This window comes from Aliterella sp. E5.1 (assembly GCF_057473825.1).
This window is the reverse complement of sequence record NZ_JBYCCV010000002.1, coordinates 1-113,908: the sequence shown is the minus strand read 5'-3', so window position 1 is coordinate 113,908 and position 113,908 is coordinate 1. Positions and strand designations below refer to the sequence as shown.

At 42.5% G+C, this 113,908-nt stretch carries 118 protein-coding genes, 2 tRNA genes and 2 pseudogenes (1 of these 122 cut by a window edge); 56 read left to right on the top strand and 66 right to left on the bottom strand.

The window, feature by feature from the left end; translation table 11 throughout:
- The 5 genes in view from AC2VE5_RS01495 to AC2VE5_RS01475 are tightly spaced (at most 47 nt apart) and all read right to left on the bottom strand, a layout consistent with a single transcriptional unit that may run on beyond the window.
- Positions 1-734 carry the 5' portion of an alpha-amylase gene (locus AC2VE5_RS01495; RefSeq protein ID WP_486886015.1) on the bottom strand. The gene continues 733 nt to the left of window position 1, outside the view, so only the first 734 of its 1,467 coding nucleotides appear in the window; its start codon is at positions 732-734; its stop codon lies beyond the left edge, outside the window.
- A gap of 47 nt (positions 735-781) precedes the next feature.
- Complete coding sequence (locus AC2VE5_RS01490; RefSeq protein WP_486886014.1) at positions 782-1,348, bottom strand: DUF4340 domain-containing protein; 567 nt, start codon at positions 1,346-1,348, stop codon at positions 782-784.
- 22 nt (positions 1,349-1,370) lie between these two features.
- Positions 1,371-2,897 carry a GldG family protein gene (locus AC2VE5_RS01485; protein ID WP_486886013.1) on the bottom strand — a complete coding sequence of 509 codons (1,527 nt, stop codon included), beginning with the start codon at positions 2,895-2,897 and terminating at the stop codon, positions 1,371-1,373.
- 4 nt (positions 2,898-2,901) lie between these two features.
- Positions 2,902-3,714: an ABC transporter permease gene (locus AC2VE5_RS01480; protein ID WP_486886012.1), complete on the bottom strand. Its 813-nt coding sequence runs from the start codon at positions 3,712-3,714 to the stop codon at positions 2,902-2,904.
- A complete protein-coding gene (locus AC2VE5_RS01475; RefSeq protein ID WP_486886011.1) occupies positions 3,715-4,701 on the bottom strand; it encodes an ABC transporter ATP-binding protein in 987 nt (328 codons plus the stop codon).
- A 151-nt stretch (positions 4,702-4,852) separates the two neighbouring features.
- Here AC2VE5_RS01475 and AC2VE5_RS01470 point away from each other — a divergent pair, with 151 nt between their 5' ends.
- A complete protein-coding gene (locus AC2VE5_RS01470; protein WP_486886010.1) occupies positions 4,853-5,362 on the top strand; it encodes a hypothetical protein in 510 nt (169 codons plus the stop codon).
- Between the two features lie 74 nt (positions 5,363-5,436).
- On the opposite strand, the gene AC2VE5_RS01465 is transcribed toward AC2VE5_RS01470, so the two are convergent.
- From AC2VE5_RS01465 to AC2VE5_RS01450, 4 genes are all read right to left on the bottom strand, one after another.
- Positions 5,437-6,003, bottom strand: coding sequence for a phycobiliprotein lyase (locus AC2VE5_RS01465; RefSeq protein WP_486886009.1), 567 nt, complete (start codon positions 6,001-6,003; stop codon positions 5,437-5,439).
- Between the two features lie 100 nt (positions 6,004-6,103).
- The gene (locus AC2VE5_RS01460; RefSeq protein ID WP_486886064.1) at positions 6,104-6,769 is read right to left on the bottom strand and encodes a HEAT repeat domain-containing protein; all 666 of its coding nucleotides are present in this window, start codon (positions 6,767-6,769) and stop codon (positions 6,104-6,106) included.
- A gap of 85 nt (positions 6,770-6,854) precedes the next feature.
- On the bottom strand, positions 6,855-7,457 hold the full coding sequence (locus AC2VE5_RS01455) for a methyltransferase domain-containing protein (RefSeq protein WP_486886008.1): 603 nt from the start codon (positions 7,455-7,457) through the stop codon (positions 6,855-6,857).
- Positions 7,457-8,905 (bottom strand): MFS transporter, encoded by a 1,449-nt coding sequence (locus tag AC2VE5_RS01450; protein WP_486886007.1) that lies wholly within the window; start codon positions 8,903-8,905, stop codon positions 7,457-7,459. Before AC2VE5_RS01450 ends, AC2VE5_RS01455 begins: the two co-directional genes overlap by 1 nt.
- A 65-nt stretch (positions 8,906-8,970) precedes the next feature.
- Here AC2VE5_RS01450 and AC2VE5_RS01445 point away from each other — a divergent pair, with 65 nt between their 5' ends.
- Entirely contained in the window at positions 8,971-9,504 is a 534-nt protein-coding gene (locus AC2VE5_RS01445) for a phosphoribosyltransferase (RefSeq protein WP_486886006.1), read from the top strand.
- On the opposite strand, the gene AC2VE5_RS01440 is transcribed toward AC2VE5_RS01445, so the two are convergent.
- Complete coding sequence (locus tag AC2VE5_RS01440; RefSeq protein ID WP_486886005.1) at positions 9,497-10,420, bottom strand: AEC family transporter; 924 nt, start codon at positions 10,418-10,420, stop codon at positions 9,497-9,499. The genes AC2VE5_RS01445 and AC2VE5_RS01440 overlap by 8 nt on opposite strands.
- 125 nt (positions 10,421-10,545) lie before the next feature.
- Between AC2VE5_RS01440 and AC2VE5_RS01435 the strand changes: the two genes are divergently transcribed.
- Complete coding sequence (locus AC2VE5_RS01435; protein WP_486886004.1) at positions 10,546-11,340, top strand: M15 family metallopeptidase; 795 nt, start codon at positions 10,546-10,548, stop codon at positions 11,338-11,340.
- Here the strand turns inward: AC2VE5_RS01435 and AC2VE5_RS01430 are convergent.
- From AC2VE5_RS01430 to AC2VE5_RS01400, 7 genes and pseudogenes are all read right to left on the bottom strand, one after another.
- Positions 11,330-11,899, bottom strand: coding sequence for a Uma2 family endonuclease (locus AC2VE5_RS01430; protein WP_486886003.1), 570 nt, complete (start codon positions 11,897-11,899; stop codon positions 11,330-11,332). The genes AC2VE5_RS01435 and AC2VE5_RS01430 overlap by 11 nt on opposite strands.
- Positions 11,900-11,933: 34 nt before the next feature.
- On the bottom strand, positions 11,934-12,437 hold the full coding sequence (locus tag AC2VE5_RS01425) for a GNAT family N-acetyltransferase (protein ID WP_486886002.1): 504 nt from the start codon (positions 12,435-12,437) through the stop codon (positions 11,934-11,936).
- Positions 12,438-12,473: 36 nt separating this feature from the next.
- Positions 12,474-12,656: pseudogene (locus AC2VE5_RS01420) on the bottom strand (RtcB family protein); the annotation flags it as partial.
- A gap of 11 nt (positions 12,657-12,667) precedes the next feature.
- The gene (locus tag AC2VE5_RS01415) at positions 12,668-13,147 is read right to left on the bottom strand and encodes a hypothetical protein (RefSeq protein WP_486886001.1); all 480 of its coding nucleotides are present in this window, start codon (positions 13,145-13,147) and stop codon (positions 12,668-12,670) included.
- 29 nt (positions 13,148-13,176) lie between these two features.
- Positions 13,177-13,326: an RtcB family protein gene (locus tag AC2VE5_RS01410; protein ID WP_486886000.1), complete on the bottom strand. Its 150-nt coding sequence runs from the start codon at positions 13,324-13,326 to the stop codon at positions 13,177-13,179.
- Positions 13,327-13,421: 95 nt separating this feature from the next.
- Positions 13,422-14,249 (bottom strand): type I methionyl aminopeptidase, encoded by an 828-nt coding sequence (map, locus tag AC2VE5_RS01405; protein WP_486885999.1) that lies wholly within the window; start codon positions 14,247-14,249, stop codon positions 13,422-13,424.
- A gap of 162 nt (positions 14,250-14,411) precedes the next feature.
- Positions 14,412-17,168, bottom strand: coding sequence for a M16 family metallopeptidase (locus AC2VE5_RS01400; RefSeq protein ID WP_486885998.1), 2,757 nt, complete (start codon positions 17,166-17,168; stop codon positions 14,412-14,414).
- A 345-nt stretch (positions 17,169-17,513) separates the two neighbouring features.
- On the opposite strand from AC2VE5_RS01400, the gene AC2VE5_RS01395 reads away from it, so the two are divergent.
- Positions 17,514-18,626, top strand: coding sequence for an FAD-dependent oxidoreductase (locus AC2VE5_RS01395; RefSeq protein ID WP_486885997.1), 1,113 nt, complete (start codon positions 17,514-17,516; stop codon positions 18,624-18,626).
- A gap of 370 nt (positions 18,627-18,996) precedes the next feature.
- On the opposite strand, the gene AC2VE5_RS01390 is transcribed toward AC2VE5_RS01395, so the two are convergent.
- From AC2VE5_RS01390 to AC2VE5_RS01350, 9 genes are all read right to left on the bottom strand, one after another.
- Positions 18,997-19,137 (bottom strand): hypothetical protein, encoded by a 141-nt coding sequence (locus tag AC2VE5_RS01390; protein ID WP_486885996.1) that lies wholly within the window; start codon positions 19,135-19,137, stop codon positions 18,997-18,999.
- 9 nt (positions 19,138-19,146) lie between these two features.
- Positions 19,147-19,479, bottom strand: a complete 333-nt coding sequence (locus tag AC2VE5_RS01385) for a DUF5615 family PIN-like protein (protein ID WP_486885995.1) — start codon at positions 19,477-19,479, stop codon at positions 19,147-19,149.
- Positions 19,476-19,706: a DUF433 domain-containing protein gene (locus tag AC2VE5_RS01380; protein ID WP_486886063.1), complete on the bottom strand. Its 231-nt coding sequence runs from the start codon at positions 19,704-19,706 to the stop codon at positions 19,476-19,478. The genes AC2VE5_RS01385 and AC2VE5_RS01380 overlap by 4 nt, the downstream gene beginning before the upstream one ends.
- Positions 19,707-19,770: 64 nt before the next feature.
- Positions 19,771-20,559 carry an energy-coupling factor ABC transporter ATP-binding protein gene (locus tag AC2VE5_RS01375; protein ID WP_486885994.1) on the bottom strand — a complete coding sequence of 263 codons (789 nt, stop codon included), beginning with the start codon at positions 20,557-20,559 and terminating at the stop codon, positions 19,771-19,773.
- Positions 20,560-20,577: 18 nt separating this feature from the next.
- Positions 20,578-21,354: a cobalt ECF transporter T component CbiQ gene (gene cbiQ / locus AC2VE5_RS01370; RefSeq protein ID WP_486885993.1), complete on the bottom strand. Its 777-nt coding sequence runs from the start codon at positions 21,352-21,354 to the stop codon at positions 20,578-20,580.
- Positions 21,355-21,741 carry a PDGLE domain-containing protein gene (locus tag AC2VE5_RS01365; RefSeq protein ID WP_486885992.1) on the bottom strand — a complete coding sequence of 129 codons (387 nt, stop codon included), beginning with the start codon at positions 21,739-21,741 and terminating at the stop codon, positions 21,355-21,357. It abuts the gene before it with no gap.
- A 1-nt stretch (position 21,742) separates the two neighbouring features.
- Entirely contained in the window at positions 21,743-22,495 is a 753-nt protein-coding gene (locus AC2VE5_RS01360) for an energy-coupling factor ABC transporter permease (RefSeq protein ID WP_486885991.1), read from the bottom strand.
- An 82-nt stretch (positions 22,496-22,577) separates the two neighbouring features.
- The gene (locus AC2VE5_RS01355; protein ID WP_486885990.1) at positions 22,578-23,012 is read right to left on the bottom strand and encodes a VOC family protein; all 435 of its coding nucleotides are present in this window, start codon (positions 23,010-23,012) and stop codon (positions 22,578-22,580) included.
- On the bottom strand, positions 23,012-23,518 hold the full coding sequence (locus tag AC2VE5_RS01350) for a TIGR02652 family protein (RefSeq protein ID WP_486885989.1): 507 nt from the start codon (positions 23,516-23,518) through the stop codon (positions 23,012-23,014). The genes AC2VE5_RS01355 and AC2VE5_RS01350 overlap by 1 nt, the downstream gene beginning before the upstream one ends.
- A gap of 190 nt (positions 23,519-23,708) precedes the next feature.
- Between AC2VE5_RS01350 and AC2VE5_RS01345 the strand changes: the two genes are divergently transcribed.
- Both AC2VE5_RS01345 and AC2VE5_RS01340 read left to right on the top strand, forming a co-directional pair.
- Positions 23,709-24,233 carry a gamma carbonic anhydrase family protein gene (locus tag AC2VE5_RS01345; RefSeq protein ID WP_486885988.1) on the top strand — a complete coding sequence of 175 codons (525 nt, stop codon included), beginning with the start codon at positions 23,709-23,711 and terminating at the stop codon, positions 24,231-24,233.
- Positions 24,234-24,348: 115 nt separating this feature from the next.
- Positions 24,349-24,468 carry a photosystem II protein Y gene (locus AC2VE5_RS01340; RefSeq protein ID WP_486885987.1) on the top strand — a complete coding sequence of 40 codons (120 nt, stop codon included), beginning with the start codon at positions 24,349-24,351 and terminating at the stop codon, positions 24,466-24,468.
- Positions 24,469-24,544: 76 nt separating this feature from the next.
- On the opposite strand, the gene AC2VE5_RS01335 is transcribed toward AC2VE5_RS01340, so the two are convergent.
- From AC2VE5_RS01335 to nadA, 5 genes are all read right to left on the bottom strand, one after another.
- Complete coding sequence (locus AC2VE5_RS01335; RefSeq protein ID WP_486885986.1) at positions 24,545-25,069, bottom strand: tetratricopeptide repeat protein; 525 nt, start codon at positions 25,067-25,069, stop codon at positions 24,545-24,547.
- Between the two features lie 24 nt (positions 25,070-25,093).
- Positions 25,094-25,924: a transporter substrate-binding domain-containing protein gene (locus AC2VE5_RS01330; protein WP_486885985.1), complete on the bottom strand. Its 831-nt coding sequence runs from the start codon at positions 25,922-25,924 to the stop codon at positions 25,094-25,096.
- On the bottom strand, positions 25,924-26,277 hold the full coding sequence (gene rplT, locus AC2VE5_RS01325) for a 50S ribosomal protein L20 (RefSeq protein ID WP_486885984.1): 354 nt from the start codon (positions 26,275-26,277) through the stop codon (positions 25,924-25,926). The genes AC2VE5_RS01330 and rplT overlap by 1 nt, the downstream gene beginning before the upstream one ends.
- A 21-nt stretch (positions 26,278-26,298) precedes the next feature.
- Positions 26,299-26,496, bottom strand: coding sequence for a 50S ribosomal protein L35 (gene rpmI, locus AC2VE5_RS01320; protein ID WP_106369128.1), 198 nt, complete (start codon positions 26,494-26,496; stop codon positions 26,299-26,301).
- Positions 26,497-26,557: 61 nt separating this feature from the next.
- A complete protein-coding gene (gene nadA, locus AC2VE5_RS01315; protein ID WP_486885983.1) occupies positions 26,558-27,526 on the bottom strand; it encodes a quinolinate synthase NadA in 969 nt (322 codons plus the stop codon).
- Positions 27,527-27,653: 127 nt separating this feature from the next.
- On the opposite strand from nadA, the gene AC2VE5_RS01310 reads away from it, so the two are divergent.
- Both AC2VE5_RS01310 and AC2VE5_RS01305 read left to right on the top strand, forming a co-directional pair.
- Complete coding sequence (locus AC2VE5_RS01310) at positions 27,654-28,619, top strand: TIGR04168 family protein (protein ID WP_486885982.1); 966 nt, start codon at positions 27,654-27,656, stop codon at positions 28,617-28,619.
- 44 nt (positions 28,620-28,663) lie between these two features.
- Positions 28,664-28,748: transfer RNA gene (locus tag AC2VE5_RS01305), tRNA-Ser, on the top strand.
- Between the two features lie 86 nt (positions 28,749-28,834).
- On the opposite strand, the gene AC2VE5_RS01300 is transcribed toward AC2VE5_RS01305, so the two are convergent.
- From AC2VE5_RS01300 to AC2VE5_RS01275, 6 genes are all read right to left on the bottom strand, one after another.
- Positions 28,835-29,614 carry an MOSC domain-containing protein gene (locus AC2VE5_RS01300; RefSeq protein ID WP_486885981.1) on the bottom strand — a complete coding sequence of 260 codons (780 nt, stop codon included), beginning with the start codon at positions 29,612-29,614 and terminating at the stop codon, positions 28,835-28,837.
- Between the two features lie 4 nt (positions 29,615-29,618).
- Positions 29,619-30,578: an FTR1 family iron permease gene (locus tag AC2VE5_RS01295; RefSeq protein ID WP_486885980.1), complete on the bottom strand. Its 960-nt coding sequence runs from the start codon at positions 30,576-30,578 to the stop codon at positions 29,619-29,621.
- A gap of 84 nt (positions 30,579-30,662) precedes the next feature.
- Entirely contained in the window at positions 30,663-31,109 is a 447-nt protein-coding gene (locus AC2VE5_RS01290) for a ferritin-like domain-containing protein (protein ID WP_486885979.1), read from the bottom strand.
- A gap of 8 nt (positions 31,110-31,117) precedes the next feature.
- The gene (locus AC2VE5_RS01285) at positions 31,118-32,125 is read right to left on the bottom strand and encodes a helix-hairpin-helix domain-containing protein (protein WP_486885978.1); all 1,008 of its coding nucleotides are present in this window, start codon (positions 32,123-32,125) and stop codon (positions 31,118-31,120) included.
- A 36-nt stretch (positions 32,126-32,161) separates the two neighbouring features.
- Entirely contained in the window at positions 32,162-33,166 is a 1,005-nt protein-coding gene (locus AC2VE5_RS01280; protein WP_486885977.1) for a multicopper oxidase domain-containing protein, read from the bottom strand.
- Positions 33,167-33,270: 104 nt separating this feature from the next.
- The gene (locus tag AC2VE5_RS01275) at positions 33,271-33,723 is read right to left on the bottom strand and encodes a hypothetical protein (RefSeq protein WP_486885976.1); all 453 of its coding nucleotides are present in this window, start codon (positions 33,721-33,723) and stop codon (positions 33,271-33,273) included.
- 273 nt (positions 33,724-33,996) lie between these two features.
- Here AC2VE5_RS01275 and AC2VE5_RS01270 point away from each other — a divergent pair, with 273 nt between their 5' ends.
- From AC2VE5_RS01270 to cpcG4, 16 genes are all read left to right on the top strand, one after another.
- Entirely contained in the window at positions 33,997-34,674 is a 678-nt protein-coding gene (locus AC2VE5_RS01270; protein ID WP_486885975.1) for a TIGR04283 family arsenosugar biosynthesis glycosyltransferase, read from the top strand.
- 78 nt (positions 34,675-34,752) lie between these two features.
- Entirely contained in the window at positions 34,753-35,130 is a 378-nt protein-coding gene (locus AC2VE5_RS01265) for a DUF4359 domain-containing protein (RefSeq protein WP_486885974.1), read from the top strand.
- 248 nt (positions 35,131-35,378) lie between these two features.
- On the top strand, positions 35,379-36,071 hold the full coding sequence (locus AC2VE5_RS01260) for a manganese catalase family protein (protein WP_486885973.1): 693 nt from the start codon (positions 35,379-35,381) through the stop codon (positions 36,069-36,071).
- Positions 36,072-36,304: 233 nt separating this feature from the next.
- A complete protein-coding gene (locus AC2VE5_RS01255; RefSeq protein ID WP_486885972.1) occupies positions 36,305-37,075 on the top strand; it encodes a sirohydrochlorin chelatase in 771 nt (256 codons plus the stop codon).
- Complete coding sequence (cobA, locus tag AC2VE5_RS01250; protein ID WP_486885971.1) at positions 37,075-37,851, top strand: uroporphyrinogen-III C-methyltransferase; 777 nt, start codon at positions 37,075-37,077, stop codon at positions 37,849-37,851. The genes AC2VE5_RS01255 and cobA overlap by 1 nt, the downstream gene beginning before the upstream one ends.
- Positions 37,852-38,042: 191 nt before the next feature.
- Positions 38,043-38,987 (top strand): RluA family pseudouridine synthase, encoded by a 945-nt coding sequence (locus AC2VE5_RS01245; RefSeq protein ID WP_486885970.1) that lies wholly within the window; start codon positions 38,043-38,045, stop codon positions 38,985-38,987.
- 517 nt (positions 38,988-39,504) lie between these two features.
- On the top strand, positions 39,505-40,029 hold the full coding sequence (cpcB, locus tag AC2VE5_RS01240; protein WP_486885969.1) for a C-phycocyanin subunit beta: 525 nt from the start codon (positions 39,505-39,507) through the stop codon (positions 40,027-40,029).
- 72 nt (positions 40,030-40,101) lie between these two features.
- The gene (gene cpcA / locus AC2VE5_RS01235; protein ID WP_486885968.1) at positions 40,102-40,590 is read left to right on the top strand and encodes a C-phycocyanin subunit alpha; all 489 of its coding nucleotides are present in this window, start codon (positions 40,102-40,104) and stop codon (positions 40,588-40,590) included.
- A gap of 138 nt (positions 40,591-40,728) precedes the next feature.
- Complete coding sequence (locus AC2VE5_RS01230) at positions 40,729-41,610, top strand: phycobilisome rod-core linker polypeptide (protein WP_486885967.1); 882 nt, start codon at positions 40,729-40,731, stop codon at positions 41,608-41,610.
- 104 nt (positions 41,611-41,714) lie between these two features.
- Positions 41,715-42,050: a rod-capping linker protein CpcD gene (gene cpcD / locus AC2VE5_RS01225; protein WP_486885966.1), complete on the top strand. Its 336-nt coding sequence runs from the start codon at positions 41,715-41,717 to the stop codon at positions 42,048-42,050.
- 14 nt (positions 42,051-42,064) lie between these two features.
- Positions 42,065-42,313, top strand: a complete 249-nt coding sequence (gene cpcD, locus AC2VE5_RS01220) for a rod-capping linker protein CpcD (RefSeq protein WP_486885965.1) — start codon at positions 42,065-42,067, stop codon at positions 42,311-42,313.
- 7 nt (positions 42,314-42,320) lie between these two features.
- Positions 42,321-43,124: a C-phycocyanin alpha-cysteine-84 phycocyanobilin lyase subunit CpcE gene (gene cpcE, locus AC2VE5_RS01215; protein ID WP_486885964.1), complete on the top strand. Its 804-nt coding sequence runs from the start codon at positions 42,321-42,323 to the stop codon at positions 43,122-43,124.
- A gap of 11 nt (positions 43,125-43,135) precedes the next feature.
- Positions 43,136-43,756: a C-phycocyanin alpha-cysteine-84 phycocyanobilin lyase subunit CpcF gene (gene cpcF / locus AC2VE5_RS01210; RefSeq protein WP_486885963.1), complete on the top strand. Its 621-nt coding sequence runs from the start codon at positions 43,136-43,138 to the stop codon at positions 43,754-43,756.
- Between the two features lie 17 nt (positions 43,757-43,773).
- Positions 43,774-44,616: a phycobilisome rod-core linker protein CpcG1 gene (gene cpcG1 / locus AC2VE5_RS01205; protein WP_486885962.1), complete on the top strand. Its 843-nt coding sequence runs from the start codon at positions 43,774-43,776 to the stop codon at positions 44,614-44,616.
- A gap of 39 nt (positions 44,617-44,655) precedes the next feature.
- Positions 44,656-45,396: a phycobilisome rod-core linker protein CpcG2 gene (gene cpcG2, locus AC2VE5_RS01200; protein WP_486885961.1), complete on the top strand. Its 741-nt coding sequence runs from the start codon at positions 44,656-44,658 to the stop codon at positions 45,394-45,396.
- Positions 45,397-45,441: 45 nt separating this feature from the next.
- Entirely contained in the window at positions 45,442-46,203 is a 762-nt protein-coding gene (gene cpcG4, locus AC2VE5_RS01195; protein ID WP_486885960.1) for a phycobilisome rod-core linker protein CpcG4, read from the top strand.
- Between the two features lie 250 nt (positions 46,204-46,453).
- Here cpcG4 and AC2VE5_RS01190 read toward each other — a convergent pair whose 3' ends face one another.
- The gene (locus AC2VE5_RS01190; RefSeq protein WP_486885959.1) at positions 46,454-47,278 is read right to left on the bottom strand and encodes an acyl-CoA desaturase; all 825 of its coding nucleotides are present in this window, start codon (positions 47,276-47,278) and stop codon (positions 46,454-46,456) included.
- An 84-nt stretch (positions 47,279-47,362) separates the two neighbouring features.
- On the opposite strand from AC2VE5_RS01190, the gene AC2VE5_RS01185 reads away from it, so the two are divergent.
- The 5 genes from AC2VE5_RS01185 (at position 47,363) to AC2VE5_RS01165 (ending at position 56,140) form a co-directional block, all read left to right on the top strand.
- Complete coding sequence (locus tag AC2VE5_RS01185; RefSeq protein WP_486886062.1) at positions 47,363-48,592, top strand: methionine gamma-lyase family protein; 1,230 nt, start codon at positions 47,363-47,365, stop codon at positions 48,590-48,592.
- Between the two features lie 517 nt (positions 48,593-49,109).
- A complete protein-coding gene (locus AC2VE5_RS01180; RefSeq protein WP_486885958.1) occupies positions 49,110-49,376 on the top strand; it encodes a hypothetical protein in 267 nt (88 codons plus the stop codon).
- 197 nt (positions 49,377-49,573) lie between these two features.
- Positions 49,574-51,610 carry a two-partner secretion domain-containing protein gene (locus AC2VE5_RS01175; protein ID WP_486885957.1) on the top strand — a complete coding sequence of 679 codons (2,037 nt, stop codon included), beginning with the start codon at positions 49,574-49,576 and terminating at the stop codon, positions 51,608-51,610.
- On the top strand, positions 51,600-53,477 hold the full coding sequence (locus tag AC2VE5_RS01170) for a ShlB/FhaC/HecB family hemolysin secretion/activation protein (protein ID WP_486885956.1): 1,878 nt from the start codon (positions 51,600-51,602) through the stop codon (positions 53,475-53,477). The genes AC2VE5_RS01175 and AC2VE5_RS01170 overlap by 11 nt, the downstream gene beginning before the upstream one ends.
- Positions 53,429-56,140: a CHAT domain-containing protein gene (locus AC2VE5_RS01165; protein WP_486885955.1), complete on the top strand. Its 2,712-nt coding sequence runs from the start codon at positions 53,429-53,431 to the stop codon at positions 56,138-56,140. Before AC2VE5_RS01170 ends, AC2VE5_RS01165 begins: the two co-directional genes overlap by 49 nt.
- Positions 56,141-56,167: 27 nt before the next feature.
- Here AC2VE5_RS01165 and AC2VE5_RS01160 read toward each other — a convergent pair whose 3' ends face one another.
- From AC2VE5_RS01160 to AC2VE5_RS01135, 6 genes are all read right to left on the bottom strand, one after another.
- Positions 56,168-57,085, bottom strand: coding sequence for a DUF928 domain-containing protein (locus AC2VE5_RS01160; protein WP_486885954.1), 918 nt, complete (start codon positions 57,083-57,085; stop codon positions 56,168-56,170).
- 48 nt (positions 57,086-57,133) lie between these two features.
- Positions 57,134-59,341, bottom strand: a complete 2,208-nt coding sequence (locus tag AC2VE5_RS01155) for a CHASE2 domain-containing protein (protein ID WP_486885953.1) — start codon at positions 59,339-59,341, stop codon at positions 57,134-57,136.
- Positions 59,342-59,372: 31 nt separating this feature from the next.
- Entirely contained in the window at positions 59,373-60,578 is a 1,206-nt protein-coding gene (locus tag AC2VE5_RS01150) for a Coenzyme F420 hydrogenase/dehydrogenase, beta subunit C-terminal domain (protein WP_486885952.1), read from the bottom strand.
- An 83-nt stretch (positions 60,579-60,661) separates the two neighbouring features.
- A complete protein-coding gene (locus tag AC2VE5_RS01145) occupies positions 60,662-60,877 on the bottom strand; it encodes a hypothetical protein (protein ID WP_486885951.1) in 216 nt (71 codons plus the stop codon).
- 39 nt (positions 60,878-60,916) lie between these two features.
- Positions 60,917-61,498 carry a Uma2 family endonuclease gene (locus tag AC2VE5_RS01140; RefSeq protein ID WP_486885950.1) on the bottom strand — a complete coding sequence of 194 codons (582 nt, stop codon included), beginning with the start codon at positions 61,496-61,498 and terminating at the stop codon, positions 60,917-60,919.
- A 13-nt stretch (positions 61,499-61,511) separates the two neighbouring features.
- Positions 61,512-63,428 (bottom strand): ABC-F family ATP-binding cassette domain-containing protein, encoded by a 1,917-nt coding sequence (locus AC2VE5_RS01135; protein WP_486885949.1) that lies wholly within the window; start codon positions 63,426-63,428, stop codon positions 61,512-61,514.
- A 149-nt stretch (positions 63,429-63,577) separates the two neighbouring features.
- Between AC2VE5_RS01135 and AC2VE5_RS01130 the strand changes: the two genes are divergently transcribed.
- From AC2VE5_RS01130 to fghA, 7 genes are all read left to right on the top strand, one after another.
- Positions 63,578-64,687, top strand: a complete 1,110-nt coding sequence (locus tag AC2VE5_RS01130) for an S-(hydroxymethyl)glutathione dehydrogenase/class III alcohol dehydrogenase (protein ID WP_486885948.1) — start codon at positions 63,578-63,580, stop codon at positions 64,685-64,687.
- 30 nt (positions 64,688-64,717) lie between these two features.
- On the top strand, positions 64,718-64,894 hold the full coding sequence (locus AC2VE5_RS01125) for a DUF6888 family protein (protein WP_486886061.1): 177 nt from the start codon (positions 64,718-64,720) through the stop codon (positions 64,892-64,894).
- Complete coding sequence (locus AC2VE5_RS01120; protein ID WP_486885947.1) at positions 64,891-65,109, top strand: DUF6887 family protein; 219 nt, start codon at positions 64,891-64,893, stop codon at positions 65,107-65,109. The genes AC2VE5_RS01125 and AC2VE5_RS01120 overlap by 4 nt, the downstream gene beginning before the upstream one ends.
- A gap of 158 nt (positions 65,110-65,267) precedes the next feature.
- A complete protein-coding gene (locus AC2VE5_RS01115; RefSeq protein WP_486885946.1) occupies positions 65,268-65,522 on the top strand; it encodes a hypothetical protein in 255 nt (84 codons plus the stop codon).
- A 21-nt stretch (positions 65,523-65,543) separates the two neighbouring features.
- The gene (locus AC2VE5_RS01110) at positions 65,544-65,966 is read left to right on the top strand and encodes a DUF4351 domain-containing protein (RefSeq protein ID WP_486885945.1); all 423 of its coding nucleotides are present in this window, start codon (positions 65,544-65,546) and stop codon (positions 65,964-65,966) included.
- Between the two features lie 46 nt (positions 65,967-66,012).
- The gene (locus tag AC2VE5_RS01105) at positions 66,013-66,678 is read left to right on the top strand and encodes a Uma2 family endonuclease (RefSeq protein WP_486885944.1); all 666 of its coding nucleotides are present in this window, start codon (positions 66,013-66,015) and stop codon (positions 66,676-66,678) included.
- A 29-nt stretch (positions 66,679-66,707) separates the two neighbouring features.
- On the top strand, positions 66,708-67,553 hold the full coding sequence (gene fghA, locus AC2VE5_RS01100; protein ID WP_486885943.1) for an S-formylglutathione hydrolase: 846 nt from the start codon (positions 66,708-66,710) through the stop codon (positions 67,551-67,553).
- Between the two features lie 94 nt (positions 67,554-67,647).
- On the opposite strand, the gene AC2VE5_RS01095 is transcribed toward fghA, so the two are convergent.
- The 3 genes from AC2VE5_RS01095 to AC2VE5_RS01085 all read right to left on the bottom strand — a co-directional run bounded on the left by AC2VE5_RS01095 (position 67,648) and on the right by AC2VE5_RS01085 (position 70,015).
- Positions 67,648-69,048, bottom strand: coding sequence for an amidohydrolase family protein (locus AC2VE5_RS01095; RefSeq protein ID WP_486885942.1), 1,401 nt, complete (start codon positions 69,046-69,048; stop codon positions 67,648-67,650).
- Between the two features lie 112 nt (positions 69,049-69,160).
- Positions 69,161-69,478, bottom strand: coding sequence for an Mpo1-like protein (locus AC2VE5_RS01090; RefSeq protein WP_486885941.1), 318 nt, complete (start codon positions 69,476-69,478; stop codon positions 69,161-69,163).
- Between the two features lie 33 nt (positions 69,479-69,511).
- On the bottom strand, positions 69,512-70,015 hold the full coding sequence (locus AC2VE5_RS01085; RefSeq protein WP_486885940.1) for a sterol desaturase family protein: 504 nt from the start codon (positions 70,013-70,015) through the stop codon (positions 69,512-69,514).
- 72 nt (positions 70,016-70,087) lie between these two features.
- Here AC2VE5_RS01085 and AC2VE5_RS01080 point away from each other — a divergent pair, with 72 nt between their 5' ends.
- Positions 70,088-71,761: a GH3 auxin-responsive promoter family protein gene (locus AC2VE5_RS01080; protein ID WP_486885939.1), complete on the top strand. Its 1,674-nt coding sequence runs from the start codon at positions 70,088-70,090 to the stop codon at positions 71,759-71,761.
- Here AC2VE5_RS01080 and AC2VE5_RS01075 read toward each other — a convergent pair.
- A complete protein-coding gene (locus AC2VE5_RS01075) occupies positions 71,758-72,939 on the bottom strand; it encodes an MFS transporter (RefSeq protein ID WP_486885938.1) in 1,182 nt (393 codons plus the stop codon). The two genes, AC2VE5_RS01080 and AC2VE5_RS01075, sit on opposite strands and share 4 nt — an antisense overlap.
- 108 nt (positions 72,940-73,047) lie before the next feature.
- On the opposite strand from AC2VE5_RS01075, the gene AC2VE5_RS01070 reads away from it, so the two are divergent.
- The 4 genes from AC2VE5_RS01070 to AC2VE5_RS01055 all read left to right on the top strand — a co-directional run bounded on the left by AC2VE5_RS01070 (position 73,048) and on the right by AC2VE5_RS01055 (position 77,718).
- Positions 73,048-74,112 carry an aromatic ring-hydroxylating dioxygenase subunit alpha gene (locus AC2VE5_RS01070; RefSeq protein WP_486885937.1) on the top strand — a complete coding sequence of 355 codons (1,065 nt, stop codon included), beginning with the start codon at positions 73,048-73,050 and terminating at the stop codon, positions 74,110-74,112.
- A 186-nt stretch (positions 74,113-74,298) separates the two neighbouring features.
- The gene (locus AC2VE5_RS01065; protein ID WP_486885936.1) at positions 74,299-75,579 is read left to right on the top strand and encodes an aminotransferase class I/II-fold pyridoxal phosphate-dependent enzyme; all 1,281 of its coding nucleotides are present in this window, start codon (positions 74,299-74,301) and stop codon (positions 75,577-75,579) included.
- Positions 75,580-75,634: 55 nt separating this feature from the next.
- The gene (locus tag AC2VE5_RS01060; protein ID WP_486885935.1) at positions 75,635-76,768 is read left to right on the top strand and encodes a GNAT family N-acetyltransferase; all 1,134 of its coding nucleotides are present in this window, start codon (positions 75,635-75,637) and stop codon (positions 76,766-76,768) included.
- Positions 76,765-77,718 (top strand): NAD-dependent epimerase/dehydratase family protein, encoded by a 954-nt coding sequence (locus tag AC2VE5_RS01055; protein ID WP_486885934.1) that lies wholly within the window; start codon positions 76,765-76,767, stop codon positions 77,716-77,718. The genes AC2VE5_RS01060 and AC2VE5_RS01055 overlap by 4 nt, the downstream gene beginning before the upstream one ends.
- On the opposite strand, the gene AC2VE5_RS01050 is transcribed toward AC2VE5_RS01055, so the two are convergent.
- On the bottom strand, positions 77,715-78,479 hold the full coding sequence (locus tag AC2VE5_RS01050) for an ABC transporter ATP-binding protein (RefSeq protein ID WP_486885933.1): 765 nt from the start codon (positions 78,477-78,479) through the stop codon (positions 77,715-77,717). The genes AC2VE5_RS01055 and AC2VE5_RS01050 overlap by 4 nt on opposite strands.
- A gap of 187 nt (positions 78,480-78,666) precedes the next feature.
- Positions 78,667-79,902: an FtsX-like permease family protein gene (locus tag AC2VE5_RS01045; protein ID WP_486885932.1), complete on the bottom strand. Its 1,236-nt coding sequence runs from the start codon at positions 79,900-79,902 to the stop codon at positions 78,667-78,669.
- 167 nt (positions 79,903-80,069) lie between these two features.
- On the opposite strand from AC2VE5_RS01045, the gene acs reads away from it, so the two are divergent.
- Positions 80,070-82,037: an acetate--CoA ligase gene (gene acs, locus AC2VE5_RS01040; RefSeq protein ID WP_486885931.1), complete on the top strand. Its 1,968-nt coding sequence runs from the start codon at positions 80,070-80,072 to the stop codon at positions 82,035-82,037.
- Between the two features lie 56 nt (positions 82,038-82,093).
- Positions 82,094-82,780 (top strand): tetratricopeptide repeat protein, encoded by a 687-nt coding sequence (locus AC2VE5_RS01035; protein WP_486885930.1) that lies wholly within the window; start codon positions 82,094-82,096, stop codon positions 82,778-82,780.
- A 29-nt stretch (positions 82,781-82,809) separates the two neighbouring features.
- On the opposite strand, the gene AC2VE5_RS01030 is transcribed toward AC2VE5_RS01035, so the two are convergent.
- The gene (locus AC2VE5_RS01030) at positions 82,810-84,450 is read right to left on the bottom strand and encodes a putative bifunctional diguanylate cyclase/phosphodiesterase (RefSeq protein ID WP_486885929.1); all 1,641 of its coding nucleotides are present in this window, start codon (positions 84,448-84,450) and stop codon (positions 82,810-82,812) included.
- Positions 84,451-85,268: 818 nt separating this feature from the next.
- On the opposite strand from AC2VE5_RS01030, the gene AC2VE5_RS01025 reads away from it, so the two are divergent.
- Both AC2VE5_RS01025 and AC2VE5_RS01020 read left to right on the top strand, forming a co-directional pair.
- Positions 85,269-86,402 carry a HetZ-related protein 2 gene (locus AC2VE5_RS01025; RefSeq protein WP_486885927.1) on the top strand — a complete coding sequence of 378 codons (1,134 nt, stop codon included), beginning with the start codon at positions 85,269-85,271 and terminating at the stop codon, positions 86,400-86,402.
- A 184-nt stretch (positions 86,403-86,586) separates the two neighbouring features.
- On the top strand, positions 86,587-88,380 hold the full coding sequence (locus AC2VE5_RS01020; RefSeq protein WP_486885926.1) for a M61 family metallopeptidase: 1,794 nt from the start codon (positions 86,587-86,589) through the stop codon (positions 88,378-88,380).
- 166 nt (positions 88,381-88,546) lie between these two features.
- Here the strand turns inward: AC2VE5_RS01020 and AC2VE5_RS01015 are convergent, their stop codons facing one another.
- The 7 genes from AC2VE5_RS01015 to AC2VE5_RS00985 all read right to left on the bottom strand — a co-directional run bounded on the left by AC2VE5_RS01015 (position 88,547) and on the right by AC2VE5_RS00985 (position 96,225).
- Complete coding sequence (locus AC2VE5_RS01015; RefSeq protein ID WP_486885925.1) at positions 88,547-89,284, bottom strand: 2-phosphosulfolactate phosphatase family protein; 738 nt, start codon at positions 89,282-89,284, stop codon at positions 88,547-88,549.
- 105 nt (positions 89,285-89,389) lie between these two features.
- A complete protein-coding gene (gene ccsB, locus AC2VE5_RS01010; protein ID WP_486885924.1) occupies positions 89,390-90,391 on the bottom strand; it encodes a c-type cytochrome biogenesis protein CcsB in 1,002 nt (333 codons plus the stop codon).
- A 124-nt stretch (positions 90,392-90,515) separates the two neighbouring features.
- Positions 90,516-92,156: a DUF3352 domain-containing protein gene (locus AC2VE5_RS01005; RefSeq protein ID WP_486885923.1), complete on the bottom strand. Its 1,641-nt coding sequence runs from the start codon at positions 92,154-92,156 to the stop codon at positions 90,516-90,518.
- 135 nt (positions 92,157-92,291) lie between these two features.
- A complete protein-coding gene (pstB, locus tag AC2VE5_RS01000; RefSeq protein ID WP_486885922.1) occupies positions 92,292-93,119 on the bottom strand; it encodes a phosphate ABC transporter ATP-binding protein PstB in 828 nt (275 codons plus the stop codon).
- 89 nt (positions 93,120-93,208) lie between these two features.
- Positions 93,209-94,135 carry a phosphate ABC transporter permease PstA gene (gene pstA / locus AC2VE5_RS00995; RefSeq protein WP_486885921.1) on the bottom strand — a complete coding sequence of 309 codons (927 nt, stop codon included), beginning with the start codon at positions 94,133-94,135 and terminating at the stop codon, positions 93,209-93,211.
- Positions 94,132-95,061 (bottom strand): phosphate ABC transporter permease subunit PstC, encoded by a 930-nt coding sequence (pstC, locus tag AC2VE5_RS00990; RefSeq protein ID WP_486885920.1) that lies wholly within the window; start codon positions 95,059-95,061, stop codon positions 94,132-94,134. The genes pstA and pstC overlap by 4 nt, the downstream gene beginning before the upstream one ends.
- Positions 95,062-95,151: 90 nt before the next feature.
- Complete coding sequence (locus AC2VE5_RS00985) at positions 95,152-96,225, bottom strand: PstS family phosphate ABC transporter substrate-binding protein (RefSeq protein ID WP_486885919.1); 1,074 nt, start codon at positions 96,223-96,225, stop codon at positions 95,152-95,154.
- 481 nt (positions 96,226-96,706) lie between these two features.
- Between AC2VE5_RS00985 and bioB the strand changes: the two are divergent.
- The 3 genes and pseudogenes from bioB to lspA form a co-directional block, all read left to right on the top strand.
- Positions 96,707-97,699, top strand: a pseudogene (gene bioB, locus AC2VE5_RS00980) (biotin synthase BioB); the annotation flags it as partial.
- A gap of 55 nt (positions 97,700-97,754) precedes the next feature.
- A complete protein-coding gene (locus AC2VE5_RS00975) occupies positions 97,755-98,315 on the top strand; it encodes a biotin transporter BioY (RefSeq protein ID WP_486886060.1) in 561 nt (186 codons plus the stop codon).
- A gap of 91 nt (positions 98,316-98,406) precedes the next feature.
- Positions 98,407-98,883, top strand: coding sequence for a signal peptidase II (gene lspA / locus AC2VE5_RS00970; RefSeq protein WP_486886059.1), 477 nt, complete (start codon positions 98,407-98,409; stop codon positions 98,881-98,883).
- Between the two features lie 103 nt (positions 98,884-98,986).
- Here the strand turns inward: lspA and AC2VE5_RS00965 are convergent, their stop codons facing one another.
- Entirely contained in the window at positions 98,987-99,526 is a 540-nt protein-coding gene (locus tag AC2VE5_RS00965) for a hypothetical protein (RefSeq protein ID WP_486885918.1), read from the bottom strand.
- A gap of 229 nt (positions 99,527-99,755) precedes the next feature.
- Between AC2VE5_RS00965 and AC2VE5_RS00960 the strand changes: the two genes are divergently transcribed.
- On the top strand, positions 99,756-102,020 hold the full coding sequence (locus AC2VE5_RS00960; protein WP_486885917.1) for a transglycosylase domain-containing protein: 2,265 nt from the start codon (positions 99,756-99,758) through the stop codon (positions 102,018-102,020).
- A 135-nt stretch (positions 102,021-102,155) separates the two neighbouring features.
- On the opposite strand, the gene AC2VE5_RS00955 is transcribed toward AC2VE5_RS00960, so the two are convergent.
- Together AC2VE5_RS00955 and AC2VE5_RS00950 are read right to left on the bottom strand one after the other, a co-directional pair.
- Positions 102,156-103,109, bottom strand: coding sequence for a DUF4335 domain-containing protein (locus AC2VE5_RS00955; protein ID WP_486885916.1), 954 nt, complete (start codon positions 103,107-103,109; stop codon positions 102,156-102,158).
- Positions 103,106-103,717 carry a DUF3038 domain-containing protein gene (locus tag AC2VE5_RS00950; protein ID WP_486885915.1) on the bottom strand — a complete coding sequence of 204 codons (612 nt, stop codon included), beginning with the start codon at positions 103,715-103,717 and terminating at the stop codon, positions 103,106-103,108. Before AC2VE5_RS00950 ends, AC2VE5_RS00955 begins: the two co-directional genes overlap by 4 nt.
- Before the next feature lie 357 nt (positions 103,718-104,074).
- On the opposite strand from AC2VE5_RS00950, the gene AC2VE5_RS00945 reads away from it, so the two are divergent.
- The 4 genes from AC2VE5_RS00945 (at position 104,075) to AC2VE5_RS00930 (ending at position 106,572) form a co-directional block, all read left to right on the top strand.
- Complete coding sequence (locus tag AC2VE5_RS00945; protein WP_486885914.1) at positions 104,075-104,593, top strand: adenine phosphoribosyltransferase; 519 nt, start codon at positions 104,075-104,077, stop codon at positions 104,591-104,593.
- A 22-nt stretch (positions 104,594-104,615) separates the two neighbouring features.
- On the top strand, positions 104,616-105,662 hold the full coding sequence (locus tag AC2VE5_RS00940) for an ABC transporter permease (protein ID WP_486885913.1): 1,047 nt from the start codon (positions 104,616-104,618) through the stop codon (positions 105,660-105,662).
- A gap of 39 nt (positions 105,663-105,701) precedes the next feature.
- Positions 105,702-105,998, top strand: coding sequence for a hypothetical protein (locus AC2VE5_RS00935; protein ID WP_486885912.1), 297 nt, complete (start codon positions 105,702-105,704; stop codon positions 105,996-105,998).
- Positions 105,999-106,194: 196 nt separating this feature from the next.
- Positions 106,195-106,572, top strand: coding sequence for a low temperature-induced protein (locus AC2VE5_RS00930; RefSeq protein ID WP_486885911.1), 378 nt, complete (start codon positions 106,195-106,197; stop codon positions 106,570-106,572).
- An 86-nt stretch (positions 106,573-106,658) separates the two neighbouring features.
- Here AC2VE5_RS00930 and AC2VE5_RS00925 read toward each other — a convergent pair.
- Positions 106,659-106,729 (bottom strand) — tRNA-Gly (locus AC2VE5_RS00925).
- A 144-nt stretch (positions 106,730-106,873) separates the two neighbouring features.
- On the opposite strand from AC2VE5_RS00925, the gene AC2VE5_RS00920 reads away from it, so the two are divergent.
- Both AC2VE5_RS00920 and AC2VE5_RS00915 read left to right on the top strand, forming a co-directional pair.
- Positions 106,874-107,491 (top strand): GNAT family N-acetyltransferase, encoded by a 618-nt coding sequence (locus tag AC2VE5_RS00920; RefSeq protein WP_486885910.1) that lies wholly within the window; start codon positions 106,874-106,876, stop codon positions 107,489-107,491.
- 424 nt (positions 107,492-107,915) lie between these two features.
- On the top strand, positions 107,916-108,482 hold the full coding sequence (locus tag AC2VE5_RS00915; protein ID WP_486885909.1) for a hypothetical protein: 567 nt from the start codon (positions 107,916-107,918) through the stop codon (positions 108,480-108,482).
- Between the two features lie 11 nt (positions 108,483-108,493).
- Here AC2VE5_RS00915 and AC2VE5_RS00910 read toward each other — a convergent pair whose 3' ends face one another.
- From AC2VE5_RS00910 to gor, 3 genes are read right to left on the bottom strand one after another with little or no spacing between them, the layout of a single operon-like run.
- A complete protein-coding gene (locus tag AC2VE5_RS00910; protein ID WP_486885908.1) occupies positions 108,494-109,627 on the bottom strand; it encodes a histidinol-phosphate transaminase in 1,134 nt (377 codons plus the stop codon).
- A 12-nt stretch (positions 109,628-109,639) separates the two neighbouring features.
- On the bottom strand, positions 109,640-110,272 hold the full coding sequence (locus AC2VE5_RS00905) for a YqiA/YcfP family alpha/beta fold hydrolase (protein WP_486885907.1): 633 nt from the start codon (positions 110,270-110,272) through the stop codon (positions 109,640-109,642).
- A 3-nt stretch (positions 110,273-110,275) separates the two neighbouring features.
- Entirely contained in the window at positions 110,276-111,652 is a 1,377-nt protein-coding gene (gene gor, locus AC2VE5_RS00900) for a glutathione-disulfide reductase (protein ID WP_486885906.1), read from the bottom strand.
- A gap of 121 nt (positions 111,653-111,773) precedes the next feature.
- Here gor and AC2VE5_RS00895 point away from each other — a divergent pair, with 121 nt between their 5' ends.
- A complete protein-coding gene (locus AC2VE5_RS00895) occupies positions 111,774-113,018 on the top strand; it encodes a class I SAM-dependent methyltransferase (protein WP_486885905.1) in 1,245 nt (414 codons plus the stop codon).
- Between the two features lie 15 nt (positions 113,019-113,033).
- Here AC2VE5_RS00895 and AC2VE5_RS00890 read toward each other — a convergent pair whose 3' ends face one another.
- On the bottom strand, positions 113,034-113,768 hold the full coding sequence (locus tag AC2VE5_RS00890) for an FAD-dependent oxidoreductase (protein WP_486885904.1): 735 nt from the start codon (positions 113,766-113,768) through the stop codon (positions 113,034-113,036).
- Positions 113,769-113,908: the final 140 nt, after the last annotated feature.

Sequence of the window (113,908 nt, the reverse complement as noted above, 5' to 3'; positions counted from 1 at the left end):
TCGCGGAAAAAATCTGAGCGGATATGTTTTACAGCATCAATCCGAAAACCATCTACTTTGGTTGTGTCAACAAACCATCGTCCCCAATACTTCAACTCCTCGCGTACATATTCGTTAGTTGAATCTAAATCGTTTGCTAATAAGTAATCGTAATTTCCGTATTGGTGATGAACATCTGTTTCAAAGCCTTTCTCTTTGAGGCGATAAAGCTTGTCGGAATTATTTGTAGTGGCATTGTAGGCAAGAGCATCAAAGCACCACCAAGACCACTTCATACTAGAGTAAGTATCGCCGCGACCGGGGAAGATAAACTTTGTATAGGCAGTAATTTTGTGCCAATCGCCAATTGTGCGGTTGCGATCGCTCCATGCTACTTCTTGCGCCCATACTTCTTCAACTTCATCACCACCATCTTTGTGGTTGAGAACTACATCTGCGTAAACTTTGAGGTTGTGATTGCGTAACGCCTCAATAGCAGCTATTAGCTGCTTTTTAGTACCGTACTTTGTGGCGATAGAATTTTTTTGGTCAAATTCTCCTAAATCAAATAAGTCATAAACACCATAACCTACATCGTATTTACCACCAGTTCCTTTGTAAGCTGGAGGCAACCAAATAGCTGTAATTCCTTTTTGAGCTAATTCTTGAGCTTTGCTTTCAAGTTCCTGCCATAGGTTACTATCTGGTGGGTTGTACCAGTGAAAGAATTGCATCATTACCCCATTCATTGGCATCACTCCTTTTTTTTAACCATCAATCTCAAATTCTGGCGACGATCAGACTACTTACTTAGATTAGGAGCTGAGCTTTTCCATTCTGATAGCTGCCGATTTACAGCATTAGCAAAATCTGGAGATACTAACAGCACATCAATATTGCCTTTGGATTTTGCTGGAGGATCGACTAAAGCATACAAAAAGCTGCCGTTGAAGTCAGGTTTGCCCAAAATTAGTTGATGAGTTTCGCCATTTTTTAAGGTAATTGCGATCGCACTAAGTGGTTGACTTAATCCGTATTCAGCTAGTTGAGTCGTAGGCACAGAAAAGGTGCGATTGCTCTTTCCTGTTTCCAGCAAACTTAACAAGAAAGCAACCGATGCGCCACTAGCTGGCGTGTCGTTAGGCTCTTTCATTTGCCATTTAGAATCAATTTGCTCAAACTTTAGCGTCTGACCTTGATTTTTGATACTAAAAGACTTTACTTGGTCTTCAGTAAAAGCAAAAAGTTCCTCAGCGTTAGATTTGGATTCTTGCCTTTGGGTTGCGCCTTGAATTTCGTAGAAGTAAACAAAACCTCCCAATCCTAGTGCTAACAACAGCAAAATCAAAGTTGTTTTCGGTAACTTCATAGTGAGGGATGAGTAAAATGTACTATCTACGTAGCCACCACAAGATAACTGCACTAACAAAGCCAATTAGCGGGATAAAGCCTAAAGCAGTCCAGCTTAAAATACTAGCTTGGACCGCTTGCAAATTAATCCGGCGGTTTTTTGCTTCTTTGGGACGCACAGAAAGCTGTGGCGCAGCTTCTTGCTTGCTTAGCCAGCTAATAGAGTTGATAAATATATCGCCATTTAACTGCTGTGAAAATTGATTATCGGTAATAAAGTCAGAATTGCCAATCACAACCAAACGAGACTCAGAAGGCTTGCTGTTACTAGCAGTTTTAGCTTGACGGCTAAGAGCAACACCTAAAGTCAAAGGCCCTTGGCGATCGCTTTTTGGGTCAAATTGCAAGTTTTCGTCTTTCAAGTCGCTCTCTGCCCAGCTTTGCGGGCTTGTTAGTAATAACGGAGTTGCCTGTACTCCCTCAACTATCGTTGTTTCAATTGGTCTAGCACCGCGATACAAAGATGACCCGTTGCCAAAATCTTTAGTAATCGGATGTTGCCCGTAGTTATCAACTAATATGACCGCAGGACCTAGCCCTACGGCTGCACCACTAGGATTTACAGCTAAACGGTTGTCTAAACTTACACCCCAAGTTTTGAGCAAACTATCAATCCCCAAATTAATTGTTGGATCGATGGCTAGAAATAAACTACCACCTCGATTTAAGTAATCGCTCAAAGCAGTGGTTTCCGATGGCAATAAGCCCCGTCTAGCGCCTGCTAATACAACGACCGTGGCATCTTGGGGAATATTTGTCTGTGCCAGATTCAGCGCTTGGGTAGTGTAGTTTCTTTCTGTTAATACACTCAAAGCTTGAGATAGAGTAGTTTGTTCGCCTGTTAGTGGTTGTTCGCCATGACCTTGAACAAAATAAACTTTGGCGCTAAAGTTACTGGTTATTTGTTGCAAAGCGTTTGTTAATCGAGTTTCTGATAAACGCTGTTCGCTATTTGCTCCTTGCAATAACTTTCTTTGTTCCCCAGCTTCCAAATAAATTTCACCGGGACTTTGGACATTAAACTTGTTGGCAAGTCCTAGTTGAATTTGGGGATCTACATATTCGTAGCTAAAGTTTTTCCCTTGCTGGCGATAGTTTTCTAATAAAGCTCGATCTTCAGGTCTTGGATCGCGCTCAAATACCCACACTTTAACGGGTTGCTGCAAACTTTTGACCAATTGGCGCGATTGAGGAGCAAGAGTATATAAACCAGTTTCGGTTAAGTCTACTCGCGTTGGATAGCGGACTGCAAGAAAATTAATTAGTCCTAAAATCGCGAATACAGATAGCGTTGCCAGCAAAGCATTAGTTCCCGATTGAGTAGATCTCTTACTTAGCCAGCTACTGCGCGGGGAGTAAAATAGTAGCCACAAGCTGCTGCTAACAATTGCCGCAATAAGTAATCCTGACGGAACTACACCCCAACTATTGGATACAAGCCCAGCCGTTATTCCCATTAACGCGAGGAAAGGAGCTACCCAAGCTAGATATTGACGATATTTTTTCATAGGTTTAGGATCTTTGAAAACGCAAAGCATCAATTGATTGAGCAGTCAGAAATATACCCAAAACAATGTAGCTTGCAAATAAAACTAAGCTGCTAGTATCAAAAATACCTTGCACTAAGTTGGTGTAATGTTTGAGCAAGGAAAGATGACCTAAAGCCGCTCCCAGCCAGCCACCGATACTTTGGGAAATAGCTTCTATAACCCACAAAAACATAATTAAACCAAAAGTCATAATTGCTGCCAGGATTGTACTGTCTGTCAGGGAGGAAATAAACATTCCCAATGACAACACCGCCGCCGCTAAGAGAATTAATGCCAAATGCCCCAAAAAGGGTATAGCAGGAGGAACTGGGGGATTGGCAGCGCTAAAGGCGATCGCTTCGTAAGCAAATAATGGCAGTATCAGCACCGTAAAAAACGTTACTACTCCGAGCAACTTGCCCACCGCCACCGCCCAATTGGTTACTGGTGACGTTGCTAGTAGTTCTAAAGTACCGCGCTTGCGTTCTTCGGCATACAACCCCATTGAAAGGATAGGCAGAATAAATAAAGCTAAAGAACTCATTACGCTCAAAAACGATCGCAAAAATTCGTAAGCGACATCTATAGGCGGCAAAGGTTGTCCAGTTTGCTGGGTTTGCAATTCGGCGGCGGCGACTTGCTGGAGGATGCCTTGTTCTCCAAGTAAAATTGCCACAAAAAAGTATCCTGATAGCAGCCAAAAAATGCCAGCAATTGCGTAAGCTAAGGGCGATGTAAAGTAACTCTGCAATTCTCGGCGGTAAATAGCAATAATATTGCCCAAAATAATACCCATTTAAGTCTCGTCTCCTACGGTAGTTAGCCGATCGGCGGGTGCTGCTAATTTATCTTCGGTAGTAACTAGAAATACATCTTCTAAAGTTGCACGAGTGCGCCGCATTTCATACACGCCAATCCCCATATTTACCAATACTTGGACAATATCACTCCCTGGTTCAGTTCCCGGTTCTGAGGATATTTTTAACACCGCGCGAGCGCTCTCCTTCGCTCCAAGAGAAGCAATTTCTACTTGGCGCACGCCTAGTAAAAACTGTAATTGCTTCACAGCTTCAGCCGCTTCGCCATCAATTTCGACTTCGTACTCTACGCCCCCTGCTAGATTTGCTTCTAAACCTTCAGGGGTATTGGTAACAACTACTTTGCCGCCATTAATGATTGTCACGCGGTTGCAAGTCATGCTGACTTCGGGGAGGATGTGTGTAGACAAAATAATTGTATGACTGCCTGCTAGACTTTTAATTAAGTTTCGCACGTCAATAATTTGCCGAGGATCTAGCCCGACGGTGGGTTCATCTAAAATAATTACGGGTGGATCGTGGACGATTGCTTGAGCAATTCCTACCCGTTGCCGAAATCCTTTAGATAGCTTGCGAATTAATACTTTGCTCTTTTGCTGAAGATTGCAGCGCTCTATAGCCCGTTTTACTGCTGACGTGCGATCGCCTGCGCTCACTCCCTTGACTCTAGAAACAAAGTACAAAAACCCCTCTACGGTCATTTCTGGGTACAAGGGCGGTGTTTCTGGTAAATAGCCAATACGCTGTCTAACCAATAACGAATTTTCATGCACGTCATAGCCAGCAATTCGAGCGGTTCCAGTAGTAGCTGACAAGTAACCCGCTAAGATCCTCATAGTTGTAGTTTTTCCGGCTCCATTAGGACCTAAAAAGCCCATAATTTCCCCTGGTTCTACATTAAAACTAATGTCTTGAATTCCTGGGGTGGAACCATAGTTTTTACTCAAGTGTTCAACTTCAATCACGATTTTTGGTCAACCTCCGCAAGGAATACTTAATAATGCTCCTGAGTATATAGTTAACGCGATTTAGAAATTATGGTATTTGTTGTACCTAATATAGGCAATTTAACGATAGGCTATAGGCGAAAGATATTCGCTTAATGCCGCCAGTGCAATGTTGACACATTTGGAAACGCCTATCGACTTGGCTGTGAAGTTATTGACTCACTACAGTTTTGACTTGGGTGGCTGTAGTGCAAGCGTACTTATGGAGCAGTGGCTAAAAAATTATTCCGATCGCTGGATTTATTTAGCTGTAATTGAAGCGTTGTATCAAGGGCGTTATAAAGCACACTCAGTAGAGCAAATTTTAACAATTTGGCAGCGCAAAGGACAGGCTTATTTTCGCTTCAATCACGAATTTGAGCGTTTAGTTTGCGGAGATTTTTCTAATGTGTGGCGAAAACTCGATCGTCCAACTATTGATAGCGATCGCGCAACTGCAAAAGAAGATTCTCTGGCGCGAAAATTAGCTATTACTAAAATCAAGCTGTCAACACGAAATACTCATCAACCCAAAGATACAAAGCTTAGCAATCAACCAATTGAGCAATTTAGTCCGTACTCCACAGATACTAATGAGTTCTACGGCAAATTGAAAGCGATCGCCCAAAGAACCCCTTAAAATATTAGCCTTGTACCTGGGTACAAGGCTAATATTTTAATTGACTAACTATATTTGCCTAAGAGCAACAAATTTTATTCGCTGGCTACTTTTGCTTGGTTAGTTGCTTCAGTTGTTGGCTTGAGTCCACCCATGCGGATTTCGGAGGTAAAAGAAGCCATGCTAAAGCCGCCGTAGCGCTTCAATACGCTAACTCGCATTCTTAAATTAGGACTTGCAAACCATAACCTTTCTTCTGAAGACATGGTTTCGTATTCGGTAGTTAGCGTGAGTGCGTCATCGCTACCCATAATATAGCTACCTGCGACGGGTGCTTTTTCGGCATAACCCATTTCTCGCAGTAACTTACCACGACTAGGCTCGTCTGTATCTGGTACTGTTACGAGTACTGTAGAACCTGTATGTTTTTCTTCGTCCCATTCCATCGTCCCATTCCAATTGACTCTAGCGCCGCAACTTGCTCTAGCTGGATCGACCTCGTATTGCTGACAAAGTTTAATGACTTCTGGATCGTCGTTAGCAAGCATCTCAATTGTGATATCTGATTTGCCGTCTTCAGCTTGCTTGAAAGCTAGGTGGTGGCTGGTACGGTGGGAAAACCATTTACCCGCGCTCAGTTCAAAAAATTCTTGAATATCCATAAGTCAAAATTGCAAATATCGACATCACTTTTATTGCTCACCTTTTAAGGTAACTTAACGGCGATCGCATAGTGGCACAAAATCCTCAATTGCCTCTATATTAAGCCGCAAGCCGACCTAGTGAAATCGTTGCTGCTTGGGCAACATGGGGATGGCTGTCTTTTTCTAAATATTTCAACGCTGAAATACTTTTATCGCTAGGCAAATTTCCCAATGCTTCAGCTAAACGCTGACGAGTCAACCAATCTGTAGAAGGTACGAACCGCAGGATATGATCGATTGCATTTATATCTCTAATTTCACCCAAAGCGGCGATCGCTGCTTGTTGCAAAACTACTTCTTCGCTATCTAAAGCTCGTACTAGCAAGTCATGGGCGCGGACATCTTTAAGATTGCCTAAAGATACCGCCGCACTAAATCTTACCAACCATTCTGTATCTTCATAAAAAGCTCTAACCAACGGCTCAAAAGCTCGAATATCGCCTAAATAACCTAAAGCCCCCGCCGCATCTGCCCGAATACCATAATCAGGATCAGTTTCCAGCAATTTTACTAAAATTGGGTAACATTCGTCAGTTTGTTTAACACCTAAAGCAAATACCGCCATTGAACGAATTTGCAATATTTCATCATTCAATACTTTTTTAATTAGCGGTACAGCATCCGCCGAGGGGAAACGACGCAGAGAAGCAAGCGCAATCATGCGATCGCGTGAATCTTGACTTTCTAGTTGGGCGGAAATATCTTGTAGGCTAAGTTCAGCCATGTAGTTAAAATTACCTTTATTTAATTGCAGTTGATCTAGAATTACCATTTTTACTTAGCCAGCACATAGACCAAGGGAAAGGTATTTAGCTGCTAACTATAAATCTACCTAAATACTCTTGTCCTTGACGTTGGGGTACAGAATTATTTGCCAGAGTTAGGCTGTTAATTTTGAAGTCTGGCTCAAAATACTGACGAATTTCTGCCGTTGTTACCCCAAAAGGCGGACCACCGGACTGATTATGCGCCCAAAATAAGGCGATAAGCTCTCCATGGGGTTTTAACAGAGATTTTACTAACTGAACGTAAGATTGGCGATCGCCTGGTTCAATGGCACAAAAGCAAGTGTGTTCTAGTACATAGTCAAAGTAATGAGGAAATTCGGCGGGTAGACCGAAAATATTACGTTGGAGAAATTGGGCAGAGATGCCGCTATTTTGAGCTAATTGTGTAGCAGAGGCGATCGCGCTAGGAGCAAAATCAAACCCGATTACTTCAAATCCCTTTTGGGCAAACAGCAAAGCATCGTAGCCGCTTCCAGCACCTAAAACTGCTATTTTCCCTATCTTTGGCGCGGCTGGGGAATCTAGCAAGCTGACAAAAGGCGGTGCCGCTTGTCCCAAATCCCAGCCCGTTGTACCTTCTATATAGCGATTTTCCCAAAACTCCGAATTAGCTACTGTCACCATCAAACTTTACTATCTTGCTTCTCTTTGAGTTGTAGCAAAATTCCCGCGTGTACCTCGCGAGTAAGGGGATAAAAATAAGTCAAAACTAAACCGCTAATTAAAAAAACCATCGGTAAAGGTCCGACTGCAAACCGGATAGCTTGCAAGGCTGTATCAGGCTGAATGGGTAGACTTTGCCCCACAACTGCCTCTTTAAACCCCGACTGTTCTAAAGTCTGACTAACTAAAAATAACCCCAAAGCTAGACCTAGTTTTTGCAGAAAAACCATAAAAGCATAAAAAATCCCTTCCCGGCGTTGTCCAGTTCGCAGTTCATCTAATTCAATTACATCGGGAATCATCGACCAAGGAATCAAATAAGCCGTAGAAACTCCCACACCAGCCATAATTGCTAAAACATACAACAAAGCTGTTTGATTGGGTTGAATCAGAAATAAGCCGATTTGAGCAATAATCCACAAACTCATCCCCATAAAATAAACAGCTTTTTTCCCAAACCGCTTGCTTAAATTCGTCCACACAAACAGCATTGCTAAAGCCGTACCTTGAACTCCAATAAGTACCGTCGGTACACTTGATTCGGGTAAACCCATCCAATTAACGACAAAGTAGGGAATAATACTGGCGGTTAGCTGCACCGCTAACCAGGAACAAAGATAAATACCAATTACAAACAAAAAAGGACGGTTGCTAAAAACAATTTTTAGCTGTTCGCCCAGGGGGATAGATGGTGGCTGGGGTAATTCAGTCCGTTTTGCCTCAAAAGCTAAAACCCGATCGCGCGTCCCAAAAACACACCAATATAAAGACAGTACCGAAATAACCGTACATATCGCCGCTAGAACTACATATTGTAGAGCGCGATCACTAACACTTGCAAAGATGATTTGCGCCAAAATTAAAGATAAAACACTCCCTCCAATCGAAAACCCAAAACGAAAGCTATTGAGGCTAGTACGTTCGTCATAGTCTTGGGTAAGTTCGGGAGTCATTGCCGTGTAAGGCAAATTGACTACCGTGTAGAATACTTGCGACAATAGCGCGATCGCTACATAGTACCAAAATAAGCCCGAAACTTGAGTAGTGCGATCGCTGGCAAAGGGCGGTACAATCCACTGCAAGAAAAAGAAAATTCCAAAGGGAATTGCCCCGTAAAGTAACCAAGGAAGGCGACGACCCCAACGGCGAGAGTTTGTTTTATCAGTCAGTACGCCCACAATTGGGTCGTTGACAGCATCCCAAACTTTGCCAATAAGTAAAATGCTGCCCGCAAGTCCCACAGGAATCCCCGCAACGTTTGTAAAGAAAATTAGCAGAAAAAATACGGTAATGTTGGCGGTAATCGCAGGACCCAAATCCCCCGCACCATAAGCTAGTTTTGTGGAGAGGTTGAGTTTTTTGGTTTCAGGAATTACTGAAAAATCTGCATCTGGAGAAGGATTGCTCATAGCACGGCTAGAAAGATTAAAATATTAGCTTTGCAACTAAGTATTAGCTCACAACTGCCACTTTTATGCCAGACCTTTATGTTTCTTGGTCAGAATACCACCAAAAAATCGAGCAACTGGCAGTAAAGATTTATCAATCGAACTGGCAGTTTAACCAAATTATTTGTCTTGCCAAGGGAGGCTTGAGAGTAGGCGATATTCTTTCTCGAATTTACAAGCTACCACTGGGAATTTTGGCGACTTCCTCTTATACCGGAGAAGGTAAGCAAACAAGAGGAAGTTTGACGGTTGCCCAACACTTGACTATGACTAGCAGCAATTTGGGTTCTCACATCTTGTTAGTAGATGATTTAGTTGATTCAGGCGTAACAATTAAGCAAACAATTCCTTGGCTAAAGCAGAATTACAGTTCGCAAGTTCAAGAAATTCGCACAGGCGTACTGTGGTACAAAGCTTGTTCTCAAGTTGTCCCAGATTATTACGTCGATTATTTAGCAGATGATCCTTGGATTCATCAACCTTTTGAAAAATACGAACAAATCGATCTAGAGGAATTGGCATTAAAAGCAGGCAATCCCACCTCAAAAAATATTAACTAAATAGCCACAACCAAATTGGCAGAGTAATTAATAATCCCCCAGAACCTACAGCCAAAGCCGTAACGCTTAAATCGCGGTCGAGATTGTAAACTTCGGCAATTACTATTGTTGCAAAAGCGGGAGGCATAGCCATCTGTAAAACGATCGCTAACTTCGCCGCACCCGTTAACCCAAACAAAGATAAAATACTCCCCAAAAGTAACGGCACTACCAGCATTTTGATACTTAAACTAATAGATGCTTTGGGTAAGCTATGCCAAGAATCTAGCTGACGCAAACGCATACCAATCAATACCAAAGACAAAGCTACAATTGCCCAACCTAAAGTCTGTAAAATTGTTTCCGCGAGAGTCGATAAGGGGACTTGCCGAAATAGCAAACCCACACCAAAACTCCATAAACTAGGATTAATTGCGATCGCTTTTAATAACTGCCATTGACTTTGTACCCCACCACCATAAGCCGCCGCTAAGACAACTCCTAACCCATAAGCCCCTAGCGTTGTCCCTAGCAAATCGTAAAACAACGCATAGCCAAAGTATTGAGTACCAACAAAAGCCAAAGTTACCGGATAGCCCAAATACCCAGTATTTCCTACCATTGCCGCTAATATAAAACTACCTTGAGTCTGCCTACTCCAAGAATTTGAAGCAATTTTGCGATTACTTTGCCAATTTATCCAAATCCACGCTAAACCCGCACCTAAAAAAATCGCTATCCAAGCAACTATTGGTGCAACCCAAATAGTCCCCGACAAATCAGCTTGACGTAAAAAAGCCACAATGCTGAGGGGAACCCCTACCCAAAACAGAAATTGACCTAAATAGAGGGGAATAGTTGCCGGAAGCTTGCCACCCAAAACAAACCCTGATAGAACCAGCACGATTAGCGGGAAATAGAGTTGTAAAAGCTTCATCAACAACCGAAACGTAAAGATACTTTAAGCATAATCATCAAGACTTTATAGTAAAGTCTCGGCACTTAATTACTCGTTGGTCTAAAATTGGCTAGTGGCGAGTCAACAATTGCAGGAGTTGGTTTGTGGATAAGGCTAGGTTTTCTAAAAAACCGAAAAAGGTTCCCGCTCGCTCTTTAGATGATATTCCAGAGGCATTAAGGGACAATCGTAAAGTTAACCCTCGTCGTCGCTCTAAATCGCTGGCGATAATTGGTGGTGTAGTTGGGTTAGGGCTAATTGGCGCTTTCGCCTTACTATGGTCTTGGAATGCCTCTCAACCTAGTAAAGTTAGTCAACCCTCTGTTACAACTTCTCCTTTACCCGCCACAAGCGCTCGCCCCAGTAACGAAAATGTACTATTAGGACACTTTGCTTATCCTGAAGCATCCCAAAAAGATTTGCAACCAATTTCAAGCGATCGCCGTCTAAAGCTCCGCAAAGCTGCCGCTCAACAATTTAGAGCCATGAGCGCCTCTGCACGCGCCTCTGGGGTGACGCTAGTGCCAATTTCTGGTTTTCGCACTGTTAAAGACCAACAGCACTTATTTTTTGATGTCAAAGCCGAGCGAGGACAAACTGCTACCAAACGCGCCGAAGTCAGCGCTCCGCCTGGATATAGCGAACATCATACGGGCTACGCGGTAGATATCGGTGATGGCAGCGCACCTGCCACGAACTTGAGTACAAAGTTTGATAAAACTAGAGCTTATAAGTGGTTGTCAGCCAATGCAGCACGTTATAGCTTTGAATTGTCTTTTGCCAAGAATAACCGTCAAGGAGTAAGTTATGAGCCGTGGCATTGGCGTTATGTAGGCGATCGCGATAGCTTAGAAACCTTCTATAAAGCGCAAAATTTTAAATCTCGTCTTAATCCCTAGATCCCAACTTCAACCAGCCAAATAAATCTGCTACCGTCAGCCGCAAGTCTGGAACTAAATCGGGAACGGGCAATATATCATTTTGCGTTAATATTTTTGTCTGCTGATTTGCCGGATAAACTAGCACAGCTTTTTCATCTGGATCGATGAGCCAACCTAGTTTGCTGCCATAATTTAGGCAGTGCAGAATATTACCTGTTACTTTTGTTTGCCGTTGATCTGGCGAGAGAATTTCAATTGTCCAATCAGGCGCAATTGTAAATACATTAGCAATATCACCATTTTCATCAACGGGTATCCTTTCCCAAGCAAAGACAGTTACATCTGGTACGATTGAACGTCCACCAAAGGTACCGCGCAGTTCTGGAAAAGCTAGAGCAATTTGTCTTAGTTCGACTACGTTGTTGATAGCCGTAACTAGCTTACCCTGTAACTTGCTGTGTTTCCCTTGGGACATTGGTTTTTGGATGATTTGACCGTCGATATACTCGCTATAGGGTTTAGTTTCTGGTAGTTTTAGAAACTCCTCTAGAGTAATTTTTGTAAGTGCTTGTACCATAGTGAGATCGCTTCATTCCATGCTTACTAATATGTCAAATTAAAACTTTTTTCATAACCCAATTTTGAATAATATGTACGCCAACTTTTTCAAATCCTAGCTTTTGGTACAAATGCAGAGCATTATCATTAGTTGGATCGCAGCTTAAGGAAATTTGTTGATAACCATCGGCTTTTGCTTGTTCGAGTAGATGGATAAGTAAAGATTTTCCTAAGCCTTTATTTCTGTATTGGGGAAATAAGGCGATCGCAATTTCTGGAGTATTCTCATCTACATATCCATAGCCGCGATTATCTGCTGTAAAAAGACGATACCAAGCTGCACCAACAGGCATTTGGGCATTAATAGCGATGAAGGCGCGATCGCTTGTACATCCCCAATTTTGAACGTATTTTGCTAAATCGGGAGTTTGCAAAACATCCCTAGAAGGTAGAGTTTTTCCTTCCCGTACACAACGCAAGCTGCGAATCTCGTACAACATATCCCACAAAAACGGGACATCATCTTGATTAATTGCTCGAATCCGGTCAAAATCCATTTATAAAAAAGCGGACAAAATGCCCGCATTAAATATTTAACCCTTCACGCAGACAACTTGTTTTAGAGTTGCGACAATTTCCACTAAATCGGCTTGATTGCTCATCACTGTATCTATAGGCTTATAAGCGCCAGGAATTTCATCTAAAACACCTTCATCTTTGCGACATTCTACGCCCTTGGTTTGCTCAATTAGATCGTTTAGCAAGAGTGAGTTTTTCTTCGTATTAGTCAAAACTCCTCACTATGTCTTTGCTCATGACAATTTGCACACAGAAGATCGCATTTATTTACTTCTTCAATAATAGAATCCCAAGATTTTACAGTGAGTAAATGCATGGTAAACAGCTTAGTAGCTGGATCTCTATGGTGAAAGTGGAATATACAAGCATTTTTACCGTTGTACTCAATTCCACAGCTAAGGCATTTTCCTCCATTTAGGAGGACAAGTTTAACTTTACGCTTGCGATGATACTGTTTTTTGTATTCCATCCTATGCGCTCTATTTCTATGGTTCCACTCACGCTTAAACTGAGTTGGATCTTCATATTTCCTTATAGTATTGTGACCACTAATATATTTTTTAGGTCTACCATATTTATCTCGATCCTTGATTTTTGTTCTACAACCACAAGCACACTCAATCCAATTGGCTTGTTCATAAACTTTTTGATAATATTTTTGTTTAGTTTCTTTACTGCTAGTGGTCATTGTATATTTTTATATCAACAAATATTGATTTAAACTATACCACATCCTGCATCTACCCTTTTTAGAAAGAACTTGCAATACTTTGTCATAATCGCATCAGTAGCTGCTACTACCGAGCCGACTAATGCGCCTTTGCCTAGGTGAACGTCTGGCATTAATGCTACGTGCTTAAACCCCACAATAAAAGACCTCCCCCAAATCTGGAAAAGGTTTTGTAAAACGAGTTTCCCCGTATCCCCTGCATTGGGCTTGGTGAGGGCAAATTTAGAAAGCCCTATACCTTGGAGCGACAAGTTAAAATCTCGTAACCGTCATCAGTAACCAAAACTGTATGCTCGAACTGCGCCGATAAAGAATTATCAACGGTAACTGCCGTCCAGCGATCGGATAGTATGCGTGTTAACTTTGAACCAGAGTTTAAAATTGGCTCAATCGCTAAAGTCATGCCTGTTTTGAGCTTGACATTCGGCATTTGACGAGTGCGATAGTTAAATACAGATGGTTCTTCGTGTAAATTGCGCCCGACACCATGCCCGGTAAAGTCTTCAACTATTTTAAATTTGTTTGCTTCGACATGATCTTGAATTGCGCCAGCAATATCCATTAGGTAGTTTCCTGCTTTTACTTGTTCGATACCTTTATAAAGCGCTTCTTCTGCTACTTTAATTAACCTAGCTGCTTCGGGAGTTACTTCACCGACGGCAATAGTAATGCAAGAGTCGCCATGAAAGCCTTGATAAAAAGCTCCCGTGTCTACCTTTAAAACATCTCCAGCGCGAATAACTTTTTTAGGGTTAGGGATGCCGTGTACAACTTCATTATTAATACTGGCACAAATAGAACCGGGAAAACCATGATAGCCTTTAAAGCTAGGAGTTGCGCCCATTTCTCGGATACGTTTTTCGGCGATCGCGTCCAAGTCTGCGGTGGTCATTCCTGGTTCCACCATTTGGGATATTTCTTTTAATACAGTGGCGACAATCTTTGCAGACTGGCGCATAATTTCAATTTCCCGCTCGGATTTTATTTCAATTCCTCGACTTTGTTTTTTGGGACGGGGAGCTTGAACGGTCTGAGAAAGCAGGTTGCTAAAAATATTCATGGATTAAATCATAGAAAAGCGCATAAATCTATCGTACTGAGTAATCGAACTTTGATAAAGCGAAAGGTTTTGGGTGTGGCTTTTTTCCACACCCAAAACCTTCATGAAAGCGATCGCTTTAGCTTAGTAAAGCATTTTGCCTATACCACCCCAAAAAAGCTGTTATTTGGTAGTAGTCCCCCCCGCCGTAATGATCGCTAATCTATCGGGCTGGAGTAGTTCTTTAGCAGCTTTATTTACATCTTCTAGGCTCACAGCTTCAATTTTGGTAGAAAAAGAGCTTAATTCGCCCTTTCCTAAACCATAAACTTCATTGAGCCGAATGGTGTTAGCTAGTTCGTCAGGATTTGCCAAACCTACATTGTAGCCGCGAGTTAGAGAGCGTTTAGCGGCAGCTACTTCCTCTTTTGTGACCCCTTGATCGTGAATTTGAGCTAGAAGGGCGCGAACGCTAGAGATAGCTTTGTTAGCGTCTTCTGGGTCGGTTTGCATGGATACGACAAAGGGACCTGCTTGTCTTCCGGCACTAAAGTAGCTATAAATGCCGTAAGTCAAACCTTGGCGATCGCGCAACTCTGTACCCAAGCGACTAGATAAAGTATCGCCGCCAACAATCTGATTTAGTACCAAAGCAGCATAGAAACGAGGATCTTTGCGACTAATACCGCGATCGCCTAGATAAGTAACCGCTTGAGTTTTTCCTGGTAAAGATGGATTCAGTTGGACTACTTTTTCTGGGTTAGGGACATCAGGATAATTAATAACTGGGGCTTTACCTTCAGCTTTCCAGTCCTTTAGTGCTGTTTCCAACAAACTCCGCACTTGTTTTGGCTCGAAGTCGCCTACTAAAGTCAATACCATTTGGTCGGGACGATATTGTTTTTGATAGAAACTAACAACATCTTCACGGCTAAGGCTTTTTAGACTTTCTTCAGTGGGGAAGGTATGGAAAGGATGATTGGCGGGATAAATTGTTTGCTGAAACACCCGCCGCGCCGCGCGTGCAGGATCGTCTAATTCCAAATCAAGGCTAGTTAAAGCGCGTCCGCGACTAAGTTCAATTTGCTCGGTGGGAAACGTAGAATTTTGTACCACATCTGCCAAGGTTTCTAGTACAACAGGCAAATCTGTCTTTAAGCTATAGCCGTCAATGTCTACACCTTCACGCAAAGCTCTAAAACTCAAACTTGCACCGCGATCTTCTAAAGCTTTAGCAAGAGCAAGATCGTCTTTCGTTTTAGTTCCACTTAGCAAATTTTCCGCCGTCAAAGCCGCAAGCCCTGCTTTGGGTTGCGTGTCAAATTCTGCGCCAGCTTTGATAAATCCGCTTAAAGTTACCGTCGGCGTACTAGAATCTGGTAGCAATAATACTTTTACCCCATTAGTTAAAGTAAATTGTTCTGGGAGGGCTTTGGGAGTTGGGGTTGCTGGATCTACTTTTGGTAAATACTTCGCTACTTCTGCGGGGTCTACAGGCGCTCCAGGGCTAAAGTTTTCAGTCATTTGCGTAGGATTTCCCTCCGCGCTTGCTTCTCCGCTTTGTTTAGTTGGTTCAAACAAACCTACAGTCCGTTTATCGGGTGCGAAATAGGTTGCGGCTACTCGCTGCACATCTTTGGCGCTAACTTTATCAATGGCGGCTAAATAGCGATCTGTAAAACGATAGTCTCCGGCGGTAGTTTGGTCGTAGCCGATTTGCATTGCTTGGGAAGCAATATCGCGGTTATTGAGCAATACAGAAGCTTGCAATTGAGTTTTGGCGCGGTTTAATTCGTCGGTAGTTACGCCTTTTTCGGTTAGATTTGCGATCGCATTTAACAACACGTTATCAATTTTTGCTAATTCTTGTCCGGGGGCGGCAGTTATTTCCAAGTTGTACCACCCGTCACCAGCTAAAGTAGCGGCATAGCCATTCATATTACTAGCAAGTCCCGACTCAATCAAAGCTTGATAAAGCCTTGAATTGCGTCCTTCAGTCAAAATACCATTTAGCACATCCAAAGCGGGTGCATCGGGATGATTGATATCTACTAAGGGATATACAGTTTGCAACAGCGAAGCTGCACCTGGCTCTTTTAAGACAATTGGCTGTTTTGTTTGGGTTTGCGGCTTAGTTGCGGTTCTTTGGGGTTTGACAACCTTTTCTTGAGCGTTCGGTACTTTGCCAAAAGTCTCTTTAACCTTTGCTAGAGTAGTATCTGGTTCAAAATCCCCCACAATTATTAAAGTGGCATTTTTGGGGCTGTAGTAGTTGCGGTAATAGCTTTTGACTTGTTCAACTGTAAACTTTTCTACATCTGCCTTAGTGCCGCCAATAGTCAATCCATAGGGGCTATTTGGCAAGGCGGCGCGCATGACGGCTCTACCCAAACGATAGTTGGGGCTATTTTCGTATCCTTGCAACTCAGAAATTACTACCCGCTTTTCGCTTGTCAGTTGCTCAGCGTTGATTAGCGCATTCTGCATTCTGTCAGCTTCTAGCTCTAGCAAACTATCCATTAAGCCGCGCTCGACTGTACCAAAGTAAGCGGTTTGATCGTAGCTTGTAAAAGCATTAGAATCGCTACCCAAAGCACTAAACAAGCGTCCAAACTGAATTGGGCGGCTACTCGTACCTTTAAACAACATATGTTCTAATTGGTGAGCAATGCCGTTTACACCAGGGGCTTCATCGCGCGAACCAATTTGATACCAAACTTGGACGCTAACAACGGGGGCAGTTTTAACTTGTTTCGTGAGGACAGTAAGCCCGTTTTCTAGTATAGTTTTGCGGACATTTTCAGTTACAGAAAGCGGCATTTGATTTTTGGTAGTTAATGGTGCAGATATAGCAAAAGAGTTGTTAAACAACAGCGTTGCAGTCAAGCAAGCGCTAAAAAGGACAAATAACAAACGATGTCGCCTTAATGGAAATAACATACACTAATGCTTTTTAAATTCCGGTACTTTAGCAGTTGGCTTAAGCCGATCTTAGCTATAAGCAGGGAGTTTCAACCCAGGGCGGCGGCAAATCATTTTAAATAACTGACTACACAGTTCAAAGGATATACGGAAAAAATCGCTATGATACCCTCATTTAGGATAGATATACAGAAAGATTCTGTGTAATCTCCAAATACGGATCTTATGCAGAAAAATTCTATGTAACACTCTAAAAAAATGACTACGATGCTTGTATGTCGTTATTGAGTAAAAGATTATACGGAAAGTTTCAATATAATAAATAGTTATGTGCCAAATTTCTTCTCATTGTGAGCCATGCCAGTGAAGTCAAAAGAACCTTTCGTGATAGTGGGTGCGGGGCCAACGGGACTGGCTGCGGCAGTACTGTTGGCAAAGCGCGGCATCAAGTCCCGCATTGTGGAAAAGCGTCTTGAACCATCAGCGCATTCCAAGGCATTCGGCGTCAATCCACGAACACTCGAACTACTCGGGGGCACTGGAGTGACTGAGCGTTTATTAGAACACGGTCGTCGTATGCAAGCTTTAAACCTCTGGCGCAAAGGCGATCGTCTGTTTCACCTAGATTTATCGAAGGTAAGGCACCGCTTCCCATTCATGCTCATTCACTCACAGGCTAAGACAGAGGCATTACTTGCCGAAGCGTTAACTGACTCGGGCGGCGAGGTAGAACGAGGTGTCGAGTTTCTGTCACTCGATGATGAACAAACACGCTGTCTCAGCCGCCTTCGATACGCCGATGGCAGGGAAGAAGAGATATCAACCTCAGTCGTTCTCGGTGCCGATGGTTCCAATAGCACCGTCCGCGAAATGCTCGACATACCATTTGACGGCTCCGACTATGACAGCGATTGGTACCTGTACGATGTGGAGCTTGAAACATCGCTGAATGCGGATGAAGCCCACATCTTTTTGCTGGACGATGGTGCAATGTTTATGGTTCGTATAGAGGACAACATTTGGCGTGTCCTCGGCAATGTTTCAGAACTGCTCGGTCGGCTACCACGAGGCTCGAGTCCTGGCACCGTGGGATGGGAGTCTGATTTCGGTATCGCGCATCGCATTGCGCGAAGGTTCCAGCAAGGTTGCGCTTATCTGGGTGGCGATGCTGCGCATATCCATTCCGGTCTTGGCGCGCGCGGTATGAATTTGGGTATCGAAGACGCATACGTATTCGCAGAACTTGCCACAGTAGATCAACTGAGTCGCTATCATGCCCTGCGCCACAGTACAGATTATCGTGTGATGCGACAGGTTCAACGCATGACCGAAGTGCCAAAAGGTAAATCCGCATTCTCTCAAGTCGTGCGTCGAGTTGCTCCACTCATAGCACCTTTCCTCCCTCTCGGTACCAGCCAGATGCGTAAGTGGATTCTGGGCTTGGAGCATGAGATAATTGCAGCAAATGGCACATAACAACACAGTGGAGCGGACAGCATAAGGTCTTCTTGCTTCGTTTCAGTCATGTTTGCTGCCGCTCACTTTAGCCGTTTTACCTAACCTGATCGCACCTGTTAAATTTGGCAGTTTTCAGCCGAGATTAAGCAAGCAAAAATGGTTGGCTTCGTTGTTGAGTCCAGAGAAGTTATTGGCGATAGCGCAAGCGCGCTCGCAGAGCATCGCATCCCGCCGAGATTAAGCAAGCAAAAATGGTTGGCTTCGTTGTTGAGTCCAGAGAAGTTATTGGCGATAGCGCAAGCGCGTTCGCAGAGCATCGCATCCCAAAGTAATATTGTGATATTTCGCCGTTGAGTTAGCAATCGCATACAAAGTTGAGTTCAAGAAGTTATTGGAGATCGCATCCCGAAACAATAACTAAAATTATTGTGATATTTAATGGTTGAGTTAGTGCGCGATCGCACGGTGTTAAGCCCTGAGAAGTTACTGGCGATCGCATTCCAAAGTAACGATCGAGCAATCGCAGCATAACAAATCATTAGTACAACTCAAGACAATCCAAAGAGGGGTCGGCTATAAATCTTTGAATCGTCTCAGCACCAGACCGCAAGATTGTTTCTACATTACTCGTCGGCACATTACCACACCATAACCAAATCACTTTTGGCGGTGAACCATAAAGGCGGCTGCGCTCGGCAAAGTCAGCATCTTGAGTCACAATACAAAAATCTTGAGCTTTTGCAAACTCCCAAATCTCACTGTCTTCTGCGGCAGTTAGATCATAAAACTGGACGTGACTAGAATTTGGGAAAAGCTCTACTAATCGAGCAACCAATTTTCGGCTCAAATTTTGATCGAAAAACAATTTCAAGTGTTTCCCACGACAGCAATCAATCTATGCTCTCGATCGGCAGCAAACTCCAAACACGCTCTAATATCCTCCTCAGTCAACTCAGGAAAATCATCCAAGATTTCTGCTTGTGACATTCCTGCCGCCAACCATCCCAAAACATCATAAATAGTAATCCTCATTCTTCTAATGCAGGGCTTTCCACCACGTTTACCAGGCTCAATTGTAATGATGTTTTGATAATTCATGGAAAGTTCTGGCATCTTTTATTAATCAGTGTAGCTTGCTTCAGTTGTAGCCTACCTATTGCTTCTAACTCAAAGAGTAGGACTTCGCCACTGGGGAATGTTCCAGTAAACAATAGGGACGACTGTAGCTAAGAGGTGATTCTAGAGCGTGTTGCTGGAGAAAATCAGGATCGCTCATTACTCGCTCAGTTTCCCCATCAAATACTACTTTCCCTTGACTGAGTACCACCGTGCGATCGCATATTTCTAAAGCTAAATCCAAATCATGAGTAGCAATCAACTGAGTTAAAGGTAATGTTTGCAACAATTCAATCAACTGACGGCGAGAACGAGGATCTAATTGCGCCGAAGGTTCGTCAAATACAAGGATTTGCGGCTGCATTGCTAATACACCCGCGATCGCAATGCGCTTTTTTTCGCCTCCAGACAAGTTTTCTGTACTTCTTTGTCCGTACCATTGGGGATCGATATCTACAGCGTACATGGCGCTAAATACTCGCTTTTTTAGCTCTGCACCACGCAATCCTAAATTCATCGGACCAAAAGCCACATCTTCCCAAACTGTAGGCATAAATAGCTGATTATCAGGGTTTTGGAACACTAGCCCGACAAAATTACGAACAGAGCGCAAATTTTCCGGTTTTACCAACCACTCACCAATAATTATTTCTCCTTCTTGGGGCAAAATAATGCCATTAAGGTGCAGTTGCAAGGTAGATTTTCCCGAACCATTAGCGCCAATTAATGCTACTCGTTCGCCAGCAGCAATAGACAAATTAATTCCTTGTAGTGCTTGAGTCCCATCGGGATAAACGTAGCTCAGATTTTGAATTGCGATCGGATTATGGTGCATTGAAACAACAGATAAAAATTATTTTCGCCAGTATATGACCTGCCCCAGCAGCGCCAATAATATAGTTAAAGTCAAAGCCACAATGTCTTGTCTTCCCCCTGGGGATATTTTTTCCATTGGTGGTATGCCTTGATAACCCCGCGACAGCATCGCCTGATGTACCCGATTTCCGCGCTCGTAGGTGCGGATAAATAACGCTCCAATTGTATTACCTACAACTAAACGAATCGAACGATTGCTATTCATCAAGTTCCGTGACAATGCAGCCCTCCGCATCGCCTCAAATTCCCCAATCAACACGCCAATGTAGCGATACATTGAGGCTAAAGTTGCTATCAGTAAGGGGGGAATGCGTAATTCTTTCATGCCGTGCAGTAAAGCGGGGACAGAAGTTGTCAAAGTTAATAGATTCAACATTGCTAATGACAGCATTGCCTTAATGCTGACGCTTGCCAAAATAGTTAGTCCTACGGTGGTAATTTGCAATATTCCCCAAGACCAAATTACTTCTCCCCCTTCCCGAAATAGCGTACCGATTAGCACGACACCCACAAAGGCAAATTCTACTACTAGCCGCTTCAACAGTACGGTAATAGTAATGCGGCTAATAGGGATTAAAATCAACAACCCTACACCATAAACTGCCCAAGTTTGCCAATGTCCGTTAGGGGTTAAGACAACGGCAAATACAAACAGTAAAGCGCACAGCAAGCGGGTACGAGGGGCGATCGCGTGCCAATAGGTATTTTGTTTACTATCAATATCGAGCTTAAAAGCGCCAACGTGTAAGAGCATCTAGTGTCTTTGTGAGTCTGAATCGTCTGAGTAAGATAATGGCTCGTTTTCGCTGGCAGATGAGCCGTTACCCCGCACAACGATTTTGCCAATTCCCCAAGCCAATCCAAATACAGCTAAAGTACCAACTAAACCTGCCAATGGAGTAGCAACATTTTCTGGTACGCCTTTAAGGGCATATTCATCAAATATCTGAGCAAAAGGCGTTTTACTAGCTGGGGTATCTTCTGCGGCTTTATCTTCAAATTTGAGGTCTTGGGCAACTCGATCTAAACCATCAGGGTTTTGACTAGCAAAAGGAGACAAAAAGATGGCGATTATTAGGGCTACACCTAAACCTGCAATGGTAAAAGCAAAATTGCGCGATCGCGAATTATTATTAGTCATATTAATACCGAGAAACTGGACGAGATGAGCCAACTCTTGTTCTACGAGGAGGATCGTAAAATAAATCCGGTCTAGTCCGCCAAATAGATGTAAGTGCAACTACGGTAATTATTGCTTCACCAATCCCAATTAGTATGTGCCAAGAAACCATTGCTGTTAAAGCTACGGGCAGTGGTACAGTTCCAGATATGGCTAATTGGATTGCCGTGATTACAGCCGCAATTACAACGCTCGTCCAGGCAGCAACCGCCGCTCCCACTACTAATCCTTGCAACTTATCGCGCCCGATCGTAAATCTAATTGCCTTGTAGAGATAATAGCCGCCAAAAGTACCAATTAAGCCCATATTAAAAATATTGGCTCCCAAAACTGTTAAGCCGCCATCTTGAAACATGACACTTTGGACTATAAATACTACAGTCATCACTAACGAACCCGCCCAAGGACCTAACAAAGCACCTGCCAAAGTTCCCCCTAGTAAGTGACCTGACGTACCGCCGGGAATTGGGAAATTAATCATTTGTGCTGCAAATACAAACGCCGCACAAACTCCCATTAGAGGTACAGCTTTTTCTTGGTATTCTGACTGTACTCGATTTAGTGCTAAGGCGATTAGCCCCAGGGCAGCTAATGAGGTGACAAATATCACAGGTAAGTTTAAAAAACCATCGGGAATGTGTAAGGCTAAATGCGGCACAATTATCCAATCCAATAAGGCTGAAGACAATAAACCGCCTGTAACTGTAGTTAACAAATTTACTCTCTAATCAAATAGTGAACTTTTATTAATCAAAACTATATTTTGATTAAAATGCAATCCTATAGGGGGGGATAGTTTAACTCAATTTACGGATAAATTCTAAAGGTAAGTTGTCTGTATCGGCAATAAAGGCGACTTCATAAACAGAATTGCCGATTTGCTGCTGCTCTGGCTCTAACAGTATCTTTAGCGGCGAATATTGCTCAGATTCGTTCTGGTAAGCTTGGGCAAAACGCTGTTGCAAAGCAGTCAACCAATCAGTCAAATCTGGTACAGCCTCGGTAAGGTCAAAAGACAAATGGTAATAACCGACATAATGCTCATCATTGAAAGCATCAAGAGCGGGGTGGGGCTTAGGAATTTGGATAAGTTCAATGCGTCCCTCTAATCCCTCCATCCAGCAAGCCAAAGTATAGCCTGTAGTAAAGCGATCGCATACCCTAAAGCCCAGTAGTTCATAAAAGGTGATCGCTTTATGAATATTACCTGTACGAATTGAAACGTGGTGCATTATTCAAATAAGCGAAAATAAGGATAGCGAACCGGGACACCAGGCTCCTTTTCCAGATCGAAATTAATGACTTCCCAGCGTGGTTCCTCTTGGGGATTGGGACTAAAATCTACAGGTAAGCCGTAAAGCTTGGGAGACTGTTCTGATTGTCCGCGCCAAGGAGTGCTGCGCTCTAAATAGCCGCTAATTAATTCTTGATAGCGCTCAGCAATAATTACTCGTGTCGCGCGGTAGCCTTGAGTATAAAGACGATCTAAAGCCTCATGAATTTCAAATCTGATCCCGTCAGGATGGGTATGTTGCCTATACCATTCATCATCCCATTGTTTCCAATGACGACCAGATTGGAGGTGTACTAATTCCCCCGTCTGAGGGTCGGCTTCAAAAGCTCCATGACGAGTACATAAATAAGTATCTGTTAGTGTCAGCGCCGGGACAGTTTGGCGACAATGGGGACACTGAATCTCTGGACCAAAAATTGGATATTGTAAGCTTGAGTTGATCATGAAGTGCTTATCAGCATATTTCTGTCTTCACTAGCACCAGTGGTTTTGTGTCGATGCTCTTGCTGTCTTCTGCACCGCTTTACCTTCTAAAAGGTTAGCACTATGATATCGTGCTTAAAACGTTGCCTTAGCTTGAGCATTTACAACTATTGTCCTGGAAATCTATTTGCTATTCGTTCTCCTGTATATTATGTCTTACTTACCCGCTCCCGATCTTTCTCAAGCTGCTTTTGTTGCTGCTAATGCTGTAGTTATTGGTCGAGTCAAAGTAACTACAGGAGTGAGTATTTGGTATGGCGCAGTAATTCGGGGGGATGTAGAGCGAATTGAAATTGGGGAATGTACCAATATTCAAGATGGCGCAATTTTGCATGGAGATCCTGGTAAGCCAACGATTTTAGAGGATTTCGTCACGGTTGGACATCGAGCAGTAATTCATAGTGCTTACATAGAACGCGGTAGTCTAATTGGAATTGGGGCGATAATTTTGGACGGGGTGCGGGTAGGCACAGGTAGTATTATTGGGGCTGGAGCAGTTGTAAATAAGGATGTTGCACCTTTTTCATTAGTTGTAGGCGTACCAGGGAGGCGAATCAAAGAAAATTCTCCCGCCGCCGCCGCCGAACTTATAGAACACGCCGAGCGTTACAAAAAGTTAGCTTTAGTTCACGCTGGCAAGGGTACAGATATGGGCTTTGTGGTTACAACGGATTAATTAGAAACATTTATAAGTAAAAGGTCTAGCTTATTTGCCTGTTTCAGCTAAAAATAAAAAATGAGAACTACTCTAAAAAACTTTAATCTCTAAATCAAGAGAGGATAACAATCAGATGGATATTGATTTTCGCGTAGCCATAGTTTTATTACCAGTAATTGCCGCCGCGAGTTGGGCAGTCTTCAATATTGCACCCGCAGCTATTAGACAGATTCAAGGCTTTTTAGAGAAATAAGCACAAAATCGCGGTATCTAAGCTAAAAACCGACTGCGTAATGAAACAGTCGGTTTTTATGTACTTGAGTCTACGACTAAGAAGTAACTAATCGCTTGCGGATGGATTCAGCGCGGCGCTTGGCAGTGGTATTATTTGGCTCAGACTTCAATACTTGCTCGTAAGTTTCTAAAGCTGGAGCAACTAAATTTTTCTTTTCGTAAGCATGACCTAAATTATTGAGAGCAAAAACATAGTCAGGGTTTTGTTTCAAAGCTTCCTTGTAGTGACGAATTGCCAAATCGTACTGTTCTTGAGAAAAAGCTGCAAAACCTAAACCATTATAAATTGGCGCAATATTTTCCTCGGCTTCTTGCTCGGCGGCTTTAATTGCTTTTTGAAACAAAGCGATCGCCTGGGAGTACAATTTCTTATCTAAATATATGCTGCCCAGTTCGTAATACTCTTGAACAGTTCCCTTGTCTTTACTTAGTTTTTTTTGCAGCCTCCCCAGGGCATTTTCAGTTTTGCGTGTTTTCAACACCTGGCGCAACACAATTACCCCACTGCCCAGCAGCACAATTAGTAAAATTGAAAGATATACAATCGGTAAATTATCCATTGCTCTAATTAAAAAAGTGTGGTTTTAGCCTGCATCTTGTTCCATCTTGCCACCTCTTAATCTAGAAGTGGAATTAGGCAAACCCCAATAACTAACTCTAGCTTCTAACCAACCTTCAGATACATAACGAGAAATCGCATCATTAACTTGCTTGCGCACGTCATCGTACTGCAAACCTTTCGGCATCACTACAGCGAGGGGTTCTGCACCTATCAATGTTGGCAATAGTCTATAGCGATCGTCTTGTTGCTTCCAGCCAGTCAAGACGCTGGCATCCCCCGCAAAAGCTACTGCACCCTCTGCCTCTAGAAGTAATTTTGCTGCTTGATAATTATCAACTCCGACCAATTGCGCCTGTGGCAACACGTAACGCACGCTGGCAATAGCACTAGAACCATTTATAATCGCAATCTTACTTCTCACCACATCGCTTAATTTTTGGACTGCGGCATCTTTAGTAATTAAAGCCGTACCGTCAAAATAGTAAGGTAAGCTAAAGCTAACTAATCGGGCGCGAGACTCTGTTGCGGTAAAATTTGCGATCGCTAAATCTACTTTATTTTCTGTTACTGCCGCAAGCCGCAAATTATTTTCGACTGGTTGCAACTTTACTTTTTCTGGGTTGCCTAATAAGTCTTGAGCCAAACGCCTAGCTACATCAATTTCCAACCCTTGCAAATTTCCTCTAGCATCCCGAAAGCCTAGGGGACGCAAGTTATCTTTTACAGCAACCGTTAGATAACCTCGGCTTTGAATTTCTTTAAGTTCGGCGGCGCTACTTGCACCGCAAAAACTCAAAAAACCGCAGTAAAAAGCAATAAGGAATAGAACTATCCTCTTGCCTTTTAGCTGCATTATTTAACTTGGCTTGCCATTTCGGCAACTTTGCTAAAACCTGTAGGATCTAGAACTGCCATCTGCGCCAGCATTTTGCGATTGATGCCGACATTAGCTTTTTTCAAATTGCCCATCAGTTGGCTGTAGCTAACTCCATGCTGTCTTGCGGCGGCATTAATGCGGACAATCCACAGACGGCGAAAATCGCGCTTGCGTTTTTTGCGATCACGATAAGCACTCCGTAGCGCTTTCATTACTTGCTGGTTTGCCGTTCTAAACAGCGTTGAATGGGAACCGCGAAATCCTTTAGCTAGTTTAAGAATTTTCTTGCGGCGTTTGCGGGCTACATTACCGCGTTTTACCCGTGTCATAGTTTATTTATCCTTAGTTATTTACAAATAGGGCAGCATCAAGCGGACGTTTGGCGCGTCGCGCTCGTCTACTACTGCCATTTGGGAGAAGCGACGCTTTTTGTCCGATGATTTGTGTTGAAGCAGGTGGTTTTTGCCAGCTTTGCGGCGGACAATTTTACCAGTACCAGTAGCGCGAAAGCGCTTTGATGCTGCTTTGCGGGTTTTTAGTTTAGGCATATACAAACTGCAATAAGGACGCAATCTACAATTATAGACAATTTACTACCAATTTTAAAATTTACTTGCTCATTTCTAGCATTCTTTGCATGGGTTTAAGGGCAGCTAATCGAATCTCCTCGGACATGGTTATTTCTGGGGTGCGATTTTTCATCGCTAAGTAAAGTTTTTCTAGAGTATTTAACCGCATATATGGGCATTCATTACAAGCACAGTTATTTAGCGGAGGTGCAGGAATGAATTGCTTATGAGGAGCATCTTTTTGCATTTGGTAAATAATCCCTGGTTCTGTGGCGACAATAAAGGCATTTGCGGAGGATTTTTGACAGTAGTTAAGCAAAGCTGTAGTAGAACCAATATAGTCAGCGTGGCGCAGAACAACTGACTCACATTCGGGATGGGCAATTATTTCAGCTTCAGGATGAGCAATCTTTAATTCAACAAGTTTTCTTTCAGAAAAAGTTTCGTGAACAATACAGCTACCTTGCCACAGTAGCAAGTCTCGCCCAGTTTGTTCGATCACGTAACGTCCCAAATTGCGATCGGGTGCAAAAATAATTGGTTGAGTTTCAGGAATTTGGCGGACAATTTGCACGGCGTTGGAACTGGTACAAATAATATCGCTCATTGCCTTGATTTCGGCGGTGCAGTTGATATAAGAAATGACTAGATGGTCTGGGTGATTGGCTTTAAAAGCAGCAAATTCTTGAGGCGGACAACTATCCGCCAACGAACACCCGGCGGCTAAATCTGGTAATAATACCAATTTATGCGGATTGAGAATTTTTGCTGTCTCTGCCATGAAATGAACTCCAGCAAAGACAATTACATCCGCATTCGTACTTGCGGCTTGTCTTGAAAGTCCCAAAGAGTCGCCGATATAATCAGCTACATCTTGAATATCTGGTTCTTGATAGTAGTGCGCCAAAATCACAGCATTCAATTTCTGTTTGAGTTCAGAAATCGCTGTAAATAAATCTACTGGTAACTCGTTAGAGGAACTTTTTTGAGCAAGTGCAGTTGTAAACACAGGTTTTTAGTGGCTTAGTCAGTTCTAATAATTATAGTAGTTTTTACCAAAACTAGCTGTGGCACTTTTTTCTGTCAAAATAGACTGAGGTTTCCTATCCTAGGGAAAGACAGGCAAGGAAAAACGGATGACCAGCCAGAGAACGCACGAACAACTTGAGGATAATATTTTCTCTAGCAAATCGATCGTCATTGCGATCGTTGGAGATATACACGATCGCTGGGAAGCCGCCGACGAAATTGCCCTTCAACATTTGGATGTAGATTTGGTCTTATTTGTGGGAGATTTTGGCAACGAGTCGGTGCAGATAGTACGAGAAATTGCGGCGGTAAAGCTGCCTAAAGCAACAGTATTTGGCAATCATGACGCATGGTACAGTGCTTCAGACTGGGGTAAACAAAAATGCCCTTACGATCGCCAAAAAGAAGATTGGGTTCAAGATCAAATAGATTTATTAAAAGAAACTCATGTTGGTTACAGCAAGCTTGATTTCCCCGAATTAAAACTTACTGTAGTTGGTAGCCGCCCCTTTAGTTGGGGTGGAGAAGTGTGGAAAAATTCCGAATTTTACAAAGAGAGATTTGGAGTCACGAGTTTTGCTGAGTCTAGTGCGAAGATAATGGCTGCTGCTGAAAGTGCAGCCTATGAGACAGTGATATTTCTCGGTCATAATGGTCCGGTAGGTTTAGGAAGTAACGCCGACGATCCTTGTGGTAAAGATTGGCAACCTTTGGGCGGCGATTATGGCGATCCTGATTTGACAGATGCGATCGCGCAAACACGTAAATTGGGCAGAACCATTCCTTTAGTTACCTTCGGTCATATGCACCACGATCTTAGGTATACAAAAAAACACTTAAGAAAAACCTTTGCGATTAGTACGGAGGGAACAATGTATCTAAATGCCGCGCGTGTCCCTAGAATTGTAAAAACTCCCGATGGTGGCGAGTTGCGCAATTTCTCCATAGTGCATTTGCAAGCTGGGGCAATTACTCAAGCTTCCTTAGTCTGGATGGGTAAAGATTTGACAGTGGTATCGGAAGAAATTATTTATCAGCAAGTAAGTCAAGTAGTGCAGCCAGCGCGCTCGTAAGCTATGATAATTATCTGTCAGTTTTGACCCAAACTGACTAAATTGGAGAGGTGGCAGAGTGGTCGATTGCGTCTGACTTGAAATCAGATGAAGTGAAAGCTTCCGGGAGTTCGAATCTCCCCTTCTCCGTTGTTTTAGTTAGTTACTCCCAAGCACAGTCGGCTGAAGCCGACTTTAACTATCAGCCTGGGGTTTCAACCCTAGGCGGGTTGCTTCTATTCTCCAATTGTTTCCCTAACCGCCACATCTCCGCTACTAATTACTTGGGCTACTACACCTGTTTCTTTATGGTTAAAGTGCTGCTTCAACAAGGAAAATAGCTTAATATCTTGCTCCCCAGTATCAGGATTGACATCAATATTCAAGCAGCGAGTAATCGGCGCTGAGATTCTAATTCTTGCTTGTCCTATTTGTAATTCTTGTCCTACCCAGCTAAATTCTTCCCAAGCTGGTACGCCTTCTAAAACAATATTAGGACGAAACCGTCGCGCATCTATTTCTTGCCCGGCGGCGCTAGAAAGTGCGTCTAAAGTTGCTTGACTAACTAAGGATATATGCACGGGTTGGCGATCGCTATAACGGGTTTTACCTTCTGGATCGCCAACTAATCGCAAAGTTCCTTTTTGAGGACGGTGTGTAGCTATATACTCACTAAAAAAGCTACTGAGGCGATCGCGTCCTTCTTGAGTATCAGTTGCAGCGTTTAATAACTCCTTATTGCCCTGCTTGATCGTCATAATCGTAGTAGCGTTATCGTACTGGCAATTCAAAGCCGCTAAAACGGGTAAATCACACTGCATCGCAAAGTTTTTTTTCTTCATCCAAGGTACGGCAGTGTCGGGAACATCGGTAGCAACGCTTTGGTACATTAAGGCAAAAGCGCGATCGCCAGGAATTCCATGATCGCAAAGCAAAAATACGCGATCGCATTTCTGGGGAGTTAACCCTTTAACTGGATGCGTAAATAATTCTTTAACTAAAGCCGTACTATTCATAAGCTTATTCGCGTCTAGTGCTTAACGGTAATTGAGGCGACGGCTCAATTTTTTTATTTACTTTACCGCTTAAGCTGCGAAAATAGATACTACCTAGGGTGAACAAAAACACCACATAAGCAGCAGCTTGAACGATAAACAGGTTCTCTCTGTAACCAAACAAAGCCTTAAATACTATCCCTGGAAACTTATCGTCGGGCAATATTTTTGATGTATCCCAAACTCGCGCCCCTAAAATACAAGAGGGATTTTTGGTAAATCGTTCGTAGTAAAAACACAAGCCTTGAGAAGAACGATCCATCTGTGACAGAGTTGCAAAAGCTACGTCAAAATGTTCCAAGGCGGATACAACTAATCCGGCGACAATTAGCAACAGTAACACCCCCATAGTTTTAAAAAACAAGCGGATGTTAATTTTGATTCCCCATTGAAACAACATTACCCCCACAACGGCGGCGGTTATTACCCCCGCGATCGCCCCAAAAGCAGGTACTAACCCTTGTTGAAAGTTGGCAGCAATAAATAGTACGGTTTCAAAGCCTTCTCGCACTACAGCAATCAAAATTAAGCTAAAAACGCCCCAGCCAGCATTTTTGTCTTGCAAAGCCGCGCCAATTGTTCCCTCTACTTGCGCCTTCATAAACCTAGCTTGGCGAGTCATCCACACCAGCATCCAACTAAGCATTGCGATCGCAATGACGCTAAATACACCTTCTAGTAAGGGTTCAACTACCGTAGTGTATTTTGGGTTAGCGGCACTGATAACTGGAATTGCGATGCTAAAAAGTATCCCAACTAAAGCACTTACAACAATTCCTACGCCTACACCCGCATAAACCCAAGGATTTAAGCGACTTTGCCCAGCTTTTTTTAAGCAAGCAAGAACAATTCCTACTACTAACGCCGCTTCTACTCCTTCGCGGAGAGTAATTACAAATGTAGGTATAGCTGCACTAAAATTCATAATTTTATTTTTAGGTATTTTTAAGGCAGGAGGAAATCAGCTTATTTTCTCCTGCCTCTCTATTTTTGCTAGAAATTATGTGCTTTAAACTGCATTACCACTAAAATCGCGCAACATTTTTTTGATTTCTATAGTGTGCAATTCCTCAGTTCCAATCATTGTGCGCGCAAATTCTTCTAAATACACGCTGGCATCATTGACGGTACTAAGTAAGCTTTTATACAAATCCAACGCTTTTTTTTCGTGATTTAAACTTTCTTCCAAGATATTCTTGACTGAATGCTGGAAAGTTTCTTCCATGGGCGCAATTTTCAAGCTGGGATGTCCTTCTAATCCTGTCAAAATTTCGCCTACTTGCTGGGCGTGGGTGAGAGACTCAGTTGCTTGCATTTTAAAAAATTCGACAATCGGGATGCGATTGGGTCCTGTTACCATCAAGGAATAGTGGGTATAGCGTACTACTCCAGCTAATTCAAATTCCATGATGGCGTTGAGCAAAGCGATCGCTTTTTCTTGGTTAAGTTCGCGCATAATTTTTATTATTTGGCAGTGGTGTTACTGTCTACTACTTTTTGCGACTCTTGTTCAATAGTTGTAATCAACTGAGTAACTTGAACAGGAGCATTTACGGGAGTTGCTGGGGGAATCGCTGAGGGCCAGTTCTTACTTAGTTCGCTCATTTTGGTTGCGATAGATTTATCAGTATCAACATTTACGGCGGCTACTTGGCTAGAAATACCCTTATATAACTCATCTGCGTAATTGACAAACCCACGAGAGTCTTGATACTCAATGGCGGCAGATATTTTACCATTGGCGATCGCGGCTGTGTATTCGGAATTGGCTGTATCTAACAAACCATTGATTACCTGTAAGACAAATTCTGGCGAAGATCTTTGATTTTCTGGCAAAGCGGCGATCGCATTATCTACTGATTTTACGGCTTCTGTAAAATTAGTGTCTATTTTGGTAGATTTGGCTTTTACTAAGTCTTGCAAACTAATTAAACTTGTTTTAAATTCGGGTACATTGCGCTCGTTTAATTGGTCTTCTACATCTACATAAATTTCTTCTACTGGATGCCCGATATGAGGTTCAGCTTGAGCAGGCTTTTGTAAATCCAATAGGTCTTTGGCAACTAATAAGTGTCCCTTCATTAATCCCAGTTTGGTCATGTAATCTACATCTTTGGCAACGCCTGTAAGTACAACATCCTCAATTGTCACCATGTCTTTGATTTGCTCGTATTGAGCTTGACTAATTACCTTTTTTGCTACCAATTCATCGGGACTAGCGTAAGGACGTTGAGCTTGAATTTGATTTGATAAAGCGGGAATACCCAGTTTTGCCTCTAATTTATCTAGTTCTGACAAAATAGCATTATTAATATTGATTTTGTTTTTGCCATTTGCTACCACTGCGGGGCTAGAAACATTGCTGGGTGGAACAGTTGATGTTGTTGTAACTGATGGATTTTGATTGCAGCTAAATAAAACTGAGAGCATAGCCGCCGCAAAAGTAAGAAACACAAATCGTAAAATAGACATGGCAATTATTTAGTATTAGTGAAAAACTTTGTCAATTTATGCTGTTGCTGGGATAACTTCAAACAACCCCATACAACCTGCTTGAGCGATCGCATCTTGATGAGGATGAAACATATATTTGCCTGGATATTTATAGGCAAATTCTAAAATATGTCGCTCTGCTGTCCCCATTGTAATTACGTCGCTTTCTTCGCTAGGTGCGAGGGTTCTTCCAGTTTTATACACTTGAAAAAAGTTAGCGTGTAAGTGAAAGGTAGCTACCGGATCGAACTCAATCATGTTGAGTATATAAAGCCGCACTAGCTGATTTTGATAGATGGGAATCGGATGATTTTTGTAATAATTTGGCTGTCCGTTGAAGGCGTAAAACTCATTTTTGTTATCGTCGTTTGTATCAAATCCTCCCATTACTAACACTATTTCATCGGCTGGAGGGCGGGGTTTGGGCGGATCGATAATTAACATTCCATACAACCCTTTGCTGATATGTCGCGTTACAGGTTCCGTATGGCAATGGTATAACTGCACGCCAAAAGGTTCAGCATCAAATTCATAAATTGCCGCATTCCCATGACGCACGGGGCGCAAACCATCAGCTTCTGCCGGATGAATACCGTGGAAGTGCATAGAATGGGAATGACCGCCGTTATTGTAAAATACTACCCGGATGCGATCGCCTTGAGTTGCCCTCAATGTTGGTCCTGGAATGCGATTATTGAAGTTCCAAGTATTAAAATTAACAGCGCTATTTAAAGCAATTGTTGAATTTTCGGCAATGATTTTATATTCTCTAATCGTCCGTCCTTTCTCCTGTTTGACCGTGCCATAATCAAAGTCCCGCAATATTGCCATTGGATTATTGCTATCTTTTGACAAATTGCTAGGCTCTATGGTTGGGATTCTTACAGGTGAAGACTTTTGATTGAGCGCTTGATAAGCAATGGCTGCACCCGTAACACTTACCCCTGCTAAAGCAATTTCTAGAAATTGTCGGCGACTCAATAGTAGCTTTGCCTTAGCTTGTAGTGTATCGTTACCCATGTTATGCGGTCGACCCGACCACTATTTGTTGCAAGATATTTGCAAGTATACCAGATGCTTAGTGTAGGCGATCGCGCTTTTAATGGTCAATTATTCTCAATAATTTAATGGTGTATGTCTAGATTCAATGTATAGCGCCCCATTTGCACTTTTTCCGACCATAATTCATATTCCAAGCGCAAATTTTCTGGTAGGGTACGACCAACCAAATTTAAACTACAGGTAAAATTCCGCAGGCGCAGTTGTTCTTGGGGTTGAAATGATTGACTTTGCAGCCAATAGTAGCTGTAGCCATAAAGCCCTTGTTGCCATGAATGACGATAACTTACTTTTCCGCTTGCTTGCATACTCATAGTCACCCGACAAGGGGAAATGTCCAACCACAGCAAGCGCGGGGTTGCTACTTCTAATTGCTGTAAAGGTGGTTCGTGTAAGACTATATGGAACTGTTCGCAACTTTTTTGGTATAGTGTTGCAGCAGTTTCTACCACTGACCAAATGGGTAAGTCTGTGGAAACTAGAGATAGACATACAGGCTTGCGGTGGTGAGTAAGCATGAGGAGTAAAAGATAGACTTGAAAGGCTTTTAATCTTGTTTTGTAGGGTAGGAAGTAATCGCGATTGGGGCTAAATGCTACTTGCTCAAATTTAAGTAGGTCTTTTGCCTGCTCGTTTTTTGAAGCAAATTATCGCTCTGGCATCGTGTACTGAGAACTATTATAACTTTGATTTCTCCATATATCGATTTTCTAGGTTTACCTAGATATTGGCTATTTTTTACGAAAAATAGCTATAAATTGATTTAGCGCTCCTTTCCAAAGCCAGGAATTTTGTCTTACTCTGCTAAAAAACTTTCTATAATTATTCCTGTTTTCAATGAAGCAGAAAATATTGCTGCTACCCTCGCTCGTACAAACAATGTAGAAGTAATTGTTGTTGATGGTGGTAGCCAAGATAATACGGTTGAAATTACCCAAGCATTAGGGGTAAAGGTTGTGCGATCTAATACCGCTAATCGCGCCCAGCAAATGAATACTGGCGCACAAGCCGCCACGGGAGAGATTTTATTATTTCTGCACGCTGATACTCGTTTACCTCCTCAATTTGAGACTATGGTCGAGCGAGAAATCGCCACAAATATTGCTGCGGGTGCGTTTGCCCTGCAAATTGATGGTTGTTTATGGGGGCTAAGATTAGTTGAAATTGGCGTAAATATGCGATCGCGTATTTTTGCGTTACCTTATGGAGATCAAGCTATCTTCCTCAATGCCAAACTATTTTACGAATTAGGGGGCTTTGCAGACTTGCCAATTATGGAAGATTTTGAACTGATTTGTCGCTTAAAACGTCACGGTTCAATTGCGATTATTCCTACCCCAGTTACCACTTCAAGCAGACGCTGGCAAAAGTTAGGAATTATTCAGACTACTCTAATCAATCAAGTAGCAATAATTGCTTACTTAATCGGTGTTTCTCCAAGTAAAATTGCTGCTTGGTATCGTAGTTAAATGGGTATACACTTAATAGCATGATGAACTAATATCAAAAATAAATAATCAGGTTGTTTATTTTTTGTCTACCTGCAAATGAAAAGCTTAAAACCGCTTACAGCCATTAGTTTAGTCTTTTTAGCTGGGTTAGCAACAGTAATGGCGGTCGCTAACCCAGATGCTTCTACTTATGAAGAATATGCTGTAGAGAAACTTACTACTTATTTAAAAGATGATGTTTGCAGTCAAGTACCTCAAGTCTTTGGAAGTTTAGTCCAAAATTGCACTTCACTAATTGAATCTAATCGCCCGCAAATACAGCAAATTATTGCTCGTAGTACGCAAAGACAAAATTTTATCTTGTTTAGTATCTATCGCACTAACTTGTCAATTAGTTCAGTTGTGCCTCTATATCGCTTTCAAACAATTGGATTGATGCAAAATTTTTATACTTACTCTGCGGAGCAGCAGTAAACCTTAACTCATTGTATAAAATATAGGTTTACTTTTAATAGCAGCAATTTTCTTGAGTCGCAATTTTAGGTATAGCTGTAGCTGTCTAAATAGCAAATCTTTCTTAAGGTGCATGATATCGCTGACTTTACCTATTATTCTAAGAAGAATCTAAACCTAGTTACTTGATTGTAACGTTACGGGTTTAAATGCAGGTAAAAGAATCTGCTAATCTGCCGATTTGCATTTTTATATAAAGAGAGAGACTCATGTTTTTTCACAAAAAAGAAACCATTCACACTGTAGATATTAAGGAAGCAGATCCGCGTTTTGCTCAATTACTTTTAGAGCAGTTTGGGGGAGCTACAGGCGAGCTTTCCGCAGCTTTACAATACTGGGTACAATCTTTTCATATTGACAACCCAGGCATCAAAGATATGCTCCAAGATATTGCCATAGAAGAGTTTGGTCACTTGGAAATGGTGGGAAAAATGATCGAGTCTCACACAAAAAACGTCGATCAAACTGAAGCTTATAAAAGCACCTTATTTGCTGTACGCGGTATGGGACCTCACTTTTTAGATAGTCAAGGTAATACTTGGACAGCAAGCTATTTGAACGAAGGTGGAGATGTAGTCCGCGACCTGAGAGCTAATATTGCGGCAGAAGCTGGAGCGCGTCAGACTTATGAATCTTTGATTAAACTAGCTACCGATGAAGGGACAAAGAAAACTCTAGTACACCTATTAACTAGAGAAATTTCCCACACGCAAATGTTCATGAAAGCCTTAGATTCACTGGGCAAATTAACCGATCCCATGTTTGGTAATATTCAACCTGATGAAACAGTTGATATTTACTACAACTTGTCCTCTAACGGCAAAGATGAGCGCGGTCCTTGGAATTCTGAGCCAACTTTCCGTTACATTGCAGACCCAGCCTTAGAAAGCCAAGCACAATAGTCTGCTCAATGTCAGCTAAATAATGTCAGCTAAATCAAGCTAACAATAACTCAACCGTAGAATTACTGTTGGGTTATACTTTTTAAGTTAAATTTAATACTAACTATTGCCTGTAAGCTAGGAAGTTACATATCTAAATTGTCAATATAAACCGCAGCAAACTATACAGATTAAATAAGATGCGATCGCATAATTAATAATATAAGTACAAGTTACAACTAAATATTTACCCAATGTCTTCAGCCTATTTGTTAGTAGCTCATGGAAGCCGCGACCCGCGTCCTCAAATCGCGATGGAGCAACTAGCTAAACTAATTTATCAGCACAAGTTACTAGATGCCAACAAAGGTAAAACGCACCTAGCTTATAAAAGTGCCACTAATTCGCTTACCATCCTAGAACCCTTAGTCGATGTAGCATATTTAGAGTTAGATCCTTTACCCCTACACGAACAGATTAAACAAAAGTGCGATCGCGCTCTTGCTTGTGGCTATGACAGGTTACAAGTTTTACCCTTATTTCTGCTGGCTGGAGTTCATGTGATAGAAGATATCCCCCAAGAAGTAGCAAAAGCACGGCAAATCAGCAATCCAAAAGTAGCTATAGACTTGCATTCTCACTTGGGTACTCATCCCGGTTTAATTGAGTTATTAGCAACACAAATGGCAAATAATACCGCCGAAGCGTGGATATTAATCGCTCATGGTAGCCGTCGCCCTAGTGCTAAAGCACCAATCGAAGAAATTGCGCGTAAACTAGGTGTATTTTCTGCTTACTGGGCTATCTCGCCAAAATTAGAGACACGGGTAGAAAAATTAGTAATTGCTGGCTATAAAAAAATTGGGATTGTGCCATACTTTTTGTTTGCAGGCGGGATTACTGATGCAATTTCTGCTACGGTAGATGAACTAAAAATCAAATTTCCTGATGTTAATGTTCAGCTAGTTGAACCATTAGGCGCTAGTAATGAGTTAGCAAATTTAATTATTAATTTAATTGAGTAATGAACGATAACACAGCAAAAAAGTGTTTGAGTAAAGTTTACTTAGTAGGCGCGGGACCAGGAGATCCGGGACTGTTTACGCTTAAAGGTAAAGGTTTATTAGAGTGTGCGGATGTAGTAGTTTATGATGCTTTAGTTAGTGCGGCGATTTTGCAAATGATTAATCCCCAAGCCGAAAAATTAGATGCAGGAAAACGTCGGGGTCGTCATTCTTTAAGTCAAGATGAAATTACTCAATTATTAATTGCTAAAGCTCAAAATAATGCGGTAGTAGTACGTTTAAAAGGCGGCGATCCGTTTGTATTTGGTCGCGGTGGCGAAGAAATGGCAGACTTGGTAAAAGCCGGAATAGCTGTCGAAGTTGTCCCCGGCGTAACTTCAGGAATAGCCGCCCCAGCCTATGCAGGTATCCCGTTAACTCATCGAGACTATAGCTCGTCAGTAACCTTTGTTACAGGGCATGAAGGCGCGGGAAAGTACCGCCCAGTGGTCAAATGGAGCGCGATCGCTCATGGCTCAGAAACGATTGTCGTTTATATGGGAATTCACAATTTACCCTACATTATTGAGCAACTACAATTGGCAGGATTGAGCTTAAATACTCCGATTGCTTTAGTGCGCTGGGGTACAAGGATAGAGCAAGAAGAATTAATTGGTACACTAGCAACAGTTGTGGCGCAAGTAGAAGCTGCTCAATTTAGCGCCCCCGCGATCGCTGTAATTGGTGAAGTCGTAAACTTACATCATATTTTGCCTAGCTGTCGCCCAATTAGGTAGTTTTTACTTTGATCGCTGAGTAATTAGTTAAAATTAGTTCTGATGTTATGGTTGCTTTCGGCAGATCAAAAGGCAAGCGCGGTTTTTAATTTAGCAGCAATAGAATCACCAAGACACTAGCCAAAAGAGCGAAGTCCCAATTGCAAGCTCTTAAAACTTTGCTCAAGAACGAGGCATTAATTTAGAAAATTGTGATAGAAATTAGTTTACAAATTGAAGAAAATAGCGACCGCTTAGATCGCTATCTTGCCCAAAATCTTAGCAACTTATCTCGTTCTCGCCTCCAACAGCTAATCGCCCAAGGAAACGTTCAAGTTAATGGCAAAATCTGCCTGACAAAAAAAGCTACCGTCCAAAAAGGCGATCGCATTTTTATCGAAATTCCCGATATCCAACCTTTAGACCTCAAAGCTGAGGATATTCCCCTAGATATTCTCTACGAAGATGATTGCTTATTAATTGTTAATAAACCTGCGGGGTTGGTTGTTCATCCCGCCCCTGGTCATCCTGACGGTACGCTAGTTAATGCCTTACTCTCTCATTGCCCAAATTTACCCGGAATTGGCGGCGTACAGCGTCCAGGAATTGTCCACCGCTTAGATAAAGATACAACCGGGGCAATTGCGATCGCCAAAACGGATTTTGCTCAACAACACTTGCAAGCCCAACTCAAAGCTAAAACTGCTCGTAGAGACTATTTAGGCGTTGTTTACGGCGTTCCACCCACCTTGGAGGGCAAAATTGACCTCCCTGTGGGTCGCCACCCGGTAGACCGCAAAAAAATGGCTGTGGTTCCGATTGAAAAAGGTGGGCGCAACGCTATTACACACTGGAAAATTGCCGAAAGGCTAGACAATTACACGCTGATGCACTTTCGGCTAGAAACTGGACGCACTCATCAGATTCGCGTCCATAGCGCTCATATCGGTCATCCAATTGTCAAAGATCCCCTCTATAGTTCCGGTAAAGATGTTGGTGTAAATCTCCCCGGTCAAGCTCTCCATGCTTGGAAACTCCAACTGCTTCATCCTGTAACTTCTGAGTTGATTTCGGTTACAGCACCCTTGCCTTCAGCATTTTTGACTCTTTTAGAGGTTTTACGGCGCAGAACTTCCACAATTATCAGCAATATTTAGAAATATTTTTGTTACTTAAGTTTACATAAATATTTATTTTTAAGTTTGAATGTTGCCTATATTTGCTGCTGTCGCTACGTTTGATTGAATATGAAGATAATATTAAACTGATAATTGAACTTACTATAAGTATAAATACTATTAATTTTTGTAATAAAAAATCAGAAAAATAAAAGCCTGTGTTCTTTGCTAATAGGTCAATCTAGCTTCTAAGTCAGCTTAAAATTTAACATTAATAATTTGTAATAAACATGGTCGCAACAGCATTGTATAAACATAACCTAGAGAGGATAAACAACAGGCAAAGCCATGATTTAGTCAAGTTCGCTCATTTCTCATATAAAAAAGAAATTTCTCAGATTTCTCGCTCTTAAAATTTTAATTTTAAGAGGCAGTAAGAGAAAAACTTTATCGGCGACTTGAATGAAATGTTTTTTGTGTCTGTTTTATCCATTCAACATTTTCGCTTTTTAGCAAAACTGCACTCAAAAGTTAAGCAATTAGGAGAATTGAGTTCATGTTAGACGCATTCGCTAAGGTAGTTTCTCAGGCTGATTCAAAAGGTGAATTTTTGAGCAGCAATCAGTTTGATGCGCTATCAAACATGGTTAAAGAAGGCAACAAGCGTATCGACGCAGTAAACCGGATCAGCACAAATGCTTCTAGCATCGTTTCTGACGCTGCTCGCGCTTTGTTTGAAGATCAGCCTCAACTAATCCAACCTGGTGGAAACGCTTACACCAACCGTCGTATGGCAGCTTGTCTGCGCGACATGGAAATTATCTTACGTTACGTTACCTACGCCCTAATGGCAGGCGACGCTAGTGTACTAGACGATCGCTGCTTAAATGGCTTGCGCGAAACTTACCAAGCATTAGGCGTACCTGGTGGTTCTACAGCTTCCGGCGTACAAAAAATGAAAGATATCGCTATCAACATCGCCAACGATGCAAAAGCTTCTGGTATCGTTCAAGGCGATTGCAGTGCAATCATGTCTGAACTAGCTAGCTACTTCGACCGCGCTGCATCTTCTGTTGCTTAACGAACCCAAGCTTAGTTAAGTCAAATACTTGAAAAAACATTGCAAAACAAGTTTAAGGGAGAAATCTAAAAAATGAAAACACCAATTACCGAAGCGATCGCATCTGCTGATACCCAAGGACGTTTTTTGGGTAACACTGAATTACAAGCAGCTAATGGTAGATTTGCTCAAGCTAACGCTGGCTTAAATGCTGCTCGTGGTTTGACACAAAGCTCACAAAAGCTAATTGATGGCGCTGCTAACGCAGTTTACCAAAAATTCCCCTACACAACCCAAATGCAGGGACCTCAGTACGCCGCCGATTCACGCGGTAAGTCCAAGTGCGCTCGTGATATCGGTCACTACCTCCGCATGGTTACTTACTGCCTAATTGCTGGTGGTACAGGACCAATGGATGAGTATCTAATTGCTGGATTGGATGAAATCAACCGTTCCTTCGAGCTATCTCCTAGCTGGTATATTGAAGCTTTGAACCACATCAAAGCAAATCATGGTATGAGCGGACAAGAAGCCAACCAAACCAACACCTACATCGACTACGCAATTAGCGCCCTAAGCTAGTTTTAAAGTAGTTTGCCCGGAAGAATCAGTGAGTGTTGGCGCACGAGATAAATTGTTGCTAACAGTTACTAATTTTTCCGGGCATTGTTTTTCAAGAGCCTCATTATAAAAATCTAAATAATTGCATAGGGACGGTCTATGAGCGCTTTAATGGTGAACAATTTAGCAGCCGCAGGATCGCTTGGTCTTTCTGCGTTTGATGCTTCCTCACGAATTGAATTGCGTCCAGATTGGACAGAGAGCGACTTGCAAACGGTAATTCGCTCTGTTTATCGTCAGGTGTTGGGTAACGACTATATCATGAAATCCGAGCGCCTGATCTCGGCAGAATCGTTACTAAGACAAGGAAGTATTACAGTACGCGAATTTGTCCGGGCGGTAGCCAAATCCGAGTTATACAAAAATAAATTTTTCTACCCAAACTCTAATCAACGTTTTGTCGAACTCAATTTTAAACATCTTTTAGGTCGTCCTCCCTACGATGAAGCTGAGTTAGGGCTTCATACTGGACAATGCGAGGAGCAAGGCTACGATGTCGATATTGATTCCTACATCGACAGCATTGAATACGAACAAAAGTTTGGCAATAGCGTGGTTCCTTACTACACCGGATTCATGGTAGATGCGGGAGTTAGAACTGTCGGTTTTACCCGGATGTTCCGACTGTATCGAGGCTATGCTAGTAGCGATCGCGGATCGGTAGGCGGCAAGTCTCCCAGGCTTACGCGCGAACTCGGTCAAAACAAAGCCGGGACAATCGTCAAGCCCTCCGGTGGCGGTTCAAGCTGGAGACATGGCGCAACTATTCCTCAAGACTCCGCTTCAGCTAAAGCTTTAGGCGGTACTCCTCAAGAGAGCGGCAGGATGTTTAGAATTGAAGTCACAGGAATTTTGCAACCTGGGTATCCTTACGTGCGCCGTAGTGCGACAGCGATTATGGTTCCCTACGAACGACTATCGCAAAAGTACCAGGAAATCGTCAGAAAAGGCGGCAGAATCGTCAGCGTTACACCAGCTTAAGAAAGTAGGAGAGCAAGGGAGCAATATAAAGGCTGAAACCTAAATTAGGAATTCATCCTTTTCCTTATCTCCTTAATCAAACAATTGCAGGAGCTATATAAGTTATGTTTGGTCAAACTGCCCTTGGTAGCAGTAGGCTCAGTGGAGCCGAAAATCGGATGTTTCGCTACGAAGTTGAAGGAATGCGTCAGACCTATGAAGCAGATCAACTCAGCTATCCGATTCGCAGTAGTGGCAGCTTTTATATTACAGTGCCATACAATCGCATGAATGAAGAAATGCACCGAATCAACCGCATGGGCGGCAAAATCGTTAGTATTGAACCTTTGAAATTAGAACATAGCAATAGTCAAGCAAAAACTGAAGCTGCAACAGCTAACCAAAACTTAGAAGCTGAAGGCAAGGGTAAGGCTACTGGCGCTCAAGAAAAAGAAAAATAACTACAGGAGTAACAATGTTCGGTCAAACAATTGTCGGCACTGGCGGCATTTCATCCTCTGCTAGTCGGGTATTTCGTTATGAAGTTGTCGGCTTGAAGCAAAACGAAGAGACTGACAAAAATAATCATGGAATTCGACGCAGTGGCAGCGTATTTGTCACTGTGCCGTACACCCGCATGAACGAGGAAATGCAAAGAATTACTCGTTTAGGCGGCAAAATTGTGAATATAGAATCTTTAACTAGCGAGTCAGCTAAAAGCTAAAGCTCAGATGGTGGATTCTAGTCTTGAAGCCGTAACGCCGTTGACAGAGGAAAGCGCGATCGCTTCTTTGCAGCATGAAGATTTAAGTCTGCGTTACTATGCCGCTTGGTGGTTGGGAAAGTTTCGCATCCGCACAAAGGCAGCCGTAGACGCTTTAATCGTTGCCTTGGCAGACGAAGATCATCACACCGAACTTGGCGACTACCCCTTGCGTCGCAACGCGGCTAGAGCATTGGGAAAATTAGGCGATAAAAGTGCTATCCCTAATTTGATTCAAGCCTTGGAGTGTTCCGACTTTTACGTGCGAGAAGCTGCCGCCCAATCGTTGGAAATGCTTGGCGCTACCGCCGCCATTCCCGCTTTGAAGTTACTGCTTAAAGATGGGGTAGAAGCAACAAAGCAAGTTACAGGTAGACCTCACGCGGTGGAACCCTGCGAAGCCGTAATTGAAGCCTTGGGAAGTTTGGGCGCAACCGAGGCAGTGCCAATGATTGAAAGCTTCCTAAACCAGCCTGTCGTAAAAGTACAGTATGCCGCCTTACGCGCTCTGTACCAATTGACCCAAAATGATGCCTACGGGCAACGTTTGGTTCAAGCTCTTGATGGTAGCGATGTAAAGTTGCGCCGGGTAGCTTTGACAGATTTGGGCGCAATTGGTTACTTGCCCGCCGCCGATGCGATCGCTCATTGTGCGGTAGAAAATAGCTTTAAGCTAATTGCTCTAAAAGGATTATTAGAACATCTTGCTCCAGAAACCAATCTATCTGAGCCTGCTATTCGGGTAATGAATCTTATGGATTCTCTACTATAAGCTAATTTTCAATGACAGCCCCTAAAGAACTCATCCAAGCCGTCGAACAAGCATCTGAACCTGCCCAATTAGTGGCAGCAGTAAGAGCCTTGGTTGCAGCTAAGGATAAAGCGACAATCTCTACCTTAATTGCCGTGTTGGGCTATAACAACCCCACCGCCGCGATCGCTGCTGTAGCTGGACTAATTGAACTAGGTGCGGAATCCGTGCAACCATTAATGGAACAATTAGATGACTACAACTATGGGGCGAGAGCTTACTCAATTCGGGCATTAGCCGCCATTGGCGACCCCCGCGCTTTGGACTTATTCATCGAGTCCGCCGCTAAAGATTTTGCACCTAGCGTCCGTCGGTCAGCAGCTAAAGGATTAGGAACCTTGCACTGGCAGCAATTGCACCCAGAGCAGGTTTATCCGGCGTGGCAAAGGGCAATGGAGACGCTTTTATCAATTTCCAGCGATGGAGATTGGTCAATTCGTTATGCGGCGGTAGTAGGATTGCAAGCACTAGCAAGTATTCCCGAATTAGCAGGAAAAATTGGCAGCCATTTTGACTTGCAATTTCAAACTGATTCTGATGTGGGAGTGCGATCGCGGATAAATTGGGCGCAACAAGTTTTATCTCAGGTATAAAAATAGGTCAATTCATTATGTCAATACCATTACTTGAAGTTACACCAAAAACGCAAAACCAGCGCGTTGAAGGATATGAAGTCCCCGACGAAGATAGACCGAGAATTTATCGCGCCGCCGATGCGACATCAGATACAGATATTAACGATCTTATTTGGGCAGGCTATCGGCAAATTTTCAGCGAACACTTAATTTTAGAAAGTTACCGCCAACTCTACCTAGAATCTCAATTACGCAATCGGGCGATTACCGTCCGCGATTTTATCCGGGGATTGGGTAAGTCGGAAGTATACCGCGGATTAGTCGGTGAAACAAATTCTAACTATCGTTTGGTAGATATCACTTTTAAGCGATTTTTGGGACGCGCCACCTATAACAAAGACGAACAAATTGCACTGTCGATTGTCATAGCTACTCGCGGCTTACACGGCTTTATTGACGTAATAGTTGATGGCGAGGAATATCGCCAAAACTTTGGCAACGATATCATTCCTTACCAACGTCGCCGCTATAAAGATCGCCCATTTAACCTAGTTAATCCCCGTTACGGCAATGACTTTCGCGATCGCCAGTCCTTACTTGCGATCGGCGGACGTTCCTTCTACCAAACTCGCCAAACTGGAGAAGTCACAAAAGAAGTAGTGCGCAAAGCTATTCCTGTTAACTTTATGACCATGGCTGGAGGGCTGTTACTTACCGAAAACAATTACCAGCGCACCATTGCCTCGGTGACTTCCCAAATCAAAAATATGGATCTTCTCGATATGACCCAAGGGCAAAATTCTATAGAACGCACCGTCAAGCCCAAGGAATCTGCTCTACCCTACCGCTACATCCCCGTAGCGAACCCTAAAGTGTAGGCAATTTGTTTACAGCAAAACTCACCAGTAGTTATTACCATGTCAATTCCCTTACTTGACTACAAACCTTCTTCCCAAAATCAGCGCGTCGCTGGCTACGAAGTACCTAGCGAAGATACGCCCTGGATTTACCGGATTGAAGACTGCTCAAATCCCAACGATGTACTGGATCTAATCAACGCTGCTTACCGCCAAGTTCTCAGCGAACACCAAATTTTGCAATTTAACCGCCAAGTTCAGCTAGAATCGCAACTAAAAAACCGCTCCATTAGCGTCCGCGATTTTATCCGAGGACTGGCAAAGTCTGAAGCATTCCGCAACTTGGTAGTAGAGACTAATTCCAACTATCGCTTAGTTGAACTATGTCTCAAACGCCTACTAGGTAGAGCGCCTTACAATCAAGCTGAAGAAATTGCTTGGTCAATTAAAGTAGCAACTTTGGGCTGGGGTAGTTTTGTAGATGCTTTAATCGACAGCGAAGAATATCGTAGTAGCTTTGGCGACAATACCGTACCCTACCAACGCCGTCGCTACAAAGATAGACCCACTAATCTAGTTACCCCTCGCTATGGCAATTACTGGCGCGACAAACTAGAAACTGAGCGTTACAAGTGGGGCGATATCAATAACTTTATGGATATGGCGCAAAGCATCAATATCCGCGTTGTTGTTCCCCAGCCAGTTCAAACCGCCAACATTCAAATTCCTGACATGACGCGGGATAATAAAGAAGCAGCCGCTTCGATTAATCCTTCGGCTAGTTTTCCTGTCAGATTATAAAAATCGTGACTACATTATTCACCTTATTTAATGGAGAAAAGCAGTATGGAACTGCCGTTGCTTGAATACAAGCCAACAACTCAAAATCATCGCGTCTCCAGCTTCGGCAAGGCAGACCTCAATGAAGAAACACCATACATCTATCGGATTGAAAATGCAGATTCCTTAACTGCAATTCAAGAGATAATTTGGGCAAGCTATCGTCAAGTATTTAGCGAACATGAAACTCTCCGCGCCAACCGTCAAATTCAACTAGAATCCCAAGTAAAAAATCGCAGTATTACTGTCCGCGACTTTATCCGGGGACTTGCAAAATCTGCTCGGTTTTATGAACTAGTTGTGTCTGTTAACAATAACTATCGTTTGGTTGATGTTTGTCTTAAGCGCTTCCTCGGTCGCGCATCTTACAACAAAGCCGAAGAAATTGCTTGGTCAATTAAAATCGGTACTTTGGGTTTCTACGGCTTTGTCGATGCGTTGCTAGATTCTCAAGAGTACACCGATGCCTTTGGCGATAATGTTGTACCTTACCAGCGCAAGCGGATGGAAGGTCGTCCCTTTAATCTCGTAACTCCTCGTTACGGTGAAGATTTCCGCGAACAAGTAGGCACAGTCAAAACCGATTGGCGCTTTACCTTAGAGGAATACTACAGCCGCAAGAGCAAGGAGCGCCGTCTTCCCGAAGGAGATCCCGGTAAGTACCGCGAAATGGCAGCCGCCGTTAATACAAAAAACAACTACGCGCAAAAAGTTTCGGCTTTTGACCTAGATTACTTAAGCCTAGTGCCAGTACGCGGCAGACGCTAGAAAGCTAAGGTAAACTAAAACTTCCTCTATTACTGGGTTTAGTTTCTGTTTGAATTTGGTAAGTAGCCAATATTGGTTTTTTATCAAGTTTAAGCAAAGGCTAAACCCAGTTGTATTTTGTACCAATAAAAAAGCCGCTCCAGTTGAAGCGACTTTTTACTATGCTATTGACCTGGTATAAGCTGCGGACTAAAAAAGGTAAACAAATTGTTTTAAGTTTGATACCCAGCTAGTGCCAAGCTAGAATTTACTAATCTTTTACAGGTATTGCTGCTAGTTTGACGTTTGTTGCTAAACCCACCGTTTGCAGCAATCGAATAGTCAGCCAAGTCAGGTCAAATTCCCACCACTGCAAGCCATGACGAGCAGAATACTGAAAAGCATGGTGATTATTGTGCCAACCTTCACCAAAAACAAGTAAAGCTACCCACCAACAATTTGTAGAGTTATCGCCAGATTCGTGGCTGCGATAGCCAAATTTGTGAGTTGCACTATTTACAAGCCAAGTGCAGTGGTAAACCACCACGACACGAACAAAAATTCCCCAAATCACAAAGGACCAACCGCCTAGAAGTAAAAGTAATACTCCTAAAGCAACTTGAATGCCGATCATGTTTTTTTGGTAAAACTGATAAACAGGATCGTCAGAAATATCTTTGATGTAGCGGGAAATTTCATCTTGGGCGGGTGCGTGATGTATCATCCAACCCAAGTGACTCCACCAGAACCCTTTATTAGAATCGTGCGGATCTAAGTCTTGGTCGGAATGCAAGTGATGGATGCGGTGCATTCCAATCCATTCAAAAGGACCTCCTTGGCAAGCCAGGGTTCCACAAAGAGCTAGAAAATACTCTAACCACTTGGGAGTTTGGAAACTGCGGTGAGTAACAAGGCGGTGAAACCCTAAAGTAATACCCAAGCCTCCAGTTACCCAATATAGAAACACGCCTACACCAACTGCTCTCCAGTTAAAATTGCTGGGCAGCAGGGCAAATAATGCTCCAATATGTAGAGCCGCGAAAAAACTGATATTTACCCAATTAAGCGTGGGTTTGGTTGAGGTGGCAATCGTCATGCAGTACCCTTAATACGAATGGTCTTACCGATCTTAAGTGAATCTATAGATAGTTCACTAATCTCGATGGCGAAAAAAGTCATGATTAACAGCATTGAGGTGCTAAGTTCCGCAGAACAGGCACTATTTCCTATTTTTTCTAAAATTGACTCCCAGGTCAAGCAAAACCTCCAAAAAGTCTTGGCATCTTTCCGTCACCACCGGGTAGGCGTTCATCATTTTGCCGGAGTAAGCGGTTATGGACATGACGACCTAGGTAGAGAGACTTTAGACAAGGTATTTGCAGAAGCTATGGGAGCAGAGGCAGCAGCCGTGAGAGTGCAGTTTGTTTCTGGCACTCATGCGATCGCCTGTGCTTTGTTTGGCGTTCTCCGCCCTGGGGATGAGATGTTAGCAGTAGCAGGTACTCCTTACGACACATTAGAGGAAGTAATTGGTATCCGAGGTAACGGACAAGGTTCACTATTAGAGTTTGACATTAGTTACCGTCAATTGGATCTAACTCTAGAAGGAACGATCGATTGGCAAGCTTTGGGGCAAGCTGTGGGCGATCGCACCCGTTTAGTATTAATTCAGCGATCGTGCGGTTATTCTTGGCGTTCGAGCTTATCTATTACCGATATTGAAAAAATTGTCGCGATCGTCAAACAACAAAATCCTAATACTATTTGCTTTGTGGATAACTGCTATGGAGAATTTATTGAGAACAAAGAACCTACGGCGGTAGGAGCCGATTTGATGGCAGGATCGCTAATTAAAAACCCTGGTGGCACAATTGTTACTGCTGGCGGCTACGTTGCTGGTCGCGCGGACTTAGTAGAGGCGGCGGCTTGTCGCTTGACTGCACCAGGGATTGGTAGTTATGGCGGGGCAACCTTTGACCAAAGTCGGCTGCTATTTCAAGGGCTTTTTCTCGCGCCGCAAATGGTGGGGGAAGCAATGAAAGGCAATCACTTGACAGCTTATGTCTTTGACCAGCTTGGTTATCCAGTCAATCCTTTGCCAATGGCTCCTAGGCGCGATGTGATTCAAGCTATTAAGCTTGGTTCGCCGCAAAAGCTGATTGCCTTCTGCAAGGCGATTCAACAGCATTCGCCGATTGGTTCCTACCTAGACCCTGTTCCTGGGGAAATGCCGGGGTATGAGAGCTTGTTAGTAATGGCTGGTGGCACTTTTATTGATGGCAGTACCTCTGAATTTTCCGCCGATGGTCCTTTGAGGGAACCTTATATAGTGTTTTGCCAAGGAGGGACTCATTGGACTCATGTTGCGATCGCCCTTGAAGCTGCAATTGAAGCTGTAGAAGTAGCCTAAACACCTAATAAAACTTGGTCGGAACTTAGAACTAATTCGGCAAAGGTTTGAGAAATAATCTGCTCATTACCTCTAAATATTGCTGCTTCGTAAAACCCTTCTATTAAAGTAAGTATCGTGACTCCAAGTGGATAGGTAGAACTATCTGCAATAAAGTCTACAACCCAGTATCTAGGAATTTATACGATATTGTATTCAGCACGTTTGTAGCAGCGATCGCCGTTATCTAAGTTACAGTATTCCTCGAATGTTAAGCGCTCTGTTGGTGCTTGGATCATGGGCGCGATCGCTTCCTTGGATTGCGTACAAGTATTTATCTGTTATTGTGGCTTGTAGCAGATACTTAATAAATGACGAAAGCCAAGTCTTGAGCGTGTATTAGGACTTTTTGTTGTGGCGATCGCCCCCAGGTTTAAATTGGACAAAAATTGTTTCATAGTTTTCCGAAATTGAGATAAGTTTAATTGAATCTAGCTTTAGTGCTAGTTGTACTAATTAATTTTAGTAGGAAAAAATCATGATTGACAATACACGAACACGATTAAGTGACGAAGTTGTTGAGCCTTCACTACTTGACATAATCAGCGATCGCGAACTAAAAGAAATAATTCAAAAGTGTTCTTCGTCAGGGAAAGTTGAGATTGAAATCAAAGTCTCTCAAAATGGACAGCAATTGCTCATAGCAGAAAAAATCAAATTTGACCAATGCCCTTGCAATCCACCTCAGCATCGCAGCGCCTGTTTTCACAGCGTAGATGCTGCTGGTAATGCTATATGTAGCTGATACAAAAGAGATAAACCAGTTATGAGTTAGGTGAAAGGCAACTTAAAAATATTCCTTGCCATCTTAGACAAGTCAGAGCAATGCTTATGTGGATTTAGATAAATTATGTTGTTTAAACAATCTACAAAAGTTTAACTAATAATTTTATAAAGCAATGTAAGTAACAAAACACGAACGATATTTAGGCGAGTTATTCAATGACTCAAAAACAAAATCACTTTTGCTGGGGGTTAGGGCTATCCGTCTCTTTATTAGTTGGCAGCGTATCTGCTCCTATAAAGTGTGTGCTAGCCCAGCCTATTCCTGATGAAACTTTGGGTACTGAAAGCTCAATAGTCAATAATGTTGATGGCGTAGATACTACTCAAATTGACGGTGGAGCAACTAGAGGAAGTAACTTATTTCACAGTTTCAAGCAATTTAATATTGGTGAAGAACAAAAAGTATTTTTTAATAGTCCGCCTGGAATAAGCAATATATTAACTAGAGTCACTGGAGGTAGCCCCTCTGAGATTCTTGGCAGTCTCGGTGTAATAGGCAATGCTAATTTGTTTTTGATTAATCCGAATGGAATTATCTTTGGAGCCAATGCTAGGTTAGATTTAAAAGGTTCATTTGTAGCTAGTACCGCCACTAGCGTCATCTTTTCTGATGGAATTGAGTATGGTGCTATAAATCCTCAAACTTCTTCCCTACTAACAATAAATACCGCTACAGGATTGCAATACGGAAGAACTGATACAAGTATTCGCGTACAAGAAGCTATTTTGGAAGTGGAGCCTGGTCACACGTTAGCGCTAGTCGGTGGAGAAGTAACTGTAGAAGGCGGACTTTTAGTAGCACCAGATGGAAGAATTGAGGTAGGTAGTGTCGCAAGTAACAGTTTAGTTAGCCTCAACCCAATAACAAAAGGTTGGTCTTTGGGTTACGAAAAAGTTTCTAATTTTCAGAACATTCATATAACGAAGGGTAGTTCTAACAATTTCGCATCTACCCTGGATGCTAGTGGTGATAGCGGAGGTGATATTAGTTTGCAAGGAAAGCAAATACTGCTAGCGGATACATCACAAATAACATCTTCAACAGATGGTGCAGGAATAGGAGGAAATTTAGTAGTTAATGCGTCTGAGCTTTTCTTAATCAAAGGTTTTGATAGCCTACTATCAACTGCAACTACAGCGACTGGAAGCGGAGGCAACATAACAGTAAATACTGGCAAGTTGGTACTTGAAGATGGAGCAGCCATATTAACGGATTCTTCTGCCTTAGTGGAATCTTCTGGAAATATTAGGTTTGCAACAGGGAACGGAGGAAATTTAACAGTAAACGCTTCTACATCTGTAGAGCTAAAAAATGGTAGCTCTTTATCAAGTGATACTCAAGCTTCTGGAAATGCCGGAAACATCAAAATTAATACTGCAAGTTTAGTTGTTGATGGATCTGAAGTAACAGTAAGTAGTAATGAAGGAACCGGAGAGACAGGCAATCTAGAAGTTACGGCTCGTAATATCAGTTTGAATAATGGCGGAAAACTCGCAGCTACAAGTAATGTAGGTCAAGGTGGTGGTAATATAATCCTCCAGGATTTGAACTCTTTGCTACTGCGTGACAACAGCGTAATATCTACCAATGCTGGAGGAGAGGGAAACGGTGGCAATATCACGATCGCTACAGACTTATTAACGGCTCTGGGAAATAGTAAGATTACAGCCAATGCAACAGGTATTGGTAACGGTGGCAACATTCGCATTAAAACCCAAGGATTCTTTGTTTCCCCTAATAGTGAAATTTCTGCCACCTCCGAAAGGGGTGTAAATGGTGTAGTGGAAATCGATAGGCTAGAGAACGATCCGGAAAACGCATTGCTAACTCTACCAGCAGAACCAGTAAATATCTCTGGATTGATTGCTCAAGGCTGTTCGTCGGGGGCAGGTAGCATAGCAAGAAGAAGTAGTGAATTTGTCATAACTGGGCGCGGTGGGTTGCCGCCGACTCCCAAAGAAGCTTTTAGAGGTGACTTTGCTTTAGCAGATTTGGGCAGTCCAATTCAAACGGAATCAACTCAAGCCAAATTAGTTGCACCTACTAATCAAAAACCTCCAGAATCAACTCCTTTAGTAGAAGCTCAAGGATGGGTAATAGGTTCCAAGGGCGAAGTTATACTTACTGCCTCTGCGCCTAACGTTACCCCCTCTATTCCTTGGATGAAATCTAATAGCTGTCATGGGTCATAAACTTGCCTCTAGCTTTATTAGTTGCCCGATCTTGTCTCCAATTGGGTTAGTTTTATTAGCCAGCGCGATTGCGCAGAGCGCAGCGCCAAGGGCGATCGCAACACCCTTAAAAGCGCAGAATATTGAGCTAGTATCTAATCTTGAGCGCAGCTATTGCCTCTCTACTGCGTGTCCAGGCTCTAAGCAAGAACAAAGTTTGGGAAACCTTGCCCAACTGCCGCCTACGCCTCCTCCCCAAGACGTTCTACCTCCTGCCCAGCCAACCCCCGTACCAATCCCTATTCCTGCACCGCTACCACCACCAGAAGATCTACTCCAGCCTCCTTCCTCCACACCTACAACCCCAGGAGCAATCCCTGGTGAAGTGCCAGCAACTATTACAGTTGAAAGATTTGAGGTAGAAGGAAGCACCGTATTTAGCCCCCAAGAATTTGCTCAAGTTCTTGCTCCTTATACCAAAAGACCAATTTCTTTTGCCGAACTTTTCCAAGCCCGTTCTGCGGTTACTCAGTTGTATATAGAGCGCGGTTATATCACTTCTGGCGCTTTGATTCCACCACAAACCCTTGGAGGTGGCGTAGTGAAAATTCAAGTAATTGAAGGTAGTTTAGAAGCTATTAATATTACTGGAACTAAAAAGCTATATCCAAGTTATATCCGCGATCGCATTGCTAGCCGCACAAGCAAACCGCTCAACCAACAGCAACTCCTCGCCGCTTTGCAACTACTGCAACTCAATCCCTTAATTCAAAGCCTTTCGGCGGAACTAGCGACGGGTTCTCGTCCTGGCACAAATATATTGGAAGTCAATATAACTGAAGCCCAGACAGCCCACGTTCAAATACTTACAGATAATGGGCGATCGCCTAGTGTAGGTAGCTTCCGCCGCCAAGTGCAAGCAAATGAAGCCAATTTACTTGGACTAGGAGACAGTCTAAGCGTAGCTTATAGCAATACTGATGGTAGTAATAGTTTAGACACCAACTACACATTACCGCTCAATCCCCGCGATGGTACTATCAGGTTTAGCTACGGAACCTCAGCCAGCGATGTGATTGAGCGTCCTTTCAATAAACTCGATATCAATGCTAGTTCTCGCTACTACGAACTAACTTTGCGTCAACCAGTTATTCAAACCCCCAATCAAGAATTTGCCCTTGGTTTAACAGCAGCACGTAGAGAAAGTGAGGCTTTATTTTCTTATGAAGGGCAAATAACCGCCTTTCCCTCCCTTGGTGCAGATGAGCGAGGACGTACCCGCGTCTCGGCTTTACAATTTTTTCAAGAGTGGACTACGCGTAATAGCAACCAAGTTATTGCTGCCCGCTCTCAGTTTAGTTTAGGGATTGGCGCTCTCAATTCGACCATCAATGAAACTGCACCAGATAGCCGCTTTTTCTCCTGGCGGGGACAAGCACAATGGGTGCGACTTTTGGCTGCTGATACTTTGCTGTTAGTCCGCGCTGACGTGCAATTGGCAGATACAGCGCTCGTACCATTGGAGCAGTTTGGACTTGGCGGTATTAACAGTGTTAGGGGCTATCGTCAGGATGCTTTAGTGACTGATAATGGCGCTTTTGCTTCGGCGGAATTGCGTCTGCCAATTTATCGTGTACCTCAACAAAGATTAGTCTTGCAGGTAGCACCATTTGTCGATCTTGGTACTACTTGGAATAACTCCAGTAGAGTTGACAATACTTCCGAATCTAATACTTTGGCATCTCTAGGTCTTGGCTTACGCTGTCAATGGGGTGATTATCTTACTGCTCGATTAGATTGGGGTATTCCTTTGGTTGATATTCCTTCAGGAGATAGAACATGGCAAGAAAATGGCTTATATTTTTCCGTAATTTACAACCCATTTTGATGAATTCTTCATCCAAGAAGGATTTAGCCAGAAAATGGAAACCTTTGGCTATCCGTAACTTGGTGCTAAAAGCAAGTCTAGCGGTGGGAATGGTATGTTCAACTCCAGAACAATTACTAGCTGGTACGGTGCCGCCTATCGCTTCTATATCGGTATCCCAAATTCTTCAAGCTACGGATAACGCGCAGCTAGTCCAAAAAGGCAGAGAGTTATATGAAACTGGACAATTTTCTGAAGCAGTAAAAGCTTGGGAACAAAGCTTGGAAGCATACCTTGGGCAGAATGATGTTGCCAATCAAGCAATGGTATTAAGCAATCTTTCCTTGGCTTATCAGCAACTTGGACAGTGGGAAAAAGCAACAAAGGCGATCGCATCAAGCCTAAAATTATTGCAAAACGCCAGCAACAAAAATCTACCAATCTTAGCCCAGGCACTCAATACTCAAGGTAGCCTCCAGCTAGCGTTAGGGCAATCTCAGCAAGCTTTAAATACTTGGACTCAAGCAACGGTTGCTTATACTCAAGCCAAAGATGAAGTAGGAATTGCCCGAAGTTTAATTAATCAAGCTCAAGCTATGCAAGCCTTAGGGCTTTACCGCAGCGCGTTGGCAAGCTTAAACGCTGTCAATCAAAAGCTGCAAAAACAACCAGACTCCCCAGTCAAAATAGCTGGATTGCGCAATCTGGGAAATGCTCTACGGGTAGTCGGCGATTTGGAACAGTCGCAGCAGATATTACAGCAAAGTTTAGCTTTAGCCCAAAAACTAAACTCAGCTTCAGACATTGGCGCAGCTTTATTTAGCCTTGGTAACACGGCTAGAGCGCAGCAAAACAATAAAGCTGCATTGGATTATTATGGGCAAGCAACAACAGCATCCTCTGGAATTACTAAAACCCAAGCACAGCTAAATCAGCTTAGTCTTTTGGTAGAAACCAATCAATCGAGCGCGGCGTTTGCCTTATTGCCGCAAATTCAAACAGAAATTGCTAGCTTACCTCCAAGTAGTAAAGCAATATATGCTCAAATTGATTTTGCCCAAAGTTTACAAGATTTGAGCAAGCAAAAAGGACAAGGACTTAATATAGTTACTACCTCTCTACCAGAAATTGCTCAATTATTGGCTAAAGCCATAAACCAAGCTCAAAGCTTAGAAGATAATCGGGCGGAAGCTTATGCGCTGAGTCATTTGGGTGGATTGTACGAACAGACAAAGCAATGGGAAAATGCTCAAAAATTAACAGAAAAATCCTTATTAATCGCTCAAGCAATTAATGCTCCAGACATCGCCTATCGATCTTCGTGGCAACTAGGACGGATATTTAAAGCCCAAGGTAATACAAAAAGCGCGATCGCATCTTACACAGAATCAGTTAGCTTGCTTAAATCTTTACGCAACGATTTAGTTGCGATCAATCCAGATGTTCAGTTTTCTTTTCGCGAAGAAGTAGAACCCATTTATCGCGGATTAGTCGATTTGCTATTGAGTAAAGATGAGCCAAAAGTTAGTCAAGAAAATTTGATTCAAGCGCGGGCAGTAATTGAATCTCTGCAACTTGCCCAGTTAGATAACTTTTTTCGAGAAGCTTGCATCGAAGCAAATTCTTCCGTATTAATTGATCGCCTCGCCGATACAGAAGATGGCAGCGCGGCGATTATTTATCCAATTATTTTAAGCGATCGCACAGAAGTCATCCTCAAACTACCCAATTCCCCCCTGACTCATTACACAATTGCCCAATCTCAGCCCCAAATAGAAAAAACTTTAGAAACACTCCGCACCAAGCTCACAGAACCGGATACCATCAAAGAAGTTAAAGCTTTATCCGAGCAAGTATATAGCTGGTTAATTCAACCTGCCGAAACCCAAATAGCTAGTAGTGGAGCCAAAACTTTAGTATTTGTGCTAGATGGGGCATTACAAAATATTCCAATGGCAGCCTTGTATGATGGCAAACAGTATTTAATTGAAAAGTACGCTGTAGCCCTAAGTCCCGGCTTGCAACTCTTAGCCTCTCAACCTTTGCCCCAAAATGGACTCAAGGCATTAACGGCGGGGCTTAGCGTTGCACCAGCAAATTCTCCTTATCCCCCGCTACCCGCCGTCAAATCAGAATTTAATTTAATCGAGCAAGCTGGAGTTGCAACCAAGCAACTCCTAGATGAAGATTTTACTAGCAAGTCTTTAGCTAAAGCAATGGATTCCTCAAGCTTGAATATAGTGCATCTTGCAACTCACGGACAGTTTAGTTCTGACGCAAAAAATACATTTATCCTCGCCTCGGATGGCAAGATTAATGTTAAACAATTAGATGCTTTACTCCGCAATGCCAACGGTGGGCATCGCAATCAAAATTCACCCAATCCGATTTCTTTATTAGTGTTAAGTGCCTGTGAAACCGCCGTCGGTGACAAGCGAGCGGCTTTGGGGCTTGCTGGGGTAGCAATCCGGGCGGGAGCGCGCAGTACTTTAGCTTCTTTATGGCAAATAGACGATGAAGCTACTGCTTTATTTATCGGAGAATTTTACCGAGAGTTAGCCACAGGGAGTATTACTAAAGCCGAAGCTCTCCGCCGCGCCCAAGTAAGTTTTTTAAACAAATATCCCAATTACAGCCGCCCTAGTTACTGGGGAGCCTATGTTTTGATTGGTGACTGGCTCTAAAAAGATAAAATTGTCAAATACTTGTTTCTAAGGTTTGTACTCGCTGAGTAACGATTTTTCGTCTTTGCTATCTAGACCCTTGATTGACTCTGAGGCTAAAGTCGATAAATCGATTGTCTCCAATAGAGACTGCCAATCTGCCTTAGCAGTTTTATCTTCTAAGTTTTGTAACCGCATCTGCGCCATAATCGCGGCTGTATCGTACCAAATACCATTTTCGGCATACAACTCAACTTGCTGCCGTAGAGAAGTTGCTGTAGCTATTTGATTGGCGATAGTGGGGTTGAGACTTACTCGCTGTACCCAGCCTTCGACAAAAACTGGGCTAGACATATTTTGACTGCAACGGACTTTGAAATACCAGTGATACATTTTATCGACCGCTAACGGCGCAGATTCTGGTGGTAACTGCAACCTCACAATTCCCGGTTCTTTGGGCAGCATCACCGGAGCGCGATATACGTCGTTATCTTCAGAGTCTTGCAGGACAAACTCACCAATAGCAGAAACTTGAGTATAGGGAACGTAAAATAAAAACGTTGGACGTTCCTTAACTGTCAATCCCCAAACATTGGTGGCAACGATCGCACTTTGCCCGTTTTTAGTAAATTTTTTAACACTAGGGACTACAGCCGTTAACGGTATACTTACATTGTTTAAACAGAGCCCGCGTCCCGCCGCGCCTCTTTGTCGTCCGCTAGGCGCTCCACTACTTGGTAATTTGGGTTGAATAAAGCCTACTCTCCCCGATCGCTTTTGGGTTCTAGGAGCCGTCGCACTTGGTAGTTGCTTTGGCGATCGCCCTAGGGAGTTACTGAAAGTTTTGCTTACAGATTCGATACTTTGAGCATTGGCTTGAGTGATATAGCTTGTACTAATAAGCACCAGTGCAGCCATACCAAGTATACGCTTGGCAAATGCACGGACTTGATTTATGTTTTCCATAGCTAATTTCATCCAAGTAACGGTTTCTTATCCAAAACAGCAGCGAGCCTATTTAAATCTATATTTTTTGTAAATTACTATACTTGTACTTGTCGTTACTAATGCTATTGCTGACGGTATTAATGGAGTCAACCTACCTCGCAGTAAAAGCCCAAAGCATAAACTATACAGAACTAGAAAAGCAATAAATATCGTCAACCCTAAATATAATATTTGTTTGGAGTACCAAGCAAGCAACCCTCCAGTTATTGACCACCCTACGATCCAGAGAACTTCTGTCCATAAGTTCCACACCGATAATAGAGGTCTTCGATCCAAAACTGCACTCAAAATATGACTGACCATTTGTGCCTGCAAGAACACGCCTGGTAGCTGTTTTTCAAAGCGCTGCTGACTACTACTATAAGGCGTAAACCAGTAATCGTTGACACTGGTTGGCGCAGTGACACCAATCAGAACAATCCGATCTTGCAATTGGTTCTTTATAGCTGGGCTAAGGCGATTGTTTAAAAGATCGTGAAGACTAATTTGGAAAGCAATATCTGTAACTGCACGGTAAGGACGGTAGTTGAGCAGCACTTGATAGCCCCTTAAGTCAGCATTTTTATAAGCACCGCTATTGTTAGCAGTTAGACGTTTGAAGACAACATTTTTAAACTGCAAATCACCTTGAGAGGTAACTTTTGGCTCAATACCTTCCGTTGCCAAGTAATAAAGCGCTAACTGAAGACTAAAAGCATATTCGCTAGTACAAGGAGAATCACGAGGCGGAGTTAGATGTAAAAGCTGACGGCGAACGGTACTATCATCGTCAGGCATAATGTCACTAAAACCAATAAATTCTGGTGGTATTTCTGGCGGTGGGGCAATACCAGGATTATTTGTATCAGGATCGCTAATTTTGCACAAGCCAATAAAATACTCGCTATTTTGCAGATATTTAGTTAAGTTGGGATACGCTGCGCCCACAGGAATATCTCGATAAATATCTAAACCGATCGCTCTTGGTCGATACTGTTCTAGTTGAGTTAATAATTGCTCTAAAGTGCGATCGCTTAAACTTCCTTGTCTTTGCGACTGCGCTTGAATATCAGATTCAGTAATTGTGACGACAAGCAAGCGCGGGTCAGCACCTTCAATTGGTCGCCAATGTTGCAAACTATCAAAAGCTGCCAATTCCCAGGATTTTATTACTCCTAACTGACGCACGCCAATAACTAAGCTAGTAACAACTATGCTAGTTAAAAATACCCGCAGACCAGTATGCCAAGCTTGGCTTATGAAGCCTTGGCGACTTATTTGAGTGCGAGTTGTTTGATTAACAGTGGTTGCAATTTGCTTTGCAGTTAGAGGTAGTCTAGTTTCGTCGCGATCGCGACCTTTAATCAAGCACTCTAAAATACTTTGGGCGTTTTGCGGTCGATTTTGGGGGAGGGGGGCAATTAATTCGTTAATTAAGTATGCTAACCAATCAGAAATTTGCGGCGCTCGGTTGCGCCATTCTAACTGATTGGTTTGCGGATTTTTGGGCAATTCTGCCGGATAAATGCCTGTGAGTAAATGAACAAACGTGCGCCCCAAAGCAAAAAAATCCGATTCTTTAACTGCTTGTCCTTCAATTTGCTCTATGGGCGTATATCCTGGAGAATAAATTTGCGTAATATCCCCCTGCGCTAATTTATTGACGTAAGTGTGGGTAATTTCCCTAACTGTACCAAAGTCAATTAATACCAGTTGCCCGCTAGGACGCAGCATGATATTGGATGGCTTGATGTCACGATGCAAAAGTTTTGCTTGATGCACCTCACTCAAAATACCGATTAGTTGTTTTAGCCAATCAATCGCTCGTGGTTCAGAAATTGGTTGATTTTCTTCTATCCATTGCTTGAGATTTTGCCCCTCAATTTTCTCCATTACTAAGCAATGCAGCTTTTTGGTTTCATAGCTGGGCAAGAATGTAAAGTATTCATATACTCTAGGAACACCCGAATTTTGCAGCTTTTGCAATACCTGCGCTTCTTGTTGCAATAGCTCAATTAATTTAGCGCGATCGCTATTTAGCACCTTAAGAACTTTTGCTGTGCCGCGATCGTTTACTTCAAATATTTCTGTAGTATGCAGCCCCGATAAATCTCTTAATGGTTTAACTAACTGGTATCGACTGTTAATCAACAAGCGAGAGTTACAAAACTGACATCTTTGGAGGTTGTCAGGATTTTGGCGGTTTTGACACCTGGGGTTGATGCAGTAGATCATTAAGCAACTCCAAGCTTTGCTTTGCAGCTTGCTATTCTGGTAAGCGGTATTGAGCGACTATTTTTTTAGCAAATTCTGGCACGTGAGCATCTAATTTTTCTGGGTGCTGGCGCTTGACGTAGAGGTAGTTGCGGGTAAAGTGGGAATCAATCGAGAATCGAGCGTATTCTAAGCCTTTAGGACCAATTTTTTCAATCACTACACCCATCATTTTTGCTGCCCACATGGGAAGTGTAACCCCTTTGTCGTAAGCCGGAATGCTTTGTTGCACGGCGGAAGTGCGATCGCCTTTTGACATCACTTCTTGCGTTTGCAATTGCGCTTTTACCAAATCGAGCATTTCTTGCCCGGTGTTATTTCGGACTACAATCCATTGCCAGCCAAAAGGTGCGCCCATATAACCTACTACCAAATCTGCCAGAGAATTGACATAATCAAAACAACTCATGCAAGAAGGAGCAAATACATCTTTAAGTTGGTTTGTCTTAAGTCCAAAAAAGGGTACAGTTTCCGTCGAGCCATCTTCATGCTTGAAGTGAACTCGATAGTCTTGCATAAATTCGTAAGACACAACAGTTTCCGGCGACTTGCTTGTGGTATCCAGAAACTTTTGCAATCCAGCACGGGTAACGTTGTCTACGCAAGGCGTACCCAGTACATAAAGCTTCTCTAAGCCTAGTTGCTTTTCCACGGCTCTTAGTGCCTGAATTTGGCAGCCTACACCGATTACGAGTAGTCGCTTCATCCCCGATTGTTCGATTTGTTCCAGTACCGAAAGATTGGGCGAAAGTGTTGGTTTATTTACTCTAGCTTTTAAGATGTCTTCAGGAGTCCGAGCAATTATCGGCATTGGTTGAAAGCGGTCTTCTTTGGTATTTTGGACGCAAACCACGCCTTCAACTAAGCCCTTTGTTAGCATTTCAATCGCAATACTGCTAACAATTCCCGTCCATTGCGCGCCCTCGATTGGCTCAGTTTTGCGCGCCGCTATCATGCCCTGATTTACACCAAAATATAGTTCGTCAGCATCATCTAAATTGCGGCTACGATTATGGGTTTGGGTTTCTAGCTCAGCTATCTGTTGATTAATAAAAGCGCAAGCATCCTTGACATAATGAACATAATATGTATCGCATAGTCCGCACTCGCTACAAAGTTCTTTGGCTGGGCGGCGGCTAGAAGGCTTTAAAGCCTTGGCTTTCTTGTGGCGGGCTGAATCGGGGGAAACTAAAGTCATTTACGCTAAAGTGTGCAAAGCAGAAATGTTATTTTTCAACCATACCTCAGAGTTCGTGCTGGGTGTGTTGAGACAAGTTAAATTTACAGTGGGTGATCGCGCATTTGGCTTTGAGTGATCGCAGCAAGAGCTTTTTCTAAAGTAACCTTGGCTGAATCTGTTGCATTAATAAAAGCAATACCAGGGCGTTTTTGCAATTCATTAACAAGTTCTTGAGGTGGTTTACCTTGGAGAGTAGCTTCCTTAAACTTTTTGAGCAGTTCATCGGTGCTAAAATGTTGAAGATCATTTATGTTCATTAAATAAATTCTCCGTCGGCTTTGATAATAAATAAAATACTATAGCTCTCTAAAAATAGAACTCAAACTTAGTACAAAACCTGGTAAAACATCTTCCCCGGATAAAGTTGGAGGATTTTGGAGTGTTTCTACTTGCTTTCTTAAGCGATAAATTTCTACTTTCTGGGTTTTAGGATCGATTAACCAGCCTAATTTTGCGCCATTATCTATATACTCTTGCATCTTCAATTGTAGAGTTTTGATTGAGTCAGTTTCCGAGCGCAATTCAATCACAAAATCGGGACATAAGGGCGGAAATTTGCGCTTTTGCTCGGCATTTAAACTATCCCAGCGATCGCGTTTTATCCAACTTGCATCGGGCGCTCTTTCTGCACCATTAGGTAGCTTAAAACCTGTAGAAGAATCAAAAGCAATTCCCAAATTGTTTTGGCTACTCCAAGCTTCTAATTGAAAAGCTAAGTTAATATTACGATGTCCTGTTTCTCCTCCTGCTGGGGGCATAATAATTATTTCTCCGGTAGCAGTGCGCTCTAATCTTAAGTCGCGATTTGCCTGACATAATTCGTAAAATTGATCGTCAGTTAATTCTAAAACTGGGTGTAAATTTAGAGTTACAGTCATATTTTTTCCTCGATTAAGACTCAATTTCTGCTAATTCTAGCCAGCGCTCAGTTGCAGCATCAATTGCTTTAGTTATATTTTCTACTTTTTCGTAGAGTTCGCGTACTTGAGTAACTGCGCCAGGAGAAACCGCATATAAAGCTTTTTCTACTTCAGTTTTTTCTAGTTCCAACTGAGCAATTTTGCTTTCTAACATCTCATATTCGCGCTTTTCTTTTGAAGATAGTTTACGCGGTTTGTTGTCATTTGCTGGCTGCTTATAAGTTCTGTCCACAGGTGCTTTTTCTTTAACAACCGTTGGAGTAGCCGCTTCTTCCTCAGCTTTTTTGTAATCTAGGTAAACCGAGTAATTACCAGGATACTGGCGGATATTTCCGCCATCCTCTAGAGCAAAAATTGTATCTACGGTACGATCTAGAAAATAGCGATCGTGAGAAACTGCGATCGCGCATCCGCTAAAATCTTCTAGATATTCTTCTAATACCGCTAGTGTCTGTACGTCTAAGTCGTTTGTCGGTTCATCTAAAATTAGTACATTTGGCGCACCCATCAGCACCCTTAATAGAAATAAACGCCGTTTTTCCCCACCAGAAAGCATATGAATCGGCGCGTACTGCTGATTTCCAGGAAATAAAAATCGCTCCAACATTTGCGAAGCGCTAATTTGCGTACCGTCAGAAATTTTAATAAATTCACCTTCTTCTTTGATGTAGTCAATTACGCGCTGATTTTCGTTTAAAGCCGCTAACAATTCTTCAGAATGCTGATCGAAATAGCCAATATGAATGGTTGAGCCAATTTCTACTTCGCCAGAATCTGGCTTAATTCTTCCGGTAATCATATCCATCAAGGTTGATTTACCCGCGCCATTTCCGCCAATAATGCCGATGCGATCTTCGGGGCTAAATTCGTAGGTAAAATCTTTAATTAAAGTCCGCTCCCCGTAGCTTTTAGTAACATTATCTAACTCAATTACTTTTTTACCTATACGTCGACTAACTGTAGAAATATCAACCTTTCCTTGAACTTCTTTAAACTCCGTTGCTTGCAACTCCCGCGCGCGATCAATCCGAGCTTTTTGTTTGGTACTCCGAGCTTTTGGACCTTTTTTTAACCACTCCAACTCGCGGCGCAATAAGCCTTGGTGTTTGCGCTGACTGCTAATAGCCGAGTCTTCTGATAAAGCTTTTTTTTCTAAGTAGTAAGAATAATTACCGCTATAACTATAAATATCGCCGCGATCGATTTCAATAATTCGATTGGTAACGCGATCGAGAAAATAGCGATCGTGAGTAATTAATAATATAGCCCCGCGATAGCGATTCAAATAACTTTGCAACCACTCTACAGACAAAGCATCTAAATGGTTTGTCGGCTCATCCATCAACAATACATCGGGTTCAGAAAGTAAAGCGGCGGCTAAAGCAATTCGTTTACGATATCCACCCGATAAAGTACCAATTTTTGCCTCAAAATCTGATATTCCTAGCTTAGTAAGAATGATTTTTGCTTTAGTTTCAACTTCCCAAGCGTCGCTAGTTTCCATCTTTTGCATTACGGTAGATAGACGCGACATCAATTGCTCAGTATTGTCGGGATAATGCGCCAATTTATCGGATAATTCTTCGTACTCTCGCACCAGCGCCATTTGTTCGCCACTGTCAGCAAATACCTGTTCTAAAACCGTATTATTTTCATCTAAGTCTGGCTGCTGAGGTAAGTAAACAATTCTCACACCAGAATTAACTAAAATTTGTCCGCTATCAATAGATTCCAAACCAGCGATTACTTTTAATAGGGTAGACTTACCCGAACCATTCGTACCAATCAATCCAACCTTATCTGTAGTATCAATACTAAAACTTGCATCCTTGAGGATTTCTTTAATCCCAAAGTCTTTTTTAACAGATTGCAGGGTAAAAATACTCATAAAATAATGCTCGCGCCGTGTTAGCGCTAAAAAAGTTGGCGGGAGACTTGCAAAATTACTTCAAACTTCGCGCATTGTCTATATTTTAAGCTATCAGTGAGGAGAGGTGCGATCGCGCCTTGTGTTAACTAAACTAGGAGTAGAAAATCGTGGACGTAAAAGCCGCCGTAGCCTTCGCACCCCAGAAGCTTTTAGAAGTTACTACCGTTCAACTTTCGCCACCAAAAGCGGGAGAAGTGCTAATTGAAATTAAAGCCACAGGAATATGTCACACCGATGCTTATACCCTTTCCGGTAAAGATCCAGAAGGGCTATTTCCGGCGATTTTGGGGCATGAGGGGGCGGGTGTTGTAGTCGAAGTGGGATCGGAGGTCAAAAGTTTGAAAAAAGGCGATCGCGTCATTCCTCTGTACACCCCCGAATGTCGTCAGTGCGAGTATTGTCTCAGCCGCAAAACTAACCTTTGTCAAGCAATTCGTTCCACTCAAGGGCGTGGTGTGATGCCTGATGGTACAAGTAGATTTTCTATCGACGGGCAAATGTTGCATCACTATATGGGAACCTCTACCTTTGCCAACTACACCGTATTACCAGAAATTGCGGTTGCCAAAATTCGCGACGATGCGCCCTTTGACAAGGTTTGCTATATCGGTTGTGGCGTAACAACGGGAATTGGGGCAGTAATTCATACCGCCAAAGTCGAACCAGGGGCAAATGTTGTAGTTTTTGGTTTGGGTGGAATTGGTTTAAATGTTATCCAAGGGGCGCGAATGGTAGGCGCAAATATGATTATTGGCGTTGACATTAATCCCAGCAAGCGAGAATTAGCCGAAAAATTTGGTATGACTCATTTTGTAAATCCCAAAGAAGTTGAAGGCGATTTAGTGCCTTATTTAGTGGATTTAACAAAAGGCGGTGCTGATTATAGTTTTGAATGTATTGGTAACGTCAATATTATGCGTCAAGCTTTGGAATGCTGCCATAAAGGTTGGGGTGTAAGTGTAATTATTGGCGTGGCGGAAGCGGGTGCAGAAATTGCTACTCGCCCTTTTCAATTAGTAACGGGGAGAGTTTGGAAAGGTTCGGCTTTTGGTGGTGCTAGAGGACGTACTGATGTCCCGCAAATTGTTGATTGGTATATGGAAGGCAAGATAAATATTGACGATTTGATTACTCACACAATGCCTTTAGATAAAATTAATGATGCTTTTGATTTAATGCACAAAGGTGAGTCTATTCGCAGTGTGGTAACGTTTTAGTTACTATTTGATTAGGTGTGAAGAGGTTTAATTATTCCTACAGCAGCACAAATATTTACTTGCTTTGTTCTTAGTTGCTGGGCAACAAAGATGTATCTGCCCATTTACCTAGTTTGTAGAGATGAACCTACTGAAGGCGTGTTCATCTTAGCTGGGGAAGAGACAGAAGTCCTAATTAGTCGTGATGGTACATGGAAGTTATTATGAGCCAACCAAATTTTGAAGCAATGAGCCGCAAAGAATTACGAGGATACATACTTGAACATCGAGATGATGAGTATGCTTTCCGAGTTTATCTAGATAGAATTACTGCTGAAGCAGCTACTTCAGCAGTATATCCAGCACCACAGTCAATTGATGACTTAAAACATTTTCCGCAATTGCTAGAAAAACATCGCAAAGAGCGAGAAGGACGCGAATAGGTTTAAAAAGCGATCGCTGTAACCTGAAAATTAAAGCACAGTATTTATTATCAACTGTGCAGCTAGTTTTGCTTGGAAAAGAAAGGCATACAAAGAAAACAAGGCGCGATCGCACGTTACTATAAACTCTAACTTATTCTCAATGTATAAATATATCTTTGGCTTACGATCATATCTGTCGCTACTTAACAACTGAGTATCCAGCAAACTTTGTGCGTTGGCTACTAAATATTGATACAAACGTCATCGAACCATTACCAACAGAACTAAGCGTCAACCCCATTCGCTCCGATGCTCTATATTTTCTCCCAGAACAACAACAAATTTTGAAGCAGACTAGCTCTGATGCTGTTTATGTAGATAGATTTACCGTTGCAAATACTAGCCATCGTTACAGAGTCGTGCGGTTGTAGGAGCAAGATCCTACCCCTTTATTGACAAGTCCAGCCTTGCTACCTTTGGCGGTTCTCGCTCAAACAAATTCGCCAGAAACGCTGTTAAGGCAAGTTGCAGAGCAAGTAGATATGATTGAAGAACTAGAGGAGCAGCGCAATATTGCCGCCTGCGTTGAGCTATTAGCAAGCTTAAAATTCGATAAAAATTTGATTCAACAATATTTAAGAGAGGATCTAATGCAAGAAGCGCCACTTTATCAAGAAATCGTCCAACTAGGCGTTAAAAAAGGAAAGTGCGATACATTACTCCGCCAACTCAATCACCGGATTGGTGATATTGGTCCCCAGTTACAAACACACATTCAGAATTTAGAAGTCGCACAATTAGACGAATTGAGCGAAGCCTTATTAGACTTCTCAAAGGAAGCAGATTTAGTATCTTGGCTAGATAGTCAAGCTTAATTGAGATTATTTTTAGTTGTTTGAAATAAACGATTGGGAGGATTCAATGATTTCTACCAGTGAAGCAGTAAGTAATACTCCTATAGAAACAAGGCTGGCGGAAAAGCGGGTTAGTTTCTATAACCTCAGTTGGCAATCTTATGAGCAAATTCTAGCTGCTCTTGGTAATAATCGATCGGCACGGCTTACTTATTACAAAGGAACTTTAGAAATTGTCAGTCCTTTAGAGGAACATGAAAGCGCTAATAGCTTGATAGGACAACTAATTGAGCTTCTAGCTGTGGAACTTAATTTAAATCTCAAAAGCATGGGTTCAACTACCCTTAATAAACCTGAATTAAAAGTTGGTGCAGAACCCGATAAATGCTATTACATTCAAAATGAGCCTACTGTCCGAGGTAAGAAAGTAGACTTGGCTATCGATCCTCCTCCAGATTTAATTTTAGAAGTAGATATTACTCATACAGATATTAATAAAAAACAACTGTATCAAAACCTAAAAGTGCCAGAGTTTTGGCGCTACAACGGCAAAGTTTTAACTATTTACTTATTAAACGAAAATCAATACCAAGAATCTGAAACTAGCCCCAATTTCCCCTTACTAACCAAGGCAAAGATTTACGAATTTTTGGTGCAGTGTAACACCCAAGGCGAAACTCAAACTAAGCGCTCTTTCCGTAATTGGCTGCGAGAACAGCAGCGATCGCTATAATCTTGGCATAGTTAACTTTTTATCTCCTCATGTCTGCATCTATTAACCTATTAAGCGAATATCGCTGTTTTGACGGTACAGTTGGCTTTTACAGCCATCAATCCCAAACTTGTAATAGTGAAATGCGTTTTGCTGTTTATCAGCCGCCGCAAGCATCATCTCAAAGCGTCCCGGTGCTGTATTTCCTCTCTGGTTTGACTTGCACGGAAGAGAATTTTACAGTCAAAGCAGGAGCGCAACGTTTCGCCGCGCAACATGGGTTAATGCTAGTTGTCCCCGATACTAGCCCGCGCAATACGGGAATAGAGGGCGAAAATGACGATTGGGATTTTGGGAGTGGGGCAAGTTTTTATGTGAATGCGACCCTTGCCCCCTGGAAAGCGAACTATCAAATGTACAGCTACATTGTTAAAGAATTACCCGCACTAATTGCCGATAATTTCCCGGTACGAGCAGACAAACAAGGCATCTTTGGGCATTCTATGGGCGGTCATGGGGCGCTGGTGTGCGCTTTAAGAAATCAGGAGCTATATAAGTCAGTGTCTGCTTTAGCGCCAATTGTTGCCCCTCTGCGTTCTTCGTGGGTAGATAAAGCTTTTACCAAATACCTCGGAGCTAATAGAGAAGCTTGGAAGGAGTACGACTCTAGCGAACTTGTACTTACGGCTAATTACAAACGTCCAATTTTAATTGACCAAGGTGCGGCAGATAAGTATTTAGACCAACTTCAACCACATTTGTTCGAGCAGGCTTGTAAGGCTGTAAATCAGCCCCTTACTCTACGTTTTCATCCCGGCTACGATCACAGTTATTACTTTATTGCTACCTTTATTGAGGATCATATTCGTCACCACGCCGCTATTTTGTGCGATTAAACATTTACTTAAAAATGGGCTTAATGTTTAACCATGACAAATTTAGCAAAGAGCGATCGCATTTACTAATTAGTAAATGCGATCGCCATGTATCCTAGTTAGTTACGGCAGGTGTTGGTGCATTTAAGTAGCTAGGTAAAGAGTTTTGTAAGGTTTTGCCATAAAGAGCCAAAGCATTACCGCCCAACAATAGCTCTAAATGTTCGCGGTCATAGTCGGCAACTTCTGCCGCATCTTTGACACAGTTATGCAATACTCCATCCCAATGTCCGTAGTCTCCAGAAAAACAAGTTAAGTGCTTGCCAATTTCACCCATTGCGACGGGAAGGTAAGCGGGACCTGGATCGTCAGATTCAAAGGAAGTATAAATTTGTCCCCGCTCAAAATACTCCATCGGATCGCGGTGGCGCAAGTCGTAATGTTCGTACAAGCTTTCGTCGTCTATTTTTGCCGGATCGTGTTGAGCATTCCACAACAAGTCAAACATATTTTTGGCTTGACTAATCAAGTTAAAATTGTTGCTAGTGCCTCTTTCTTGCACCATTAGCTTCGTAAATTCCATCAGAGAAGGACGATAGGGCTTCTTGGGATCGAAGTCGCGAATCCGTTTTTCCCAATGCTCGTGGAAAGCATGAGCCAAATCTGGCAACCACCCGCAACCACCTTCTAAAAAGCCTACGCGCAAGGTGGGGAATTGTTCAAAAGCGCCATCAAACACCATCCGCGCTAAAGCGAGTTGTTGTTGATTCCTTTGCACAAAAATATGAGTCAATACAAAAGTTTCTGTATAGTCGGAAATCCCACCCACCATATACGAACCAGGTCCGCCATGAATACCTAGAGCGATGTCTAAGTCTACCGCCGACTGCAAGATGGGGCGAAAGTCTGGATGACTGATAGTTTTGCAGCTACGGATTTCTGGGAAAGCATCGGGGGCTTTGGGGTGAGGAATCGGCATATTTGGGGCAACAGCCACGCTAATCATGCCCAATTCGTTAATACAACGGTGCATTTCAGCAACGGCTTCGTTGACATCTTGCAGAGGTAAGACACCAATCGGCTTGAGCCTGTTATCGTATCCTTTACAATCATCAGCGATGTAGCTGTTGTAAGCGCGACAAAGGGCGATCGCGAAGTCTTTATCTAAAATACTCGAAAAGATTAAGTTGAGCGTACCGTAAATTACATGAACATCTACACCTTCGGTATCCATGTGTTCAATACGCACGCGGTTAAACATTGCCCCCAGCGTTGTATCGGGGTGTAAATTGCGAAAACCACCTTTACCTAACCCTTGAGGCTGCGGAAACATCCGCATATAATCATTTTTGCCTGTTGCTGGATTAAAGTCTACAATCCTTGCTCTTTGGTCGCCTAGACTATCAATTGCAAGTCCAATGCGATCGCGATATTCTGGCTCTAAATATTCCCGCAATACCAAGGGATTTTCTAACTTATGGGCATCGGCATCAATGACTTTTAAACCCTGATACATGAATTATCCTCAAAGTCAATAAGTATTTTTTTGAAACGATTGGCTTCTAGCACTCGGTTTAATGTAGCCCAAACGCTCCGCGATCGCTAGTTTTTTTGGCAAAGATCAAAATTTAAACAGGTTTTTGCTGGAAATATTGCAAAACTTGGCGCAAACCAAACCATCTTTGAAACGACCACATCAGCGAGGTTGGAATAGTTACCCATACTGGATACTTAGTAAAAGCAGGTTGATTTTTTTCAAATACGACGTGTCCGCCAATCGCCAAAACTTGAGTTAAAACTAAGCAAACAATTGTTAGCCGCCAATCGTAAAATAAAACGATGGGAGATGCGATCGCCAATAAATTGGTAATGTGGTGCAACAGTTGATTAATTGGGTGCTGATGGCACTCGGCAAAATAAACTTTAGCTTCTTGAAAGTAGGTCAAAATAATTCTCCCTTACATCTATTGGTTGCTAATCTACCACCACCGCAGTTGCAATAAACTCCGTTGCGGCTGGCTCAATTCTTCCTCTGTTAGCCAATCTACGAGCTTATAAGTACCAAAAACTTTATCCCACCAATCTACAGCCAAACCAAAATTGTGATGCCACATCCCATACTTATGATGGACGTAGTGGACGGGCATTTTCATCCAAAAACACTTAGTTGGGTTTTCGTGTTGTAGCTGGTGAGCATAAGCGGAGAAAGCAGCGTAAGCCGTGCTACCCAAAAGCCAACCAATTCCCGCAACCCAAGAGTAAAGGAACATCGCAGCTATGACAACAATGCCTCCTTGAATATAATCGCGAAATTCCCATAGTACGCCTTGTCCAGTGTTATTACGATGATGTTCTAAATGACGTTCGCCGATTTTTTTGGACACGTGCATCAAGCGATGCAGCCAATATTCAACTAAACTTGCCAAGATAAAAGCTAAGGCAAAACAAGAACTCGCAAGTAACAAGCTGTGAGTTTCTAGCATAGATCCTCCTACACCCCAAGATTAGGCTCTATCGATTTTTAATACAATTAGGCTAATTTTTGCAACCACTAAATGGCAAATTTCTTACTTCCGCTTTTGACTGCTGTCTCTAGTCGTGTCAAGAACAACTTTATCCAAAAAACTCTGCGTACTAGCACCGTCCAAGAGCAATTTTTGCTAAAACTGCTTTCTGCTTATCAAAACACCGAACTCGGACGTACTTACAAGCTTAACGAAATCAAAACCATTGATAGATTTAGAAGTCGCATTCCCGTTCTACCTTACAGCAGTTACGAGCCATTGTGCGATCGCATTGCTAAAGGCGAACAAAATATTCTTACTAGCGAACCCGTAGTCTATCTCAATCTTACTAGCGGTTCTACAGGAACAAAAAAGCTAATTCCTGTTACTAAGCGATTTCAAAATTCCTTACGCCAAGCCAATCTCACTAGCATTGGCTTTTTGGATGAAGCCTTGAAGTCCCAAGGCGGAAAATTCGGCAAACTTCTAGCAACAAATTCCGTTCAACTACTAGGTACAACTAGCGGCGGTATTGACTACGGACCTGCGAGTGTAGGCGTTTTACGTATGGGTAAGTTTATCTACGAACAACTATTTGCTCATCCTTACGAAACCTTGCAGCCTGCCGACAGTTTAGCTCGTCATTATCTTTGTTTATTATTTGCCTTGGGCAATCCTGATTTACGCGGAATTGGGGCAAATTTTCCGATGCTGGTGCTGCGAATTTGCAATTATTTGGGACTTTACGCCGAAGACTTGATTAAGGATTTGGAAACGGGAAAAATTGCCAGTTGGTTAAAATTAGAGCCAGAAGTCCGCCTTCTTTTAGAGCGACAAATGGTAGCAAATCCCCGTCGCGCCACCCAATTGCGTGAAATCTACAAGTCTTTTGGCTTGCTTACCCCCAAACTTGCTTGGTCTAATTTATCTTTTGTTGCTACCGCACGCGGCGGGACTTCAGATTTTTACTTTGAACGTTTTTCTACTTACTTTGACGATATACCAGGTTTTGGCGGAGTTTATTCCTCTGCTGAAGGTACGTTTAGTATTAATCACGCCCTCAATAACGACGGTAGTATTTTAGCAATTGAAAGCGGCTTTTTTGAATTTATTCCTCAAGACCAATGGGAAGCCGAGCATCCCCAAACCTTACTAGCTACCGAAGTTAAATCAGGAGAACTTTACCGTATTTTAGTTACTAACTACAGTGGATTTTACCGTTACGATATTGGCGATGTTGTAGAAGTTGTTGGCTTTTACGAGCAAGCGCCAATGCTAGTATTTCGCTATCGTCGCGGCGGGCTGCTTTCTTCTACAAGTGAAAAAACTACTGAGTTTCACGTAACTCAAGTAATGCAATCATTACAGCAAAAATTCTTTGTACTTTTAGAAGACTTTTGCATCACTTTATCTGACGATACAATTCCTCCCTCCTATCTCGTCAACATTGAACTTGCTATGGGTGAAACCTTAGAGGATTACCTGGGCTTTTTAACAGAATTTGATCTTTTGTTGCAAGAAATACACACCTCCTACGCGATTAAACGCCAGGATATCGTACCATCGCCGCGCCTGCGAGTGCTTGCCCCAGGAAGTTTTGCGATTGTGCGTCAGCGCCAGTTAGAAAAAGGCATTCCCGATTCTCAGCTAAAATTTCCCCATATCAGCGAAGATCGCAATTTTTTATCGGGGTTAAAAGTAGAACGAGAAATTAAATTAGACTAACCATCTTGACTCCATAACATCAAAACTCCCGCAAAAATGGCAATAATAGCCGCTCCATAAAAAACAGCCTCTAATCCGCCATAATTTAGCAGTGGACTGAGAATAATGGGAGATAGAAACTGTCCCAAAAACCCCGCCCCCGTACCTGCCGCGAGGACGCTAGAGCGCAAATTTGGAGTAGATAGGTTAGCTAAAGCGCTGTAAACATTAGGTAAAACCAGCCCAAAACCGACACCAAACAAAATCGCCGTCAAGATAATTGGGCTAAGTTCGTGCAGTAAAGGGATAGTAACTAAAGTTATAGCCATTAAAGTACAGCCAAGTGCGATTACTTTTGGCAGACCTAATTTTTGTGCCAGCCATTTACTCCCAAAAGCCGAAATAACCGCCGCGCCAATGGCTCGTGAAGCTAATACAACGCCGTTTAAACCTGCCCCCGCCCCAATGGTGGCTTTGAGGTAAAGCGGTGCGTAAATTACTACGGCATACATAGCAACAGACACTAAAACTAGGGTAAGTAGCAACCATAGAGTTTTGGGTTGTCCCAAAATCTGGCTTAATTTGTAGTTTTTTTCCTGGGCTAAAGCTGGTTTTTTATCTATCGACAAAAATATGCTTACCAAGCCAGCTAAGGGTATGCCCGAAGCATAAAGATAAAAAGCAAATTGCCAAACTTCTCCCCCCACCCAACCACCAAGAAGCGGAAACAAAATTCCGGTAATTGTCAAAGTGCTAGTAGCATATCCTAGAGCAAGGCTTCTTGCTTCTCCTTCGTACCTACTCCCTAACAAGCCCAAACTAGCAGCAGCAATGCCGCCACTAGCTGCGCCAATCAAGCCCCGCGTCACTAATAAAGGTAAAAAACTGGACATAAAAGCGCCAGCGACTCCAAATAGCGAGTAACAAATCAGCGAAGCCACCAATACTCTTACCCGTCCTACACTGTCTGCCAAAATACCTAAAGGCGCGCTAAACAAAGCAAGGGTCAAACAATGAAAACTAACCAAATTGGCAGCCAACCCCGGATCTAGCTGGAGTTGTTGTACTATATCGGGTAGAACAGGGGCAACTACACCACCTGCCATAGTAGTTAAAGAACCAGATGCTAGAAGTATTAATAATTTAGGATCGCTTAGTTTCAAAAAATTATTGCTCGTCTCTACGGTCAACCTAGGCATGGAAGTTTACACAGTGCCAAAAAATATTACTGACTTACCGATCTATTTTTGGCACTAAAAAAACAATAACGCTAAATTTTGTCATAGAAGTTGTCAACAAAAGTACGAATGAAGCAACTAGCCGCAACTCTAAATAGCCAAATAGTCCAAAATACCGTGCGCGAAGTAGGTATAAATCCTAACTATTGGTACGCTGTAGGATGGGCAGACCAACTTAAAAATGGTGAAATTATATCTGTAGTTATTTGGTCAAGGGCGATCGCCATCTACCGCGACGAGTTTGGTCAAATCCATGCCCTAGAAGATGCTTGTCCCCACAAAGGCGTTGCTCTCCATCAAGGTAAAGTAAAAGGTTGCAATCTTGCCTGTGCCTATCATGGTTGGGAATTTAATCAAGAAGGGGATTGCGTTAATATTCCTTACTTGCCCAAAACCCAAAAGCTCCCTCGCGCCCGCGCCCGCAGCTATCCTGTGGCGGAAAAATACAATTTAATTTGGATTTTTCCTGGAGATCCAGATTTAGCTACTAACCAAAAATTACCAGATATTCCCGAACTTACGCAGTCAGAGTGGTTAGTAGTTCCGCTTGCTGCTCGCTTTGCGGCACATTTTTCAATTTGCAATGAAAATACTATGGATGTATTTCACGGATTTCTCCACCAAAAGTTACAAGGTTGGTTCGATCCAGTGCTGGTCAATTTGCATGAGACAGAAACCAGCGTTTGTGCCGATTATCAAGTTTCTTATCGCGGCTGGATTGCTAAATTTTTGGGACTAAGCGAAAAAGCTGACCAAGTAACAACTTTGCCTGTAGCGGTTCAGTATCATTACCCGAACTATTACACAACTTTGCAAGGAGTCTCTAGCCTGTATTTGTTTAGACTGCCTGTAAGTGCAACTGAAAGTAAGTCTTTTGCCTTGTTTTTCTTCAAAGTTCGCCTGCCACAATCAGTTTTAAAACTACTCCAGCCACTATTGCAAAAATTACTAAGGCGTTTTGTATTAATGAAATTTTTGGCTCAAGATATTGAGATGATTGAAAGCGAACAACGAACGTATTTAGCCAATCCCGAACGGCGTTATGTGGAAATCAACCCAGCAATTATTGCTATTCAACGATTAATTGTGCGACAGTACGAACAATTTTTACAAAAATCTAGTCAAGACAGATGAACAGTAAGCTTCTTTAGAGACGTTCTACTGGAACATCTCTACTAGATAAATTTCTTAATAAAGAGTATCATGTGTTCTCTAATAGAGCTTTTGCTAAAAACTAAATAGCAAATATAAAGCCAGCGAGAATGTACTGTTGAGCCATAGGCAATCGGCTATTTGGTAAAAGGTGAGGGGAGTAAATTAGTGCAAATTATCAAAGAGTATGTTCAACGCTGGTATGAAAGCGGACTCGATCCAGACGAGTATATTTGTCATCAAAAGCAGGGAAACTTAGTAGAAATTGAAGAAACAGCAACTGGAAATCGCCAAACTGTTCTTACTTTCTGCACCAATGATGTCTTAGGGCTAGTTCACGAACCAGCTGTGAGGCAAGCGGCAATTGACGCAATCCTTCAGTATGGCACGTCTAATAGCTCCTGCTCAGTTTTGAGCGGTCGAATCGACTTACATAGACAGCTAGAGGCAGAAATTTCTGATTTTAAGCATCTGCCTCACACCCAGCTATTTCTCAATGCTTGGATGGCAATGCAAGCATTGATGGATGCCTTTTGTCACCTGGCAATTCCCGTACCAGGATTTGAGCATACCCAAGAGACTTTGATTTTGACCGATGTGCTAAATCATGGCTGTATAGTTTCGGCGGTTGTTAATGCTGGAACCCGTTCGGGAAAAGTGTTTGGGCATAGTCCCAACGTCCGGGTCAAAGCTTATCGTCACTGCAATTCCGAAGACTTGGCACGCAAACTGCGGCGTTATGTCCGCCCAGGCGATCGCATTATGGTAGTTTCTGATGCCGTATTTTCGATGGATGGCGACATTGCCCCTTTACCTGCCATGTTAGATGTCTTGCAAAACTACCCCGGTAGCGTCCTGCTGATGGATGAAGCCCACTCAAGCGGCTCTATAGGAGCTACAGGACGAGGCATTTACGAGCATTTTGGTATTTTACCCAGCCATGCCATCGAACGGGGCATTATCCCCCTAATTATGACCACCTTCTCTAAGTTTGCCGCCTCGGCAGGAGCCGCAATTAGCACTCATGTGAGCGAATTAATCCCGCTACTAAATGTGTCGCCGACTTCAATCGGGACAATTTCTTTGTCTCCGCCTTTAGCGGGAGCCGCTTTAGAGAGCATTCGTCAAGTGCGAAAAGCACCACAATTAGTGCAACAATTGCAAGCAAATACTCAATACTTGCGCTCGCGCTTAATTGAGCGTGGGTTTACAGCGATTGGCGAAACTAATGTGATTCCTGTAGTGCTGCCGCCAGAAATTAATCCGAAAATGTTTGGCAGACAAATGATCCAAAATCACGGCATTTGGGTGTCCCCAATTTGGTTTATAGCCAAGCCTCGCATCCGCATTACGGTTAATGCTCTCCACACTCAGCAAGAAATGGATCGTTTAGTTGTGGGCATGGTAGCAACTAGAGATCTATTGTATAAACCAACAATTAGTGCTTAATTGGTTAGCTGTTGGCTCATAGCTAACAGCTAACCAATTAAATTAATTTATTTCTGTGTCTAATCCAAATTTTCAGATTCGGGCAGTAACAACCCCCGCCGACAGCAAAATATTTCTAGATGTCCCAACTAGAGTCTATTCAAACGATCGTCACTGGGTTCCACCGATTCGCAGCAGCGTTGCCAAACAATTTGCTCCAGAAAACTCCTTTTTTCAGTATGGCAAGCTGCAACAGTTTATAGCCGTATCTCCAAGCAACGAGCCTTTGGGGAGAATAGTTGCTGCCGTTAATCAACGTTTGATCGAACGAGAAGGGCAAAAAGTCGGATTATTTGGCTATTTTGAGTGCATTCAAGATTTTGCGATCGCCCAAGCTTTGCTAGAATCTGCCTGTAAATGGCTGCAAGAGCAAGGGATGGCAGTTGTTAGAGGACCAATTGATTTATCTACTCATAACAATTGTTTGTTTTTAGTTGATGGGTTTGATTCGCCACCAATGATTTTGATGCCCTACAACCCGCGTTATTATCCAGAATTTATGCAGCTTGACGGCTGGAATAAAGCCAAAGATGCCTACGCTTACGAATTACCCATAGGTGCGGGGCTATCAGAAGAATTTACCAAGGCTCATAGAATTGCTTGCAAATCTGGGGTTAATTTTCGGCTAATTAGAACTAAAGGTGCAGCTTTTGAGGAAGATTGCCGCAACCTTTATAATTTACTAAACGCTGCCTATGCCAACAATTGGAGTTATACGCCGCGCACCGAAGAAGAATTTTTAGACGAGGCCAAGTCTTTACAAAACCTGGTAGATCCAGATGCTTTCCCGATTGCTGAGTATGAAGGTAAGATGGTCGGCTGTTTTGTAGGATTGCCAGATTACAATATGGTACTAAAGCACTTGGGCGGCAAGCTAGACTGGCTAGGAACTTTAAAATTTCTGTGGTATCGGCGGCAAATAAATCGCGGGCGAGTAGCCCTTGTTTGCGCGTTGCCAGAATATCGCCGCAAAATGGTTGCTGCTGCCTTAATTTATTTAGGTATGCAGGGCGTACTCAAAGAAGGAAAACCTTACAAAGATTGCGAACTTTCTTGGGTATACGAAGATAACTACCCATCGCGCAAATTGATCGAAGCTTGTGGAGCCAAAATATATAAAACTTACCGCATTTACGAAAAAGCTTTATGAAGGCGCTAGTTACTGGGGCTAATGGGTTTACAGGTTCTCACTTAGTGAAAGTTTTAGCTAATAATGGCGATCACGTTGTTGGTTTGGTCAGACAATCGAGCAATCTGGATCGTTTGGCTAATTGCCAAGTTGAGCTAGTTTATGGAGACATTACCAGTTCCTTGGCGTTGCAGCAGGCTATGGCGGAAGTAGACGTAGTGTTTCATACCGCCGCCTATGTCGAACTAGGAATAGTTAACGAGCAAGAAATGGAGCGGGTAAATGTAGAGGGAACCCGCGCCGTGCTAGAAACTGCTAAAGCTTGCAAGATTAGCAAAATGGTTTATTGCAGTACTATCGGCATCTTTGGCGACACCCAAGGGCAAACGATCGATGAAACCTTTACACGGACACAGCCGGGCTTTTCTTCGGCTTATGATCGCACGAAATATCTTGCTCAAGAGCTAGTCGATAGTTTTGCTGCCCAAGGCTTACCTGTAGTCAGCGTTTTACCTTCGGGAATTTTTGGCGCAGACGATCCGCATTTTCGCCCGATATTGCAGCAATTTCTAGCAGGGCGACTAAAATTATGGGCGGGAGGAAGTCGGGTTACGGGAATTGTTCATGTAGATGACTTAGCCACTGCGATGATTTTGGCAGCCGAAAAGGGAGTAAATGGAGAAAAATATATTATTTCCGCCGGAGACTTGACAACCCGCGAAATGTTTGCAACTATGGCAAGCTTTACAGGTATTGCTGCACCCCACGAAGCGCCTAAATTTTTGGTTAGGGCGGCAGGAAACGTGTTAGATCCTCTAGGACGGTTGTTTAAATTTCAGCCACCTCTAAGTCGGGAGCGAGTACATTACATTTACGATCGCTGCGTGAGGGTGGATGCGACCAAAGCCCGGACAAAGCTAGGCTGGCAACCCCGTTCGGTTGCAGAAACTTTACAGCAATTGGTTGCCTAAATATCTTGTTTCAAGGCTCCATCTTCCAAATATGTAACGCTATCAGCCACGTCAATAATGCGCGGATCGTGAGTTACCATCAGCACCGTACAACCTTGCTCTTTAGCCAAAGAACGCAATAATTTAATTACCGAGTGTCCGCTTTTTGAATCTAGCGCCGCCGTTGGTTCGTCTGCCATAATTAATTGTGGCGAACCTGCCAAAGCACGAGCGATCGCAACTCGCTGTTTTTGTCCCCCAGATAAATCGCTGGGTTTTTGCTCCGTTTGATTTTCCAAACCTACTTGCTCTAGCAGCAAGCGTGCTTGATATTTTGCTTTTTTGCTACCTATACCCTGAATGTTTAGCGCCACCTCAACATTCTCGCTGGCAGTTAAAGCCGGAAATAAGTTAAAGTTTTGAAAAATAAAGCCAATATTTTGCTGTCTAAACTGTGCTAGTTTTTGGCGGGACATCCTGGTAATATCTTCGCCGAGTAAATGTACTTTTCCGGCTGTCGGTGTCATTAATCCAGCTAAAATAGAAAGCAAAGTAGTTTTGCCCGAACCTGATGGTCCCATCAATAACTGAATATTGCCTTTGGGAATGGCTAAATCTATCCCTTTCAATATTTGAAAGCAGCGTTTTTGCGACCTAAACTCCATTTCTACTTTTTGAGCAACGATCACTTTATTTTGAGGAGCAATTAAATCTATGCCTAGAGCTTCAGTCTGATTGGGAAAATTATTATAAGTAGTAGATTTAGTTTTAGCAGCAGTCATTTATTTACTAGATTTTGGTGAACGACATTGAAGCGCCAAGTAAGAGCGTGCCGCTAGGCAAGATTTTATTAATTATTATTACTTTTATCGATCTTAACAACGAATAGATGTGGACACTTGTCGCTTCTGGCATACTTAATTAAGCAGAAATTTGGATTTGCTGCAATCAACAAAATGCTTTTGGCAATTAGGCTTTAAATACTGAAGCTGGGTCGAGGTGCATGACTTTTTGAATTGCAAAAACTCCCGAGCCAACACACATGACTACAGTGATTCCCAAAACAGCGATCGCGACCGTTGGCGTAATCAAAATCAAAATTCCTTGACTTGCCAGCGTCCAAGCTGCTACAGCCCAGCAAAGAGCCATACTCGGCACATAACCCAAAATTGCCATCCACAAAGCTTGTTCGAGAATTACACCGTAGATAGTAAAGTCGGACGCACCCATGGCTTTTAAAGTTCCAAACTCTTTAAGACGATCGGAAACTGAGGAGTAAAGAATTTGCCCGACAATAATTCCGCCCACAATCACACCCACAACAGCACCCAAACCAAGAATAAAGCCGATACCCGTTCGTTGCTGCCAAAAAGTCTGGGTTTTTTGCATCAATTCGGCATGAGTATAGGCGCGAGTATTGGGTAAAGCATCCACTAATCTTTGCTTGAGAATAGAGAGATCTTCTCCAGTTTTTGCCCGAATTAAGACAAAAGTAATCGTATCTGCGGAAGTCAAGCTTTTGGGAGCAGTAGCATTGGGATCGGGTTTGATGTAGGTATTGGTACACTTAAGTTCCTCAGAATCTGATGGTAATTGACAAGATAAACTGGTAGTCTGCCCAGAATTAGCGTAAGCGTTACCGTTTTCAAGAGATGTAAATAAAAAAGAATTGGAAGTAATTGCACGGTTTCCTTGGGTTAAGCCCACTAATTCAATCGATAAAGTATTAATTTCCGCGCGATCGCCAACTTTTTTGATATTTAATGAATTTAAGTTAGTGCTATCGACAATCGCCGTGTAAGGCTCTTTGAGTTTGGCTACATTTCCTTGAGTAATATTTTGCGGTACAAATAGCTGTCCATTAGGATCGAAGCCAACAATTCTAGCTAAAGAAATTTGATTGTTACTGCGCCATACACCAGTTTTAACTATCAAAGCTTCGGCACTTTCTACGCCTTGAACCTGACGAGCAAGACTTAAATTAGTCAAAGGAATTGATAAAGTTAATTCAAGATGAACTAAATTTTCCGACGATACCCAAATATCCGCCGAGGAATTGTTCATCAATTGCGCGGTAGAACGAGTAAAACCATTGAAAATCCCCGTTTGGATTGTAACCAAGCTAACGGCGAACATAATTCCGGCTTGAGCAACAAGAAAGCGAGGAATATCCTCAAGCAAATGCTTACGAGCAATGGAAACCATACTACCAATTGCGGATGTGCGATCGATTCTATTAACAATCCTAAGTTAAAAGCGCGATCGCCCTAGATATCTCACCAGAATGCACCGATACTTAATGAAACGCATTCATTAATTAGTGCAAATATGCGTTCACAATATTTTGAGCAAAGCCGATAACAGCAAAAGATATGTCTCAGCCAAATATTGAATCAATCTTGCAAGAAAAGCGCTTATTTCCGCCCACGGCTGCCTTTTCTCAAAATGCCCAGATCAAAAGCTTAGAACAGTATCAGCAACTATGCGATCGCGCCAAAAGCGATCCCCAAAAGTTTTGGGCAGAACTTGCCGAAGAATTACACTGGTTTCAAAAGTGGGATACCGTACTAGATTGGCAGCCACCTTTTGCCAAATGGTTTGTAGGCGGCAAAACTAATATTTCCTACAACTGCTTGGATCGTCACCTTACAACTTGGCGCAAAAATAAAGCGGCGTTAATTTGGGAAGGAGAACCCGGCGACTCGCGTACTCTTACCTATGCCCAACTGCATCGAGAAGTTTGTCAGTTTGCCAATGTTTTAAAGCATCTAGGAGTCCAAAAAGGTGATCGCGTGGGGATCTATATGCCCATGATTCCGGAAGCCGCGATCGCCATGTTAGCCTGTGCCAGAATTGGGGCTACCCATAGCGTAGTTTTTGGTGGTTTTAGTGCCGAAGCCTTGTGCGATAGGTTAGTTGACGTTGAGGCTAAGTTAGTTATTACTGCCGATGGTGGCTGGCGCAAAGATGCGATCGTTGCTCTCAAAGAACAAGTAGACAAAGCTTTAGCTAATAATGCCGTACCTACAGTTAAAAGCGTCTTGGTAGTACAACGGACAAAGCAAGCAGTGGAAATGCAACCAGATCGAGATTTTTGGTGGCACGAATTGCAACTAGCTGTATCCGCCGACTGTCCCGCCGAACCAATGGACAGCGAAGATATGCTATTTGTTCTATACACTTCTGGGAGTACGGGTAAGCCTAAAGGGGTGGTGCATACAACAGGCGGTTATAACTTGTACAGCCACATCACCACCAAATGGATTTTTGACCTGCAAGAAACGGACGTTTATTGGTGTACCGCCGATGTCGGCTGGATTACGGGACACAGCTATATAGTTTACGGACCACTTTCTAACGGCGCGACTACGCTGATGTATGAAGGCGCTCCCCGTGCCTCAAATCCTGGCTGTATGTGGGATGTGATTGAAAAGTATGGAGTTACAGTTTTCTATACCGCACCCACCGCCATTAGAGCTTTTATTAAAATGGGCGAACAATTGCCCAATGCCCGCAATTTATCTTCTTTACGCCTGTTGGGAACAGTAGGGGAGCCAATTAACCCTGAAGCTTGGATGTGGTATCAAAAAGTAATTGGTGGCGGTGTATGCCCAATTGTCGATACTTGGTGGCAAACAGAAACCGGGGGAATTATGATTACACCATTGCCTGGGGCGATCGCAACTAAACCTGGTTCTGCTACTCGTCCTTTCCCTGGAATCATGGCGGATGTAGTCGATTTAGAAGGCAGCCCTGTCGGCGATAATGAGGGTGGGTACTTAGTTATCCGCTATCCTTGGCCAGGAATGATGCGGACGGTGTACGGCGACGACGAGCGTTTCCGGCGCACTTATTGGGAGCATATACCCCCCGTGGATGGGCAGTATGTTTACTTTGCCGGAGATGGCGCAAGACGGGATGAAGATGGCTATTTTTGGGTCATGGGGCGCGTAGATGATGTAATAAACGTCTCTGGACACCGATTGGGAACGATGGAAGTTGAATCAGCCCTAGTGTCGCACCCGGCGGTAGCTGAGGCTGCGGTAGTCAGCAAGCCTGACGAAATCAAAGGCGAGGATATAGTTGCCTTTATTACCCTAGAAGGCACTTACAGCCCTAGTGAAGAACTAAGCCAAGAACTCAAACAGCACGTAGTCAAAGAAATTGGCGCGATCGCACGTCCTGGAGTCATCCGCTTTACTGACTCTTTGCCCAAAACTCGTTCGGGTAAGATTATGCGGCGCTTGCTGCGAAATTTGGCATCGGGGCAAGAAATCACGGGCGATACTTCGACTTTAGAAGATCGTGGGGTACTCGATAAACTGCGCGGCGAAGGGTAAACTTTGTTGGGGAAAAGGTGAAATTACTTTTTCCCAGCTAACACCACAATAGTTTTATGTTTAGCCACTGGAAAAGTATTTATATTCCCATTTTTGCTGTTACTTTGCTTGGATTTCAGCCAGCAGTTGCTGCAACTTCTGCTAGTGAATATCGCTCTATCGGGCTATCTTACCGAGCTAACGAACGTTACAGTGAAGCGATTTCTGCTTTGAAAAAATCCGTCGAACTCGAACCGCAAAATGCTTCTGGGCGCGTACTCTTAGGTTGGACGCAACACTTGGCAGGACAAGAAAAAGCTGCCGCCGAGTCTTTGCTAAGAGTAATTTATAACGATCCGCAACATATCCCCGCGCTAAATGCTTTGGGAATTGTGTATCTAGTAAATGGAGACGTGACGGCGGCGGTAGCGACTCATACTTGGGCCGTAATGGTAGAACCCAATAATGAGATTGCTTACTACAACTTAAGCTTGTCTTTACATCAATTGCGGTTGTATAGTTTGGCAGTTTCAGCAGCTACCAAAGCAGCCAAACTCGAACCTAATAATCCCCATCCATTGGTTGCGAAAGCCGTAGCTTATTGGAATTTAGGCGATCTCAAATTAGCAAAACTTACTTATCGCCAAGCCTTAAGTCTAGATCCAAGGTACAGCAACTCTTTTTTTCTAGAGCATCTGCAAAAAGCTGCCTTTAGTCGCCAACAAATTGCGATCGCCAAACAAATTCTTTTAGCTATAAATTAAAAAATCTAAAAGATTTATTTCTAGAGCTTTTAAGCTACCAAAGTCAACTCGTTAATATTACAGCTTACTTCTCTTTCCTGTTTTAACAATTTGGCTAGGGCTTCCGCAGAAACAGGACGACTGATAAAGTAACCTTGAATTTGATCGCAGCTATGTAGCTGTAAATATTCCAATTGTGCTTGAGTTTCTACTCCTTCTGCTATCACACTCAATTGTAAGTTGTGGGCTAGAGAAATAATTGCTTTGACAATCGCCGCATCATCAGAACCAATTGTTAGATCGCGGACAAAAGAACGATCTATTTTGAGTAGATCAATCGGCAGACGTTTCAAATAGTTTAGTGATGAATAACCCGTACCAAAATCATCTAAAGACAAAGTAATACCCATATCATGCAACCTATCCATAGTATTAATTACCTGCTGGATATTTTCGATAATCAAGCTTTCAGTTATTTCTAGTTCTAAATAGTTGGCTTCCAAGTTTGTTTCGTGCAAAACTTGAGCAGCAAGCTCTACTAAATTTTGCTCTTTAAACTGACGCGACGATATATTAACCGCCATTTTTATTCTTGGCAATCCTGCTAGTTGCCAGCTACGACTTTGAGCGCAAGCAGTGCGCAATACCCATTCGCCTATAGATATAATTAAACCAGTTTCTTCGGCAATAGGAATAAATTTGGCAGGAGAAACAAACCCATGAACTGGGCTTTGCCAGCGTAATAAAGCTTCTACACCAATAAGTTTTCCGCTACGCAGACAAACTTGTGGTTGGTAATTTAACAACAGTTCTCCCTTTTCGATGGCATTGTGTAAATCTTTTTCTAGCCTTAATCTCTCTTGCAAACTCTTATTTAATTCCATGCAATAAAACTGATATTTATTTTGTCCTTGTTGTTTAGCTTGACCCATAGAGCTAATCGCATGACCTAGAAGACTATCTACCTCATTGTAGTCGTTAGGATAAGTACTAATTCCAATATTGACACTACTTGGAACTTCAGTATTATTTATTAAAATAGGTTTTGATAGAGTGGAGATTATTTTTTCTACTAAGCTTATTACTTCGCTTACTGAATCAATATTAGTTTGAATAATTGCAAACTTATTACCGTCCAAACGTGCCAATATATCTCTATTACCAAGACAGCTAGTAAGTTTTTGAGCAGTAGCTCTTAGCATTGAATCGCCAGCTTCGTGTCCTAAAGTATCGTTAATACTTTTTAAGTGACCTAAACTTAAAGAAATTACTGCAAACAATTGATCGTTTTTGTTTTGAGCCAAAACTTGCTGGAGGCGATCGTGAAATAACACCCGATTGGGTAATCCAGTTAGCTCATCGTAACTAGCAATATGTTCGATAATTTCATCTAGTTTCTGTAGGGTATAAGAAGTAGCTGTCATTAAGACACCAGCTTCATCAGTAAAATTAGTGGGTAATTGAGGTAATTGACGGCTGTTAAGATACTGACGCAACGCTAAAAACGTTAGAGTGACTGGGGTAAGTAAGTTGTGTAGCGCATAGAGTGTTAGTGCTGTACCTATCAATGTAGCGACTAATGCGATCGCAATTATTTGTATCTTCGTATCTGTAGTAAATGAGGCCGAAATTACAAAATAAATGAGTAGTGTTAGCAATGGCACATGAGTACCTAGAAAAGCAACTAACATAATTTTGCCTTTATAACTGTTAAGATAAGGCAACTTAGATAATACTGAATATAAATGCAACTTATGTTGATATATTCCGAGCGACTTCAGCATATTTACAATAATTACTGTTAGCTATTGTGTTTTTTGTTAACCTGCTTTTATGCTTTTGATATTTTATTTTAGCTTGGCTAACAAACTTAATTATTCCTAAATACTATTAGTTTCAAAGGCAGGAAACAACGGTAAAATTACTTAGTACAAGCTAAGTTTATCTTCATCGAGTGTTTATAAAACATTAACCATAAAATTGCTTCCCCCTCTAAATAATTATCGTTAGTAAAAACTTACACAACCATACGTAATATTACTTAGATACAAACAGGAAAACCTAGGGAAGAAGGTGTTTTTATGTATTCAAGCTATATAATTTTTGTACGCGCTCTAATAAAAACCAACTTTTTGAGGTAAAAACATCTGTTAGCAATTGAGATAAATGAAGGAATCGTTGGATTGCCAGTAATCAAAAAGTGCAAATACTAGAAATTAGATTTGTGTTTTAACTAGCTCTTGATATTACTGACTAAATAGACCTTAAACTTTATAATAAATTCATAAAATAAACTAAAACTTCCTGATAAAGAGCATTTTGCAATCAAAACAGAAACAGGTATTAGTTAGAAGTTGATGACGAGTAGCAATTTGAGCCAGATAAAAGGCAGTATATGGTTACAAAAACACAAAATGGTTGGAGCAAATTAGACCTTAGCTAAAACCTTCAGCAAACACCATTTGTTATGAAAAATACATAAAAGCAGGGTTTATAGGATAGTAATCTCATGGGGAAGTTAGCTCAAGAAATAGAGCAGCAATGGCAATCGCAATTAGGTAAAGAATGCGCCGCACAAAGCATCACGACAAGAAAGAGTATTCTTAGCTGGTTGTTGGGTACAAACTTAGAGCGGTTTGAGAGCTTAGATACCCAGCAGCTAGAAATTGCCAAAAGCGCGATCGCCTATCGCTACCGAATTTTGCAAGAGCGTTATCTAGGCGTAGCACCAGAAAGAGCTTACAGTAATTTAATTAAAAGGCTAGGAAGCGTGGTACTGCTGCGGAGTAAAATTAGTATCGGGGTAGCTTTGAGCCGCGATCGCCACAGAGCCGTAGCTGAGGTGTTGCAAGAAGTGATCCAAGAATTGTTGCAAAGCGATCGCTATATGCAGGAACAAATGACTTGGATCGCTCAGTGTAGCCAAGATCGGCGATTGCAAAACGCTTTGCTGTTTGCGGCGGCGGAAGAATATTGTTTGCGCCCAGTACGCAATCAGCCATTACTCGCTTACAGATTTGTCAATTATTTACGGCGCACCCAAAGGGGAGGGCTAACAAATGTCCCAGTTAAAGATTTAGTGCGGCTAGTATCAGAAGAAGTGCTGACAGAAGAAAGCGAAAACCCCGTCAACTTACTAGATAATCAAGCAATCGCCGAATATCAAAACGCTCAAGCAATAGAAGAACAACAAGCTATACGCAGCCGAGTCAAACAAGAATTTTCTACATACCTAACTGAAAAACTAGGAACAGACGCAGCCCAGTGGTTGCAGTTGTACTTACAAGGAAAATCACCCGAAGAAGCCGCCCAAATTTTAAATTTAGACATCAAAAAAGTCTATAGATTGCGCGAAAAAATTAGCTACCACGCCGTCCAAGTTTTTGCAATCAAAGGTCATTCACCAATGGTTGACGAGTGGCTAGAAACTTCTTTAGAGGAAAACAACTTTGGTTTATTACCCCAGCAATGGGAGAAATTGTGGACGGATTTAAGCCAAAATCAACGCCAGTTAATCGAGCTTAAAAAAGCAGGTCAAGATATGGAGGCGATCGCCAAAGAGCTAAAAATCAAAACCCATCAAGTTATTAGTGAATGGGGAAAAATTTATCTCGCAGCTCAAGCCTTACGCAGTCAAAATTAAAACAGTAGTTATTGCAATTGAAATTATCCTACTTTGCCTCAAAATAAAGCCCCAGGCTAGTAGTGATAGTCGGCAGCAGCTACCAAAATATTTATTTTTTTGCCCCTAAATTTCTTTAACTCATTGTCACAAACTTAGTGACTGAGTATTTAGCATGGAGAAATAGAAAACCTAATACCTCATCATGACAGCAACCTTAACTCAACTTAGCCAGCAGCAAGGTGAAAGCGCGCCCATAATTAATTATCGCGTCGCCATGCCGCATCCAGAATCGCACTTATTTGAAGTAGTGTTATTGGTACACGGGTACTCTTTGCCTGTATTAGACTTGAAACTACCTGTATGGACACCAGGATCGTACTTAGTACGGGAATATGCCAAGCATCTTCAAGACTTTAGTGCTAAAGCGGGCGAAAATACTTTAGTGTGGGGCAAAATCGCTAAAAATCACTGGCAAGTTGAAACTACTAATTTAGACAACCAAACCATTGAAATTCGTTATCGGATTTTTGCCAACGAGCTATCGGTACGCACAAATCACTTAGATGCAACTCACGGTTATTTTAACGGGGCGGCGATATTTTTTAGAATCCCTGGATTAGACGCGCAGCCGATGCAAATTGCGATCGCGCCGCAAACCGATTGGCAAGTTACCACACCCTTACCAGCCGTTGCTGGACAAATTAACACTTATATTGCCGCAGATTTTGACACCTTAGTAGATAGCCCCTTTGAAATCGGCAAGCAGCAGGTGTATCAGTTTGAGGCATTAGGTAAAGCCCACGAACTAGCAATTTGGGGTGGAAAAAGTAACATTGATCCAGAGAAAGTTATCGCCGACACTCAAAAAATCATCGAAGTAGAAGCGAAAATCTTTGGTGGCTTGCCTTACGATCGCTATTTATTTTTGCTGCATCTATCCACCCAAGGCAATGGTGGTTTAGAACACAAATATGGTTGCTCCTTGAATTATCCTCGTTTCGGCTTCCGCGACGTAGATAAATACAATCGCTTTATGCAATTAGTGGCGCACGAGTTTTTTCACTTATGGAATGTCAAACGCATTCGTCCCAAAGCTTTAGAAGTATTTGATTACGATCGGGAAAACTACACGCCTTTGCTATGGTTTAGTGAAGGTACGACAAGCTACTACGACTTAACGATTCCTTTACGAGCAGGAATTTATGACATCAAAACTTTTTTGCAAAACCTAGGTAAAGAAATTACCCGTTATGAGTTAACACCGGGGCGCTGGGTGCAGCCAGTAAGCGAGTCCAGCTTAGATGCTTGGATTAAGCTCTATAGACCCGAAGCCAACAGTAATAACTCACAAATTTCTTACTATTTAAAAGGAGAAATGGTATCGCTATTACTAGACTTGCTGATTCGCGAAAAGCATGACAATCAGAAGTCGCTTGATGACGTGATGTTGAAAATGTGGCAGCAATTCGGGCAAGAGGAAATTGGTTTTACTCCTCAGCAGTTGCAAGAAGTCATTACCTCAGTTGCGGACATAGATTTAACAAACTTTTTTGCTAAATATGTTGATGGCACAGAAGAGTTACCTTTCAATCAATATTTAGAGCCTTTTGGTTTGCAGACAATTGGTGACGATAAATACCTCGCACCGCATCTAGGAATAAAAGTAGCCTCCGAGCATGGGCGCGAGGTAATTAAATTTGTAGAAACGGGTACGCCTGCTCATGCAGCCGGAATCGATCCGGGAGACGAATTATTAGCAATTGACAGCATCAGAGTAACCGCCGCCGGAATTAGCGATCGCCTGCAAGATTATCAAGGGGGCGACACGATTGAAGTTACAGTTTTCCATCAAGAACAACTGCGTCAATACCAAGTTACCTTAGCAGAGCCACGTCCCAACAGTTACCAAGTAAAACCTGTAACTAATCCAACAGAACAACAGCAACAGAATTTTGCTGGATATTTAGGCGAGGACTTGCAGAAATTGAAAGATTAGTTTGCATCACACGCTACTGGGTATATTGCGCAAGGAACTTGCGTACACAAAGATAAGACCCTTTTGCCGGGGGCTTGGGAGAGGCAACTCGTCCCCCAACGGGGGGCTTCCCCCCAAACCCCCCCAAGTCCTGGTTTCTCTTAAGTAATCCCCTAGGCTCAGACATTTATACCAATATTTTTAATACTCCCGGCTCTTGTTGGATAGGCAAGACATCTAAAATATCCACCTGAGCGCAGTATTTTATATCCTCATGACAATTAAGGCGCAACAGCCGTTTACCGTGACTAGCTTGGTGAAATAACTCTACCAAACGATCTTGCCATTGTTCGTAAAGCGCGATCGCAGCAACCACTTCATCATTACCAGATAGTTCTTCAAGAGCTACATTTGCTTGCCGTAAAACACTATGAGCGATCGCCCCAGCGCAAGCAGTATCCTCCAACGAATAAGTACCCTCCCAACCCGATCCAACAATCCAGACTGTTTCTGGCTCTTTGGCTAAAAGGTAATTTACGGCGGCTGCCCGGTTGACAAAAGCGGCAGCTAAGACGGCTGGAGCGCTTTGTATGCGCTGTAAAGCGCGAGTTCCATTAGTCGTACTAATAAATAACCTGCGCCCTTCCACTAACTCTTTAGTGCAGTCTAAAGGAGAATTCCCCAAATCGAAACCTTCCACCTTAGCACCACCCCGCTCCCCGGCTCTGAGTCGCTTATCCTCGTCCCAGGAAGCGCTAACTTGCTTCAACGTCTCCAAATCACTAAACACCTGGATAGCTTCACCACCAGCCGCCAAAACCGTCGCCATTGTCGTTGTAGCTCGAAGTACATCCACCGCGATCGCGCAATCTGGAATAGTATCCGTAGGAGTAAGTTCAGGAGTATGGTAAATAAATAGCTTCACGCGCTGGCTGACCTGCAATTAATATCGAATATATTTTATGGTTAAAACCTAACTATTTAATTATTGGATTAGCGGTTAGCTCCATTTTGAACTAACCGCTAACGCTTAAAAGAACCAGCCGTAGGAATGCAAGCCTTTACCGAGAAGATTGACCCCCAAGTAACAAACCCAGACAACAACAAACCCGGCGGCGGCTAAAATAGCTGGGCTGCGACCTTGCCAACCGCGAGTAATCCGAGAGTGGAGATAAGCAGCAAATACGAGCCAAGTAATCAAAGCCCAAGTTTCTTTAGGGTCCCAACTCCAGTAAGATCCCCATGCTTCATTTGCCCAAACTCCACCAGCAATAATTCCAATTGTGAGTAAGGGAAATCCTAGCCCAATAATGCGGTAGCTAATATTATCCAAAGTTTCCGCAAGGCTAAGGCGTTGGGGCGAGAGAGGTTCAGCTACGGCTTCGGTAGTAGTAGCTAAGTTAAGAACGGCGGTACTACCATTACCGTTGTACTCCGTTAAATTCATCGCTGGTTCTTGGGTTGCCACGTCTGTAGCTCGGTGCAAGCGATAGCCACCCGTACCAACCGAACTACCCCGCAACTCTATATTTGCACCGCGAGTAATAATTAAAAAGGCGATCGCAAGTAACGACCCCACCATTAAGGCTGAATAACTCAACATCATGACGCTGACGTGCATCATCAACCAATTTGATTTGAGGGCGGGGACTAAAGGTTCGGAGTTTTGCATCTGAGAAGGCAAAGTTAAAGTCGCAAAAGCAACAATTGCCATAGCGACAGGCGCAGTTGCCACACCTACCAAACGGCTGCGGCTGTTGTTTTCTGCCAAAAAGTGAATGGTAGTAATTCCCCAAGCTAGAAAAAACAACGATTCGTACAAATTACTTAAGGGAAAGTAGCCTGCTTCTATCCATCTTGCGCCTAATAGAGTTGCCATACATAAGTTGGCGATCGCCATTCCCGCAGTTCCCAAAGCAGGTAAATAGCGCAATTGAGGAAAAGCTGCCCCAACCCAGTAAATTAACATAGTGGCAAATAACACGGCAAAAGCTGCGTTATCTAGCCAGTTCTGGAGGGAAACCAAATTCATATAGTGTTCTCCGCGTCGCTTTAAGCTGAAAATTTACTGCTGCTACCATCGATCCTAACTGCAACAGTGCAGTACCAATTTAAGTTTAGAGAGTTTGGTGTCCAAAGTTGAACTTATCGCATTTTTAGGGTGACGGTAATGGCAGCGAACTAGGACTGGGTAAAGGTTTAGGATTGCCAGCTTTATTAAGCGCTACAAAAATGTCATAGCGAATACTGTGGCGACTTTTTACCGCCGTTGTCACTCCAATCGAACGTACTGCCTCTAAGACAATTGGTTGATTGGGAATAATTTGCGGTAGCGGCAAGTTTTTGAATGTTCTATTGATATTTAAGAAAAACTGCCCGTTATTAGGGCTAAGTTCAGAGGGTACGGCTTTTTGGAATTGCTCGGTACTAGCTAAATTGACCGAAGGTTGAGGAATAATTTTCTCTGCTAAGGGTGCGCCGAGGGTAAAAAAAGCAACATTGCCCTCCAACCAACCGTGAGTTGCAGTGAGCGTACCGTAAGGAGCAATCCAGTTAGTAACGGGTTTGCCTGCAACTTGCGCTTCTTGAATTTTGAATTGATACTGACTGCTAATTACTTTGTCTATTTCCTGAAAGGCTTTTTTAGCTTTGTCTGCATCTTTTGCTTGCACCATAAACGCTAAAGATAAAGCAAAATCATTGGGTGCAGCATTGGCTTTTGTCGTTGCTGGAATTACGGCTAAAGAAAATTCTCCATCCATCCAACTGAGCAAGTCTTCGTCTAGATCTAGCCCGATAGTATTTTTTATACCAGCTCGTAAGTTTTCTGGGGGAACAGGCGTTAGAGGGTTAGTTTTTACCGATCGCAAGTAGTCTAGCCACAATTGTTGTAAGTTTCCCCCCGATACCATCATCAAAGTTTCTGGTGGTAAAAGGCTCTGCATTTTTCCAGCATTATTTTGAACTAAATGGACGCGATCGCTATTTGGTTTCAACCACGATGTACTTTTTAGTCCAATCCCTTCTGGTTCTAAGTTAATAGTTGTAGCTAACCCTTGGTTTTGTTGGAGTTGGGCAAGTTGGGGCGATAGTTTTGTGGGATTGCTACTTACTAGCCGAGCGGCGGCGGGGATATTGACATATACTTGGGCAAAGCGGTCTTTTTGGTCAATTTCCCCAAATTGTTCGCTAAAACCAGGCATTTTGACTAGAGAATTTTGCCCAAGGTAGGTATCAATTGCTCGTTCGGTTGCTTTGGGATGATCGCTAATTACCAAAAAACGGTTGTCTAGTATAGTTGCTGAGTAATTTTGAGTTGCCTTGATTTGGATGCCTTTGTAAGCGCGATCGCTTGTCTTACCTTGAGTAACTGGTTTTGATAGTAACCGCGCCGCAAGGTCGGGTTTAGCAATTGGCAATACAATGACTATCGATTGTTGTTTTGATGATACTTGTGGCGCTACTACAGCTAAAGTAACTTCTTTACCGACCCAAGGCTGGATATCTTGCTGATAATTGTAACCATTGGCGGTTAGGACGCGATCGCGCAGTTCTACTAAGTAATTGTCTAAGATGACTTGGGTTTGAGAGGTTCCAAATTCTCGCAATTGCTGCCATTTGCTCGGTTCTGTAGACGCAGAAACTGTAAGTAAGGCATCTTGAGGAATAACGTTTGCGCCCAGAGGCAATTGGTCTAATTGTTGAGGCTGAATCAATAGCCAGTAAGCAGCTATACCACCACCAACTAGCAAGCTAGTTGCTAATATTGGCAGCAGCAATTTATTGTTCTTAGTCATTGATTAAAAATAGTTGTAAACAATCTAGGCAATACGCTATTGCTAGATGCTAACTAAAAATTTAGATACAAATTAAATTTTTATAGACTTGGAGAAGGAAGGCGATCGCATTCTTTCTCTCCGCAACTTCAAAATTTAACCAAAGCGTCCACTTACATACTGTTGAGTTGATTCTTCTTTAGGATTTTGGAAAATTGTTTCTGTTCTGTCATACTCTACCAAATAGCCCATTCTCCCTCCTTTTTCCGTCGCTTCGGCATTGAAAAAGGCTGTCTTATCTGATACTCGTGAAGCTTGCTGCATATTGTGGGTAACGATGATGATAGTATATCGTTCCTTAAGTTGTTGGATCAGTTCTTCAATGCGGAGGGTAGAGATTGGGTCAAGGGCTGAAGCCGGCTCATCCATTAGAATCACTTCTGGTTCGATTGCTAAGGCACGAGCAATACATAGCCTCTGCTGTTGACCGCCGGAAAGAGCTAAACCGCTATCTCTAAGTTTGTCTTTAACTTCATCCCACACAGCTGCTTGACGGAGCGAACTTTCAACCAGTTCATCCATGTTACCCTGATAGCCGTTGATCCGCGCACCGAAAGCTATATTTTCATAAATTGATTTAGGAAAGGGATTGGGTTTTTGAAACACCATACCAACGCGTCGGCGGACATCCTCAATTTTGCGATCAAATTTTTTATCGTAAAGGTTTTCTCCCCGAAATGTGATTTTACCTTCTACCCTTGCTCCTGGAATTAGATCGTTTAAACGGTTAAAACACCTCAAAATTGTACTTTTTCCACAACCAGAAGGACCGATGAAAGCTGTTACATGATTTGGCTCAATATCTAAAAAAACATCTTTTACTGCTAAAAAAGAACCATAGAAAACTGACACGTTCTCAGCCCGTAAGATCGCTTCAGATGTAGCAGTTGATGAATTAGATTTTTTAAGTGCGTCAAATTTCATAGTTTTATAAAGACTTAAAGTTCAATTATTTGTAATTCCGTGCTAGGGCTATTAGGCTACATTAGTCATTTTAACTATTGACCTAATTACTAGCGATTTTTCTGGAATTTGTTTCGTAAGAAAATTGCTGTCCCATTCATTAGCAACAACACCACCATCAAAACAATGATGCCAGCAGCCGCATTATTATGAAAGTCTGTTTGAGGACGAGAAACCCAATTAAAAATTTGGATTGGCAAGGCGGTGAATGGGCTTTGCAAGCCTTCTAGAGAGAACCTAGGTAGAAAAGCAATATATGTCAAAGCTCCAATTGTGATTAAGGGAGCCGTTTCCCCAATTGCCCGCGACAGCGCCAAAATTGTGCCAGTTAAAATACCAGGTAAAGCCAGAGGAAAAATATGCTCCCGAATAACTTGCCAGCGCGTTGCACCTAGGGCAAAGCCAGCTTGACGCAAACTACTAGGAACTGAACGTAGAGCTTCGCGAGTAGCAATAATAATAATTGGCAAAATTAACAAGCTCAGAGTCAATCCTCCGGTTAAAACACTCCGCCCCTTAGTAATTGGTTCTAGCCACCGCACAAAAACTTGCAAACCTAACAAACCATAAATAATTGAAGGTACAGCCGCTAAGTTAGCAATGTTAACTTCAATGATTCTGGTAAAAAAGTTATCAGTAGCGTACTCTTCCAAAAAGATACCTGCACCAACTCCCAGAGGGAAAGATAACAAACCTGTAACCGCTAATAGCCAGATGCTACCTACTAGCGCTGACAAAATTCCGGCTTGCTCTGGAAAGCGAGAAGGATAGCTGTTAAGAAATGACCAACTTAAAACGGGAATACCGTCAGTAAACACATCGAACAGTAAAATAGCTAGTACAATTAAACCAATAAAGGTAGCAACCCAAGTAAGTATCGCAAAGACCTTATCAAAATTGTAGCGAGTGGGCAGAGAAACATTAAACCGTTTATCTGTTTTGGACGGATTAAGAGGTTGCGGCTCTTGTATGGTCATTCGTATTTCTCCCGGAAACGGCGGACAAACCAAAAGCTAAAAATATTTAAGACCAGAGTTATTAAGAACAAGGTCATACCAACTACAAAAATTGTTTTGTACGCTAGTGAACCTGCTGGAGTATCCCCCAAACTAACCTGGACTATATAAGCTGTCATCGTCTGGACAGGTACGAGTGGGTTGAGGCTCAAAGTTGGGTTTTGTCCTGCGGCAAGAGTCACAATCATTGTCTCGCCGACCGCCCTAGAAACTGCCAATACAAAAGAAGCAACTATCCCGGAAAGTGCTGCGGGTAGAACAACCCCGATGATAGCTTCACGTTTAGTCGAGCCAAGGGCATAAGCCCCTTCTCGTAGGCTACGCGGTACAGCGTATATTGCATCTTCGCTTAGAGATGCTACAAGCGGAATAGTTGATACTCCTAATACAAGCCCCGCACTCAAGGCATTAAACCCCTGTAAACCAGGAATAAAACTTTGGAGAAATGGTGTGACTAAGAGCAAGGCAAAGTAACCAAAAACAACTGATGGAACTCCTGCCAAAATCTCCAGAGCAGGTTTTAGCCAGCTACGGGTTTTGGAGGAAGCATACTCGCTTAGGCAAACTGCGGCTAATAAACCTAGAGGCAAAGCAACTGCGATCGCAATAATGGAAGTCAAAAAAGTAGCACTAAGTAATACTAAAATACCAAATTGAGCATTACTAAATAGTGGTGTCCACTGCCTGTCTGTAAGAAACTGCCAGAGAGAAACGTCCTTAAAAAATTCTAAGGTCTCAAATATCAGTGTTAGAACAATGCCGATGGTCGTTGCTACTGAGATAAACGCAAACGTTGCAAAAAGTGCTTTTACTCCTTGTTCCACCCATTTATTCAAACTACGATTTGGTTGCCATAAGTTAGAATTAGGCACTTGAGGAGATGACAAATTAATACTCCTTAATTAGAAACACATTTGTTAATTAATATACCGGGTCAGAATTTTAATACTGACCTCGGAATAAAATTAGTGCAAGCTTTAAGACTCTTTTCTTAAAAGGTCTTCCAACTTGACACCAGTCTGAGAACCTTCGCCCCCAAATACTGAACCAGGTGTACCCTTCTCTAATCTTGCCTGAACTGCTTCAAGGGTACTATTTGGTAGAGGAACGTAGCCAACTTGTTCTACTAGCTTTGCGTTCTCCGGTGCAATGTAAAAATCCGTAAAAGCTTTAACTTCTGGGCGATCTATTGCACTCTTTTTGACGTAGATAAACTCTGGACGAGATAAAGGCTGATAAGTCCCATCAGCAATGGTTGTTGGGCTTGGCTCGACACAACCTTGACCGTTATCAATACCAACAAGCTTCAGCTTATCCTTGTTTTCTGAATAATAAGCATAACCAAAAAAGCCCAATCCATTTTGATCGGCAGAAACGCCTTGTACCAAAGTATTGTCATCTTCACTAGCTGTAAAATCTCCTCTACTTTCCCCTTCCTTACCTACAACGGCATTCGTGAAGTAGTCGTAAGTACCAGAGTCCGTACCAGCCCCATAAAGTCCCAATCGCGCATCGGGGAAGCCGGGACGAATTTGGTTCCAATTAGTTATTTTACCTTGGGCTGCTGGTTCCCACATCGTTTTGAGTTCTTGAACTGTTAGGCATTCTACAAAGTCATTTTTAGGATTGACTACGACTGAGAGACCATCAAAAGCAATTGGAAGTTCAACGTATTCAACCCCACCTTTCTTGCATAGTTCTACTTCCGACGGTTTAATTGGGCGAGAAGCACCTGTGATATCGGTTTCACCCGCACAGAACTTTTTGAAGCCACCACCAGTACCAGATGAACCTACAGTCACTCGGACATTAGGATTAACTTTTTGGAACTCCTCAGCCATTGCTTCAGAAACAGGAAAAACTGTGCTAGAGCCATCTACGAGAACTTTGCCAGAAACATTACCCCCCCCAGTCGTTGCCGCAGGGCTAGCGCTGTTAGTGTTATCAGGAGAAGTAGTATTATTTGCTTGGTCGCTATTGCAGGCGCTCACTCCTAAAACTAGAGCAACGACAGAAGCACAAGATGCTAAACGAGTATTTCGAGAAAACATGATATTTTTGTTTTTTGACCTATATCTCTTCTGAAGCCTACACCTTGTATATAAAGCAAAGGTTAAGAAATCATTAACAGAAGGTTAATATGTCTTTTTGCAGATGTTAGTTTAACTGAAATAGACTAGCAAAAATATAAAAAAGCACCACTAAATCCAAGGCTAAAAACTAGAGTTAAAAACACAACAATACCGAAATGGGTATGTAAGATTTGTGTGCAAAATTTATCCGTAAAAACTAAGGACAAGTCAATATCATAGGTATTACTAGAGCGATTAAAGACAACTGCGACATAATAATTGCGTTGGTTCCCCTCTACAGTGTTAAAATTCCAAAATCCAATTATAAAACTAACTGGGGATGTTTGTGGTTCAAGCACCGCCTTTAAAAGAGTGTAGCTTCATCCTTTCTGATGACAAGTCTGCCTTACCATTGAAAGAAAGGTTGCTCTATCTGGCTGACCAGATAGTTGGTGGAGGCTATATAGAGCGAGAAACAGCGATCGCCCTTACCCAGATAGAAGGTAAAGAAAACATCTTACTGCTCTGTGCCGCCGCCGATCGCGTCCGTCAAGCCTGCTGCGGTAATACGGTAGATTTGTGCAGTATTATCAACGTAAAATCGGGCAATTGCTCGGAAAATTGCGGTTTTTGCTCCCAATCAGCCCATCATCAAGGCAATGATTCCCCCGTTTATGGATTAAAGTCTAGCGAGGAAATTCTAGCTCAAGCCAAAGCCGCCGAAGCCGCCGGAGCAAAACGTTTTTGCTTAGTAAGTCAAGGGCGCGGACCTAAGTACAGCAGCCCCAAGTCTACAGAGTTCGAGCAAATTTTAGCTACCGTAGAGCAAATTATTGCCGAGACAAATATTAAGCCCTGTTGCGCTTTAGGAGAAGTTACCCCCGAACAAGCTCAAGCTTTAAAAGCTGCGGGGGTAACGCGCTACAATCACAACTTGGAAGCTTCAGAAAGCTTTTTTCCGAATATTGTCACAACTCATAGTTGGCGCGATCGCGTAGCCACGATCAAAAACCTCAAAACCGCAGGCATCCAAGCCTGTACGGGAGGAATTATGGGGCTGGGCGAAAGCTGGGAAGATAGGGTTGATTTGGCTTTAGCATTACGAGAATTAGAAGTTGAATCTGTACCCTTAAACTTACTTAATCCCCGTGCAGGCACGCCACTAAGCCATGTATCTAAACTAGATCCTTACGACGCATTGAAAGCGATCGCTATTTTTCGTCTCATCTTACCTCAGCAAATTTTACGCTATGCTGGCGGTCGCGAGGCGGTAATGGGCGAACTTCAGGCAATGGGCTTAAAAGCCGGGATCAATGCTATGCTTGTCGGTCATTACCTCACAACTATGGGACAGCCCCCAGAACAAGACCAGTCAATGCTTAAAGAGCTTGGGCTTAAAGGTGGTGAAGCACCAATTCCTGGTGAATGGTTCCGCGAGGAAATAAAAAGATGAGATTGTTCTTTATCCCCCTTGTGTCGTCAAAACCGTGACTGCTCCCAATCAAATAATGTGGGCTTTTATCGGCTTACTCCTAACTATTGGCGGTACTTTTCTAGATGCCTACGTTACCAGTTCGCCCCTGAACTGGACTGATAGCGGTGTGCAAACTTTATCATTGGGCATCAGCTATCAAATTGGTGCAGTCTTGCTAGTAGGTTGTTTGGGTGGTAAAAATGCTGGGGCAATCTCCCAAATTGCTTATTTACTGCTTGGTTTAACTTGGCTGCCTGTATTTTCTCAAGGCGGTGGTGTTGACTATCTCAAACAACCTTACTTTGGTTACATACTAGGGTTTATTCCTGGTGCGTGGGCTTGTGGTTTTCTAGCATTCAAAACTCAACCAAAATTAGAATCCCTTGCTTTTAGTTGCTTATTTGGCTTATTGGCAGTTCATATCACAGGATTAGGCTATTTAATTTTTAGTCATACTCTTAACTGGGTAAATTCTCAGTTACCTTTATTACAGTTAGCTCTCAAATATTCTTTATATCCTTTACCAGGACAGCTAGTAATAGTTTGTGCAGTTACAGTTTTAGCCTATGGGTTAAGACACTTAATGTTTTACTAAAAAAAGCTTGCTACCTATAGTTATCCTTGGTTTTACTTGTAACGGTTCCAATCTAAAACTTAAACTTTTTATGCGGTTTTCACAAACTATTATGCGTTTTAAAAATAGTATTTTTTGGATTGCGGCTACTATTAGTTTTTGCTTAGACCAAGCTACTAAGTATTGGATAGTCCAAAATTTTAATTTATTGGAAACACAGCCTATAATACCTGGAGTATTTCATTTTACCTATGTTAGAAACACTGGCGCAGCTTTTAGTCTTTTGACGGGCAAAGCCGATATACTGCGCTGGTTGTCTTTACTTGTAAGCTTAGGTTTAATGGCATTTGCCTTATTTGGTGGCAAGCTAAAAAAGCTCGAACAGATAAGCTACGGCTTGCTTTTAGGTGGAGCAATGGGAAATGGTATTGATAGATTTATTTTTGGTAGCGTTGTAGATTTTATAGATTTTCGCTTAATTAGGTTTGCTGTATTTAATTTAGCGGATGTGTCTATTAATCTGGGAATTGTTTGTTGGCTGATTGATAGTTTTTATAAGCCAAAATCTGATCGCAATTCTCGTCTTTAACTTATTAAGTATCAAGCTTTAAAAAATATAGTGCCTAGATAGATCTTATCTATCTAGGCAGTAAAGCGTAAACTAAAGTTCAAAAAATTGTCACTTTAGTTTACTAGGGAGTAGTAGGTGGTGGACTTCCTTCGGGAGTTGTGCCATTACCAGCACCGCCAGGAACACCAGGAGATGTTGTATCTGTTGGTGGAATTCCAGAGTCTGCTGGTGGCATTGATGGATTCTCTATAGTATTACCAGCACCGCCAGGAACACCAGGAGATGTTGTATCTGTTGGTGGAATTCCAGAGTCTGCTGGTGGCATTGATGGATTCTCTATAGTATTACCAGCACCACCAGGGACACCAGGAGATGTTGTATCTGTCGGTGGAGTGTCGTTAGTCCCAGGGGCTGTGGGGTTTGGAGACGGAACAGTTGTGGGAGTACCAGTTGTTCCCATCGGTGGCGTTGGAGTCGAGCTAGTCGTACCACCGGGACAACGGGAATTGAGCGGAAAACGCTCGCACAGAATTTTAAAGCCTTCTGGGGAAAGATAAATTTCTGGAGTTTTAGTCTCAGTACTGGTTTGGGCTGAAGCAACGCTACCAGTTACTGCCAATGCAAATGTTGTGCAAATGATGGTTAAATATTTTGCCTTCACACCAATTAACCTCAATTAAGCTTTCCGAACATTAGAACAAAGGATAGACTCACAAAAATCTACCTTGATGTATATGTCTAATTTGAGCTAATGTGCTTATAAAAATCTTAAATCGGTGAAATTTAGACCACAAACTGGTTGTACAGCTTAGAAGTAAAATGGATTTAAAGCGAAATTTTATATACTTAATTTTTGAATTGTAAAATCTATAACTAAGTAATTGCAAATTATGAGTCCTCCCCAGCCTCCTGTAAAACCGCAAACATTTGTAGGGCAAGTAACCCAAGCAGTACAAACAATTCAAGCAAAAGTGAATTTTCAAGCACTAGCGCTCAATCCCAAAGCTAGAGTACCCAAACTATGGATACAGGAGGCAGGATCTGATAAAGCAGAAGTTTATCCACTACTAGGCGATCGCTATTTACTCGGTCGCAGTTCCAAGTCTTGCGATATAGTTGTCCGCAATCCAGTGGTTAGTCAGGTGCATCTATCTTTGTCGCGGGATGCCAAAAATCGGACTTCGCCTTTTGTAATTAAAGATGAAAATTCTACTAATGGCATCTACCAAGGGAAACACCGGGTCGAAAAGTTAGCATTGCGTCACGGCGATGTATTTACCCTTGGACCCCCAGAACTTGCTGCCTCTGTAAAAGTGCAGTATGTTGATGAGCCACCTTTGTACGTTAAAGCTGCAACTTGGGGCGCTTATGGGGTAAGTGGTGTAACGGCGCTGATCGCGTTAGCTGTGGGTTTGGAATCGACAAAGTTTTCTGTCACGCCTTTGCCTACCCCAACCCAAGGACCTGTAGTTATTTATGCTCGTGACGGCGTAACGCCGTTGCGCCCGCCCCGAACTACAGCCCACGTAGATATGAAGCGCCTATCAGACTTTTCACCTTACTTACCTAGGGCGGTAGTAGCATCAGAAGACAGCCGCTTTTACTGGCACGTGGGAGTCGATCCAATTGGCATATTGCGGGCAATACTAATCAACTTGCAGGGCAAAGGCTTTCAACAAGGAGCTAGTACTGTTACTCAGCAAGTTGCTCGCAGTTTGTTTCGAGACTACGTAGGGGCAGAGGATTCCTTGGGGCGCAAGCTGAAAGAGGCGGTAGTCGCCCTAAAGCTAGAGACGTTTTACAGTAAAGATTTTCTGCTACTAACTTACTTAAATCGAATTTATGTAGGCTCAGATACTTACGGCTTTGAGGATGCTTCGCGTTACTACTTCGATCGCGCTGCCAAAGATTTAACATTGGCGCAATCGGCAACTTTGGTAGGAATTTTACCTGCGCCTAACGCTTTTGATTTGTGTGGCGATAGTGATGGCTTAAAAGCAGTTGGCTACCGCAATCGGGTGATAGCAAGAATGCTAGAGCAAGGCTTTATCAGTCAAGATGAAGCAAATAGAGCTAGGCGATCGCCCATTGAGGTTAGCCGCAAAGTCTGCGAACAGCAAGCAAATACCATTGCTCCCTATTTTTATGCGTCGGTATTTCAAGAACTGCAACGTTTATTAGGCAAAGACTTAGCAAACGAAGGCAATTTTATTATCGAAACGCAGTTAGACCCCAAAATGCAAGCACAAGCAGAATCAGCTTTGGGTAATACAGTGAGTAATGCTGGCGGTAGCTATGGCTTTTCCCAAGGAGCGGTGGTGACTCTCGATGCCAGCACTGGGGGAGTAAGGGCGCTAGTTGGTGGTACAAGTTACCGTGGAAGTCAGTTCAATCGTGCTATTCAAGCAAAGCGTCAACCAGGTTCAACCTTTAAGCTATTTACTTATACCTCAGCCATTGAGCAAGGAATTTCCCCAGGCAAAGTTTATTCTTGTGCGCCACTCAGTTGGAGGGGACAAGGATATCGCGGTTGCGAACGCTCTAGCGGTAGCGTAGACATGGCAACGGGACTTGCACTATCGGAAAATGCGATCGCGTTGCGGGTAGCTCAAGATGTGGGGCTAGACAAAGTAGTCAACATGGCGACGCGACTAGGTGTTACTTCACCCCTCAATCCCGTACCAGGTTTAGTATTGGGGCAAAGTGAAGTCAACGTGTTGGAAATGACTGGAGCTTTTGCCGCGATTTCTAATCATGGCAAATGGAATCGCGCTCATTTAATTAGCCGGATTCTCGACAGCAGCGATTGCACAAATCGTGAGGACTTGAAAACTTGCCGGGTTATTTATGATTTTGACCAAACTGCTAATGCTGACGTGCAGGTGCTGTCACCCCAAGTAGCAGATACGATGACAGGGATGTTACGAGGAGTAGTTGAGCGCGGTACAGGTAGAAGCGCAGCTATTGGTTTTGGAGAAGCGGGTAAAACGGGTACTACGAATAACAACGTAGATTTGTGGTTTATTGGGTTTATTCCTAGTCAGCAAATTGTCACTGGCGTTTGGCTTGGAAATGACAATAATTCGCCAACCTCTGGTAGTAGCGCTCAAGCTGCTCGGTTATGGAGTAGTTATATGCGAAATGTTGTACCGTAGAAGGGGATTTTTTGCAAAAATCCAAATTAATGACTCGTTCCACCGATAATTTTAGACTCAAGCCCAAGGGGGGAAAGCGATCGCCAAAGCAATAAATTAGCGATCCTGTCCAAAAGTGACATCCCAAGCGATTTGCTATTTGTTTGCAGTCCAGTTAGTAATCTGCAACTTTTTATCTTTAGCAAATACTACCTTGTACTGAGCTACAGGCTGAGGAGTAGGGCTTGGGGTAGGGCTGCTAGGAGTTAGCAAGGTTCGTAAGGGGGTTTGTTCAATTTGGTCGCTAGAGGCGGCATCAATCCCCTTATAACCAACGATCGCGCCTTGAGGCGATACAACAACTTGATAGCTTAAGTCTTGAGTGAGATTCCGCGTTTTCCAGGCTGAGTCTAGCTGTTTAAAAAGCTGCTGATTTAAAGTTGATAACTGCCCTGGATCGGTAATTTCTGGAGCTTGAGCCGTGTTCGATTGACTGCTAGACTGCGATGCAGGCTTGGGTGGTTGCACTTCGGGGATAGGAACTAAGAAAAACGCGATCGCAGCTAAGGCTAAACTCGATACTCCCAAAGCGGCGGGGACAGCTTGTTTTGCTACATCTTGGCGGGAAGTAACGTAGCGCTTAGAAATTGGACTTATTTTTAGCGATAAATCGGGCAAAGTGCGACTATCTGCCAATAATTGATCTACCGCTTCTACTAAATCGAACAACTGTACTGTTGTTAAATCGATCTTAACTGGCTCAAGGGCAGATTCAGATTGAGGGGTAGAACGGACAATCAATTGATGCCGATGATTGGCTAATTTGTGCAACTGTACCAATTCTGGCTCTTGGTTTTGAGTTCTACGATAGGGAACTTTACTCAAAAATTCTTGGGTATAACCGCTTGCTGACTTGACCAAACTTTCTAAAAAATCTCGTCCGCCACTTAATGGAGGTTGCTGAGAATTAGGAAAATGACATTCAACATTAACTAACATTGATAGGACTGGTCTGCCGTCGGTAGATGAAACTGTTGTTGCTATTGCATCCAAACCCTCTACCAGTAATACGCAGCTTGGCAAGCTGTACTTGCGTTGAATGGTCGTCATTCTACTTCCCCATCAAACAAACTAATCCAAAACCGTTGCATTCCCGATGTTCCCGTACAAAACAGCAATTGTTCTAACAAACTTACAGCTAGTTCGTCCGACTTCTCTTTGCTGTAATAAGCGATCGCTCCCGAACGTCGAGGATTCATGCGACTTTTGAAATGAACTTGAAAACGCTCTAAATAATTTGCCAGCCGTAAATTTTGTTCTAAAGGAATCTGCTTGTCGCTCATTTGCTGATAGGCGATCAATAACTGACGAATTACTACCGTTAACCGCCGCGCTAGATAGCAAGCAACGATCGCCAAAGATTTTGCTTCAACCAAGCTCAAAGGGCGACGAGTATGCGCTCTCCTTAGAGGGTTGGTACTGCGCATCCGCCATAAGTTTACGCGATTTTTGATAATATCTGTTAGTTCTAATTCACGCGCTAATCCCAAAATGGCTTCGGAGCCTCCAAGCTCCAAAGCTTCAATTGCTAGTAAAATTAAGTCAAGTTGTAATCTAGTTCTTTGCGGACACGCTCTTTCTTCGACAGATGGATTAGGTAAACTGTCTAAAATTAATGGCAGTGATTCAACGGGTGTATCTAATGGCTGGACGCTCACAAAAGCATTTTTCCTTACAAACTGGGCGGGTGCATAGGCTATTTGCCAACAAATATATTTAAGCCAAATTTTTAGTTATTATTGCCAACTTTGGCGAGATAATGAACTAATTTTACGCAGTTGACTAAACTATGGTAGTTTCTGGTTCCTACTTCCGGTTTTTCAATCGGAAAATTTAGCTTGCATGAGAGATGACAAAAGGTCGCCTATCTTGCTATCGACGGGAGAATTATCGGGAACAAAGCAATAATCATCAATAAAAATGCGATTATCAAAACAATCTAACTATGATAGTGTACGATTTTTTCGATACTCTCTATTTTTAGAGATAGCAATTTTTATAATGCCAACAGCCTTATGGATTTGAAGTTACTTGTTCGCGATATTCCTGATTTTCCCAAGCCCGGAATTATGTTCCGAGATATTACTACGTTACTTAGCAATCCTGTTGGATTGCGCCATACCATCGACAGTTTAGCGGAAAAAACCGCAACTCTTGGGTTAAATGCTGACTATATTATCGGGATGGAGTCGCGGGGCTTTATTATTGGTGCGCCGTTAGCTTATAAGTTGGCAGTAGGATTTATCCCTGTCCGTAAACCTGGTAAATTGCCTGGCGCTGTGCATTCAGTTGAGTACGATCTGGAGTACGGTACTGATTGCTTAGAGGTACATCAAGATGCTTTAAAGCCTGGAAGTAAAGTATTAATTATTGACGACTTGATTGCGACAGGAGGAACAGCAAGCGCTACAGCACAGTTGGTGCAAAAAATCGGCTGCGAATTGGTTGGGTTTGGCTTTATTATCGAGTTGAAAGATTTGGGCGGACGCGATCGCTTACCATCGGTTCCTATTGTGTCGTTGATAGAATACTAGCTAAAAAGCGTTGAATATAAATATGACTTCTAGTAAGGTTTCTTTGACGACGGCGGGAGATTGGCTAACGAGGTTTTTTACAGGCGAAACTTTTGTTTACATAATTAAACGAGTATTGCAGGCACTATTGACCTTATTGCTGGCATCAGCGCTGTCGTTTTTTATTATCCAGTTAGCGCCAGGGGATTATTTAAGTACATTAAAAACAAACCCCAAGATTTCCCCAGAGCGAATTGAGGAACTGCGCGTACAATTTGGCTTAGGTTTACCGTGGATAGAGCAATACAAGCGCTGGCTATGGCAAGTAGTTACTAAAGGTAACTTCGGACAGAGTTTTGTCTATCAGCGCTCGGTAGCATCTCTATTGTGGGAACGCATACCGCCGACACTCTTACTTGCAATTTCATCACTAATTCTAACTTGGGCGATCGCTATTCCTTTGGGTATTGTTGCTGCCGTTAAACAAAATCGTCCTATAGACCGCATTCTTCAGGTTATTAGCTACACTGGGCAAGGCTTTCCCAGTTTTATCACGGCTTTGTTGCTATTAATTTTGGCACAAAATATTTCCCCCTTATTTCCAGTGGGAGATATGACAAGCATAAATCATGACGATTTGTCACCAGTTGGTAAGTTTTTGGATATTGCTTGGCACATGATTCTCCCCACGATTGCTTTAAGCGTTACTAGTTTTGCTGGGTTGCAGCGTATTACTCGCGGTGAATTGTTGGATGTATTGCGTCAAGATTATATTCAAACAGCAAGAGCTAAAGGACTACCCGAAAACAGAGTGATCTACGTTCATGCGCTGCGCAATGCGGTTAATCCTTTGATTACGCTGTTGGGTTTTGAGCTAGCGAGTTTGCTAAGCGGGGCATTTATTGCTGAATTTTTCTTTAATTGGCCTGGTTTAGGGCGATTAATTTTACAAGCGGTAACGGCTCAAGATCTTTATGTGGTCATGGCAAGCTTGGTTATGGGTGCTGTCATGCTAATTGTTGGTAACTTACTTGCAGATTTGCTGCTCAAATTTGTCGATCCGAGAATTCGCTTAGACAATATAAATTAATAATTTTCCAACTAAAAGCTATTTAATTTTTGGTATTATATGTTTTCGCAAGTTTATTATCTGCTGCGCTCTAGAGCGGATGGCAGTTATCTTGTTGCCCGCTTAGATAATGAAGAAAGAAAGCCTAAAACTTTTAATTATTTATTAATATTTAATGAGAGCTTTGATGCTTTGAGTTACCTGAATACTCATGGCAACGATATCCGCGCCAGCTTTGCTGTAGAATCCATCCCTGGTAGTCAATTAGGAAATTTGCTTCAGAGATGGAGTTTCAAAGGTGTAGGAATTGTTCAAGACCCGATATTACCAAAAATCGATTTTTTAGCCAGAAATTGAATGTTTTTGGCGTATATGCGTCAAAAATGAGATGTATTATATCTGTCTTGATGTAGATGTAGTAAAAGCGACAGTTTGAGTTAATAGACAATATAAATAATTGTTCTAGTTTTGCTGGGTTTCACCAAGATAACAATAAATTAGTTAGTGGCTCAATAAAAGTTTGAATAATTTCTATCACCAGGAGAAAGTTGGTATGCGTATCCGCTTCAATATGTCCGCACTACGTCCAGTTCGTTTTTTGGTAGCTGCCTGTATTTGCGCCTTGCTATTGCTCTCGAATGCTTTTCCTGTTTCAGCCGATCCTGTAAATCCTACAAGCGGTAAGTCTTCTCTTAAGCAAGGCGAAGCAAACCTTCAAAGTATTGAGAAAGAAGCCCAAAAAGCAGTTTTGAAAGATCCTTACTCTCAAGAAGAAACTACAAATAAAGCCAATCAAGGTTTGAACGAAATTCAAGGTGCTGCTGATATAGACCAAATGAGTCGTCCTGAAAACTCTCAAGATGCTATTTCTATAGAAGATAAATCAAAGAATTTTCTAGAAGCGATTACAGGTAAGAAAGACAAAAATTAAGCTCTAGCAAAAAATTCAGCAGTCGTCTGTAAATAGGGGAGTACTTTTTTCCCTACTGCCATTATGGTAGTGGGGTAATTTTTTTAAGCGGGCGGCGAGAATCGAACTCGCATCATTAGCTTGGAAGGCTAAGGTTTTACCACTAAACTACGCCCGCAATCGTTGCAGAATTACTATAGTAACATACTTTAGTCAATTATGCGCTAGTTAGATAAAAATTTTTGCCTCTGTCTAGGTCTTACGGTTGCCTGGGCGAAAAATCGTTTAGGATATTGACGAGATCTACTATTTTTTGAGAACATTGTCTTCTTCAATCGAGCGTCAGCCAACAGAAGATCGTCAATCTGAGTCCTACTTGCAAATTCGGGCTGCTCAACTTGAAGATGCAAGCGTCATAGCAGAAATTCTTGCCGATAGTTTTCACTCTAAAGAAGGAATGCTAGGCTGGGCTTATCCGTTGCTACGTTTAGGAATTTACGAAGATGTGCGCAGTCGCCTGCGCGCTGGTGCTGCTCATCATGCTTGCTTAGTAGCAGCTAGTGGGATAGCTAAAAAAGTAGATCCAGCTGGAAAAATTTGCAGGATAGAGGAAGTTTTGACTGGCACTTTAGAAATATCCGTACGTCCAAGTAGCGTACCTTGGGGTAGTAACTATTTACGTTATCCTTATTTATCAAATTTAGCTGTGCGCCCAAGCGATCGCCGTCAGGGAATTGCAGGACAACTATTGCTAAATTGCGAGCTAGTTGTTCTAGGATGGGGCTTTCATGATATTTATCTGCACGTGTTAGAAAATAATTATCAAGCCCGGCAGCTATATTTCAAGCTAGGTTATCGATTGCATCAAATTGATAGTAGTTGGAGCAACCGCATTCTAGGACGACCACAACAAATATTGTTACACAAGCATCTGCCTTAACGAAGGTTAATTTTCAATGTCAGACTCACTAAATCTGCTTAAAGTTAGGGTGCATATTATTCTATTTGAGCTAACTTTAATTTTCGTTTATGATAGTAAGTAAACAAATCTTTTTTTATTTGCTTAGTGGCATTTAGTAATCAATGTTACAAACTGATTTTTTAAAATAAAGCAGCTTTTTTTCTGCTTGTTATTGTTAGGCTTATGTTAACTACTTTACAAAAAATTTACACTTCTTTTAACTAATCTTTACTAAGACTTCAAACTCTCGCAAATTAGTTTGACTAAATGCAATAAGATAGATATAACTCGCGTTCAAAGACTAATCTTTTTTATTAACTAGATAGTCTAAAGTGGTAAAGGAAAATTAAAAATTTGATTTTCTTTGTGGCTGTTCGTCATGCCTAAACTTACAGGAAACCAGATGGATAGCGAAACTAATCAGCGCTATCAAGTGGCGATAGCACTAGCTGATTTAGCTGCCAAAAGTATTTGTATCGCTAGTTCTTTTGGCGCTAGTGAGATGATAAATTCTAGTGAAGAAAAAAATGCTTCAGAAATAGTAAAAAGGCTTCATAGCGGACAGGTGCTAGTGGTCAACAGTCGTCGTCGCAACGGCTTGATTCTCTACAAAGATTTTCATGCTGAGTTTGCAGGTCCAGGAGCCGCCGTAGGCAGCATTTACGATCTTGATTGTAGATTAGCTGTGCCAGTAGGAAATCTCTCTTTGTTATCTCCTGATTCTCATGAGGAGAGGCAAAAAGCCTATCTAATCAGGCGGCAGTGGATTCGCTTGATGAAGCAGATTACTGAGAAGCCAGCTTCACAGCAACGAGTGCAAAAGATTTTGGAACAGTTCGAGCAATATTTTGATTTGGAAACAGTGGCGCAATTGCCTGATGAAGCATTTGCTTTATTAGTTGGCGTATTGCCACAAACGGTGAGTGCAGTACGCCGTTCTTATAGTAGTTTTAATGGGCAAAAAAAGTAAATCTAGTAGCTCTAGATAAGATTGGACAAGGCGGCTTGAATACGGTCTAAAGTACGCTGGTTTTCGTCTGGGCTGCCTACCGTAATTCTCAATCCATTGCCAAGATTACGCACTAGAGTACCACTAGCCTTCAATTGTTCGCTAACTAAATTTAATAGTTCTTTTGGTTGTGGGGCGTTTGTTTTAATCTGGACATAAATAAAGTTAGCGTCACTTTCCCAAACTTGTAAGCTTGGTTGTTGAGCTAAACCATAAGTCAATTTAACTCGTTCCGTTAGTAATTGGGGAATTACATTTAGCAACAGTTGCCTTTGTTGGAGGGCAATTAGAGCGGCGGCTAAGGAGAAAGTAGGCAGATTGTAAGGTAGGCGGATTTTTTCAAGAGCAGAAATCGCCTCTGGGTGTCCAACAGCATAACCAACGCGATGGGCGGCTAATCTAAACGCTTTAGAAAATGTCCTTAATATTAGCCAGTTAGAACGTTGTGCTAGTTGGCTAACCAAAGTATTTTGGCTAAATTCAAAGCAAGCCTCATCAATTACTACTAAAATATGCTCTGGCAAACTTTGCAGCCAAGTTATTTCGTTAGCGGTTAAAGCGTTTCCGGTAGGAGAATTGGGATGCACCATAAAAACTACTCTAACTGGTGGATTATTAGTTTGAGTAATAGCCTCTTGAGCAGCAGCTAAATCGATTTCAAAATTCTTTGGCGATCGCTCTACGCTAATCACAGGAATGCCCAAAGTTTGAGCAAAAATTGCATATACTCCAAACGTTGGATTGGCAACTAAAACTGAGCCTTGATTTCCTACGCAGGTTGCTATGAGTATAGAGCGAATAATTTCATCGGAGCCATTGCCAACAGAGATATTAGCACCAGTAATATTAGTATGAGGCGATTCGCTGACGTATTCAGCGATTTTTGCCTTTAATTCTTCATGTCCGGCATCAGGATAGCGGTTGCTCTCGATTACTTCTTGATACATCCAAGCGAGTTTTTGCTTAAGTTCGCTAGGTAGATTGTAAGGAGATTCGTTTGTATCTAGGCGATCGCTCGTCGATTCTATCGGTTGACTTGTATTGCTACCAGGATGAGGCTTGTAGGCGCGAATTTTGTCTAAATCAGAGCGAATAAAAGGAAGCATAAGTATTAATTTTTAGGGAACTTGAATAAAATTTTGAATTTGCTGCCATTGACTCATGACATCAGCTAAAGCATGATCGCTATTTAGTTCGATTAGCTGTACCCAAGGGCGAGACGCAGCATAATTACGGCTGGCGGCGATGGGTATAACCTCATCGTGAAGACCATGCAAAATTAAGGTAGGAACTGGGCGTACTAACTGATTATCTTTGTAATTGGCAGCGTCAATGGCAAAATTGTAACTTAAAGGTAGAGGTCGCTTTTCGGCATAGTGATACACCATTAAATATTTTTCGTCTTGCCATTGTTTTAGCTGTACCTCCCCCAATTGCAGCAGCCAGTGTGATAAAAATTCAAAGGCTGGCGCAAGTAAAACCAACCTCTGAACTTGCGGCGATTTTTCTGCTATCCACGCTGCCGTTAAACCACCTAAACTTGAACCAATTAAGGTTACAGGGGCAGGAGGCGGAGGAAATTGTGCTTTTACTTGTGATATTTGGCGGGTGATTGTCAACTGCGAAAAATCCCCCTGATTTAAGTCTGGGGCTTTCAAGTCAACGGCTAATTCTGCAAAGGCTTGGCGAAAATACCTTGCTTTGGCAGAATTAGGACTAGAAGCAAAGCCATGGAGGTAGATATAATCCAATTTTTAGCGCAGGGTAACAAATTCTTCAGCAGTGGAGGGATGAATCCCGACAGTAGCATCAAAGTCTTTTTTGGTAGCACCCATATTAACAGCGATCGCAATTCCTTGAATTACCTCGGCAGAATTTTCACCCACCATATGAGCGCCTAAAATTTTGTCAGTTTTACTATCTACAACTAGCTTCACTAGAGTTTTTTCATCTTGTCCGGTAAGGCTGTGAAATAGCGGTCGAAAACGAGCGCGGTAGCAGGTGATATCATCGCCAAACTTTGCTTGAGCATCATCTTCGCTCATGCCGACAGTAGCGGCTTCAGGATTGGAAAATACCGCCGATGGTACGTTGTCATGACTAAGAGAGCGTTTGTTATGACCAAATTCTGTATCCGCAAAGGCTCTACCTTCGCCAATAGCTACAGGAGTGAGATTGATTCTATCGGTGCAATCGCCCACAGCAAAGATATTTGGCTGGGAAGTTTGGCTAAATTCGTTGACAGCGATCGCACTGCGGGTACTGTAGCCTATGCTCTCCGAGGGGGTAGAAATAACAGTAACTCCAGCATTTTCTAAACCTAGCCCATCTACATAAGGATCGCGCCCGGTTGCAGCGAGGAAAACATCAGCAGTTATTGATTCTTCTTGCGCGCCAGATAAAGTTAGTTTTAAGCCTGCGTCAACTTTTTCTATTTGTTTAACTACGGTATTCGTTAAAAACTTGATGCCGTGATGAGTCATGCCATTTTGAATTTCGTGGCGGATATCTTTATCAAATCCACGCAAAATTAAATCTTTGCGAATAATTTGTGTAACTTCCGAGCCTAATCCGCGCATAATTGAGGCAAATTCTACCCCAATATAGCCAGCGCCAATAATGGCAATATGCTTTGGCTGCTCTTTGAGGTGAAACATCTCATTAGACGTAATTGCAAGCTCTATACCTGGCAAGTCAGGCTTTACCGGACGACCACCAACCGCAATTAAAATTTTATCTGTTGTAACTTTACGCCCATCAACTTCTACAGTGTGAGGATCGATAATGGTAGCACGGCAGGGGATAAGTTCAACCCCTGCTCGTTCTAAAAAGCCAATATGCAAGTGAGACAAGCGATTTACTTCACGATCGATAACGCCCACAAAATGCTGCCAATCTAATTTGACTTCGCCTACTTGCCAACCATAACCCGCCGCATCATCAAATAGTTGGAGAAAGTGAGAACCATAAACCATCAGTTTTTTGGGAATGCAGCCGCGAATCACGCAAGTACCGCCCACCAAATCTTGCTCGGCGATCGCTACTTTTGCCCCGTAACTGGCGGCTCGTTTAGAGGCAGCAAGCCCCCCAGAACCTGCACCAATTACAAACAGATCGTAATCAAACGTCATGACTTATTGCGTCCTTTATGCTGCACTTACGTTCAATCTAACATTCGGCATTCCTTGCTGTTGTAGGATAAAGGGCAATTGCGGCATCAATTTTAATTAAAAATTAGCGAAGGAATGATTTATGGAGAATCTACCTAGTGGGGAGCGCTATCTCTATCAGCTTTTCAGCTTGATTGAAGTGGGATACTTGAAAGTAATCAATCCTCAAGGTCAAGAGTTTGGCTTTGGAGATAAAAATTCATCAGAACCACTATGTCTAATTATTCATAACCAAAGTACCTACGATCGCGTGCTAACTTTTGGAGCGATGGGATTTTGCGAGGCTTATATGGAAGGCTGGTGGGATGAAGAAAGAAGCCGCCTCAGCGAATTAATTGGACTATTTCATACTAATGGCGTGTATACCAAAGCGCGGAGCCTTGTAACGCCTGCACTGCTTGCGAGAGTTCTTACCCAACGGTTACGAACCATGCCTGTTTTGATTCAAAATAGCCGCAAAAACGTCCAGCATCACTACGACTTAGGTAACGATTTTTATCAGCATTTTCTCGATCCAACGCTGACTTATTCCTGCGGTTATCGCCTGAACGAAACCGATACTTTAGAGCAAATGCAGCTTCAAAAGTACGAATTGATTTGTCGCAAACTTGACGTGCAACCTGGAGAATCGCTGATTGATATTGGTTGTGGTTGGGGAGGAATGCTAATCTATGCGGCAGAGCATTATGGAGTAACCGGGACGGGAATTACACTGAGTTTGGAACAGGCAAAGTTAGCTATAGAGAGAATAGAGCAAAAAGGACTTAGTGATCGCATCCAAATCATTGTTAAAGACTACCGGGAAATTCAAGGGCAATACGATAAGTTTGTCAGTATTGGGATGTTTGAACACGTTGGTAAAGGTAATTTTGCCACCTTTATGAAAGCAGCATCAGACTTCTTAAAACCGCATGGAATCGGTCTACTGCATACCGTTGGTACAAATAGCACAGAAAGAAATGGCGCTTGGGTTGATAAATACATTTTTCCGGGGGCGTATGTACCGCAACTCCATGAAATAGCGCGAGAATTGATGGCAGCAAAACTGTCTGTAGCCCATTGTGAAAGTTTGAAGCCTCATTATGCTGAAACTCTCAGGCAATGGAGAAATAATTTTGCTAGTAATAGAAGCAAAATTGCTTCGCTTTCTCCAATCTATGACGAGCGGTTTTTGCGGATGTGGGATCTTTATTTGCAATCGTTTGAAGCGGGATTTAGATATGGAGGAATGCAGGTTTACCAATGCTTGTTTTATAAAGGTAAGCAATGGAGACTAGATACGCCTTTAACGTTTTCCTCTAATGTGGCTGTAACAGCAAAAAGCTAACAATTATCTGCTGCCTTAATCTTCTAGTAGCAAAAATTCCTCTCCAGTAGTAGGATGAATGCCAATAGTGGCATCAAGGTCTTGTTTAGTTATGCCTTTTCTAATTGCTACAGCTAGAGATTGAATAATATCGGCAGCATTTTCGCCCACCATATGCGCCCCTAAAATGCGACTTTTGCTGTCGGTGACTATTTTCATCATTACTTTGTCGTTCCGCGCTGTCATGCTCTCAAATAGCGGTTCAAACTCCGTGCGATGAATTTGAATAGCATCGCCAAATTTTTCTCGCGCTTTGGTTTCGCTCATGCCTACGGTAGCAGCTTCAGGACGAGAGAAGATAGCAGACGTAACATAGTCATAATCTAGCTTGGTTGGGACTTCGCCAAAAATTGTATTAGCAACGGCTTTACCTTCGGATCTCGCCACCGGAGTTAGAGGGACGCGGCTAGTACAATCGCCGACAGCAAAAATATTTGCTTGAGTAGTGCGGCTATATTCATCTACTACTACTGCTCGTTTATCGCTAATTTCCACGCCAGCATTTTCTAAACACAGGTTTTTTGTATTTGGGCTTCTCCCGGTAGCAAAAAGGACTGTATCTACAGTGATTGGAGAATTGTTTTCGCCGGATAATAACAACTGCAATCCTTGGGATGTTTTTTTAATTTCTTTAGCTGTAGTTTTAGCTAAAAACTTGATTCCGCGCTCAATCAATCCAGTTTGAATGCTAGGGCGTATCTGCAAACTCAAAAGGGACATTAGATATAGTGGGAAGAAAGTGAGAATATGAAGATTCTAATATCTGAAAACTAACGGGAGTAACTTTCTATGCCGCTACATCGTGGTGACCTAAATGATGCTCAATGGCAGAAACTTCATCCCTTGCTGCC

What these genes read in the sequence shown, in the direction of transcription:
- AC2VE5_RS00945 (WP_486885914.1), top strand. Translation starts at nt 104,075, where the DNA reads ATGGATTTGAAGTTACTTGTTCGCGATATTCCTGATTTTCCCAAGCCC.
- AC2VE5_RS01135 (WP_486885949.1), bottom strand. Translation starts at nt 63,428, where the DNA reads ATGAGTATTTTTACCCTGCAATCTGTTAAAAAAGACTTTGGGATTAAA.
- AC2VE5_RS00985 (WP_486885919.1), bottom strand. Translation starts at nt 96,225, where the DNA reads ATGTTTTCTCGAAATACTCGTTTAGCATCTTGTGCTTCTGTCGTTGCT.
- AC2VE5_RS01280 (WP_486885977.1), bottom strand. Translation starts at nt 33,166, where the DNA reads ATGGGTAACGATACACTACAAGCTAAGGCAAAGCTACTATTGAGTCGC.
- AC2VE5_RS01085 (WP_486885940.1), bottom strand. Translation starts at nt 70,015, where the DNA reads ATGCTAGAAACTCACAGCTTGTTACTTGCGAGTTCTTGTTTTGCCTTA.
- AC2VE5_RS01345 (WP_486885988.1), top strand. Translation starts at nt 23,709, where the DNA reads ATGTCTTACTTACCCGCTCCCGATCTTTCTCAAGCTGCTTTTGTTGCT.
- AC2VE5_RS00895 (WP_486885905.1), top strand. Translation starts at nt 111,774, where the DNA reads ATGGAGAATCTACCTAGTGGGGAGCGCTATCTCTATCAGCTTTTCAGC.
- AC2VE5_RS01415 (WP_486886001.1), bottom strand. Translation starts at nt 13,147, where the DNA reads ATGACCACTAGCAGTAAAGAAACTAAACAAAAATATTATCAAAAAGTT.
- AC2VE5_RS01295 (WP_486885980.1), bottom strand. Translation starts at nt 30,578, where the DNA reads ATGAATTTTAGTGCAGCTATACCTACATTTGTAATTACTCTCCGCGAA.
- gor (WP_486885906.1), bottom strand. Translation starts at nt 111,652, where the DNA reads ATGACGTTTGATTACGATCTGTTTGTAATTGGTGCAGGTTCTGGGGGG.
- AC2VE5_RS01095 (WP_486885942.1), bottom strand. Translation starts at nt 69,048, where the DNA reads ATGTATCAGGGTTTAAAAGTCATTGATGCCGATGCCCATAAGTTAGAA.
- AC2VE5_RS00935 (WP_486885912.1), top strand. Translation starts at nt 105,702, where the DNA reads ATGTTTTCGCAAGTTTATTATCTGCTGCGCTCTAGAGCGGATGGCAGT.
- AC2VE5_RS01045 (WP_486885932.1), bottom strand. Translation starts at nt 79,902, where the DNA reads ATGGTTTCCATTGCTCGTAAGCATTTGCTTGAGGATATTCCTCGCTTT.
- AC2VE5_RS01440 (WP_486886005.1), bottom strand. Translation starts at nt 10,420, where the DNA reads ATGAAGCTTTTACAACTCTATTTCCCGCTAATCGTGCTGGTTCTATCA.
- pstB (WP_486885922.1), bottom strand. Translation starts at nt 93,119, where the DNA reads ATGAAATTTGACGCACTTAAAAAATCTAATTCATCAACTGCTACATCT.
- AC2VE5_RS01025 (WP_486885927.1), top strand. Translation starts at nt 85,269, where the DNA reads ATGGGGAAGTTAGCTCAAGAAATAGAGCAGCAATGGCAATCGCAATTA.
- AC2VE5_RS01480 (WP_486886012.1), bottom strand. Translation starts at nt 3,714, where the DNA reads ATGGGTATTATTTTGGGCAATATTATTGCTATTTACCGCCGAGAATTG.
- AC2VE5_RS01120 (WP_486885947.1), top strand. Translation starts at nt 64,891, where the DNA reads ATGAGCCAACCAAATTTTGAAGCAATGAGCCGCAAAGAATTACGAGGA.
- AC2VE5_RS01430 (WP_486886003.1), bottom strand. Translation starts at nt 11,899, where the DNA reads ATGGTACAAGCACTTACAAAAATTACTCTAGAGGAGTTTCTAAAACTA.
- AC2VE5_RS01465 (WP_486886009.1), bottom strand. Translation starts at nt 6,003, where the DNA reads ATGGATATTCAAGAATTTTTTGAACTGAGCGCGGGTAAATGGTTTTCC.
- cbiQ (WP_486885993.1), bottom strand. Translation starts at nt 21,354, where the DNA reads ATGCTCTTACACGTTGGCGCTTTTAAGCTCGATATTGATAGTAAACAA.
- AC2VE5_RS01260 (WP_486885973.1), top strand. Translation starts at nt 35,379, where the DNA reads ATGTTTTTTCACAAAAAAGAAACCATTCACACTGTAGATATTAAGGAA.
- acs (WP_486885931.1), top strand. Translation starts at nt 80,070, where the DNA reads ATGTCTCAGCCAAATATTGAATCAATCTTGCAAGAAAAGCGCTTATTT.
- AC2VE5_RS01105 (WP_486885944.1), top strand. Translation starts at nt 66,013, where the DNA reads ATGATTTCTACCAGTGAAGCAGTAAGTAATACTCCTATAGAAACAAGG.
- cpcF (WP_486885963.1), top strand. Translation starts at nt 43,136, where the DNA reads ATGACAGCCCCTAAAGAACTCATCCAAGCCGTCGAACAAGCATCTGAA.
- cpcB (WP_486885969.1), top strand. Translation starts at nt 39,505, where the DNA reads ATGTTAGACGCATTCGCTAAGGTAGTTTCTCAGGCTGATTCAAAAGGT.
- AC2VE5_RS01140 (WP_486885950.1), bottom strand. Translation starts at nt 61,498, where the DNA reads ATGACTGTAACTCTAAATTTACACCCAGTTTTAGAATTAACTGACGAT.
- cpcA (WP_486885968.1), top strand. Translation starts at nt 40,102, where the DNA reads ATGAAAACACCAATTACCGAAGCGATCGCATCTGCTGATACCCAAGGA.
- AC2VE5_RS01460 (WP_486886064.1), bottom strand. Translation starts at nt 6,769, where the DNA reads ATGGCTGAACTTAGCCTACAAGATATTTCCGCCCAACTAGAAAGTCAA.
- AC2VE5_RS00955 (WP_486885916.1), bottom strand. Translation starts at nt 103,109, where the DNA reads ATGACGACCATTCAACGCAAGTACAGCTTGCCAAGCTGCGTATTACTG.
- AC2VE5_RS01165 (WP_486885955.1), top strand. Translation starts at nt 53,429, where the DNA reads ATGGCAAGAAAATGGCTTATATTTTTCCGTAATTTACAACCCATTTTG.
- AC2VE5_RS00975 (WP_486886060.1), top strand. Translation starts at nt 97,755, where the DNA reads ATGTGGGCTTTTATCGGCTTACTCCTAACTATTGGCGGTACTTTTCTA.
- map (WP_486885999.1), bottom strand. Translation starts at nt 14,249, where the DNA reads ATGAATATTTTTAGCAACCTGCTTTCTCAGACCGTTCAAGCTCCCCGT.
- AC2VE5_RS01290 (WP_486885979.1), bottom strand. Translation starts at nt 31,109, where the DNA reads ATGCGCGAACTTAACCAAGAAAAAGCGATCGCTTTGCTCAACGCCATC.
- AC2VE5_RS01350 (WP_486885989.1), bottom strand. Translation starts at nt 23,518, where the DNA reads ATGATCAACTCAAGCTTACAATATCCAATTTTTGGTCCAGAGATTCAG.
- AC2VE5_RS01175 (WP_486885957.1), top strand. Translation starts at nt 49,574, where the DNA reads ATGACTCAAAAACAAAATCACTTTTGCTGGGGGTTAGGGCTATCCGTC.
- AC2VE5_RS01050 (WP_486885933.1), bottom strand. Translation starts at nt 78,479, where the DNA reads ATGACTGCTGCTAAAACTAAATCTACTACTTATAATAATTTTCCCAAT.
- AC2VE5_RS01450 (WP_486886007.1), bottom strand. Translation starts at nt 8,905, where the DNA reads ATGAGCAATCCTTCTCCAGATGCAGATTTTTCAGTAATTCCTGAAACC.
- cpcG4 (WP_486885960.1), top strand. Translation starts at nt 45,442, where the DNA reads ATGGAACTGCCGTTGCTTGAATACAAGCCAACAACTCAAAATCATCGC.
- AC2VE5_RS01470 (WP_486886010.1), top strand. Translation starts at nt 4,853, where the DNA reads ATGTTGACACATTTGGAAACGCCTATCGACTTGGCTGTGAAGTTATTG.
- AC2VE5_RS01255 (WP_486885972.1), top strand. Translation starts at nt 36,305, where the DNA reads ATGTCTTCAGCCTATTTGTTAGTAGCTCATGGAAGCCGCGACCCGCGT.
- ccsB (WP_486885924.1), bottom strand. Translation starts at nt 90,391, where the DNA reads ATGAATTTGGTTTCCCTCCAGAACTGGCTAGATAACGCAGCTTTTGCC.
- AC2VE5_RS01485 (WP_486886013.1), bottom strand. Translation starts at nt 2,897, where the DNA reads ATGAAAAAATATCGTCAATATCTAGCTTGGGTAGCTCCTTTCCTCGCG.
- cpcG2 (WP_486885961.1), top strand. Translation starts at nt 44,656, where the DNA reads ATGTCAATTCCCTTACTTGACTACAAACCTTCTTCCCAAAATCAGCGC.
- lspA (WP_486886059.1), top strand. Translation starts at nt 98,407, where the DNA reads ATGCGTTTTAAAAATAGTATTTTTTGGATTGCGGCTACTATTAGTTTT.
- AC2VE5_RS01020 (WP_486885926.1), top strand. Translation starts at nt 86,587, where the DNA reads ATGACAGCAACCTTAACTCAACTTAGCCAGCAGCAAGGTGAAAGCGCG.
- rplT (WP_486885984.1), bottom strand. Translation starts at nt 26,277, where the DNA reads ATGACACGGGTAAAACGCGGTAATGTAGCCCGCAAACGCCGCAAGAAA.
- cpcG1 (WP_486885962.1), top strand. Translation starts at nt 43,774, where the DNA reads ATGTCAATACCATTACTTGAAGTTACACCAAAAACGCAAAACCAGCGC.
- AC2VE5_RS01150 (WP_486885952.1), bottom strand. Translation starts at nt 60,578, where the DNA reads ATGACTTTAGTTTCCCCCGATTCAGCCCGCCACAAGAAAGCCAAGGCT.
- cpcE (WP_486885964.1), top strand. Translation starts at nt 42,321, where the DNA reads ATGGTGGATTCTAGTCTTGAAGCCGTAACGCCGTTGACAGAGGAAAGC.
- AC2VE5_RS01080 (WP_486885939.1), top strand. Translation starts at nt 70,088, where the DNA reads ATGGCAAATTTCTTACTTCCGCTTTTGACTGCTGTCTCTAGTCGTGTC.
- AC2VE5_RS01055 (WP_486885934.1), top strand. Translation starts at nt 76,765, where the DNA reads ATGAAGGCGCTAGTTACTGGGGCTAATGGGTTTACAGGTTCTCACTTA.
- AC2VE5_RS01285 (WP_486885978.1), bottom strand. Translation starts at nt 32,125, where the DNA reads ATGTCTATTTTACGATTTGTGTTTCTTACTTTTGCGGCGGCTATGCTC.
- cpcD (WP_486885965.1), top strand. Translation starts at nt 42,065, where the DNA reads ATGTTCGGTCAAACAATTGTCGGCACTGGCGGCATTTCATCCTCTGCT.
- AC2VE5_RS01490 (WP_486886014.1), bottom strand. Translation starts at nt 1,348, where the DNA reads ATGAAGTTACCGAAAACAACTTTGATTTTGCTGTTGTTAGCACTAGGA.
- AC2VE5_RS01190 (WP_486885959.1), bottom strand. Translation starts at nt 47,278, where the DNA reads ATGACGATTGCCACCTCAACCAAACCCACGCTTAATTGGGTAAATATC.
- AC2VE5_RS01355 (WP_486885990.1), bottom strand. Translation starts at nt 23,012, where the DNA reads ATGCACCACGTTTCAATTCGTACAGGTAATATTCATAAAGCGATCACC.
- AC2VE5_RS01145 (WP_486885951.1), bottom strand. Translation starts at nt 60,877, where the DNA reads ATGAACATAAATGATCTTCAACATTTTAGCACCGATGAACTGCTCAAA.
- AC2VE5_RS01310 (WP_486885982.1), top strand. Translation starts at nt 27,654, where the DNA reads ATGACCAGCCAGAGAACGCACGAACAACTTGAGGATAATATTTTCTCT.
- AC2VE5_RS00915 (WP_486885909.1), top strand. Translation starts at nt 107,916, where the DNA reads ATGGATAGCGAAACTAATCAGCGCTATCAAGTGGCGATAGCACTAGCT.
- AC2VE5_RS01275 (WP_486885976.1), bottom strand. Translation starts at nt 33,723, where the DNA reads ATGCTTACTCACCACCGCAAGCCTGTATGTCTATCTCTAGTTTCCACA.
- AC2VE5_RS00960 (WP_486885917.1), top strand. Translation starts at nt 99,756, where the DNA reads ATGAGTCCTCCCCAGCCTCCTGTAAAACCGCAAACATTTGTAGGGCAA.
- AC2VE5_RS01380 (WP_486886063.1), bottom strand. Translation starts at nt 19,706, where the DNA reads ATGAATTATCAAAACATCATTACAATTGAGCCTGGTAAACGTGGTGGA.
- AC2VE5_RS01070 (WP_486885937.1), top strand. Translation starts at nt 73,048, where the DNA reads ATGAAGCAACTAGCCGCAACTCTAAATAGCCAAATAGTCCAAAATACC.
- AC2VE5_RS01390 (WP_486885996.1), bottom strand. Translation starts at nt 19,137, where the DNA reads ATGCTGCGATTGCTCGATCGTTACTTTGGAATGCGATCGCCAGTAACT.
- AC2VE5_RS01005 (WP_486885923.1), bottom strand. Translation starts at nt 92,156, where the DNA reads ATGACTAAGAACAATAAATTGCTGCTGCCAATATTAGCAACTAGCTTG.
- AC2VE5_RS00940 (WP_486885913.1), top strand. Translation starts at nt 104,616, where the DNA reads ATGACTTCTAGTAAGGTTTCTTTGACGACGGCGGGAGATTGGCTAACG.
- AC2VE5_RS00930 (WP_486885911.1), top strand. Translation starts at nt 106,195, where the DNA reads ATGCGTATCCGCTTCAATATGTCCGCACTACGTCCAGTTCGTTTTTTG.
- AC2VE5_RS01375 (WP_486885994.1), bottom strand. Translation starts at nt 20,559, where the DNA reads ATGCACCATAATCCGATCGCAATTCAAAATCTGAGCTACGTTTATCCC.
- AC2VE5_RS00910 (WP_486885908.1), bottom strand. Translation starts at nt 109,627, where the DNA reads ATGCTTCCTTTTATTCGCTCTGATTTAGACAAAATTCGCGCCTACAAG.
- AC2VE5_RS01445 (WP_486886006.1), top strand. Translation starts at nt 8,971, where the DNA reads ATGCCAGACCTTTATGTTTCTTGGTCAGAATACCACCAAAAAATCGAG.
- AC2VE5_RS01265 (WP_486885974.1), top strand. Translation starts at nt 34,753, where the DNA reads ATGAAAAGCTTAAAACCGCTTACAGCCATTAGTTTAGTCTTTTTAGCT.
- AC2VE5_RS01335 (WP_486885986.1), bottom strand. Translation starts at nt 25,069, where the DNA reads ATGGATAATTTACCGATTGTATATCTTTCAATTTTACTAATTGTGCTG.
- AC2VE5_RS01365 (WP_486885992.1), bottom strand. Translation starts at nt 21,741, where the DNA reads ATGACTAATAATAATTCGCGATCGCGCAATTTTGCTTTTACCATTGCA.
- AC2VE5_RS01400 (WP_486885998.1), bottom strand. Translation starts at nt 17,168, where the DNA reads ATGTTATTTCCATTAAGGCGACATCGTTTGTTATTTGTCCTTTTTAGC.
- AC2VE5_RS01455 (WP_486886008.1), bottom strand. Translation starts at nt 7,457, where the DNA reads ATGGTGACAGTAGCTAATTCGGAGTTTTGGGAAAATCGCTATATAGAA.
- AC2VE5_RS01300 (WP_486885981.1), bottom strand. Translation starts at nt 29,614, where the DNA reads ATGAATAGTACGGCTTTAGTTAAAGAATTATTTACGCATCCAGTTAAA.
- pstA (WP_486885921.1), bottom strand. Translation starts at nt 94,135, where the DNA reads ATGACCATACAAGAGCCGCAACCTCTTAATCCGTCCAAAACAGATAAA.
- fghA (WP_486885943.1), top strand. Translation starts at nt 66,708, where the DNA reads ATGTCTGCATCTATTAACCTATTAAGCGAATATCGCTGTTTTGACGGT.
- AC2VE5_RS01170 (WP_486885956.1), top strand. Translation starts at nt 51,600, where the DNA reads ATGGGTCATAAACTTGCCTCTAGCTTTATTAGTTGCCCGATCTTGTCT.
- AC2VE5_RS01030 (WP_486885929.1), bottom strand. Translation starts at nt 84,450, where the DNA reads ATGTTAGTTGCTTTTCTAGGTACTCATGTGCCATTGCTAACACTACTC.
- AC2VE5_RS01340 (WP_486885987.1), top strand. Translation starts at nt 24,349, where the DNA reads ATGGATATTGATTTTCGCGTAGCCATAGTTTTATTACCAGTAATTGCC.
- AC2VE5_RS01330 (WP_486885985.1), bottom strand. Translation starts at nt 25,924, where the DNA reads ATGCAGCTAAAAGGCAAGAGGATAGTTCTATTCCTTATTGCTTTTTAC.
- AC2VE5_RS01075 (WP_486885938.1), bottom strand. Translation starts at nt 72,939, where the DNA reads ATGCCTAGGTTGACCGTAGAGACGAGCAATAATTTTTTGAAACTAAGC.
- rpmI (WP_106369128.1), bottom strand. Translation starts at nt 26,496, where the DNA reads ATGCCTAAACTAAAAACCCGCAAAGCAGCATCAAAGCGCTTTCGCGCT.
- AC2VE5_RS01155 (WP_486885953.1), bottom strand. Translation starts at nt 59,341, where the DNA reads ATGATCTACTGCATCAACCCCAGGTGTCAAAACCGCCAAAATCCTGAC.
- cobA (WP_486885971.1), top strand. Translation starts at nt 37,075, where the DNA reads ATGAACGATAACACAGCAAAAAAGTGTTTGAGTAAAGTTTACTTAGTA.
- cpcD (WP_486885966.1), top strand. Translation starts at nt 41,715, where the DNA reads ATGTTTGGTCAAACTGCCCTTGGTAGCAGTAGGCTCAGTGGAGCCGAA.
- AC2VE5_RS01425 (WP_486886002.1), bottom strand. Translation starts at nt 12,437, where the DNA reads ATGGATTTTGACCGGATTCGAGCAATTAATCAAGATGATGTCCCGTTT.
- AC2VE5_RS01230 (WP_486885967.1), top strand. Translation starts at nt 40,729, where the DNA reads ATGAGCGCTTTAATGGTGAACAATTTAGCAGCCGCAGGATCGCTTGGT.
- AC2VE5_RS01180 (WP_486885958.1), top strand. Translation starts at nt 49,110, where the DNA reads ATGATTGACAATACACGAACACGATTAAGTGACGAAGTTGTTGAGCCT.
- AC2VE5_RS01160 (WP_486885954.1), bottom strand. Translation starts at nt 57,085, where the DNA reads ATGGAAAACATAAATCAAGTCCGTGCATTTGCCAAGCGTATACTTGGT.
- AC2VE5_RS01035 (WP_486885930.1), top strand. Translation starts at nt 82,094, where the DNA reads ATGTTTAGCCACTGGAAAAGTATTTATATTCCCATTTTTGCTGTTACT.